This is a genomic window from Pseudomonas sp. R3-41, assembly GCF_054161485.1.
Genome location: NZ_CP096421.1, coordinates 6,608,632 through 6,723,974 on the forward strand (window position 1 = coordinate 6,608,632; position 115,343 = coordinate 6,723,974).

Annotated in this window: 83 protein-coding genes (2 of these 83 only partly in view); 48 read left to right on the forward strand and 35 right to left on the reverse strand. The window is 61.9% G+C overall.

Going from position 1 to position 115,343, the window contains the following annotated elements; translation table 11 throughout:
- Positions 1 to 452 carry the final stretch of a 30S ribosomal protein S6--L-glutamate ligase gene (rimK, locus tag M1D99_RS28590; RefSeq protein WP_053117324.1) on the forward strand. 454 nt of this gene lie to the left of the window's left edge, so the window shows 452 of its 906 coding nt (coding positions 455-906); the start codon falls outside the window, past its left edge; the stop codon is at positions 450 to 452.
- 165 nt (positions 453 to 617) lie between these two features.
- Here rimK and M1D99_RS28595 read toward each other — a convergent pair whose 3' ends face one another.
- Both M1D99_RS28595 and ompR read right to left on the reverse strand, forming a co-directional pair.
- On the reverse strand, positions 618 to 1,931 hold the full coding sequence (locus tag M1D99_RS28595; RefSeq protein WP_186707303.1) for an ATP-binding protein: 1,314 nt from the start codon (positions 1,929 to 1,931) through the stop codon (positions 618 to 620).
- A gap of 114 nt (positions 1,932 to 2,045) precedes the next feature.
- A complete protein-coding gene (ompR, locus tag M1D99_RS28600) occupies positions 2,046 to 2,786 on the reverse strand; it encodes an osmolarity response regulator transcription factor OmpR (RefSeq protein ID WP_003196691.1) in 741 nt (246 codons plus the stop codon).
- Between the two features lie 358 nt (positions 2,787 to 3,144).
- On the opposite strand from ompR, the gene M1D99_RS28605 reads away from it, so the two are divergent.
- The 7 genes from M1D99_RS28605 to tauD all read left to right on the forward strand — a co-directional run bounded on the left by M1D99_RS28605 (position 3,145) and on the right by tauD (position 11,476).
- The gene (locus M1D99_RS28605; RefSeq protein ID WP_186707304.1) at positions 3,145 to 5,469 is read left to right on the forward strand and encodes a Tex family protein; all 2,325 of its coding nucleotides are present in this window, start codon (positions 3,145 to 3,147) and stop codon (positions 5,467 to 5,469) included.
- Positions 5,469 to 5,852: a PaaI family thioesterase gene (locus tag M1D99_RS28610; RefSeq protein ID WP_122565189.1), complete on the forward strand. Its 384-nt coding sequence runs from the start codon at positions 5,469 to 5,471 to the stop codon at positions 5,850 to 5,852. Before M1D99_RS28605 ends, M1D99_RS28610 begins: the two co-directional genes overlap by 1 nt.
- A gap of 270 nt (positions 5,853 to 6,122) precedes the next feature.
- Positions 6,123 to 7,706, forward strand: coding sequence for a glutamate--cysteine ligase (gene gshA / locus M1D99_RS28615; protein ID WP_434573052.1), 1,584 nt, complete (start codon positions 6,123 to 6,125; stop codon positions 7,704 to 7,706).
- 248 nt (positions 7,707 to 7,954) lie between these two features.
- Positions 7,955 to 8,932: a taurine ABC transporter substrate-binding protein gene (tauA, locus tag M1D99_RS28620; protein WP_458131160.1), complete on the forward strand. Its 978-nt coding sequence runs from the start codon at positions 7,955 to 7,957 to the stop codon at positions 8,930 to 8,932.
- A 20-nt stretch (positions 8,933 to 8,952) separates the two neighbouring features.
- Positions 8,953 to 9,747, forward strand: a complete 795-nt coding sequence (gene tauB, locus M1D99_RS28625) for a taurine ABC transporter ATP-binding subunit (RefSeq protein ID WP_458131161.1) — start codon at positions 8,953 to 8,955, stop codon at positions 9,745 to 9,747.
- Positions 9,744 to 10,583 carry a taurine ABC transporter permease TauC gene (gene tauC / locus M1D99_RS28630; protein WP_434573057.1) on the forward strand — a complete coding sequence of 280 codons (840 nt, stop codon included), beginning with the start codon at positions 9,744 to 9,746 and terminating at the stop codon, positions 10,581 to 10,583. Before tauB ends, tauC begins: the two co-directional genes overlap by 4 nt.
- Positions 10,584 to 10,633: 50 nt before the next feature.
- Entirely contained in the window at positions 10,634 to 11,476 is an 843-nt protein-coding gene (tauD, locus tag M1D99_RS28635) for a taurine dioxygenase (RefSeq protein ID WP_434573059.1), read from the forward strand.
- A 198-nt stretch (positions 11,477 to 11,674) separates the two neighbouring features.
- On the opposite strand, the gene mgrA is transcribed toward tauD, so the two are convergent.
- Positions 11,675 to 12,712: an L-glyceraldehyde 3-phosphate reductase gene (mgrA, locus tag M1D99_RS28640; RefSeq protein ID WP_186707310.1), complete on the reverse strand. Its 1,038-nt coding sequence runs from the start codon at positions 12,710 to 12,712 to the stop codon at positions 11,675 to 11,677.
- A gap of 330 nt (positions 12,713 to 13,042) precedes the next feature.
- Positions 13,043 to 13,933 (reverse strand): LysR family transcriptional regulator, encoded by an 891-nt coding sequence (locus M1D99_RS28645; RefSeq protein WP_186707311.1) that lies wholly within the window; start codon positions 13,931 to 13,933, stop codon positions 13,043 to 13,045.
- A gap of 129 nt (positions 13,934 to 14,062) precedes the next feature.
- Between M1D99_RS28645 and M1D99_RS28650 the strand changes: the two genes are divergently transcribed.
- The gene (locus tag M1D99_RS28650) at positions 14,063 to 14,803 is read left to right on the forward strand and encodes an SDR family oxidoreductase (RefSeq protein ID WP_458131162.1); all 741 of its coding nucleotides are present in this window, start codon (positions 14,063 to 14,065) and stop codon (positions 14,801 to 14,803) included.
- 166 nt (positions 14,804 to 14,969) lie between these two features.
- Here the strand turns inward: M1D99_RS28650 and betT are convergent, their stop codons facing one another.
- Positions 14,970 to 16,931, reverse strand: a complete 1,962-nt coding sequence (betT, locus tag M1D99_RS28655; protein ID WP_186707338.1) for a choline transporter BetT — start codon at positions 16,929 to 16,931, stop codon at positions 14,970 to 14,972.
- Positions 16,932 to 17,413: 482 nt separating this feature from the next.
- Here betT and M1D99_RS28660 point away from each other — a divergent pair, with 482 nt between their 5' ends.
- The 12 genes from M1D99_RS28660 to M1D99_RS28715 all read left to right on the forward strand — a co-directional run bounded on the left by M1D99_RS28660 (position 17,414) and on the right by M1D99_RS28715 (position 29,865).
- Positions 17,414 to 18,406, forward strand: coding sequence for a D-cysteine desulfhydrase (locus M1D99_RS28660; RefSeq protein ID WP_458132173.1), 993 nt, complete (start codon positions 17,414 to 17,416; stop codon positions 18,404 to 18,406).
- A gap of 310 nt (positions 18,407 to 18,716) precedes the next feature.
- Positions 18,717 to 19,517, forward strand: a complete 801-nt coding sequence (gene tcyJ / locus M1D99_RS28665; protein WP_186707313.1) for a cystine ABC transporter substrate-binding protein — start codon at positions 18,717 to 18,719, stop codon at positions 19,515 to 19,517.
- Entirely contained in the window at positions 19,517 to 20,182 is a 666-nt protein-coding gene (gene tcyL, locus M1D99_RS28670) for a cystine ABC transporter permease (protein ID WP_186707314.1), read from the forward strand. The genes tcyJ and tcyL overlap by 1 nt, the downstream gene beginning before the upstream one ends.
- A 3-nt stretch (positions 20,183 to 20,185) precedes the next feature.
- Entirely contained in the window at positions 20,186 to 20,947 is a 762-nt protein-coding gene (gene tcyN, locus M1D99_RS28675; protein WP_186707315.1) for an L-cystine ABC transporter ATP-binding protein TcyN, read from the forward strand.
- A 420-nt stretch (positions 20,948 to 21,367) separates the two neighbouring features.
- A complete protein-coding gene (locus M1D99_RS28680) occupies positions 21,368 to 22,138 on the forward strand; it encodes a hypothetical protein (RefSeq protein ID WP_458131163.1) in 771 nt (256 codons plus the stop codon).
- Positions 22,139 to 22,469: 331 nt separating this feature from the next.
- Positions 22,470 to 23,711, forward strand: coding sequence for an SfnB family sulfur acquisition oxidoreductase (locus M1D99_RS28685; RefSeq protein WP_458131164.1), 1,242 nt, complete (start codon positions 22,470 to 22,472; stop codon positions 23,709 to 23,711).
- A gap of 23 nt (positions 23,712 to 23,734) precedes the next feature.
- Positions 23,735 to 24,928, forward strand: a complete 1,194-nt coding sequence (locus M1D99_RS28690) for an SfnB family sulfur acquisition oxidoreductase (RefSeq protein ID WP_458131165.1) — start codon at positions 23,735 to 23,737, stop codon at positions 24,926 to 24,928.
- Complete coding sequence (locus tag M1D99_RS28695) at positions 24,928 to 26,286, forward strand: LLM class flavin-dependent oxidoreductase (protein WP_458131166.1); 1,359 nt, start codon at positions 24,928 to 24,930, stop codon at positions 26,284 to 26,286. Before M1D99_RS28690 ends, M1D99_RS28695 begins: the two co-directional genes overlap by 1 nt.
- 161 nt (positions 26,287 to 26,447) lie before the next feature.
- Positions 26,448 to 27,257, forward strand: coding sequence for a MetQ/NlpA family ABC transporter substrate-binding protein (locus tag M1D99_RS28700; RefSeq protein ID WP_458131167.1), 810 nt, complete (start codon positions 26,448 to 26,450; stop codon positions 27,255 to 27,257).
- A 1-nt stretch (position 27,258) separates the two neighbouring features.
- On the forward strand, positions 27,259 to 28,383 hold the full coding sequence (locus M1D99_RS28705; protein WP_458131168.1) for a methionine ABC transporter ATP-binding protein: 1,125 nt from the start codon (positions 27,259 to 27,261) through the stop codon (positions 28,381 to 28,383).
- Positions 28,373 to 29,017 carry a methionine ABC transporter permease gene (locus tag M1D99_RS28710; RefSeq protein WP_458131169.1) on the forward strand — a complete coding sequence of 215 codons (645 nt, stop codon included), beginning with the start codon at positions 28,373 to 28,375 and terminating at the stop codon, positions 29,015 to 29,017. The genes M1D99_RS28705 and M1D99_RS28710 overlap by 11 nt, the downstream gene beginning before the upstream one ends.
- Before the next feature lie 221 nt (positions 29,018 to 29,238).
- A complete protein-coding gene (locus M1D99_RS28715) occupies positions 29,239 to 29,865 on the forward strand; it encodes a class I SAM-dependent methyltransferase (protein WP_434573083.1) in 627 nt (208 codons plus the stop codon).
- Between the two features lie 194 nt (positions 29,866 to 30,059).
- Here M1D99_RS28715 and M1D99_RS28720 read toward each other — a convergent pair whose 3' ends face one another.
- Positions 30,060 to 30,626, reverse strand: a complete 567-nt coding sequence (locus tag M1D99_RS28720; RefSeq protein ID WP_434573085.1) for a transporter substrate-binding domain-containing protein — start codon at positions 30,624 to 30,626, stop codon at positions 30,060 to 30,062.
- 132 nt (positions 30,627 to 30,758) lie between these two features.
- On the opposite strand from M1D99_RS28720, the gene M1D99_RS28725 reads away from it, so the two are divergent.
- A complete protein-coding gene (locus tag M1D99_RS28725; RefSeq protein WP_250961822.1) occupies positions 30,759 to 31,184 on the forward strand; it encodes a DUF4399 domain-containing protein in 426 nt (141 codons plus the stop codon).
- 194 nt (positions 31,185 to 31,378) lie between these two features.
- On the opposite strand, the gene serA is transcribed toward M1D99_RS28725, so the two are convergent.
- Entirely contained in the window at positions 31,379 to 32,608 is a 1,230-nt protein-coding gene (gene serA, locus M1D99_RS28730) for a phosphoglycerate dehydrogenase (RefSeq protein WP_053117264.1), read from the reverse strand.
- A gap of 204 nt (positions 32,609 to 32,812) precedes the next feature.
- Here serA and M1D99_RS28735 point away from each other — a divergent pair, with 204 nt between their 5' ends.
- The 4 genes from M1D99_RS28735 (at position 32,813) to M1D99_RS28750 (ending at position 37,128) form a co-directional block, all read left to right on the forward strand.
- Positions 32,813 to 34,213 carry an FAD-binding oxidoreductase gene (locus M1D99_RS28735; protein ID WP_434573087.1) on the forward strand — a complete coding sequence of 467 codons (1,401 nt, stop codon included), beginning with the start codon at positions 32,813 to 32,815 and terminating at the stop codon, positions 34,211 to 34,213.
- A 36-nt stretch (positions 34,214 to 34,249) separates the two neighbouring features.
- The gene (locus M1D99_RS28740; RefSeq protein WP_458131170.1) at positions 34,250 to 34,915 is read left to right on the forward strand and encodes a fumarylacetoacetate hydrolase family protein; all 666 of its coding nucleotides are present in this window, start codon (positions 34,250 to 34,252) and stop codon (positions 34,913 to 34,915) included.
- A gap of 246 nt (positions 34,916 to 35,161) precedes the next feature.
- Positions 35,162 to 36,094 carry an SdiA-regulated domain-containing protein gene (locus M1D99_RS28745; protein WP_458131171.1) on the forward strand — a complete coding sequence of 311 codons (933 nt, stop codon included), beginning with the start codon at positions 35,162 to 35,164 and terminating at the stop codon, positions 36,092 to 36,094.
- Positions 36,095 to 36,213: 119 nt separating this feature from the next.
- Positions 36,214 to 37,128, forward strand: coding sequence for an SdiA-regulated domain-containing protein (locus M1D99_RS28750; RefSeq protein WP_458131172.1), 915 nt, complete (start codon positions 36,214 to 36,216; stop codon positions 37,126 to 37,128).
- 141 nt (positions 37,129 to 37,269) lie between these two features.
- Here the strand turns inward: M1D99_RS28750 and rpiA are convergent, their stop codons facing one another.
- Complete coding sequence (gene rpiA / locus M1D99_RS28755) at positions 37,270 to 37,944, reverse strand: ribose-5-phosphate isomerase RpiA (protein WP_186730346.1); 675 nt, start codon at positions 37,942 to 37,944, stop codon at positions 37,270 to 37,272.
- A gap of 300 nt (positions 37,945 to 38,244) precedes the next feature.
- Between rpiA and ilvA the strand changes: the two genes are divergently transcribed.
- Together ilvA and M1D99_RS28765 are read left to right on the forward strand one after the other, a co-directional pair.
- Entirely contained in the window at positions 38,245 to 39,759 is a 1,515-nt protein-coding gene (gene ilvA / locus M1D99_RS28760; RefSeq protein ID WP_186707331.1) for a threonine ammonia-lyase, biosynthetic, read from the forward strand.
- 45 nt (positions 39,760 to 39,804) lie between these two features.
- Complete coding sequence (locus tag M1D99_RS28765) at positions 39,805 to 40,230, forward strand: DUF2269 family protein (protein WP_434573096.1); 426 nt, start codon at positions 39,805 to 39,807, stop codon at positions 40,228 to 40,230.
- Positions 40,231 to 40,317: 87 nt separating this feature from the next.
- On the opposite strand, the gene M1D99_RS28770 is transcribed toward M1D99_RS28765, so the two are convergent.
- On the reverse strand, positions 40,318 to 40,974 hold the full coding sequence (locus M1D99_RS28770; RefSeq protein ID WP_434573098.1) for a histidinol-phosphatase: 657 nt from the start codon (positions 40,972 to 40,974) through the stop codon (positions 40,318 to 40,320).
- A gap of 143 nt (positions 40,975 to 41,117) precedes the next feature.
- On the opposite strand from M1D99_RS28770, the gene M1D99_RS28775 reads away from it, so the two are divergent.
- Both M1D99_RS28775 and ptsP read left to right on the forward strand, forming a co-directional pair.
- Positions 41,118 to 41,597 carry an RNA pyrophosphohydrolase gene (locus M1D99_RS28775; protein WP_003186867.1) on the forward strand — a complete coding sequence of 160 codons (480 nt, stop codon included), beginning with the start codon at positions 41,118 to 41,120 and terminating at the stop codon, positions 41,595 to 41,597.
- 22 nt (positions 41,598 to 41,619) lie between these two features.
- Positions 41,620 to 43,899, forward strand: coding sequence for a phosphoenolpyruvate--protein phosphotransferase (gene ptsP, locus M1D99_RS28780; protein ID WP_186707334.1), 2,280 nt, complete (start codon positions 41,620 to 41,622; stop codon positions 43,897 to 43,899).
- 126 nt (positions 43,900 to 44,025) lie between these two features.
- Here ptsP and M1D99_RS28785 read toward each other — a convergent pair whose 3' ends face one another.
- Entirely contained in the window at positions 44,026 to 44,772 is a 747-nt protein-coding gene (locus M1D99_RS28785; protein ID WP_434573100.1) for an NRDE family protein, read from the reverse strand.
- Positions 44,773 to 45,100: 328 nt separating this feature from the next.
- Between M1D99_RS28785 and M1D99_RS28790 the strand changes: the two genes are divergently transcribed.
- The 7 genes from M1D99_RS28790 to M1D99_RS28820 all read left to right on the forward strand — a co-directional run bounded on the left by M1D99_RS28790 (position 45,101) and on the right by M1D99_RS28820 (position 51,433).
- Positions 45,101 to 45,883 (forward strand): sulfite exporter TauE/SafE family protein, encoded by a 783-nt coding sequence (locus M1D99_RS28790; protein WP_434573102.1) that lies wholly within the window; start codon positions 45,101 to 45,103, stop codon positions 45,881 to 45,883.
- Between the two features lie 69 nt (positions 45,884 to 45,952).
- A complete protein-coding gene (gene lgt / locus M1D99_RS28795; protein ID WP_053117240.1) occupies positions 45,953 to 46,762 on the forward strand; it encodes a prolipoprotein diacylglyceryl transferase in 810 nt (269 codons plus the stop codon).
- A gap of 49 nt (positions 46,763 to 46,811) precedes the next feature.
- Positions 46,812 to 47,783 (forward strand): thymidylate synthase, encoded by a 972-nt coding sequence (locus tag M1D99_RS28800; protein ID WP_434573104.1) that lies wholly within the window; start codon positions 46,812 to 46,814, stop codon positions 47,781 to 47,783.
- Between the two features lie 473 nt (positions 47,784 to 48,256).
- Positions 48,257 to 48,790, forward strand: a complete 534-nt coding sequence (locus tag M1D99_RS28805) for a hypothetical protein (RefSeq protein WP_458131173.1) — start codon at positions 48,257 to 48,259, stop codon at positions 48,788 to 48,790.
- On the forward strand, positions 48,787 to 50,202 hold the full coding sequence (locus M1D99_RS28810; protein ID WP_458131174.1) for a PAAR domain-containing protein: 1,416 nt from the start codon (positions 48,787 to 48,789) through the stop codon (positions 50,200 to 50,202). Before M1D99_RS28805 ends, M1D99_RS28810 begins: the two co-directional genes overlap by 4 nt.
- Positions 50,199 to 50,588 (forward strand): hypothetical protein, encoded by a 390-nt coding sequence (locus M1D99_RS28815; protein WP_434573110.1) that lies wholly within the window; start codon positions 50,199 to 50,201, stop codon positions 50,586 to 50,588. Before M1D99_RS28810 ends, M1D99_RS28815 begins: the two co-directional genes overlap by 4 nt.
- A gap of 500 nt (positions 50,589 to 51,088) precedes the next feature.
- Positions 51,089 to 51,433: a hypothetical protein gene (locus M1D99_RS28820; protein WP_434573112.1), complete on the forward strand. Its 345-nt coding sequence runs from the start codon at positions 51,089 to 51,091 to the stop codon at positions 51,431 to 51,433.
- 218 nt (positions 51,434 to 51,651) lie between these two features.
- On the opposite strand, the gene cadR is transcribed toward M1D99_RS28820, so the two are convergent.
- Complete coding sequence (gene cadR / locus M1D99_RS28825) at positions 51,652 to 52,098, reverse strand: Cd(II)/Pb(II)-responsive transcriptional regulator (RefSeq protein WP_186730349.1); 447 nt, start codon at positions 52,096 to 52,098, stop codon at positions 51,652 to 51,654.
- An 86-nt stretch (positions 52,099 to 52,184) separates the two neighbouring features.
- On the opposite strand from cadR, the gene M1D99_RS28830 reads away from it, so the two are divergent.
- On the forward strand, positions 52,185 to 54,404 hold the full coding sequence (locus tag M1D99_RS28830) for a heavy metal translocating P-type ATPase (RefSeq protein WP_458131175.1): 2,220 nt from the start codon (positions 52,185 to 52,187) through the stop codon (positions 54,402 to 54,404).
- 353 nt (positions 54,405 to 54,757) lie between these two features.
- Here M1D99_RS28830 and M1D99_RS28835 read toward each other — a convergent pair whose 3' ends face one another.
- The 3 genes from M1D99_RS28835 to M1D99_RS28845 are packed head-to-tail and all read right to left on the reverse strand — an operon-like array spanning position 54,758 to position 59,966.
- Positions 54,758 to 57,805: an efflux RND transporter permease subunit gene (locus M1D99_RS28835; protein ID WP_186730351.1), complete on the reverse strand. Its 3,048-nt coding sequence runs from the start codon at positions 57,803 to 57,805 to the stop codon at positions 54,758 to 54,760.
- Entirely contained in the window at positions 57,802 to 58,866 is a 1,065-nt protein-coding gene (locus tag M1D99_RS28840) for an efflux RND transporter periplasmic adaptor subunit (protein WP_458131176.1), read from the reverse strand. The genes M1D99_RS28835 and M1D99_RS28840 overlap by 4 nt, the downstream gene beginning before the upstream one ends.
- Positions 58,863 to 59,966: an efflux RND transporter periplasmic adaptor subunit gene (locus M1D99_RS28845; RefSeq protein ID WP_458131177.1), complete on the reverse strand. Its 1,104-nt coding sequence runs from the start codon at positions 59,964 to 59,966 to the stop codon at positions 58,863 to 58,865. The genes M1D99_RS28840 and M1D99_RS28845 overlap by 4 nt, the downstream gene beginning before the upstream one ends.
- A gap of 240 nt (positions 59,967 to 60,206) precedes the next feature.
- On the opposite strand from M1D99_RS28845, the gene M1D99_RS28850 reads away from it, so the two are divergent.
- Positions 60,207 to 61,367 (forward strand): AAA family ATPase, encoded by a 1,161-nt coding sequence (locus tag M1D99_RS28850; RefSeq protein WP_434573120.1) that lies wholly within the window; start codon positions 60,207 to 60,209, stop codon positions 61,365 to 61,367.
- Positions 61,368 to 61,868: 501 nt separating this feature from the next.
- Here M1D99_RS28850 and M1D99_RS28855 read toward each other — a convergent pair.
- The 9 genes from M1D99_RS28855 to M1D99_RS28895 all read right to left on the reverse strand — a co-directional run bounded on the left by M1D99_RS28855 (position 61,869) and on the right by M1D99_RS28895 (position 76,569).
- The gene (locus tag M1D99_RS28855; protein ID WP_186709445.1) at positions 61,869 to 62,651 is read right to left on the reverse strand and encodes a MetQ/NlpA family ABC transporter substrate-binding protein; all 783 of its coding nucleotides are present in this window, start codon (positions 62,649 to 62,651) and stop codon (positions 61,869 to 61,871) included.
- Between the two features lie 278 nt (positions 62,652 to 62,929).
- On the reverse strand, positions 62,930 to 63,865 hold the full coding sequence (locus M1D99_RS28860; RefSeq protein ID WP_434573124.1) for a sigma 54-interacting transcriptional regulator: 936 nt from the start codon (positions 63,863 to 63,865) through the stop codon (positions 62,930 to 62,932).
- A gap of 47 nt (positions 63,866 to 63,912) precedes the next feature.
- Positions 63,913 to 64,494: an alpha/beta hydrolase gene (locus M1D99_RS28865; RefSeq protein ID WP_186709448.1), complete on the reverse strand. Its 582-nt coding sequence runs from the start codon at positions 64,492 to 64,494 to the stop codon at positions 63,913 to 63,915.
- A gap of 209 nt (positions 64,495 to 64,703) precedes the next feature.
- On the reverse strand, positions 64,704 to 64,949 hold the full coding sequence (locus tag M1D99_RS28870; RefSeq protein ID WP_186709449.1) for a DUF2789 domain-containing protein: 246 nt from the start codon (positions 64,947 to 64,949) through the stop codon (positions 64,704 to 64,706).
- Between the two features lie 198 nt (positions 64,950 to 65,147).
- Positions 65,148 to 66,089, reverse strand: a complete 942-nt coding sequence (locus M1D99_RS28875) for a sulfotransferase family protein (protein ID WP_434573127.1) — start codon at positions 66,087 to 66,089, stop codon at positions 65,148 to 65,150.
- Positions 66,077 to 66,862, reverse strand: coding sequence for an aspartyl/asparaginyl beta-hydroxylase domain-containing protein (locus M1D99_RS28880; RefSeq protein ID WP_458132174.1), 786 nt, complete (start codon positions 66,860 to 66,862; stop codon positions 66,077 to 66,079). Before M1D99_RS28880 ends, M1D99_RS28875 begins: the two co-directional genes overlap by 13 nt.
- 15 nt (positions 66,863 to 66,877) lie before the next feature.
- Positions 66,878 to 68,392: a TolC family protein gene (locus M1D99_RS28885; RefSeq protein WP_458131178.1), complete on the reverse strand. Its 1,515-nt coding sequence runs from the start codon at positions 68,390 to 68,392 to the stop codon at positions 66,878 to 66,880.
- 40 nt (positions 68,393 to 68,432) lie between these two features.
- Positions 68,433 to 75,671 (reverse strand): Ig-like domain-containing protein, encoded by a 7,239-nt coding sequence (locus tag M1D99_RS28890; protein ID WP_458131179.1) that lies wholly within the window; start codon positions 75,669 to 75,671, stop codon positions 68,433 to 68,435.
- Positions 75,672 to 75,723: 52 nt separating this feature from the next.
- On the reverse strand, positions 75,724 to 76,569 hold the full coding sequence (locus tag M1D99_RS28895) for a sulfotransferase family protein (protein WP_458131180.1): 846 nt from the start codon (positions 76,567 to 76,569) through the stop codon (positions 75,724 to 75,726).
- A 304-nt stretch (positions 76,570 to 76,873) separates the two neighbouring features.
- On the opposite strand from M1D99_RS28895, the gene M1D99_RS28900 reads away from it, so the two are divergent.
- Positions 76,874 to 77,461: a phage tail protein gene (locus tag M1D99_RS28900; RefSeq protein WP_411386161.1), complete on the forward strand. Its 588-nt coding sequence runs from the start codon at positions 76,874 to 76,876 to the stop codon at positions 77,459 to 77,461.
- A gap of 46 nt (positions 77,462 to 77,507) precedes the next feature.
- Positions 77,508 to 77,819, forward strand: coding sequence for a DUF6916 family protein (locus tag M1D99_RS28905; RefSeq protein ID WP_250964233.1), 312 nt, complete (start codon positions 77,508 to 77,510; stop codon positions 77,817 to 77,819).
- A 253-nt stretch (positions 77,820 to 78,072) separates the two neighbouring features.
- Here the strand turns inward: M1D99_RS28905 and M1D99_RS28910 are convergent, their stop codons facing one another.
- The 7 genes from M1D99_RS28910 to M1D99_RS28940 form a co-directional block, all read right to left on the reverse strand.
- On the reverse strand, positions 78,073 to 78,564 hold the full coding sequence (locus M1D99_RS28910) for a GNAT family N-acetyltransferase (RefSeq protein WP_458131181.1): 492 nt from the start codon (positions 78,562 to 78,564) through the stop codon (positions 78,073 to 78,075).
- Between the two features lie 15 nt (positions 78,565 to 78,579).
- Positions 78,580 to 80,676 (reverse strand): biotin/lipoyl-binding protein, encoded by a 2,097-nt coding sequence (locus tag M1D99_RS28915; protein ID WP_458131182.1) that lies wholly within the window; start codon positions 80,674 to 80,676, stop codon positions 78,580 to 78,582.
- 1 nt (position 80,677) lies between these two features.
- Entirely contained in the window at positions 80,678 to 81,997 is a 1,320-nt protein-coding gene (locus M1D99_RS28920) for an HlyD family efflux transporter periplasmic adaptor subunit (RefSeq protein ID WP_186709461.1), read from the reverse strand.
- Positions 81,994 to 82,770, reverse strand: coding sequence for an efflux RND transporter periplasmic adaptor subunit (locus tag M1D99_RS28925; protein WP_458131183.1), 777 nt, complete (start codon positions 82,768 to 82,770; stop codon positions 81,994 to 81,996). Before M1D99_RS28925 ends, M1D99_RS28920 begins: the two co-directional genes overlap by 4 nt.
- Positions 82,771 to 83,184: 414 nt before the next feature.
- Positions 83,185 to 85,620 carry an alpha/beta hydrolase gene (locus tag M1D99_RS28930; RefSeq protein ID WP_458131184.1) on the reverse strand — a complete coding sequence of 812 codons (2,436 nt, stop codon included), beginning with the start codon at positions 85,618 to 85,620 and terminating at the stop codon, positions 83,185 to 83,187.
- Between the two features lie 9 nt (positions 85,621 to 85,629).
- On the reverse strand, positions 85,630 to 87,072 hold the full coding sequence (locus M1D99_RS28935; protein WP_458131185.1) for a TIGR01777 family oxidoreductase: 1,443 nt from the start codon (positions 87,070 to 87,072) through the stop codon (positions 85,630 to 85,632).
- On the reverse strand, positions 87,065 to 87,553 hold the full coding sequence (locus M1D99_RS28940; RefSeq protein WP_458131186.1) for a cell division protein: 489 nt from the start codon (positions 87,551 to 87,553) through the stop codon (positions 87,065 to 87,067). The genes M1D99_RS28935 and M1D99_RS28940 overlap by 8 nt, the downstream gene beginning before the upstream one ends.
- 768 nt (positions 87,554 to 88,321) lie before the next feature.
- Between M1D99_RS28940 and M1D99_RS28945 the strand changes: the two genes are divergently transcribed.
- Positions 88,322 to 88,693 carry a DUF6124 family protein gene (locus M1D99_RS28945; RefSeq protein ID WP_434573147.1) on the forward strand — a complete coding sequence of 124 codons (372 nt, stop codon included), beginning with the start codon at positions 88,322 to 88,324 and terminating at the stop codon, positions 88,691 to 88,693.
- A 343-nt stretch (positions 88,694 to 89,036) separates the two neighbouring features.
- Here M1D99_RS28945 and M1D99_RS28950 read toward each other — a convergent pair whose 3' ends face one another.
- Genes M1D99_RS28950 through M1D99_RS28960 form a run of 3 tightly spaced genes read right to left on the reverse strand, consistent with a single transcriptional unit; the run spans position 89,037 to position 93,937 of the window.
- Positions 89,037 to 90,404: an HlyD family type I secretion periplasmic adaptor subunit gene (locus tag M1D99_RS28950; RefSeq protein WP_186709498.1), complete on the reverse strand. Its 1,368-nt coding sequence runs from the start codon at positions 90,402 to 90,404 to the stop codon at positions 89,037 to 89,039.
- The gene (locus M1D99_RS28955; RefSeq protein ID WP_186709500.1) at positions 90,394 to 92,550 is read right to left on the reverse strand and encodes a type I secretion system permease/ATPase; all 2,157 of its coding nucleotides are present in this window, start codon (positions 92,548 to 92,550) and stop codon (positions 90,394 to 90,396) included. The genes M1D99_RS28950 and M1D99_RS28955 overlap by 11 nt, the downstream gene beginning before the upstream one ends.
- A gap of 37 nt (positions 92,551 to 92,587) precedes the next feature.
- Positions 92,588 to 93,937, reverse strand: coding sequence for a TolC family outer membrane protein (locus M1D99_RS28960; RefSeq protein WP_186709501.1), 1,350 nt, complete (start codon positions 93,935 to 93,937; stop codon positions 92,588 to 92,590).
- Between the two features lie 357 nt (positions 93,938 to 94,294).
- Here M1D99_RS28960 and M1D99_RS28965 point away from each other — a divergent pair, with 357 nt between their 5' ends.
- Positions 94,295 to 107,596 (forward strand): LapA family giant adhesin, encoded by a 13,302-nt coding sequence (locus tag M1D99_RS28965; protein ID WP_458131187.1) that lies wholly within the window; start codon positions 94,295 to 94,297, stop codon positions 107,594 to 107,596.
- 181 nt (positions 107,597 to 107,777) lie between these two features.
- On the forward strand, positions 107,778 to 108,116 hold the full coding sequence (locus M1D99_RS28970; protein ID WP_014335964.1) for a hypothetical protein: 339 nt from the start codon (positions 107,778 to 107,780) through the stop codon (positions 108,114 to 108,116).
- A 1,116-nt stretch (positions 108,117 to 109,232) separates the two neighbouring features.
- Here M1D99_RS28970 and lapD read toward each other — a convergent pair.
- Positions 109,233 to 111,179, reverse strand: a complete 1,947-nt coding sequence (gene lapD, locus M1D99_RS28975; protein WP_186710004.1) for a cyclic di-GMP receptor LapD — start codon at positions 111,177 to 111,179, stop codon at positions 109,233 to 109,235.
- Positions 111,180 to 111,193: 14 nt separating this feature from the next.
- Entirely contained in the window at positions 111,194 to 111,886 is a 693-nt protein-coding gene (lapG, locus tag M1D99_RS28980; RefSeq protein ID WP_186710003.1) for a cysteine protease LapG, read from the reverse strand.
- Between the two features lie 202 nt (positions 111,887 to 112,088).
- Here lapG and M1D99_RS28985 point away from each other — a divergent pair, with 202 nt between their 5' ends.
- The 4 genes from M1D99_RS28985 to M1D99_RS29000 all read left to right on the forward strand — a co-directional run.
- Entirely contained in the window at positions 112,089 to 112,781 is a 693-nt protein-coding gene (locus M1D99_RS28985; protein WP_434573152.1) for a GntR family transcriptional regulator, read from the forward strand.
- Positions 112,782 to 113,463: 682 nt separating this feature from the next.
- On the forward strand, positions 113,464 to 114,240 hold the full coding sequence (locus M1D99_RS28990) for a DUF3050 domain-containing protein (RefSeq protein ID WP_458131188.1): 777 nt from the start codon (positions 113,464 to 113,466) through the stop codon (positions 114,238 to 114,240).
- Positions 114,237 to 115,169: a diiron oxygenase gene (locus M1D99_RS28995; RefSeq protein ID WP_186710001.1), complete on the forward strand. Its 933-nt coding sequence runs from the start codon at positions 114,237 to 114,239 to the stop codon at positions 115,167 to 115,169. Before M1D99_RS28990 ends, M1D99_RS28995 begins: the two co-directional genes overlap by 4 nt.
- Positions 115,170 to 115,179: 10 nt before the next feature.
- A protein-coding gene (locus M1D99_RS29000; RefSeq protein ID WP_458131189.1) for an amino acid adenylation domain-containing protein crosses the window boundary here: on the forward strand, positions 115,180 to 115,343 show its start. It continues 3,391 nt past the right edge of the window; only the first 164 of its 3,555 coding nucleotides appear in the window; it begins with the start codon at positions 115,180 to 115,182; the stop codon falls past the right edge of the window.

Consider the following 115,343-nt stretch of genomic DNA (forward strand, 5'->3'; position numbering starts at 1 on the left):
TCCTGTGTGAGACCGCGACGGCGGCGGAGTCGGTGATCGAAGCGTTCATGGGCCTGAAGCAGAACATCATGGTCCAGGAATACATCAAGGAAGCCGGGGGCGCAGACATTCGCTGCTTCGTGGTCGGCGACAAAGTGATTGCCTCGATGAAACGCCAGGCCAAGCCCGGTGAGTTCCGCTCCAACCTGCATCGCGGCGGCAGCGCCAGCCTGATCAAGATCACGCCGGAAGAGCGCATGACCGCCCTGCGGGCCGCAAAGGTCATGGGCCTGGCCGTGGCCGGCGTGGATATCCTGCGCTCCAATCATGGGCCGCTGGTGATGGAGGTCAATTCCTCGCCGGGCCTGGAAGGCATCGAGACCACCACGAACAAGAACGTGGCGGGAATCATCATTGAGCACCTGGAAAAGAATGGCGGGCCGAACATGACCCGGACCAAGGGTAAGGGTTAATTCAACACAAACCCCTGCGGGAGCTAGCTTTTGTGGGAGCCGAGCTTGCTCGCGATAGCGGTGTGTCAGTCAAGATCAACTTTACTGATCCACCGCTATCGCGAGCAAGCTCGGCTCCCACAGGACTCGCTCCCACAGCGTCTCTGTCTTGCTTGAGAGAGATCGCTACACCGCATCCCGAGGCAGCATCAAGCCCAACGGCAACCGCACCCGAGCTTCCAATCCACCACCGGCGCGGTTGCGCAGCTCGACGTTGCCGCCGTGCATCGAGGCGATGCGCTTGACGATGGCCAGGCCCAGCCCCGTGCCCTTCCCCCCACGGGCGCGATCGCCCCGGGTGAAGGGGTTGAAGATGGCTTCCAGCTCCGAGGGATCGATGCCGGCGCCACGGTCCATGACGCTCAGCACCACGTAGGGCGCGCTGGTGTCGCCGGAGACATAGGCCGCGACTTCGACGCCAGCACCGGCATGGTTCAGGGCATTGCCGATCAGGTTGTTCAGCAAACGCTTCATCGACACCCGGCGTAATGGAAACGGCTGGATCGGTTCCAGGCGCAACTGCACTTTCTCGTCGTTCTGGTTATAGGGCGCGACCACTTCCCGCACCAACTCGCTGAGGTCCACCTCTTCCACGGACTCATCACGCCCGTCGCGAATGAACGCCAGGAACTGGTCGAGAATCGCGTCCATATCCTCGATATCGCGGACCATCTCGTCGGTCAGGTCGGTGTGCTCACCCATCAACTCCAGCGACAGCCGCAGCCGGGTCAGCGGCGTACGCAGGTCGTGGGAGACGCCCGCAAGCATCAATTCGCGCTCGCGCCCGGCCTGTTCCACATCCTCGGCCATCTGGTTGAAGGCACGGTAGACCTCAGTCATCTCGCTGGGCGTATCGCTGATCGGCAGCCGCACGCTGCGCCCCTGGCCCAGTTGCCGAGCGGCGTAGACCAGGCGCTTCAACGGTTGGTTGAGCTGGCTGACGAAGATCCACGCCGACGCGGTCGACAGCAGGCCGATAGCCAGGAACCAGCCGAGCACGTTCCAGATTTTCTGACCGCGCAGCGGATGCGGATACAGCGGCACCTTCAGCCAGCCATCTCCCAGGCTCGGGGCTCGCACCCAAAGCGCCGGCGGCGAATGCATGCGCAATCGCACCTCGGTGTCGGCGCCCAGTTCGGCCTGCATCTGGCGTTGATAAATCTCGCTGTACGGCCAGTGCTGCTCGCCCACCGGCACGCCGGCACCGACGACGCGGATCAGCGTCGCCGCCTCGGCGATTTTCGCCCGGTTGGTTTCGTCCGCCGCCCAATAAGCCCGCAGGGTCAGAGCAACACCATGGCTGTACTGCCGATCCACGAGCACGTCTTCGTTCATCAGCAGGTACACCAACGTCAGTGCCTTGGAGAAGAGCACGACGATCAGCACCAGCCAGAGGGTGCGGGAGAAGAAACTCTGGGGGAACCACACGGGGGTTTTCATGAATAACCGCTACACACTTGCAGGAGCGAGCGATGCTCGCACAATGACAGACCGCGAGTCGCCTGGAAGAAGACATTTCAACCGGCCAGGCCACCCGCTCCTACAAATCGCCGATCACTTGCTGGCGGCGCCATCCGGCACGAACACATAACCGACGCCCCAGACGGTCTGGATGTACCGCGGCTTGGAAGGATCGGGCTCGATCATCCGGCGCAGGCGGGAAATCTGCACGTCGATGGAGCGCTCCAGCGCATCCCACTCACGGCCACGGGCCAGGTTCATCAGTTTGTCGCGGGTCAGCGGCTGGCGAGCGTTCATCACCAGGGCCTTGAGCACGGCGAACTCACCGGTGGTGAGCATGTGGACCTCATCGCCGCGCTTGAGCTCGCGGGTGGCCAGGGACAGTTCATAGTCGCCGAAGGTCACGCTTTCGTCTTCGCTGCCCGGCGCACCCGGCACCGGTGCCGACTGGCGACGCAGCACCGCCTTGACGCGGGCCATCAGCTCGTCGGGGTTGAACGGCTTGGCCAGGTAATCGTCGGCGCCCAGTTCAAGACCCTTGATACGGCTCAGCTCGTCGCCCTTGGCGGTGAGCATGATGATCGGGATCTGGTTGTTGGCGCCGCGCAGGCGGCGGCAGGCAGTCAGGCCGTCTTCGCCGGGCAGCATCAGGTCGAGTACGACCAGGTTGAACACTTCACGGGCCAGCAACCGGTCCATTTGCTCGGTGTTCGGAACGGTGCGGGCGCGGTAGCCCTTGCTGACGAAAAAACGCTCCAGCAGGCTGCTCAGCCCTGGATCGTCGTCAACAATCAGAATTTTTTCGCCTTCAGCAGTTTGTGCAGTGCTGCTCATAGGAAGCTCCTTTGATCTTGGCGCGCATTATGGCTTAGCTGCCGTTATACGCACCGTGTGCATTGTTAGCAGATTTTTCCTCTATCTCCAGCAAACCGCCCATCAAAGCCACATTCCACAACGCCCCCCGAACAGCGGAACGCTGGTTATAATGCGCGGCCCTTTGTGCCAGGGCAGACCGGATCGCCGGATCGGCGCCGCGCTTTATTATCTTGGCCAGGCAGCACTTTTTGAATTTCGCGGGTCAACAGGCAGCCTTTTGACCCAGGCAGCGGCGCATGCCAGGCCGCTCAACCAGTCTCGCCGAGCCCTGTTTCTGCGGTGGCGAGCCTGATTTCACAATTTGTCAGGTGGTTTTATGGACAGCATCAACAGCCGCATCGCCGAGGAACTCGGTGTACGCCCACAGCAGGTCGAAGCGGCCGTCGCGCTACTCGATGAAGGCTCCACGGTGCCTTTCATCGCCCGTTACCGGAAAGAAGTGACCGGCAGCCTCGATGACACCCAATTGCGGCATCTGGAAGAGCGCCTGCGCTACCTGCGAGAACTCGACGAACGGCGCATCAGCATCCTGGCCAGCATCCAGGAGCAGGGCAAGCTGACCCCGCAACTCGAGCGCGACATCAAGTTGGCCGACACCAAGACCCGTCTCGAAGACTTGTACCTGCCCTACAAGCAAAAGCGCCGCACCAAGGGCCAGATCGCCCTGGAAGCCGGCCTCGGCGAGCTGGCCGACGGCCTGTTCAACGACCCGACCCTGGCCCCGGAAACCGAAGCCGCGCGCTTCGTCGATGCCGAAAAAGGCGTGGCGGACGTGAAGGCGGCGCTGGAAGGCGCCAAGTACATCCTCATGGAGCGTTTCGCCGAAGACGCCAACCTGCTGGAAAAGCTGCGCAGCTACCTCAAGCAGGAAGCCACCCTCAGCGCCCGGGTCATCGCCGGCAAGGAAGAGGAAGGCGCGAAGTTCCGCGACTATTTCGAACACGACGAACCGCTCAAGAGCATGCCGTCCCACCGCGCCCTGGCGATTTTCCGTGGTCGCAACGAAGGCATTCTCAGTTCTGCACTGAAGGTCGGTGAAGAATTGCCCGGCACCATGCACCCGTGCGAAGGCATGATCGGCCAGCAGTTTGGCATCCAGAACCAGAACCGCGCCGCCGACAAATGGCTGGCCGAAGTGGTGCGCTGGACCTGGAAGGTCAAGCTCTACACCCATCTGGAAACCGACCTGCTGGGCGAGTTGCGTGACAACGCCGAGACCGAGGCGATCAACGTGTTCGCCCACAACCTGCACGACCTGTTGCTGGCCGCGCCGGCCGGCCCGCGCGCCACCCTGGGCCTTGACCCGGGCCTGCGCACCGGTTGCAAGGTAGCCGTAGTGGATTCCACCGGCAAACTGCTGGACCACGCCACGGTCTACCCGCACGTGCCGCACAATAAGTGGGACCAGACCCTCGCCGTGCTCGCCGCCCTGTGCGCCAAGCATTCGGTGGACCTGATCGCCATCGGCAACGGCACCGCCAGCCGTGAGACCGACAAGCTGGCCGCCGAGCTGATCAAGAAATACCCAGCCATGAAGATGACCAAGGTCATGGTCTCCGAGGCCGGCGCTTCGGTTTACTCGGCGTCGGAACTGGCTTCCAAGGAATTCCCGGACCTGGACGTGTCGATCCGTGGCGCGGTGTCCATCGCCCGTCGCCTGCAGGATCCACTGGCAGAGCTGGTGAAGATCGACCCTAAATCCATTGGTGTCGGCCAGTACCAGCACGACGTCTCCCAACTGAAACTGGCGCGCGGCCTGGACGCCGTGGTGGAAGATTGCGTGAACGCCGTGGGCGTGGACGTGAACACCGCTTCGGTGGCGCTGTTGGCGCGCATTTCCGGCCTGAACGCCACGCTGGCGCAGAACATCGTCACCCACCGTGACGAACACGGCGCGTTCAAGACCCGCGCCGCGCTGAAGAAGGTCCCACGCCTGGGCGAGAAAACCTTCGAACAGGCCGCCGGTTTCCTACGAGTCATGAATGGCGACAATCCGCTCGATTCGTCGGCGGTCCACCCTGAAGCCTACCCGCTGGTGCAACGTATCGCCGCCCAGACCGACCGCGACATCCGCTCGCTGATCGGTGACGCCGCGTTCCTCAAGCGCCTGGATCCGAAGAAATTCACCGACGAAACCTTCGGCCTGCCGACCGTGACCGACATCCTGCAAGAACTGGAGAAACCGGGCCGCGACCCACGTCCAGAGTTCAAGACCGCCGAGTTCCAGGACGGCGTCGAAGACCTCAAGGACCTGCAACCGGGCATGATCCTCGAAGGCGTGGTGACCAACGTCACCAACTTCGGTGCCTTCGTCGACATCGGCGTGCACCAGGACGGCCTGGTACACATCTCGGCCTTGTCCGAGAAGTTCATCAAGGACCCGCGCGAAGCGGTGAAGGCCGGTGATGTGGTGAAAGTGAAGGTCATGGAAGTCGACATCCCACGCAAACGCGTCGGCCTGTCGATGCGCATGAGCGACACGCCGGGCGAGAAAGTCGACGGTGCCCGTGGTGCGCGTCCTGGCTCGACGCCACGCCAGTCGCAAAACACCGCGCCGCGCAAGGAAACCGCCACCGCAGCCCCGGCGAACAGCGCCATGGCTTCGTTGTTCGCCAACGCCAAGCAGTTGAAGAAACGCTGATGGACGCACCGGCCGGGTTGGTGGAGAGCGCGTTCTTCAAGCTGCTCGGCTGCCGTCTGCAGAGCCTTGGGGATGGGGTGGCGCAAGTCGCCCTGAGCCTCGAGCCGCCGCTGCGCAACCGCGGCGGCAAGCTGCACGGCGGCGCGCTGTTCAGCCTGGTGGACATTGCCATGGGACTGGCCTGCTCCAGTGTCCATGGCTTTGACCAGCAGAGCGCGACCATCGAATGCAAGATCAACTACATTCGCGCCGTGTCCGACGGCGACGTGTTGTGCACCGCCCGGGTCATCCACCCCGGCCGGCGCACGCTGGTGGTCGAGGCCGAGGTGATGCAAGGCGACAAACTGGTCGCAAAAGCGCAAGGCACGTTCGCTGTCCTATAGCTCCCTGTCATCGATTTGAGTTAATTTCGACGCATGAATGCGGTGTCGAAATTTCTCCGTGGGAGCGGGCTTGCTCGCGAAGGCGGTGTGTCAGGCGACTACAATGTTGACTGACAGTCCCTATTCGCGAGCAAGCCCGCTCCCACAGGGGATCGAGGCGATCAGTCCTTGACCCAAAAAACCAGGCGAAAACGCCAGTTTTAACTTCACCCTTGTAGACCGTCTTGCCCACCCCCATATTGGGGCGACTGACGCGTGAAGGAATTCAACTTGAGCGACCTTTTAAACCGCCGCCTGGCCCTGCTCGGCGAGCGCGCCAACCTCTCCCTGCTCGAACAGTGCCTGCACGGCATCGAGCGTGAATGCCTGCGCGTCACTGGCGATGGGCGCCTGGCGCAGACCCCGCATCCCAAGGCCCTGGGCTCGGCGTTGACCAACGAGCAGATCACCACCGACTATTCCGAGTCGCTGCTGGAGTTCATCACGCCGGCCCTGGCCGACCCAGCCGATACCCTGCGCAGCCTCGACAAGATCCACCGGTTCGCCTACAGCAAGCTCGGCGACGAGTACTTGTGGAGCCCCTCGATGCCGTGCCCGTTGCCGGCGGAAGAAAACATTCCGATCGCGTATTACGGCACCTCGAATATCGGTCGGCTCAAGTACGTCTATCGCCAGGGCCTGGCCCTGCGCTACGGCAAGACCATGCAATGCATTGCCGGGATCCACTACAACTTTTCCCTGCCGGAAAAACTCTGGCCACTGCTCCGGCAGGACGAAGCCGCCGAGGTGAGCGACCGTGACTTCCAGTCGTCGGCCTACATCGCGCTGATCCGCAATTTCCGCCGCTACAGCTGGTTGCTGATGTACCTGTTCGGTGCCTCGCCGGCCCTGGACATCGGTTTCCTGCGAGGCCGTCCGCACCAGTTGGAGCAGTTGGATCCGGACACCTTGTACCTGCCCTACGCCACCAGCCTGCGCATGAGCGACCTGGGTTACCAAAGCAACGCCCAAGCCGGCCTCACGCCGTGCTACAACGACCTGGCGAGCTACACCGACAGCCTGCGCAAAGCGGTGGCGACGCCCTACGCACCGTACGTCGAAGTCGGCACGCACCAGAACGGCGAGTGGGTGCAGCTCAATACCAACATCCTGCAGATCGAAAACGAGTATTACTCCAACATCCGCCCCAAACGCGTGACCTACACCGGCGAGCGGCCGATCCAGGCCTTGATGGCCCGGGGTATCCAGTACGTCGAAGTGCGTTGCCTGGACATTAACCCGTTCCTGCCGATGGGCATCGATCTCACCGAGTCGCGCTTCCTCGATGCGTTCCTGCTGTATTGCGGCCTCAACGACAGCCCGCAGCTGGAAAACAACGAATGCGGCAACGCCACCAGCAACTTCCTGACCGTGGTCAAGGAAGGCCGCAAGCCTGGCCTGCAATTGCAGCGTCAGGGCCAAGCGGTGGATATGCAGACCTGGGCCGTCGAATTGCTGGAAAAAATCGCCCCGCTGGCCTCGTTGCTCGACCAGAGCCAGGGTGGCGATGCCCACCGCCAGGCCCTGGATGCGCAACTGGCGAAAGTCCGCGACCCGTCCTTGACCCCTTCCGCCCAGGTGCTGGCCGCCATGGCCGAACACCAGGAAAGCTTCGCCCAGTTCTCCCTGCGCCAGAGCAAGGCCCACGCCGAGTTCTTCCGCGCCGAGCCGTTGCCTGCCCAGGAGCAAGCGACGTTCGAGGAAACTGCCCGTAAGTCATTGGTCCAGCAGGCCGAGCTGGAACAGAACGAGGTGGGGGATTTCGATGTGTTCGTGGGCTCGTATCAGGCGAGCATCCTGGCGATCAGTAACTGAATCCCGGGGTACGAGAACGCTTTTTGTGGCGAGGGAGCTTGCTCCCGCTCGGCTGCGCAGCAGTCGTGAAAACGGGCCTGCTGCGCAGTCCAGCGGGAGCAAGCTCCCTCGCCACAAAGGTTCCGAGCCGCTCTCGATAGATTTTTTCGAAAATAAGCTCATTCGAAAAAGTTATTTATTTTCTAATTCTTAGATCATTTAGTCTCCTCCAACGCCGAACTCCCGGCGGCCTGTTGAGGAGCTTCCCCATGTCTTTGCGCTTCCCCCTTCGCCTTCTCGCAGCCGCCTCCCTGGCTGCAACGAGTCTTTTTGCCCAGGCGGCCGACCTGACCGTCGCTTACCAGACCACCGTCGACCCGGCCAAAGTCGCCCAGGCCGATGGCGCCTATGAAAAAGCCACCCAAGCCAAGATCGACTGGCGCAAGTTCGACAATGGCGCCGACGTCATCACTGCCATTGCCTCGGGCGATGTGCAGATCGGCTACCTCGGTTCCAGCCCGTTGACTGCGGCCATTACCCGCCAGGTCCCGGTGGAAATCTTCCTCATCGCCACGCAGATCGGCGCCGCCGAAGCCTTGGTGGTGCGTGACGGCTCTGGCATCAATTCACCAAAAGACCTGATCGGCAAGAAAATCGCCGTGCCGTTCGTCTCCACGGGCCACTACAGCCTGCTCGCCGCGTTGAAGCACTGGAACATCGACCCGTCGACAGTCACCGTGCTCAACCTGGCGCCACCGGCCATCATCGCTGCCTGGAAGCGTGGCGACATCGACGCCACTTATGTCTGGGACCCGGCCCTGGGCGTGGCCAAGGAAAACGGCAAGGTGCTGATCACCTCCGCGGAGCTGGCCAAGTTCGGCGCACCGACCTTCGACGCCTGGATCGTGCGCAAGGACTTCGCCCAGAAGCATCCCGAGATTGTCACCGCCTTCGCTAAAGTGACCCTGGATGCCTACGCCCAGTACCGCAAGGACCCGCAGGCCTGGCTGGCCGATGCGTCCAACGTCGACAAACTGGTGAAGCTCTCCGGCGCCAAGGCCAGCGATATCCCGCTGTTGCTGCAAGGCAACGTCTTCCCCCTGGCAGCCGATCAGGTCGTGAGCCTCGGCGCGCCGACTACCCAAGCCATCACCGACACCGCGGCGTTCCTGAAGGAGCAAGGCAAGGTCGACGCCGTGCTGCCGGACTACGCACCGTACGTCAGCGCCAAATACATCACTCGCTGATCGAAAAAGGGAGACACGCGATGGCCTTGCTACAGCTGGAGCGCATCAGCGCACAGTACCCCGGCGAGACGGAACCGGTGCTGGCGGATATATCCCTGACCCTGGGGCCGAAGCAATTACTGGTTGCGCTCGGCCCGTCCGGCAGCGGCAAGACCTCGCTGTTGAACCTGATTGCCGGGTTCGTCGAGCCCAGCGCCGGACAGATCACCCTCGACGGCACACCCGTCAAGGGCCCGGGCGCCGAGCGCGGCGTGGTGTTCCAGGACGATGCGCTGCTGCCTTGGCAAGACGTGTTGGCAAACGTTGGGTTCGGCCTGGAACTGGCCGGGGTCGCCAAGCAAACGCGCGAAACCCGGGCTCGGGAAATGCTGGCACTGGTGGACCTGGCCGGCTTCGAGCAACGCCGCGTCTGGCAGCTCTCCGGCGGCCAGAAACAACGTGTTGGCCTGGCCCGGGCATTGGCGGCCGACCCTCGCGTGCTGTTGATGGACGAACCGTTCGGTGCCCTGGATGCCTTCACCCGCGAGCAGATGCAGGAACTGTTGCTGCAGGTCTGGCAGCGCACCGCCAAGCCGGTGTTCCTGATCACCCATGACATTGAAGAAGCGGTGTTCCTTGCCACTGACTTGATTCTGCTGGCACCGAACCCGGGGCAAATCGTCGAGCGCCTGAGCCTGGATTTCGGCCAGCGCTACGGGGCCGGAGAATCGGCGCGCTCGATCAAGTCCGACCCGCGCTTCATCGAAACCCGCGAGCATGTGCTCGCCAAAGTGTTCTCCCAACGCAGCGCCACTCGGCCACAGGAGCGCGCATGAGCAGCTATGAAATTCCAGCGGTGGTCCGTGACGCGGCGACCAAGCCCACGGCCCGTGGCTTGAGACTCCACCTGAGCACGCGCTGGATCAGCGGCTTGACCCTGATCACCTTGCTGGTGATCTGGTGGGCCGTCACCGCCAGCGGCCTGATCGAACCGCTGTTCCTGCCCTCACCGTCGGCCGTGCTGGAAAAAGGCTGGCTGCTGGCGACTCGCGGCTACATGGATTCCACCCTCTGGCAGCACTTGGCCGCCAGCCTTGAACGCATTGGCCTGGGACTGTTGTTCGCGGTGCTGACGGCGGTGCCGGTGGGCATCGCCATCGGCGCCAACCGCATCGCGCGCGGCGTGCTCGATCCGTTGATCGAGTTCTACCGGCCGATTCCACCGTTAGCGTACCTGCCGTTGATCGTGATCTGGTGCGGCATCGGCGAGCTGTCGAAGGTGCTGCTGATCTACCTGGCGATCTTCGCCCCGATTGCCATTGCCACCGCCACCGGCGTGCGCACGGTCGATCGGGTCAAACTGCGCGCGGCGCAATCGTTGGGTGCCACGCGGGCTCAGTTGATTCGCCATGTGATCGTGCCTAGTGCCCTGCCGGACATTCTCACCGGCATTCGCATTGGCCTGGGTGTGGGTTGGTCGACGCTGGTGGCCGCCGAACTGATTGCCGCCACCAGTGGCCTGGGGTTCATGGTGCAGTCGGCGGCGCAGTTCCTCGTTACTGACGTGGTGGTGCTGGGCATCCTGGTGATCGCACTGATCGCCTTCGCCATGGAAATGGGCCTGCGCGCCCTGCAACGCAAACTGGTGCCGTGGCACGGCCAGACCCATTGATATCCAATGACCACGCCGACCATTCGGCGCCCCAGACCGAGAACATTGCGATGAACCGTCCGACCATTACGCCTTTGAGCACCGCCCTCGGCGCGCAGATCGATGGGATCGACATCAGCCAGCCGCTGAGCCTGGCGGATCGCGACACCGTTAAGCAGGCGCTGCTTGAGCATCAGGTATTGTTTTTCCGCGACCAGCCGATCGAGCCGCCCCAGCAGGCACGCTTCGCCGCGTATTTTGGCGACCTGCACATTCATCCGATCTACCCCAACGTGCCGGAGCAGCCCGAAGTATTGGTGCTCGACACCGCCGTCACCGATGTGCGCGACAACGCCGTGTGGCACACCGACGTGACCTTTCTCCCGACGCCCGCCCTGGGCGCGGTGCTCAGCGCCAAGCTGCTACCGGCGGTGGGTGGCGATACGTTGTGGGCCAGCGGCATCGCCGCCTACGAAGCCTTGTCGACGCCCATGAAACGTTTGCTGGAAGGCCTGACGGCCACCCACGATTTCACCCGCTCGTTTCCGTTGGAGCGGTTTGGCAATAGCGCCGAGGACCTGGCGCGCTGGGAAGAAGCACGGCGAAAAAACCCGCCGCTGTCCCATCCGGTGATCCGCACTCACCCGGTGAGCGGGCGACGGTCGATGTTCGTCAATGAAGGCTTCACCACGCGCATCAACGAGCTGTCGGACACCGAGAGCGAGGTGATCCTGAAACTGCTCTTCGCCCATGCCACCCGCCCGGAGTTCACCCTGCGCTGGCGCTGGCAGGTCAACGACGTGGCGTTCTGGGACAACCGCGTCACCCAGCATTTTGCCGTGGACGACTACCGCCCTGCCCGGAGGGTGATGCACCGTGCGACGGTGTTGGGGGATGTGCCGTTTTTCAGGTGAGTGTCTTGCCCGAATGGTTTTCCGGGGTAACGCATATCCCCGTGGCGAGGGAGCTTGCTCCCGCTCGACTGCGCAGCGGTCGCAAAATCTGTCCCACTGCTTTTCCTGATACGCAGTGTTGAATGGGTTTGGGGCCGCTTCGCGGCCCAGCGGGAGCAAGCTCCCTCGCCACAGGGATTTGTGTGCACCCTCCTTGCGTTACTCAGCCGACGAAGGCTTCTCCCAAAGATTGATCCCGCCTTCCTGGGCAAACCGGTCGATCTCGGCCAGTTCGTCGGCGCTGAAACTCAAATTCTGCAACGCCGCGACGTTCTCGATGATCTGCTCCGGCCGGCTGGCGCCGATCAGGGCGGAGGTGATCCGTGGGTCGCGCAAAGTCCAGGCCAGAGCCATCTGGGCCAGGCTCTGGCCGCGTCGCTGGGCGATCTCATTGAGCGCCCGCACGTGGGCAAGGTTCTCCTGCGACAAGTGCGAAGCCTGCAACGAACCGCCCCCCGGACGATTCACTCGGGCATCGGCCGGAACGCCCTTGAGGTACTTGTCGGTCAGCAGGCCTTGGGCCAAGGGGGTGAAGGCGATCACACCCGTACCCAATTCCTCGGTGGCATCCAGCAGGTCTTTTTCCACCCAGCGGTTGAGCAGGTTGTAGGCCGGTTGGTGAATCAGCAAGGGGACTTTCCATTCCTTGAGCAGCGCCGCCATTTCCCGGGTCTTCACTCCGGAATACGAGGAAATGCCGATGTACAGCGCCTTGCCCTGCTGCACCGCAGTGGCCAGCGCACTGGCGGTTTCTTCCAGGGGCGTATCGGGGTCGAAACGGTGGGAATAAAAGATATCCACATAGTCCAGCCCCAGGCGCTGCAGGCTCTGGTCGAGGCTGGCCAGCACGTATTTGCGCGAGCCCCCGCCCTGGCCGTAAGGCCCCGGCCACATGTCCCAACCGGCCTTGCTGGAGATGATCAACTCATCGCGGTACTGCTTGAAGTCTTCGCGCAGCAAGCGGCCGAAATTGATCTCGGCGCTGCCGTAGGGCGGGCCGTAATTGTTCGCCAGGTCGAAATGGTTGATGCCCAGGTCGAACGCCGTGCGCAGCAAGGCGCGCTGGGTGTCGATGGGCGTGCTGTCGCCAAAGTTATGCCACAACCCCAGCGACAACGCCGGCAGCACCAGCCCGCTGCGCCCGACGCGGCGGTAAGGAATGGACTCGTAGCGGTTTTGCGCAGCGGTGTAGGTCATCGAAAAGGCTCTCTGTTCGGACGGCTGGAGGCAGAAGCTAACATTTCACAGACGCCTCGGTCAGGCGGAAAGTTCGCGAATCAGGTGTGGGAGCGAGCTTGCTCGCGAACGCATCTGCCCAGACAACCCAGAACCCGTGGCGAGGGAGCTTGCTCCCGCTGGCCTGCGCAGCAGGGCCCCAGCATGCTGACAGGCAGAACGCGTTGTTTGATTTTACGACTGCTGCGCAACCGAGCGGGAGCAAGCTCCCTCGCCACAGGGGCTTGGCAATGGCCGGAATTTGGTACCCATCCCACAGGGTTTTGCAGTGCGAGGAAATCGGGGACCACGTTAACGCGCCTGCGCAAACACCTCCGCCACCCAATCCACAAACACGCGAACCCGCGGCGACATGAGTCGGTTGTGCGGATAGAGCACCGACACCGGCATGGACGGTGGTGGGGTGTGGGTGAGGACCTCCTGCATCAGGCCCTGCCGGATCGGCTCTTCCATTCGGTAATGCGGGCATTGGATCAGGCCCAGGCCGGCGATGGCCGAGGCGGCGTAGATTTCCGCGCCGGACACCGACAACGTCCCCCCGATCGGCACCTCCTTGAGTTCGCCATCGACCATGAACTCAAACGGATAGAGCTTGGCGGTGGTCCGCGAGACGTAATTCACTGCCCGGTGATGCTTCAAGTCATCGAGGCTTTTCGGTTCGCCGTACTGGCGAAGGTAACCGGGACTGGCACAGGTGATCTGCCGAAGATTGGCGACACGCCGACCAATCAATGAAGAGTCCGCCAACGTACCGGAGCGCAGCACGCAATCGACGCCTTCGGCTATCAGGTCAACGAAACGATCTGCTTCGCTGATGAACAGTTCTATTTCGGGGTAGCGGGCCATGAATTGCGGCAATGCCGGAATGACGAAATACCTGGCCTGGGTGCCGTGCAGGTCCACCCTCAGTTTGCCTTTTGGCGCCACGCCACGAAACGCCAGTTCGGCTTCTTCCAGCTCCGCCAGCAATTGCACGCAGCGCGGGTAATAGGCTTCGCCGTCGAGGGTCGGGCGCACCTTGCGGGTGCTGCGCTCCAGCAAACGCACGCCCAGCCAGGCTTCGAATTGGTTGAGTGTGTGGGTCAGCGTGGCCCGGGGCATGTTCAGGTCTTCAGCGGCCAGGGTGAAACTGCTGCGCTCGTAGATGCGGACAAACACCCTCATTGCCTTGACCTGATCCATCTGAATCCTGCGCTCTGATTGTTGGGAAATGTTGAACAGTCAAGGCAACTTTCCGGCATTTATCGCCAAGAGTAAACATGTGAATCTGGCTTCAACGACTCAAGCCTCAACAACAAAGGGAACCCTCACATGACTGTTCAAAACTCGAAAGTTGCCATCGTGACCGGCGCCTCCCGCGGCATCGGCGCCGAAATCGCCAAGCAACTGGCTGGCGAAGGTTTTGCCGTTGTCGTCAATTACGCCAACAGCGCCAGCGAGGCATCAAAATTGGTGGTGCAGTTGCGCCAGGCCGGCCACCAAGCCATAGCGGTCAAGGCAGACGTATCCTCCGCCGCCGATGTCCGTCGGCTGTTCGATGAAACCGAAGCGCAGTTGGGCAAGGTCGATGTGTTGATCAACAACGCCGGCATCCTCCAGGTGATGCCCCTGGCGCAGCACAGCGACGAGTTGTTCGACCAGACGTTCGCCATCAACACCCGTGGCACCTTCAACACCCTGCGCGAAGCCGCGAGCCGACTGAACGACGGCGGCCGGATCGTGAATTTTTCCAGCAGCACCGTAGGCCTGAACCTGCCCGGCTACTCGGTGTACATCGCCAGCAAGGCGGCGGTGGAATCCTTGACCCAGGTATTTGCCAAGGAACTGCGCGGTCGCCAGATCACGGTCAATGCCGTAGCTCCCGGCCCGGTCGCCACTGAGCTGTTCATGCACGGCAAGAGTGAGGAGCAGGTGCACCACTACGCCAAGATGCCGCCCCTGGAGCGCCTCGGCCAGCCGCAGGACATTGCCAGCATCATCGCGTTCCTGGTGAGCCCGGCCGCGGGCTGGGTGAATGGGCAGATCTTGCGGGCCAATGGCGGGCTGGTCTGAGGTTTAGTTCTGTGGCGAGGGAGCTTGCTCCCGCTGGGTCGCGAAGCGGCCCTGTTTTTGGGACTGCTACGCAGCCCAGCGGGAGCAAGCTCCCTCGCCACGGTTTGTATGTTTGCCTGTGGCATCTACTTAACTGACAGGCATTAGGCACTGCGGTCCCTTTGGGTCACCGCACCAAATGCAGGAACTGCAGGTGCCGCTCGTACTGGTCGAGGATGTCGTTGATGACTTGCTCCTTGGTGTAGCCCACTAGGTCGTAATCCTGGCTGCCTTCGCTCAAGTGCACCTCGGCGCGGTAGTAACGACGGTTGTTCAATTGCTTGGACCCCATGCCGCCACGGGCGAAGGACGGCGTGAAGTAGCCGCGCATCTGCACCTGGTAGATGAACGGATGCTGCTCGCCATGGCCAATCTCCAGGCTGACGCTGTCGTTGGCCGGGTCGGGCTGGGTCACCACCGTCAGGCCCTTCTCGGCAAACACCGCGGTCACTTCTTCAATGGCCGGGCGCACCGTGGTGTCGAGAAAACGGTACACCTCATCACGGGACGGGAAATGCACCGCCTGGCTCAAGCGTTGGCGCCAGCCGCCCGTGCCCCGACGTGAACCCGAGACCGGTGCCAGGGAATGCAATTGTGCGATCTGCTTCTGGGATTCCAGGTAGAACGCCTTGTGCAGGCCCCACATCATCAGCAAGAGAATCAGCGAGAACGGCAGGGACGTCAGCACCACCGCCGACTTCAAGGCATCGATGCTGCCGGAGAACAACAACGCACTGGTCACCAGGGCGGTCATCGCGCCCCAGAACACTCGCAACCATTTCGGCCCGTCCTCGTCGGGGTTGCCACCCTTGGCCGACAGCGTCGACAGCACCACGGTGCCTGAGTCGGCGGACGTGACGAAAAACACGAAGCTGATGAACACCGTGACCGCGATGACGGTCTTGCTCCAGGGGTAGGTCTCCAGCAGCAGGTAAAGGCTCATCGATGGGTTTTCCAGGGCAGACATGCCCAGGGCGCTCATGCCGTGGTTCAACACCTGGTCGATGGCGCTGTTGCCGAAGATCGACATCCACGCCAGGGTGAACCCCAGGGGAATCAGCAGCACGCCAAAGACAAATTCACGGATGGTGCGACCGCGGGAAATCCGGGCGATGAACAGCCCCACGAACGGCGACCACGCGATCCACCAGGCCCAGTAGAACACCGTCCAGCCACCCAGCCAGTCGCTGGGTTCGTTGTAGGCGTACAGGTCGAAACTCTTCATCGGCAGGGCGCCGAGGTAATCGCCGATGTTCTGGATCAAGGTGTTGAGCAAATGCTGGGTCGGGCCGGCGAACAACACGAACAGCAACAACGCGCAGGCCAGCAGCATGTTGATGTCGGACATGACCCGCACGCCCTTGTCGACGCCGGCCACGGCGACGATGATCGCCGCCCCCATCATCAGCACGATCAGGCCGACCTGAATCCATTGGGTGTGGGCGATGCCGAACAGATAATCGAGCCCGGAATTGAGGTGCAGCACACCAAAGCCCATGTCCGCGCCGAGGCCGAACACCGTCGCGATAATGCCGAAGCCGTCCACGGCGTAACCGATGGGACCGTTGATGCGCTTGCCGATCAGCGGGTAAAGCGCCGAGCGCAGGGCCAGGGGCAAATTGTGCCGGTAGGCGAAGTACGCCAGGGCCATGCCGACGAACGCAAAAACGCCCCAGCCATGCAGGCCCCAGTGCAAGAACAAGATCTGCATGGCCTGGCGCGCTGCCTGCGCGGTACCGGCTTCACCCTGGGGTGGCTGCACCATGTGAGTCAGCGGCTCGGACACGCAGAAGAAAAACAGCGTGATGCTGATGCCGGCGGCGAACAACATGCCGGCCCAGGACAGATAACTGAATTCGGGCTCGTCGTGGTCGGCACCGAGCTTGATCTTGCCGTAGCCGGACAAGGCGGTGACCACCACGAAGACCAGATACAGCGTCATCGCCAGCATGTAGTACCAGCCGACCGTATTGGCCGCCCAGTTCTGCGCGGCCAGCAACCAGGCGCCGGCCTGCGCAGGCATGGCGATCACCACCAGGCCGAACAGCAAAATGAAAGTCGCAGCGAAGTAAAAGACCGGCGGGTTCATGCGGACCAGGCCGCTGGGTGGAAGGGACGAAGCGCTCATGAACGAAGCACCTCGGGAAGCGAAAGGGCGGCAGTGATATACGGACTCGGCAAAGGCAAGCCTCCTGTTGTGAGCGGGCAGCAAACCGACGGTTTAACTTGAATGAACGTTCAAGTTAAACATGAATAGGCAGCTAAGGACTAATCGCAGGGCTAAACGGCATGTTTCCTACACTAGCTTACGGGTGGGTATGACGGTGCCAGTAGAGCATTCGTTCATTAGCGGCAATCCCAAAGTGGGAGCGGGCTTGCTCGCGAAGGCGTCGGCATATCCAACATCATCGGTACAGACAGATCGCTTTCGCGAGCAAGCCCGCTCCCACAGGTCAAGTACAGGACAAGCGGACGGTGTCGCCAGATTCAAGCTCGGACAAAAACATGCCGGTTGCCCCTGAATATCTGCATGCCTATAGTCCAGGCATCGCCTACAACCAGTACGGACCCATGATCAAACAACAGCTGTCTCGCTTTAACCGTCTCGACCTGCTCGGCCATCCGACACCGCTGGAAAAACTCGACCGCCTCTCCACCTGGCTCGGCCGCGACCTCTATATCAAGCGCGACGACCTGACGCCCCTGGCCTTGGGCGGCAACAAACTGCGCAAGCTCGAATACCTGGCCGCCGATGCCATCGCCCAGGGCGCCGATACCCTCATCACCGCCGGGGCGATCCAATCCAACCACGTACGCCAGACCGCCGCCCTCGCCGCGAAGCTCGGCCTGGGTTGCGTGGCCTTGCTGGAAAACCCCATCGGCACCGAAGACAGCAATTACCTGGGCAATGGCAACCGGCTGCTGCTGGAGCTGTTCGACGCCAAGGTCGAATTGGTGGCAAACCTGGACAACGCCGATGAGCAATTGCAGGCCCTCGCCGGTCGCCTGCGCAGCAATGGGAAAAAGCCCTATCTGGTGCCGATTGGTGGTTCGAACGCCTTGGGTGCGCTGGGTTATATACGCGCCGGCCTGGAACTGGCCGAGCAGATCAAGGACACCGGGATCGAGTTCGCCGCCGTGGTATTGGCCTCGGGCAGTGCCGGGACCCACAGTGGCCTGGCGTTGGCCTTGAGCGAAAGCCTGCCGGCGCTTCCGGTCATTGGCGTCACGGTTTCGCGCAGCGAGGAAGACCAGTTTCCGAAGGTCCAGGGCCTGGCCGAGCGCACGGCCGCGTTGCTCGAAATCGCCCTGCCAGAAGCGTTCAAAGTGATCCTGTGGGACGAGTATTTCGCCCCTCGCTACGGCGAACCGAACGCCGGGACACTGGCGGCGATCAAGCTGCTGGCCAGCCAGGAAGGGCTGTTGCTCGATCCGGTCTACACCGGCAAGGCCATGGCCGGCCTGCTTGACGGCGTGGGTCGCAACCGCTTCGACGAAGGCCCGATCATCTTCCTGCACACCGGCGGCGCACCGGCGCTGTTTGCCTACAGCGCGGCGTTCTGAGGTGTTGGGGAAACCTCCATGTGGGAGCGAGCCTGCTCGCGATAGCGGTGGATCAGCCAAGATTAATTTAGCTGACAGACCATCGCGAGCAGGCTCGCTCCCACAGGAGACTTCCATTACATATTGGAATATGTAGATGATTTAATATTATTTTCCAATCTATAAAAGCCACCCTATAGTCTCGCCGCAGGCGCATTTGCCGCGAGACGCCCAGGCTGCTTTAAGGCAGGATGTGGCAATCTTTTTGGATCGCGGCTACGCCTTATCTCAGCCAAAATAACCTCTTCATAAGAAAACACAGGGGCTTGTCATGAATTTTTCCGCATTACGTCGCAACCTGCTGGTGGGTTCGCTGGGCCTGGCATTGAGCGCCGGCCTGTTGGGGCAAGCGGTTGCCGGTGAGCAACTGCAGAAAATCAAGGATGCCGGTGAAATCAAGATCGGCTTGGAAGGCACTTATCCACCGTTCAGCTTCGTGGATGAAAGCGGCAAACTGACCGGCTTCGAAGTGGAGTTTTCCGAAGCCCTGGCCAAGGAGCTGGGTGTGAAGGTCAAGCTGCAGACCACCCCATGGGCGGGCATTCTCGCGGCCCTGGAATCCAAGCGTCTGGACGCCGTGGTCAACCAAGTCACCATCTCCGAGGAACGTAAGAAAAAGTACGACTTCTCCGAGCCGTACACCGTTTCCGGGATTCAAGCGCTGGTCCTGACCAAGAAAGCAGCCGATCTGAACATCAAATCGGCAGCTGACCTGGGCGGTAAAAAAGTCGGCGTTGGCTTGGGCACCAATTACGAACAGTGGGTCAAAGCCAACGTACCCACCGCCGATGTGCGCACCTACGAAGATGACCCGACCAAGTTCCAGGATCTACGCGTAGGCCGCATTGACGCCATCCTGATCGATCGCCTGGCCGCGCTGGAATACGCCAAGAAAGCCAAGGACACGACGGCCGCCGGCGAAGCCTTCTCGCGCCAGGAATCCGGTATTGCCCTGCGCAAAGGCGAGCCTGAACTGCTGGCCGCCGTGAACAAAGCCATCGAAAAACTTCGCGCCGACGGTACGCTGAAAAAACTCTCGGAAAAATATTTCGACGCTGACGTCACCCAATAATGGAAGCAGCACTTCAACTCGCACTGGACTCCGCGCCCTTCTTGCTCAAGGGCGCGTACTACACGGTCATCCTCAGCCTCGGCGGCATGTTCTTCGGCTTGCTGCTGGGGTTCGGCCTGGCGCTGATGCGCCTGTCGCGTCTCAAGGTGATCAACTGGATCGCCCGCATGTACGTGTCGTTCTTTCGCGGCACGCCATTGCTGGTGCAGTTATTCCTGATCTACTACGGACTGCCGCAACTGGGCCTCGAACTTGACCCACTGCCGGCGGCGCTTATCGGTTTCTCGCTGAACATGGCTGCCTATGCGTGTGAAATCCTGCGGGCCGCCATCAGTTCCATCGAGCGCGGCCAGTGGGAAGCCGCGGCGAGTATCGGCATGACCCGCGCGCAGACCCTGCGCCGGGCCATCCTGCCGCAAGCCGCACGCACGGCCCTGCCACCGCTGGGCAACAGCTTCATTTCCCTGGTCAAGGACACCGCGCTGGCGGCGACCATCCAGGTACCGGAGCTGTTTCGCCAGGCGCAGTTGATCACCGCGCGAACCTTCGAAATCTTCACCATGTACCTTGCCGCCGCGCTGATCTACTGGGTTCTTGCCACCGTGCTCTCGCACCTGCAGAACGTATTGGAAGCCCGGGTCAATCGGCACGACCAGGAGTCCTGACCCATGATTGTCGTGGAAAAACTGACAAAACAGTTCAAGGGTCAGGTGGTGCTCAACGGCATCGACCTGAAGATCGAAGAAGGCGAAGTGGTTGCGATCATCGGCCCCAGCGGCTCGGGCAAGACCACGTTCCTGCGCTGCCTGAACTTCCTCGAAGAGCCTACCAGCGGCCGGATCAAGGTCGGCGACATCGAAATCGATGGCAGCCGACCGCTGAACCAGCAACAGGGGCTGGTGCGCCGCTTGCGCCAGCAGGTGGGCTTCGTGTTCCAGAACTTCAACCTGTTCCCCCATCGCACCGCGTTGGAAAATGTCACCGAAGGCCCGCAGGTGGTGAAAAAAGTCCCCCGTGCCGAAGCCGAAGCCCTGGGGCGCAAGCTGTTGGCCAAGGTCGGGCTGGCCGGCAAGGAGGATGCCTACCCTCGGCGCCTTTCCGGCGGCCAGCAACAGCGCGTGGCGATTGCCCGGGCGTTGGCGATGGAACCGGCGGTGATCCTGTTCGACGAGCCAACCTCGGCCCTCGATCCGGAATTGGTAGGCGAGGTCCTGGCAACCATTCGCGGCCTGGCCGAAGAAAAACGCACCATGGTCATCGTGACCCACGAAATGGGCTTTGCCCGGGACGTGGCCAACCGTGTGGTGTTTTTCGACAAAGGCGTGATCGTCGAACAAGGCGAAGCCAAGGCCTTGTTTGCAGCGCCCAAGGAAGAACGCACGCGACAGTTCCTCAGCAAGTTCCTCTCTGCCGGACACGGCGATCAGTAAGTAAGTGTGCATCACTTCCAGGGATGGAAGTCATGCCACTACATAACTAACACATCATCGCTACTCACTTCACACAAACGACACAACTTGCAACTTCTGCCTCACCAACCTCCTCAACTATTTATAGCGTTTCAAATACCGGGAAGCCTGGGAAAACTACCTGTGGCGCCGAGTATTCTTGACAGACAAGCGTAGGACGTTTCTGAAGCCCTTCATAATGAGTTATTAAGCAACCCACTCTATTGACACTGAAACTATAGAGCCCTTATCTAGTGCCCGACAGGCGACGTACATGACTTTAGTTGCGCAATGATTTAGCGCAGACAGCCCATATAACTGCCTAAATAAAATAGGCCGTATTATCCGTCGCCTTTGATCTTTCTGAAACGGACTTAGTTTTCAAGCATCAAGGAGAACACCATGACATGTAAGTCGAAGAGTCCCGAACTGGCCGCCCCGACCCTGGCCAATACCCACCCTGCGGGCATCAACATCGCCAGCGCCGCTCACCTGGAAGTTGTCATCGCACCTTACCCCGGCATGGACGCGGGTGACCTGATCGAATTGTTCTGGGACAACTGCTACGTCGGCTCGCGTGTGCTCTCACAAGCCGACGTGCTGGACGGCATCACGATGCGCATCCCGGAGAGTTTCATCGTCAACGGGACCTCGCGCATCCATTATCGGGTGATGCAGGTTGGTCGCGGGCCGGCGCTGTCAACCAAGCAACGGGTCCAGGTCAAGCTCGACTGTCCCGGCGGCCAGCCCTCGGCCTTGAGCGGCGATGAAAACCAGGGCCTGGCGCCGGTGCGCATTCCCGCCGCCATCCGACGCCAAGGGGTGAACCCGAACCAGATCAAACGTGGCGTACCGCTGACCATCGACCCCTACCTGAACATGGCCGCCGGCGACGCCGTGACCCTGCGCTGGGGCGACGTGCGCATGGACCTGCCGGCGGTCACCGCCAGCGAAGTCGGCCAGCCAATCAATATCTGGGTCCCGCCGCAAATCATTCTGGAAGCGGGAGAAGACCTGCGCCTGGAAGTGACCTATTGCGTCCTCGACCGCGTGGGCAACAACTCCCACTGGGCACCGCCACGGACGTTGAAGATTGGTTATGCCAATCCGTATCTGAACACCTCACCGAAACAGGCGTTCATGGCCGCCGAAACGCGCCGCCGAGAGCCCTGATGCAACCCTTCCTGCGGCCTACAGGCTTTTGTGGCGAGGGAGCTTGCTCCCGCTTGGGCTGTGGGAGCATGCTCCCTCGCCACAAAAGCTGCCTGGCCCTCGCTGAGCGTATGGCCTTCAAATTAAAACCAACCTATCCATATTCCTAAAAGTTAGTTCAAAAAAAATTTATACGCGCTTAGGGTATATGGACCGGACCACCGGACATTCTTGATTTTTACTCGTCGCAATCACCGCGGCGTTTCTTGAGATGTGAGGTGGGTATGGAACGGAACACAATCACCCCAGCGCAGTATGCCAAGGCACTGCCCGCAGCCACGGAGTGGCTGTAATGTCGGATCTGGCGCAAGCAAAGGTCCAGAGCGACCTGGACATCGCCCCCCTGCTGTTGCCCGCACAAGTGCTGCGCAACGATGCCGAGGCGATCAAAGCCGCCCACGAACTGGCACAGGTCGCTCGTCAACAAGCGGCGCGTCGTGACCAGCAACGCAAGCTGCCTTGGGCTGAAATCGAGCAATTCACCCGCAGCGGCCTGGGCAGCATCGCCATTCCCCGGGCATACGGCGGCCCGCAGGTTTCGTTCGTCACCCTGGCCGATGTGTTCGCGATCATTTCCGCTGCCGACCCGGCCCTCGGGCAGATCCCGCAAAACCAGTTTGGCGTGCTCCAACTGATTCTCGGCACCGGCACCGAGCGGCAGAAGAAAATCCTGCTGCAAAGCGTGCTCGATGGCTGGCGCATCGGTAATGCCGGGCCCGAACGTGGCACTCGCAATACCCTTGAACTCAAGGCCCGGATCAGCGCCGACGGTGACGGCTTCGTCATTAATGGCCAGAAGTTCTATTCCACTGGGGCGCTGTTTGCCCACTGGGTCGCGGTCAAGGCGCTGAATGACGAAGGTCGGCAGGTGCTGGCGTTCGTGCGGCGCGGCACCCCGGGCCTGCGGATCGTCGACGATTGGTCGGGCTTCGGCCAGCGCACCACGGCCAGTGGCACCGTGCTGCTGAACAATGTACGGGTGGATGCCGAGTTGGTCCTGGATAACTGGCGCATCAACGATACGCCCGGTGTGCAAGGGGCGATTTCCCAACTGATTCAGGCCGCCATCGATGCCGGCATCGCCCGTGGCGCCATCGACGATGCCATCGCCTTCGTGCGCGAACGCGCCCGGCCTTGGATCGACGCCAAAGTCGACCGCGCCAGTGACGACCTCTACGTGATCGCCGACATCGGCATGCTGAAAATCGAACTGCACGCCGCCGAAGCATTGCTGCGCAAGGCTGGACAGGTACTGGACCAGGTCAGCGCCGCCCCCATCACGGCGCAATCGTCCGCCCGCGCCTCGATTGCCGTGGCCGAAGCCAAGGCGCTCACCACCGAGATCGCCCTGCAGGCCAGCGAAAAACTGTTCGAACTGGCCGGCAGCCGCGCCACCCTCGCTGAATTCAACCTCGATCGCCACTGGCGCAACGCCCGGGTCCACACCCTGCACGACCCGGTGCGCTGGAAATATCACGCGATAGGCGCCTACCACCTGAACGGCACCTTACCGGCCCGACATTCCTGGATCTGACGACCCGACCTCTGGAGCAGCACATGCCGTTTTCCCAACACGTCGCGGTGATCACCAGCGATGAACAAGCCCTGATCGTGGCCAGTGACCTGGCCGATGACTTCAAGCGCGACAGCGCCCTGCGCGACCGTGAGCGCCGCTTGCCGTATCCGGAACTGGAAGCTTTCTCCCGCTCCGGCCTGTGGGGCATCAGTGTGCCCAAGGCCTACGGCGGCGCCGGTGTGTCCAACGTCACCCTGGCCAAAGTGATCGCCCTGATTTCCCAGGCCGACGGCTCTCTTGGGCAGATCCCCCAGAATCATTTCTACGCCCTGGAAGTGCTGCGGGTAAACGGCAACGAAGCGCAGAAGCAACGTTTGTACGCCGAAGTCCTGGCCGGCCAACGCTTTGGCAATGCCTTGGCCGAGCTTGGCACCAAGACCGCCCACGACCGCGTCACTCAACTGCGCCGCGACGGCGAGGGTTATCGCATCAACGGGCGCAAGTTCTACGCCACCGGCGCGATCTACGCCCAGCGCATCCCCACGTCGGTGGTGGATGAAAATGGCGTGCAGCAACTGGCGTTCGTCCCCCGCAACAGCCAAGGCCTGACGGTGATCGATGACTGGAGCGGTTTCGGCCAGCGCACCACCGGCAGTGGTTCGGTGGTGTTCGAAGACGTGTACGTCACTGCCGACGACATCGTGCCTTTCCAGAGCGCCTTCGAACGGCCCACACCGGTGGGGCCGCTGGCGCAGATTCTTCACGCCGCCATCGACACCGGCATCGCCCGCGCCGCCTATGAAGACGCTTTGCATTTTGTCCGCAGCAAAACCCGGCCCTGGATCGATGCCACCAGCGATGTCGCCACCGAAGACCCGCACACCCTCAAGAGTTTCGGCCAACTGAGTATCCGCCTGCACGCCGCCGAAGCCCTGTTGGAACGCGCCGGTGAATTCCTCGACCGGGCCCAGGCCGCCCCCCGGGCCGACACGGTCGCCGCCGCCTCGATTGCCGTGGCCGAAGCCCGCGCCATCAGCACCGAGATTTCCCTCGCCGCCAGCAGCACGCTGTTCGAGCTGGCCGGCAGCCAGGCGACCCTGGCCGAGCATGGTCTCGACCGCCACTGGCGCAACGCCCGGGTGCACACCCTGCATGACCCGGTGCGCTGGAAATACCACGCGGTGGGCAACTTCTACCTCAACGATGAAAAACCGCCGCTGCGGGGGACGATCTGATGGCGGTCGGGAAGAAGAAAATCCTCCTCAATGCGTTCAACATGAACTGCATCGGGCACATCAATCATGGCCTGTGGACCCATCCACAGGACACATCGACCCAGTACAACACGATCGAATACTGGACCAACCTGGCGCAATTGCTCGAGCGCGGCTTGTTCGACGGGCTGTTCATCGCCGACATCGTCGGGGTCTACGACGTGTATCAACAGTCGGTGGACGTGACGCTCAAGGAGTCGATCCAACTGCCGGTCAATGACCCGCTGCTGCTGGTCTCCGCGATGGCCGCCGTGACGAAAAACCTGGGTTTCGGCCTCACCGCCAACCTGACCTACGAACCGCCCTACCTGTTCGCCCGACGCATGAGCACCCTCGATCACCTGAGTCGCGGCCGGGTCGGCTGGAACATCGTCACCGGCTACCTGGACAGTGCCGCCAAAGCCATGGGCCTGAAGGCGCAGGTCGAGCATGACCGGCGCTACGACCAGGCCGACGAATACCTGCAAGTGCTCTACAAATTATGGGAAGGCAGTTGGGAAAACGACGCGGTCATCAACGACCGCGAGCAGCGAATCTATGCCCGGCCGGAGAAAGTGCACAAGGTCCGGCACCAAGGCGAGTTCTACCAGGTCGAGGGCTATCATCTTTGCGAGCCCTCGCCCCAACGCACGCCGGTGCTGTTCCAGGCTGGCAGCTCCGAGCGCGGTTTGTCGTTCGCCGGGCAGCATGCCGAGTGCGTGTTCATCAGTGGCCAGAACAAACCGGCGACCAAGGTCCAGGTGGACAAGGTTCGCGCCAGCGCCATCGAGGCCGGGCGCAACCCCGAAGACATCAAGGTGTTCATGGGCCTGAACGTGATCGTCGGCGAGACCGAAGCCGCCGCCTGGGCCAAGCATGCCGAGTACTTGGGGTACGCCAGCGCCGAGGCCGGGGTGGCGCACTTCTCCGCGTCAACGGGGATCGATTTTTCCCAGTACGAACTGGACGAGCCGATCCAGTACGTCAAGAGCAACGCGATCCAGTCGGCCACCAAGACCTTGCAGAACAACGATTGGACCCGGCGCAAATTGCTCGAACAGCACGCCTTGGGCGGTCGCTACATCACGGTGGTTGGCTCACCCGAACAGGTGGCCGATGAGCTGGAGTCGTGGATCGCCGAAACCGGCCTCGACGGCTTCAACCTGACCCGCATCGTCATGCCGCAAAGCTACGTGGATTTCATCGACCTGGTGATCCCCGAGTTGCAGCGACGCGGCTCGTACAAGACCGAATACGACAGCGGCACCCTGCGCGAGAAGCTGTTTCACGCAGGGGCCCGGTTGCCCGAACAACACACTGGCTCGACCTACCGACACTGACCCCGGGGCTACCGACACTGATCCTGTGGCGAGGGAGCTTGCTCCCGCTGGTGGGCGAAGCCCGCCCAAAAAGGCTTTGGGGCCACTTCGTAGCCCAGCGGGAGCAAGCTCCCTCGCCACAAAGGCCTGAGACTCATCCATTAATGACTGGAATAACCGACATGACCAAACACTTCCTCACCCTGCCAGTCAAAACCCTGGCCCTGGCCCTCGGCCTGTTCAGCTCGGCGCTGTATGCCGCCGACGCACCGTTGAAGATCGGCACCACCGCCGCCTTCGCCATTCCCCTGGAAGCGGCGGTCGAAGAAGCCGACAAGCAGGGCCTGAAAGTCGAGCTGGTGGAGTTCAGCGACTGGATCGCGCCCAATGTCAGCCTGGCCTCCGGTGATATCGACGTGAATTACTTCCAGCACATCCCGTTCCTGGAAAATGCCAAGGCCGCCGCCGGATTCGACCTGGTGCCCTTCGCCCCGGGGATCATCAACAACGTCGGCCTCTATTCGAAAAAATACAAAAGCTTCGACGAACTGCCCAAAGGCGCCAGCGTCGCCATCGCCAACGACCCGATCAACAGCGGTCGCGGCCTGCAATTGCTGGCCAAGGCCAGGCTGATCAGCCTCAAGCCGGGCGTCGGCTACAAGGCCACCGAAGACGACATCGTCGCCAACCCGAAGCAACTCAAGATCCTGCAAGTCGAAGCCGTGCAACTGGTACGCGCCTATGAGGACGCCGACCTGGTGCAGGGATATCCGGCCTACATCCGCCTGGCCAAGACTTTCGATGCCAGTTCCGCCTTGCTGTTCGACGGCCTCGATCACAAGGAATACGTGATTCAGTTCGTGATCCAACCCAAGAGCAAGGACGACCCGCGGCTGATCAAGTTCGTCGACATCTACCAACACTCGCCCGCCGTGCGCGCCGCCCTGGACAAGGCCCATGGCAAGCTCTACCAAGCCGGCTGGGAAGGCTGACATGAACGCCGTCAACGCTCGACTCCGCCACGAAGCCCCCGCGCCGCAAAGCGCCGACCAGACCGAACTGCACCCGGAGCTGAACCGCGCCCACGTGCGCTTCATCGGCCTGGGCAAGACCTACAATGGCGCCCAGGGTCCGGTGGCCGCGTTGCAAGGCATCGACCTGGCGATCCAACGCGGCGAAGTGTTCGGCATCATCGGCCGCAGCGGCGCCGGCAAATCCTCACTGATCCGCACCATCAACCGGCTCGAACGACCCACCAGCGGCCGGGTGTTGATCGATCGGGTGGACATTGGCGAACTCGATGAAGACCGCCTGGTGAAACTGCGCCGACGCATCGGCATGATCTTCCAGCACTTCAACCTGATGTCGGCCAAGACCGTGTGGCAGAACGTTGAATTGCCCTTGAAAGTCGCCGGCGTGCCCAAGGCGCAGCGCCAGCGCAAAGTCCGCGAGCTGCTGGAACTGGTGGGCCTGCAAGGCAAGCATCTGGCCTATCCGGCGCAGCTTTCCGGTGGGCAGAAGCAGCGGGTCGGGATTGCCCGGGCGCTGGTGCATGACCCGCAGATATTGCTGTGCGACGAGGCCACCTCAGCCCTGGACCCGGAGACCACCCAATCGATCCTCGGCCTGCTGCGCGAGATCAACCAGCGGCTGGGCCTGACCATCGTCTTGATCACCCACGAGATGGCGGTGATTCGCGAAGTCTGCGACCGGGTGGTGGTGCTCGAGCAAGGACGAATCGTCGAGCAGGGCCCGGTCTGGGAAGTTTTCGGCAACCCGCGACACGAGGTCAGCCGGACGCTGCTGGCGCCGTTGCAACACGCCATCCCGGAGGAACTGCAAAGTCGCTTGCAGGTGCAGCCGGCGTCGGCGGATGCGGCTACGGTGCTGCGCCTGCAATTCACCGGCGCTGGTCATGATGAAGTAGACCTTGCCGCCTTGTTCAGCGCCCTCGGTGGGCGGGTGCGCTTGCTGCACGGCGGCATCGAACGGATTCAGGGCCACGGGCTGGGGCAGTTGCTGCTGGCCGTGAGCGGTTCGTCGTGGGGTGCCGAGGAGCTGCGCCAACGGGCGGGCAATTGGGCGCAACGGGTGGAGGTACTGGGTTATGTGGTTTGATCGGTTGTTGCAGGGTTTCATCGACACGTTCCTGATGGTCGGCGTGTCGTCGTTGATCGCATTGATGGCGGGCATACCGCTGGCGGTGATTCTGGTCACCAGCGGCAAGGGTGGGATCTATGAGGCGCCAGTCTTGAACAGGGCCCTGGGCGCGTTCGTGAACCTGTTCCGCTCGATACCGTTCCTGATCCTGATGGTGGCGCTGATTCCGTTTACCCGGCTGATCGTCGGCACCACCTATGGCGTGTGGGCTGCGGTCGTACCGCTGACCATCGCCGCCACGCCGTTCTTCGCCCGCATCGCCGAAGTCAGCCTGCGGGAAGTCGACCATGGCCTGATCGAAGCGGCCCAGGCCATGGGTTGCAGGCGCTGGCACATTGTCTGGCATGTGCTGCTGCCCGAAGCCCTGTCGGGCATCGTCGGTGGTTTTACCATTACGCTGGTGACCATGATCAACTCCTCGGCCATGGCCGGAGCGATCGGCGCCGGCGGCCTGGGCGACATTGCCTACCGTTATGGCTACCAGCGTTTCGACAGCCAGATCATGCTCACGGTGATCGTGTTGCTGGTGGCGTTGGTGGCCGTGATCCAATTGGGTGGTGACCGCCTGGCACGGGGCTTGAACAAACGCTGAGCTGTGGAAGCAGTTGACCTGTTGGGGGCAATCCAACCTGTGGGCAGTTGACCTGTGGGGGCAATTCAACCTGTGGGAGCAAAGCTTGCTCGCGATAGCAGTATTCCATCCAACATGGATGCCAGCTGGACGACCGCAATCGCGAGCAAGCTTTGCTCCCACAGGCAGGTCAGCGGGCTTGCGGTATAGTCGGCTGACACTCCTCACCCAAGCCCGCGATCATGAAACACACCACCGAAGACCTGCACGCCATCACCGCCACGACCCTGGGCCATTACAACGCCGTGGCGGAAAGTTTCCGCGAAGGCACCCGCGATCACGATGTCAGTCAGAACATCGACGCCTTACTGCGCCATATCCAGGGCCAGGCACCGCTGCACATCCTGGATCTGGGCTGCGGCCCGGGGCGCGACCTGCGCACATTCACGGCCTTGGGTCATGTCGCGGTCGGCCTCGACGGCTCAGAAGAATTTGCCCGGATGGCGCGCCAGGACAGCGGCTGCGAGGTGTGGCAACAAGACTTCCTGGAGCTCGACCTGCCGGCCGAACGCTTTGACGGGATTTTCGCCAACGCGGTGCTGTTTCATGTCCCCGTCCAGGAACTGCCGCGGGTGCTCAAGCAATTGCGCGCCACGCTCAAGCCCGGCGGCGTGCTGTTCAGCTCCAACCCTCGGGGCGAAAACCAGGAAGGCTGGAACGGCCAGCGCTTCGGCGCCTACCACGACCTCGCGGCCTGGCAAACGCTGCTTGGCGAAGCGGGCTTCGTGGAACTGGAGCACTACTACCGACCGGCGGGGCTGCCGCGCGAGCAACAGCCTTGGCTGGCGAGTGTCTGGCGTAGACCTTGAAGGCAAACCCGCCCGAACCGGATGGATGCTAACCCCTGTGGCGAGGGAGCTTGCTCCCGCTGGGCCGCGAAGCGGCCCCAATCCGGATGATGTGATTTTCCAGGCAGACGGCGTCATCGGCTTTACGACGGCTGCGCCGCCGAGCGGGAGCAAGCTCCCTCGCCACAAGAGTTGCGCTTGATTCAAGGTTTTCCTCAGTCCTGCTTAACCAACCACTTCTGCGACAACTGCTCCAGCCTCCCATCATCCTTGATCCGCGCCAGGGCATTATCCAGGCTGGCCTTGAACGCCGGGTTGCCCTTCTGGAACGGAATTACCAGGCTCGGCGGCGGGCCGCTCTTTTCTTCCGGCTGGAACGACTGCGCCATGACCAACGGACGCTGCGGCTCTTCCTTGCTCGCCAGCAGTTGCGCATCCGGACGGCTATAAGCCGCACTGAGGTCGAAACGTTCCGCCAGTTCCGGGGTCATTGCTATGTGGTTGATGGCAACGTCGTATTTGCCGCTTTCCACACCGGGCAGCAGATCCGCGGCATCGGTGACGACGAAGTCGGGGCGTACATCCAGCTCGGCCGCGAGCATTTCACCCAGCTCCACTTCGAAACCGGTGAGTTTGCCGTCTTCCTTGAAGTTGAAGGGCGCGGTGTTGGCCTCGAGAGCAATGCGCAGCTCGCCACGGTCATTGATGTCGTCGATCAGTTCGGCATGAGCCAGGGGGCTCAAAAGGGGTAGCAGGCAGATCAGGCCAGGCAGGAAACGCATGGTCACTCCTAGTATTTATACAAGCGACGCTCGTTTCAGGCTCGCTTTGCTATGGTTGTTGCAGGCTTCGACAACGATTGGCCATGAAGTTGTGATGGCCAGGCGGATTTCATGGAAAAACTGGAGAAAAAAATGAAAAGCTTTATGTCTCGTGCCGCGTTGGCCGGTCTGTTATTGGGCGCTTCGATGCTGGCAAGTGCCGCGACGCCGGCGCCCAAAGGTGCAGAAGTGTTCATCGTTTCCCCGGAAGACGGCGCCACGGTCGCCCAGGAATTCAAGGTCAAGTTCGGCGTCAAGAACATCGCCCTGGCCCCGGCGGGCGATGTGACCAAAAATACCGGCCACCATCATTTGCTGATCGATGTCGACGACGTACCCGCCGAAGGCGCGCCGATTCCGACCGACGCCCACCACATGCACTTCGGCAAGGCACAGACCGAGGCCACCATCAAACTGGCCCCGGGCAAGCACACCTTGCAATTGATCCTGGGCGACAGCGGCCACATGCCGTTCGACCCGTCGATTGTGTCCAAGAAAATCACCGTCAATGTGAAGTAACACAGCACCGGCTGGCACTACGCAGATCCCTTGTGGGAGCGGGCTTGCTCGCGAAGGCGGTGTATCAGCTGGCAATATATCGACTGGCACACCGCCTTCGCGAGCAAGCCCGCTCCCACAGGGGGTTGATGGCGTATCAGATAAAAAACGGGAGCCCTTTGGGGCTCCCGTTTTTCATTGCAAGCCAGGCTAGCTTAGAACAACACGCGGCAACGAATCGTGCCATTGATGTGCTGCAGCTTCTCTTGCGCCAGGTCCGAGTATTCGGCGTCGACGTCGATCACGACGTAGCCGACTTTCTCGTTGGTCTGCAGGAACTGACCGGAAATGTTGATGCCGTTTTCGGCAAAGACCTTGTTGATCTCGCTCATCACACCCGGAATGTTCTCGTGGATGTGCAGCAGGCGGTGCTTGCCAGGGTGGGCAGGTAGGGCCACTTCCGGGAAGTTCACCGACGATACCGAGGTACCGTTGTCGCTGTACTTGACCAGTTTCTCCGCCACTTCCAGGCCGATGTTGGCTTGGGCTTCAGCGGTGGAACCGCCGATGTGCGGGGTCAGGATCACGTTGTCCAGGCCACGCAGCGGGCTCTCGAAGATGTCGTCGTTGGAGCGCGGCTCCACCGGGAACACGTCGATGGCGGCGCCGATCAGGTGCTTGTCCTTGATCGCGTCGGCCAGGGCGTCGAGCTTGACCACGGTGCCACGCGCGGCGTTGATCAGGATCCCGCCTTTCTTGATAGCGCGGATTTCCTTCTCGCCGATCATCCACTGGGTGGCAGCGGTTTCCGGCACATGCAGGGTCACGATGTCGGACATGCCCAACAACTCGTGCAAGTCGTTGACCTGGGTGGCGTTGCCCAGGGGCAGCTTGGTCACGGTGTCGTAGAAGAACACCTGCATGCCAAGGCCTTCAGCCAGTACCGACAACTGCGTGCCGATCGAGCCGTAGCCGACGATACCCAGCTTCTTGCCGCGGATTTCGAAGGAGTTGGCCGCGCTCTTGATCCAGCCGCCACGGTGGCAGGAAGCGTTCTTCTCGGGGATGCCGCGCAGCAGCAGGATCGCTTCGGCCAACACCAGTTCGGCAACGGAACGGGTGTTGGAGTACGGCGCGTTGAACACCGCGATACCGCGCTCGCGCGCCGCGTTGAGGTCAACCTGGTTGGTGCCGATGCAGAAGCAGCCGACCGCGACCAGTTTCTTGGCGTGGTCGAAGATCTCTTCGGTCAGTTGAGTACGGGAGCGAATGCCGATGAAGTGAGCATCGGCGATCTTTTCCTTGAGCTGGGCTTCCGGCAGAGAACTGGTGATGTACTCGATGCTGGTGTAGCCCGCCGACTTGAGGACGTCGACAGCCGATTGGTGGACGCCTTCGAGAAGAAGGAACTTGATCTTGCTCTTATCGAGAGAAGTCTTGCTCATCTGCGTAAACCTGTGTCCCGGAGAAAAATGGCAGGGAATCGGACAGCGCATGCTAGCCCGACCGGCGTGACAGCCGTCGCCGCAGAACAGCCGTTGGGCACTACGCTGCGGGGTCGGTATGCTAGCATACGCCCCCCGCAAACACTCATTCCTGCGACGTGAAGCGTTCTCAGGATGACCATGAATTGTTCGAGAGTTCTGTCGATGACCCATCCTGCCGTGATAGATGAGCTGAAGACCCTGGTTGAGCCTGGCAAGGTCTTGACCGATGCCGACTCCCTGAACGCTTACGGCAAGGATTGGACCAAGCATTTCGCCCCGGCGCCTTCGGCCATCGTCTTTCCCAAGACCACCGAACAGGTCCAGGCCATTGTGCGCTGGGCCAATGCGCACAACGTCGCACTGGTGCCGTCGGGCGGGCGCACCGGGTTGTCCGCCGCCGCCGTGGCCGCCAACGGCGAAGTGGTGGTGTCATTCGACTACATGAACCAGATTCTCGACGTGAACCTCACCGACCGCACTGCCGTGTGCCAGCCGGGCGTGGTCACCGAGCAACTGCAGAACAAGGCTGAAGAACATGGGCTGTACTACCCGGTTGACTTCGCTTCGGCAGGCTCCAGCCAGATTGGCGGCAATATCGGCACCAATGCCGGCGGAATCAAGGTCATTCGCTACGGCATGACCCGCAACTGGGTGGCGGGCATGAAGGTCGTCACCGGCAAGGGCGACCTGCTGGAACTGAACAAGGACCTGATCAAGAACGCCACCGGCTACGACTTGCGGCAGCTGTTCATCGGCGCCGAAGGTACCCTGGGCTTCGTGGTCGAGGCCACCATGCGCCTGGACCGTGCGCCAAAGAACCTCACCGCCATGGTGCTCGGCACCTCGGACTTCGACTCCATCATGCCGGTGCTGCACGCCTTCCAGGGCAAGCTGGACCTGACCGCTTTCGAATTTTTCTCCGACAAGGCCCTGGCCAAGGTCCTCGGTCGTGGCGACGTACCGGCGCCATTCGAAACCGAGTGCCCGTTCTACGCGCTGCTGGAATTCGAAGCCACCACCGAAGAGGTCGCCAACCAGGCCTTGGAAACCTTCGAGCATTGCGTGGAACAGGGCTGGGTGCTGGACGGTGTGATGAGCCAGAGCGAAACCCAACTGCAAAACCTGTGGAAATTGCGCGAGTACATCTCCGAAACCATCTCCCACTGGACGCCGTACAAGAACGACATTTCGGTGACCGTCTCCAAAGTCCCAGCCTTCTTGCAAGAAATCGACGAGATCGTTGGCGAACATTACCCGGACTTCGAAATCGTCTGGTTCGGTCACATCGGCGACGGCAACCTTCACTTGAACATCCTCAAGCCAGAAAACCTGAGCAAGGATGAATTCTTCGCCAAATGCGCGACCGTGAACAAATGGGTCTTTGAAACCGTCGAGAAGTACAACGGCTCGATTTCCGCCGAACACGGCGTGGGCATGACCAAGCGCGACTACCTGACTTATAGTCGTTCGCCAGTGGAGATCGAATACATGAAAGCCGTGAAAGCCGTATTCGACCCGAACGGCATCATGAACCCGGGCAAGATTTTCGCGGTTAACGCCTAAAAAACACCTGATGAACCCCAGAGCAGGAGTCGGTAAATGAGCTATCAGCACCAGTATGTCGACGGTACACGTATTCATTTCCCGCTAGGGAAAGTGGTGTGCATTGGCCGCAACTACGCCGAACATGCCAAGGAACTGGATAACCCGGTGCCCACCGAACCCTTGTTGTTCATCAAGCCGGGCAGCTGCGTGGTGCCGCTGGAAGGCGGTTTCAGCATTCCCGCCGACCGTGGCTCGGTGCACTACGAGGCGGAAATCGCCGTGTTGATCGGCAAGCCGCTGTCCACCAAGCCCAGCGTTGAAGAGGTGCTGGACGCGATCTCCGGCTTCGCCCCGGCCCTGGACCTGACCCTGCGGGACAAACAGGCCGAGCTCAAGGCCAAGGGCCTGCCGTGGGAAGTCGCCAAGTCCTTCGACGGCGCGGCAGTGATCGCGCCATTTGTCTCGAAGGATACGTTTGCCGACCTGACCGACATTCCCGTGCGCCTGACCATCAACGGTGAAATGCGCCAGGACGGCAACAGCAGCCTGATGCTCAACCCCATCGTGCCGATGATCCAATACATGGCCGGTTGTTTCTCGCTGCAGGCCGGCGACGTGATCCTCACCGGCACCCCGGCGGGCGTCGGGCCGCTGAATGCGGGCGATGAACTGATCCTGGAACTGCCAGGGGCGGGCCGCTTCGAGAGTAGCGTTCGCTAACTCGGTTTTGTGACCACTACAGATCAAATGTGGGAGCGGGCTTGCTCGCGAATGCGGTGTATCAGAAACATATATGTCGACTGACACTCCGCATTCGCGAGCAAGCCCGCTCCCACATTAGAGATCCAGGCTTTCCTGAAGACCGAAGTTTTACCGTTTTTTTCACATGCCATCCGGATAATTCCGAGGAATGCGGCATCTGAGCCAGCCACTCCCTTAGCCGAACTTTCTGGAACGCATTCCCCGATGGCCAAAACCCAAACACTGCCTGCCGCCAAGCCTGCCCGCCGCTCTCGCTTCGCCCTGCCCTGGTATGCCTGGTCGCTGCTGACGGTGGCTGCAGCCTATGGCTTGGCGTTTGCGATGCATTGGGACGACCGCGGCCTGCTTTGGCTGTCGGAACACTTCCAGAGCCCGGTCCAGCGTCAGGAAAGCATCTGGTTGCCAGACTATCGCGCCGTGATCGACGCCAAGCCGCTACCGGGCATGGAGAAGGACGAAGCGTCCGATGTGACCTATAACCCGCAGACCAAGACCCTGTTCGCAGTCATGGGCAAGAACCCATTCCTGGTGGAGCTGACCCTGCAAGGCGATGTATTGCGCAAGATGCCATTGGTGGGCTGGGGCAATCCGGAAGGCGTGGCGTTTATGGAAAACGGTCTGCTGGCCATTACCGATGAACGAAAGCACCTGCTATCGATCGTTCAGGTCGATGCCGACACCCGCGCGCTGAACATCAATGATTTTCCTCGCTATGACCTGGGCACGTCGAAGAATCAGAACAAGGGATTCGAAGCCATCGTCTGGGACCCGAAAAATCAGCAACTGGTCCTCGGCGAAGAGCGCCCACCTGCGCTGTTCACCTGGAAAAGTGACGGTAGCCAGTTGCTCAAGGGCGATAAGCAGATCCATGTCAGCAACGAATTGGACCTTCGCAACCTTTCAGCATTGGCCGTAGACCCCCGCACCGGTCACATGCTGGTGCTGTCAGCCGACTCCCATCTATTGCTGGAGTTGGACGAAGAAGGCGAGCAGGTCAGCTTCATGACCTTGCTAGGCGGCTTCAACGGCCTGAAAGACACGATCCCTCGTGCCGAAGGTGTCACGATCGATGAGGCCGGTAACCTGTACATGGTCAGCGAGCCGAACCTGTTCTATCGTTTCGAAAAACAGCGCTGACAACTAACTCTGTAGGATAAGTCCTGCTTCGCTGTAGGGTGTGGCACGCAGCCATTAAGTTTCAGTTCAGGCAGCCGTGGTATTTCCACCCACCTGTTCTTATCCGAGCCCACCCCAACATGCGTCGACTCGCCCACCCCAAATCTTTGATCCTGATACTGCTGACGCTGGTGCTGATCAGCCTGATCGCCGTCGGCCAGCACCTGCGCCTGTTCGAACGCGCCTGGTTCAACCTGAATACGCTCTGGAAAAATACCAGCGAACAGGCCATTGCCCTGGATCAATACCGGGTCACCGTCGAGGCGCGGGTGATCGAAGGCCTGGATGATGATGTTTCCGCGCTGACGTTCGATCCGGTCCGCAAGAGCCTGTTCACTGTCACCAATAAAAACGCCGAGCTGATCGAGCTGTCGCTGGATGGCAAGATTCTGCGGCGCATCGCCCTGATCGGCTTTGGCGACCCGGAGGCGGTGGAGTTCATCAGCGAAGACACCTACGTCATCACTGACGAGCGCCAGCAACGGCTGATCAAGATTCACTTGGAAGACAACACCCAATTCCTCGACGCCGCCGACGCCGAGCAGATATCCCTCGGCGTGCACATGAGGAGCAACAAGGGGTTCGAAGGACTGGCCTACGATTCGGTGGGCAAACGCCTGTTCGTGGCGAAGGAACGCGACCCGATGCTGATTTACGAAGTGCACGGGTTTCCCCACCACAATCCGGAAAAGTCCTACGCGGTGCATGTGATCAACAACCCCAAGCGCGATGCCGGGCTGTTCGTACGCGACCTTTCAAGCCTGCAATACGATGAACGCAGCGGCCATTTGCTGGCGCTGTCCGATGAGTCGCGGTTGATTATCGAGTTGGATATCGACGGCCGACCGTTGAGCACGCTCTCATTGAGCAAGGGCCGCCAGGGGCTGCAACAAACCGTACCCCAGGCCGAAGGCCTGGCCATGGACGACGATGGCAACCTGTACCTGGTGAGCGAGCCGAACCTGTTTTATGTGTTCAAGAAGCCGCAGCCTTGATCTTGGCCTGACGCAGAACCATGTGGGAGCGGGCTTGCTCGCGAATGCGGTATATCAGACACATATATGCCAACTGACACACCGCATTCGCGAGCAAGCCCGCTCCCACAGGACTCGAGCTTAAATCAATAGCCCCTGGGCCTACTCAGCCCGCAGGGTCTTCACCCCATCAGCAGTCCCCAGCAACAGCACATCCGCCGGGCGAGCAGCGAACAAACCGTTGGTGACCACGCCGACGATGGCGTTGATCTGGCTTTCCAGTTCCACCGGGTTAGTGATCTGCAGGTTGTGCACATCCAGGATGATGTTGCCGTTATCGGTCAGCACGCCTTCGCGATACACCGGGTCGCCGCCCAGCTTCACCAGTTGGCGGGCCACATGACTACGGGCCATGGGGATAACTTCCACCGGCAACGGGAACGCGCCGAGTACCGGCACCAGTTTGCTGGCGTCGGCAATGCAGATGAAGGTCTTGGCCACCGCCGCGACGATCTTCTCGCGGGTCAGGGCCGCGCCGCCGCCCTTGATCAGGTTCAGGTGCGCGTCGCTTTCATCGGCGCCGTCGATGTAGAACTCCAAGTCACTGACGGTGTTGAGTTCGTACACCGGGATCCCGTGGCCCTTGAGGCGCGCAGCGGTCGCTTCGGAGCTGGCGACTGCGCCATCGAACGCACCCTTGTGTTGCGCCAGCGCGTCGATGAAGCAATTGGCCGTGGAGCCGGTGCCGACCCCGACGACGCTCTTGTCATCCAGTTTCGGGAGGATGAGGTCGACGGCGGCCTGGGCCACGGCCTGTTTGAGTTGATCCTGGGTCATGCGGGCTCCGAAGGTGCCGAGAGAGAACGAAAGGCCGGCATTATAGGCGCCGAAAGGACCCTGGTCATTGCCTGATTGGCACCGAGCCAGTGTGGCGAGGGAGCTTGCTCCCGCTCGGCTGCGAAGCAGTCGTGATTGATGTCTACCGCATATCGAAGGGGGCCGCTGCGCGACCCAGCGGGAGCAAACTCCCTCGCCACGGGGGTTTCTGCGCTCAAAGTGCCTTAATCGTATGGTCGCCCAGCCAAAAGCCGGGTTAGACTCCTTGGCCCTGCCCAACCCGCTCAGTGATGCTTTCCGATGCTTGAACAGTACGTCAAAAAGATCCTCACCTCGCGCGTTTACGACGTTGCCGTAGAAACCCCGCTGCAGGCCGCTCGCCAGCTCTCCGAGCGGCTGGGCAACAGCATCCTGCTCAAGCGTGAAGACTTGCAGCCGGTGTTCTCGTTCAAGATTCGCGGGGCCTACAACAAGCTGACCCAGCTCAGCGACGAAGAACGCGCACGCGGCGTGGTCACGGCTTCGGCGGGCAACCACGCCCAGGGCCTGGCCCTGGCGGCCAAGGTGCTGGGGGTCAAGGCCACCATCGTGATGCCCAAGACCACGCCGGAAATCAAGGTCGAAGGCGTGCGCTCCCGTGGCGGCAAAGTAGTCCTGCACGGTGACTCGTTCCCCGAAGCCCTGGCCTATTCGCTGAAACTGGTCGACGAAAAGGGCTACGTCTACATCCACCCGTATGACGATCCCCACACCATTGCCGGGCAGGGCACCGTGGCGATGGAAATCCTGCGCCAGCATCCTGGGCGCCTCGATGCGATCTTCGTCCCGGTGGGCGGTGGCGGGCTGATCGCCGGGATCGCGGCCTACGTGAAATACCTGCGCCCGGACATCAAGATCATCGGCGTCGAGCCGGACGACTCCAACTGCCTCCAAGCGGCCATGGCCGCAGGCGAGCGCGTAGTGCTGCCGACCGTGGGGCTGTTCGCCGACGGCGTTGCCGTGGCACAGATCGGCCAGCACACCTTTGATATCTGCAAGCACCACGTGGACGAAGTGATCACCGTCAGCACCGACGAGATCTGCGCCGCCATCAAGGATATCTACGACGATACCCGCTCGATCACCGAACCTGCCGGTGCATTGGGCGTGGCCGGGATCAAGAAATACGTCGAGTCACGGCACATCAGCGGCCAGACCCTGGTGGCGATCGACTCCGGCGCCAACGTCAACTTCGACCGCTTGCGCCATGTCGCCGAGCGCGCCGAGCTGGGCGAGGGCCGCGAAGCGATTATCGCCGTGACCATCCCCGAGAAGCCGGGCAGCTTCAAGGCGTTCTGCGAAGCAGTGGGCAAGCGCCAGATCACCGAATTCAACTATCGCTACAACACCGGCAGCGAAGCGCACATCTTCGTCGGCGTGCAGACCCACCCGGAAAACGACCCACGCAGCGCGCTGATCGCCAGCCTGACCGAACAAGGCTTCCCGGTGCTGGACCTGACCGATAATGAACTGGCCAAGTTGCACATTCGCCACATGGTCGGCGGGCATGCGGCCCATGTCATCGACGAAGTGGTGCTGCGCTTCGAATTCCCGGAACGTCCGGGGGCGCTGTTCAACTTCTTGAACAAGCTGGGTGGGCGCTGGAATATCTCGATGTTCCATTACCGCAACCATGGCGCGGCGGATGGTCGTGTGGTCGCCGGGCTCCAAGTGCCCCACGATGAACGCCACCTGGTCCCGGCCGCCCTGGAAGAAATCGGCTACCCGTACTGGGATGAAAGCGATAACCCGGCCTATCAGTTGTTCCTGGGTTGATAAAGGCGGGCTAGGCTGTGAGCAAGACTTAAGGAAATCGAACCCATGGAAACATTGACCGCGCTGAAGATCGCCCACGGCATCGCCACTGTATTACTGCTGGCGGGTGCACTGGGGCTGGCCATCTGGGTCTGGCGCACGCGCCGCAACGGCGACGCCACGGCGGCTGCGCGCACACTGCAACGTCCGCGGCTGTTCATCTGGCTGGTCATGATCCTGGCGCTGACTAGCCTGCCATTCACCGGCTGGTGGATGGTTCATCAAATCGGCTGGCCACTGGGACAGACCTGGCTGCTGGCTTCCAGCGTGCTCTACACCTTGGCGGCGCTGGCGGGGTTCTGGCTGCTGGTGCGGCTGAACACATTGCGCAAGACGCCAGGCGGTAGCGGGAAGTTTACCTTTGCCCTGGCACTGTTCAGTGTTGTCTGCTTTGTGGCCATTGCGGGGTTGATGGGGGCCAAGCCGGTTTAAAACACAGTCTGTGGGAGCAAAGCTTGCTCGCGATTGGCATCCTTTGCATCGCCTAAAGCCAATCGCGGGCAAGCCTTGCTCCCACAGTCAATTGCGCAACGAAATCACCGGCCAACCCCGCTTCTGGGCCTCAGCCCGAAGATTCGGATCCGGATCCACCGCCACCGGATGCGTCACCGCTTCCAGCAACGGCAAATCGTTCATCGAATCGCTATAAAAGTAGCTATCGTCGAGCGAGTACCCGGTTTCTTCCAGCCAACGGTTCAACCGGGTCACCTTGCCCTCGCGGAAACACGGGATGTCGGTGCTGCGTCCGCTGTAGCGCCCGTCGACCATCTCGCACTCGGTGGCAATCAGGGTTTCGACCCCCAGGCGCTCGGCAATTGGCGCGGTAACGAAGCGGTTGGTGGCGGTGATGATTACCAGCTTGTCGCCGGCGTCACGGTGCTTTTTCAGCAGTTCGATGGCCTGGGGCAACACGATCGGCTCGATGCAGTCGCGCATGTAGTCCAAGTGCCACTGGGCCAGGATGTGCATTTCGGTACGGCCGAGGATTTCCAGGCAAAAGTTCAGGTACTCGGCATTGTCCAGCTTGCCGGCCAGGTAATCCTGGTAGAACGCGTCGTTGCGTGCCTTATAGGTGACAGCGTCCAGAAAACCGCGCTCGCACAGGTAATCGCCCCACGCGTGGTCGCTGTCGCCACCCAGCAATGTGTTGTCCAAGTCGAATAAAGCCAGCCGCATCGCAGTTACTCGCTGAAAAATCTAAAGAAAGGCGTCCAGAATACGGACTTTTCACAAGAGTGCACATAAGCTAGGGACGCTCGTTGCTGCTTTCACAACCTTTGTGGAACAATGCGGCGACATGCGTTTGCGAGGTTGTTGCCGTGATCGATCCCGATGGTTTCCGTCCCAATGTGGGGATCATTCTTACGAATGATGCTGGGCAGGTGCTATGGGCACGCCGTATCAATCAAGACGCCTGGCAGTTTCCCCAGGGTGGGATCAACCCCCAGGAGACGCCGGAAGAGGCCTTGTACCGCGAGTTGAATGAAGAAGTGGGGCTTGAGCGCGAAGATGTCGAAATACTCGCCTGCACCCGAGGCTGGTTGCGCTATCGTTTGCCGCAACGCCTGGTCAGGACGCACAGCCAACCGCTGTGCATCGGCCAGAAGCAGAAATGGTTTCTCCTGCGCCTGATCTCCAACGAGCAGCGGGTGCGGATGGATTTGACCGGTAAACCGGAGTTCGATGGCTGGCGCTGGGTCAGCTATTGGTATCCGTTGGGCCAGGTGGTGACATTCAAGCGCGAGGTGTACCGACGCGCCCTCAAAGAGCTTGCCCCGCGCCTGCTGACGCGCGACTGACGACGGAGTTCGACCCCGAGCCATGCTCAATACGCTGCGCAAGATCGTCCAGGAAGTTAACTCCGCCAAGGATCTCAAGGCGGCGTTGGGGATTATTGTATTGCGCGTCAAAGAGGCCATGGGCAGCCAGGTCTGCTCGGTCTACCTGCTGGACCCCGAGACCAATCGTTTCGTGCTGATGGCCACCGAGGGCTTGAACAAGCGCTCCATCGGCAAGGTGAGCATGGCGCCCAATGAAGGCCTGGTCGGTCTGGTCGGCACGCGCGAAGAACCCCTGAACCTCGAAAACGCCGCGGATCACCCGCGCTACCGCTACTTTGCCGAAACGGGTGAAGAACGCTACGCCTCGTTCCTTGGCGCACCGATCATCCACCACCGCCGCGTCGTCGGCGTGTTGGTTATCCAGCAAAAAGAGCGCCGACAGTTCGACGAAGGTGAAGAAGCCTTCCTTGTAACCATGAGCGCGCAACTGGCCGGGGTTATCGCCCATGCCGAGGCCACTGGCTCGATCAGCGGCCTGGGTCGCCAGGGCAAGGGTATCCAGGAAGCGAAGTTCGTCGGTGTGCCCGGCTCACCGGGCGCGGCAGTGGGCACGGCGGTGGTCATGTTGCCGCCCGCCGACCTCGACGTGGTGCCGGACAAGACCGTCGCCGACATCAATGCCGAACTGGGCTTGTTCAAGACCGCCATCGAAGGCGTGCGCGCCGACATGCGGGCCCTGTCGGCCAAGCTGGCGACGCAGTTGCGCCCCGAAGAACGCGCACTGTTCGACGTCTACCTGATGATGCTCGACGATGCCTCCCTGGGCAGCGAAGTGACCACCGTCATCAAGACCGGCCAATGGGCCCAGGGTGCGCTGCGCCAGGTGGTGACCGACCACGTCAACCGTTTCGAACTGATGGACGACGCCTACCTGCGCGAACGCGCCTCGGACGTCAAGGACCTTGGCCGTCGCTTGCTGGCGTACTTGCAGCAGGAGCGCCAGCAGACCCTGGTCTACCCCGACAACACCATCCTGGTCAGTGAAGAGCTGACCCCGGCCATGCTCGGCGAAGTACCCGAAGGCAAGCTGGCGGGCCTGGTCTCGGTACTGGGTTCGGGCAACTCCCACGTGGCGATCCTGGCCCGGGCGATGGGCATTCCGACGGTGATGGGCCTGGTGGACCTGCCGTATTCCAAGGTCGACGGCATCCAGATGATCGTCGACGGCTACCACGGCGAGGTCTACACCAACCCCAGCGACGTGCTGCGCAAGCAGTTCGCCGATGTGGTGGAGGAAGAAAAGCAACTGTCCCTGGGACTGGATGCGCTGCGGGACCTGCCGTGCATTACCCTCGATGGCCACCGCATGCCATTGTGGGTCAACACCGGCCTGCTGGCCGACGTCGCCCGGGCGCAGAAGCGTGGCGCCGAAGGTGTGGGGCTGTACCGCACCGAAGTGCCGTTCATGATCAACCAGCGCTTCCCCAGCGAAAAAGAACAGTTGGCGATCTACCGCGAACAACTGGCCGCGTTTCACCCACAACCGGTGACCATGCGCAGCCTGGACATCGGCGGCGACAAGTCCCTGTCCTACTTCCCGATCAAGGAAGACAACCCGTTCCTCGGCTGGCGCGGCATCCGCGTGACACTCGACCACCCGGAAATCTTCCTGGTCCAGGCCCGCGCCATGCTCAAGGCCAGCGAAGGCCTGAACAACCTGCGCATCCTGTTGCCGATGATCTCCGGCACCCATGAACTGGAAGAAGCCCTGCACCTGATCCACCGGGCCTGGGGCGAAGTCCGTGACGAAGGCACCGACGTGCCGATGCCGCCGGTCGGCGTGATGATCGAGATTCCGGCCGCGGTGTACCAGACCAAGGAACTGGCGCGGCAGGTGGACTTCCTGTCGGTGGGTTCCAACGACCTGACCCAATACCTGCTGGCCGTGGACCGTAACAACCCACGGGTCGCCGACCTGTACGACTACCTGCACCCGGCGGTGCTGCAAGCCTTGCAGAACGTGGTGCGTGACGCCCATGCCGAAGGCAAGCCGGTCAGTATCTGCGGCGAAATGGCCGGCGACCCGGCGGCCGCGGTGCTGCTGATGGCGATGGGGTTCGACAGTTTGTCGATGAACGCCACCAACCTGCCGAAAGTGAAGTGGATGCTGCGCCAGATCAACCTCAGCAAGGCCCAGGAATTGCTCGCGGAAGTGATGACCATCGACAACCCGCAAGTGATCCACAGCTCCTTGCAACTGGCGCTGAAGAACCTTGGGTTGGCGCGGATGATCAATCCGGCTTCGAACAAGACCCTCTAGACAGTTCAGCGAGCATTTGTGGCGAGGGAGCTTGCTCCCGCTGGGCTACGAAGTAGCCCCAAGGCTTTTTTGGGCGGGCTTCGCCCACCAGCGGGAGCAAGCTCCCTCGCCACAAGTGACTCTCATTCAAGTGTGTAGCGCCACCTCCCCCAAATGCCCCCCATGGGGTCCGAAACTGCGCTCGACCATCTGCCGCGTCCCATCGGCATGGACAATCAGCGCCGTACTCGCCCGTGTCCCATAAGCCGGGCTGGCGATGAACACACTCGACAACAATGCCTCGGTCGCCAGCCCGACGCCGGTGTCGGGCAGTTCGGCCACCGGCGCGGGTTGTGGATCGTTCAGCAAGGCCAACAAGGCCTGGGGTTGCGGATCGCCCAGCACCTCCTCCAGCGCCAACCGGGCCTTGAGCAACTTGGGCCATGGCGTGTTCAGCCCAGCATTCGACAGGCCATACACGCCCCTGGCCAATTGCTGTGGCCGGGTATCACGGGCGTTGTAGTGCCAGAGCTCGGCGCCATCGCCGAGCAGCAGGTTGAAGCCACCGTACTCGCCAGCACGGGGCACGACTTCGCTCAGGTAGTCGGCAATCGACAGATTCCCGGTGAGGAACCGCGCCACCAGTTCACCGCGGGACTTGAAGGCCGGCAATTGGCCAGGGTCGCGGATGTTGGTCAGCGCGGCAAAACGGCCCTCGGCGCCGATGCCGAGCCAAGTACCGCCGGCTTCGAGGTCGCGCCCTGCATGGACATGGGGCGCGTCAGGCCATTGGGCCAGGGGCAAGGTCGGCCGGGCGTAGAACTCGTCGCGGTTGGCCGCCACGACCAGCGGCTGGGCGTGGCCAGGGCGCCAGGCAAATACGATCAGGCACATCAGGTTGTCCTGTTATAGGAATAAAACCGAGCAGCGCTTTTTGTGGCGAGGGAGCTTGCTCCCGCTGGGCTACGAAGTAGCCCAAATCCAAGGGCCAGGCTTGTCAGACCGATCACCCTGGCTTTTTCGGGAGTGCTTCGCACTCCAGCGGGAGCAAGCTCCCTCGCCACAACAGCGGTTCGCCATCCGGTGTCGTGATGCAGACACCCGAGTGTTTCCAGCCACTCTACTCACACATCGCCCCGGCATCCATCGCCTTCAGTAGAGCCCAAGCCCCTCGATCCGTTACCATGCCGCTCTTATTTCGGGGATGGGCGGGGAGAGTCTGGTGGAATTTGTGCTCTATCTGCTACTCGGCGCCTGCGCCGGCGTACTGGCCGGGTTGTTTGGCGTAGGGGGCGGGATCATCATCGTCCCGGTGCTGGTATTCAGTTTCACCCTGCAGGGCTTCGACCCGCAGGTGTTGACGCACCTGGCCGTCGGCACCTCCCTGGCGTCGATTATCTTTACCTCGGTCAATGCCGTGCGCGAACATCAGCGCAAAGGCGCGGTGCGCTGGCCGGTATTCGCCTGGATGACCGTCGGCATCCTGATCGGTGCCGGTTTCGGCGCGATCACCGCCGAAGCGATTTCCGGCCCGCACCTGCAAAAGATCATTGGCGTGTTCGCCTTGATCGTTGCCGTGCAACTGGCCCTGGACTTCAAGCCCAAGGCCAGCCGCACCGTACCGGGCAAGGCCGGGCTGACCGTGGCTGGCACGGTGATCGGCTGGGCTTCGGCGATTTTCGGCATCGGTGGTGGTTCGCTGACCGTGCCGTTCCTGACCTGGCGCAGCGTGCCGATGCAACAAGCGGTGGCGACCTCATCGGCCTGCGGCTTGCCGATCGCCCTGGTCAGTGCATTAAGTTTCATGATTCTGGGCTGGCACGATCCGTTGCTACCGGCCCATAGTTTCGGTTTTGTGTATTTGCCGGCGCTGCTGGGCATCGCCTTGACCAGCATGGTCTTTGCCCGCTTTGGTGCGCGGCTGGCCCATCGCCTGTCGCCACGCTTGCTCAAGCGCTTGTTCGCCGCCTTGCTATTCTGCGTGGGGGTGAGTTTTCTGCTCTGACGCAATCCTGGCTTAATCCCGTGGTGGCAGCGTCGCCCGGGTATTTTTTGACGTTTACGAGGAATATCAATGCTGCCTTACCCGCAGATCGATCCGGTAGCCCTGGCCATCGGCCCGCTGAAAATCCACTGGTACGGCCTGATGTACCTGATCGGTATCGGCGGCGCCTGGTGGCTGGCGTCGCGCCGGCTCAACCGCTTCGACCCGACCTGGAACAAGGAAAAGCTCTCCGACCTGGTGTTCTGGCTGTCCATGGGCGTGATCGTCGGCGGACGCCTGGGCTACGTGCTGTTCTACGACCTGAGTGCCTACCTGGCCAACCCGACGCTGATCTTCGAAGTCTGGAAAGGCGGCATGTCGTTCCACGGTGGGTTCATTGGTGTGATGCTGGCGGCGCTGTGGTTCGGCAAGCGCAACAACAAGTCGTTTTTCGAGCTGATGGACTTCGTCGCGCCGATGGTGCCGATCGGCCTGGGTGCCGGGCGCATCGGCAACTTCATCAACGCCGAGTTGTGGGGCAAGCCGACCGACGTGCCCTGGGCGATGATCTTCCCGCCGTTCAGCGACCCGGCGCAGTTGCCGCGCCACCCGTCGCAGCTGTACCAGTTCGCCCTTGAGGGTGTGGCACTGTTCCTGATCCTCTGGCTGTTCTCGCGCAAGCCGCGCCCCACCATGGCGGTGTCGGGCATGTTCGCGCTGTTCTATGGCATCTTCCGTTTCATTGTCGAATTCGTCCGCGTGCCGGATGCCCAGCTCGGCTACCTGGCGTGGAACTGGCTGACCATGGGCCAGGTGCTGTGCCTGCCGATGATCATCGGTGGCCTGGCGCTAATCTGGCTGGCTTATCATCGCGCGCCGGCTGCGGCGGCCAAGGTTTAAAATTCGAACCCCGGGGCGCAGGCCCCGGGTTCAAGGACACAGGTAACCCATGAAGCAATATCTCGATCTGGTGGCCCACGTCATCAAGAACGGCACCAAGCAAGCCAACCGCACCGGTGTGAACACCATCAGCTTCCCCGGCGCCATGCTGCGCTATGACTTGAAGGAAGGCTTTCCCGCCATCACCACCCGCAAGATGGCCTTCAAATCGGCCATCGGCGAGATGTGCGGTTTTCTCCGTGGTGTGAACAATGCCGCTGAGTTTCGCGCCCTGGGCTGCAAGGTCTGGGACCAGAACGCCAACGAAAACGCCCAGTGGCTGGCCAACCCGTTCCGCCAGGGCGAAGACGACCTGGGTGAGATCTACGGCGTGCAGTGGCGCAAGTGGCCGGCCTATAAGCAGATCCCGGTAAGCAACCCGGCGGCCATCGAGCAGACGCTGGCCCAGGGTTACCGGCAGATCGCCGAGGGCGAAGAAAACGGCCAGGCCTACGTGGTGCTGTACAAGGCCATCGACCAGGTTCGCCAGTGCGTCGACACCATCATCAAGGACCCGGGCAGCCGGCGCATCCTGTTCCACGGCTGGAACTGCGCCCAGCTCGATGAAATGGCCCTGCCGCCGTGCCATCTGCTCTACCAGTTCCACCCGAATGTCGAGACCAGGGAAATTTCCCTGACCCTCTACATCCGCTCCAACGACCTGGGCCTGGGCACGCCGTTCAACCTCACCGAAGGCGCCGCGCTGCTGAGCCTGATCGGCCGCCTGACCGGCTACACGCCGCGCTGGTTCACCTATTTCATCGGCGACGCCCACGTCTACGAAAACCACTTGGACATGCTCAACGAACAGCTCACCCGCGAGCCGTTCCCGATGCCCAAGCTGGTGATTTCCGAGCGCGTGCCGGAGTTTGCCAAGACGGGTGTGTATCAGCCGGAGTGGCTGGAGCAAGTCGATCCGAGCGATTTTTCCCTTGAAGGCTACCAACACCATGCGCCGATGACCGCGCCGATGGCGGTCTAAGCCACGCTACCTCTCCCTGTGGGAGCGAGCTTGCTCGCGATAGCGCCCTCACATTCAATACTTATGTGACTGACCCACCGCTATCGCGAGCAAGCTCGCTCCCACATTGGATCTGCATGAGCTCCAAGGAGCGGGTGGAGCCGGGCGATTTCTCCCTCGAAGGCTACCGGCACCATGTGCCGATGGCAGTCTAAGCCCCATCACCTCCCCTTTGTGCGCGAGCTTGCTCGCGAAGGCGACCTATCACGCAGCTGTTTTCTCAACTGCCCCTCACTTTCCCGGCAAACCACGCAAAAAATAGGTCCATGGCGTAGGAAAAAGCGCGTTCCCGTTGGCGAAGTTTCCTATTCACTCTAAATTCCCTCCCCGCAGGGATTGCGACTCACCCGCGCCGCGACGTCTCATTCATCGTTCCAGTATTCGCCCGGCTTGGTGCATGCCAAGCGGACAACCTTGAATGGGAGTCTTGAAAAATGAACGCATCCTTGCATCTCGCCTACACCAACGAAGCATCCCCTGAATTTCTGCTCTGCTTGGACGACTGCCCTTTCACGAAACAGCAACTTGCCGATTTTGATGAACAGTCGTTGGCGATTGTTCATCAACAACAGACTTATGCCAAAGCCCATCCTCCCATTGCGATTTACCGCGTGGCCACCGAGGGCAGCCAGACCCGTGACGGCGGAGTTGTCCGGCAAGGGACCGCTCCGCTGGAGTTCACATTGGCTAATGGCGATCAGGTGCGTGCAGCACGCAAGGGCGATCTTGTCGTTTATGCCGATGGCAGCACGGCGCGCATCGTAACCACCGCAGGGGAAGGCAATAGCCATGTTGCGCTGGTGGGCAGCTTGCTAAGCAACGGCGACGAGATCATCAATACCCCCCAAGGCAAGGCACTTCTCATCGCCCGGGACGGCGTGCCGAAGGCAGAAGATTTTTTACCGCCTCTCCAGCAAATGGATCTTGCCCCCCTGCGGTCGGATGACACAAAAGGGAAGATCCAATGAACGTGGGTTATTACATCGGCCTGGGCGATGACACCTCCTGCGGCGGAAAGGTGTTGGACGGTGACCCCCGGATCAACCTGTACGGTTTGCTCCATGCCTGCGAAGGCGACCGCGTCTCCTGCGGCAAGGATGGTCAAACGTATCGGATCATCGGTGGGATTTCGCACATGATCAGCCATGGCCGACTCATGGCCGGGACGCTGGACAGCTACAGCGGTTGCCCGTGCGAGGCCCATCTGATTCCCTCGGTATTTACCGCTACCTACAGGAACGCATCTTCTGCGCCACGAGCGACCAGCAGAACCGCTCAACCGGACGCGCCTACGGTCACCAGCCGTCCGACGATGTCACCAAAATCTGCTTTCGCCTCTTTCTTCCCTCCGTCGTCAGCGGCGTCCACCCGAGTAGAGCCACAGGAGCCAGGCTTCTACATCGTGCCCAAAAGCGTGACCCGCGAAGCGTTGGAAGCCACCCTTTTCCCAGCGCCCGACCCGCAGGTGATGCGCAAATTCCGCGCGCTAAATCCTCATCGCGACGTCGTTAAGGCCGGTTCGATGATCGTGCTGAGCGACCCGAACAATCACCAATGCACCCGTGAAGAAGCGCAGGTGATGGCGGCGGCGGAAACAGTGAATACCGCGCTCGATGACCTCACCGCTGAACAAGCCGACTTCATGCATCGCCACGCGGCTGAGATCGCCAGTTTCACCGGCCAGACCTCGACATGGTTGGGCGTCAGCGCGGTGATGATGGAGAAACACCTGAGCAACCTGCGCGATACGCTCCAGGCCATGGAACGCTTACACCAGAACAGTTTTCGTCAATACGGCCATCTTAGATCGCCGCAATTCTTCGCCGAGCGTAAGCTCCTGCTCGCCCAGCTGGATGCGCACCTGCTGAATTCCACCCGCCTGCGCGGCCATACGACCCTGGGCGACCACCCCAAACTGAAAACTGCCCTTGGCATTTCGAGCCGTAGCTTAGTGCACCATTGGAACAAGGCCGGAGCACCGGGGCAGATTCCGGGGTATGCGACGCATGTGGAGGCGACCAGTCGTGCTGCGAAGTACATGAAGTCAGGTGGGTATATCGGTATTGGGATTGGCGGGGTGTCTTCGTTGCTGGCGATTCAAGAGGTTTGTAACGGGGGATCAGGGGAAGCTTGTGAGCGGGTCAGGTTTACTGAAGGAGGAAAATTTTTGGGGGGAACCTTTGGCGGCGCTGCACTTGGATGGATGGCCCAAAGTGCCAGCGTCCCGCTCTGCGCGGCAATTGGCGCCTCTACAGCAGGTTTGGGTGGTGTTCTCTGCGTCGGGGTCGTGGTAGCGACTGGCGCATGGGTGGGCACAACTTACGGTGCGATGGGCGGTGAAGGAATCGGGGAAGTGGTGTACGAGAAAACTTTGCCATGATACCGGAGGCGTTCTGGAAGTCCTGGCTAGCTTTCTGGCTTATGGCCGGTCCCCTCCTGCTGAGCTTTTTGGGCCTGGTGTTCAATCTGTACCTCAGCCGCAGACATTTGGACGTCATGATGGAAGCTTTGAAAAATAGCCGCTACATATATCTTTGGGGGCCCGCATGGCGAGGCCGGGGTTGGTTCGGCGGGGTCGTACTGCTCAGTAAAATTGCCGGGATAGTGGTGTGGTCAAAGGCGCATATTCGCAGTGGAGATGCGGACCCTGTAGATATTAAGAACTTCCCGCCTCACCTGAAGCGTCTTCTCGCTATTGATCTGGTTGTGATGGGCATTGCCTCCATTTGGATAGTCGCTATTGGCCTGCTGATCCAGTTCAAATAATTGAGCTACCTCTGCATTTCTAACCGTCGCCTGGCGCACCACTGGAACAAAGCCGGAGCACCGGGGCAGATTCCGGAGTATGCCACGCATGTGGCGGCGACCAGTCGGGCTGCGAAGTACATGAAATCGGGTGGGTATATCGGTATTGGGATTGGTGGGGTTTCTTCGTTGTTAGCGGTTCAGGAGGTGTGTAACGGAGGATCTGAGGCGGCTTGTGAGAGAGTCAAGTTTACCGAAGGAGGGAAGTTTGCTGGGTCGACTTTCGGCGGGGTGGCCGGCGGGATAGGCGCTTCGGCGGCTAGCGGTGCTGTTTGCCTGGCGCTTGGAGTCACTAGAGGCATTGGGGGTGTTCTCTGCGTCGGGGCCTTGGTGGCGACTGGCGCGTGGGGAGGCACGGCCCTTGGAGCTATAGGAGATGAGGGAATCGGAGAAGTACTATACGAGAAAACGCTGCAATGATACCGGAGGAGTTCTGGAAGTCTTGGCTGGCTTTTTGGCTTATGGCCGGCCCCACTCTGCTGAGCTTTGTAGGTGCGGTATTTAGCTTATACCTGAGCCACCGCCATCTGGATGCGATGAAGGAGGCTTTGAAGAACAGCCGCTATATTTATCTTTGGGGCCCGAACCTGGGGAGACGGGGTTTGATCTGGTCGTTCTTGGAGATAGGAAAAATTGCCGGGATGGTGTTGTGGCCTGGAGTATCAATCCGTATTGGTGAAGTAGACCCGGTCGATATCGAGAACTTCCCGCGTTATTTGAAACGGCTCCTATTAATTGAAATGACGATAATAATCGTCGCCCTCATCTGGATGGCACTTGCAGCCGTGCTAATCCAATTTAAATAACTCGATCAAAGCCAGCTGAACTGACGCTACTCGCGTGGTGATGATGCTCGTAGCGTCGATTGGGATACTGCTCGGAGCGGTACTGGTAAAGCTCCTATAAGGAGTCCTACGGCGGTTGCTCGCGGTAGCGTCCTCCATTCAATACTTATGTGACTGACCCACCGCTATCGCGAGCAGGCTCGCTCCCACATTGGATCTGCATGTGCTCCAAGATCGGCTCAATGCCCATGACTACGCCCCACATGCGAATGTTCCACCTCCGGCGCCACCGCCCCGCTCACCTCCAACCGCTGCAAGATCCCGCATTGATCCAGATCCGGCCCTTCGCCACAGCGATGGCGTAGGTCGATCAGTTGCGCCTGCAAGGCCAGCAGGCCATCGATGCGGGCCTTGACGTGGTGGATGTGTTCGTCGATCAGCGCATTGACGCTTTCACATTGATCCTGGGGGCTGTCGCGCAGGGCCAGGAGGCTGCGAATTTCCTCCAGGGTCATGTCCAGGGTGCGGCAGTTGCGGATGAACGTCAGCCGTTCGGCATGGGCCTGGGTGTAGACGCGGTAGTTGCCGTCGCTGCGGGCCGGTTCCGGCAGCAGGCCTTCGCGTTCGTAGTAGCGGATGGTTTCGACCTGACAGTCGGTGATTTTCGCCAGTTCTCCGATCTTCATCGTGCGATCTCCCAAATAGGTGCTTGACCCTATAGTGGCTACAGGGTCTTTACTGCGCAACAGGCACTTTTCACGGACGTCACCCGATGAGCGATTCCCTTCACATCCAAAAACCCGACCACGGCCATGACCACGGGCATTCCTGCTGCGCCTCGAAAGCGGCACCGGCGGTGGTCGATCTCGGCAAAACGCCGACGGACGGCGCGCGGCTGAGCAGTTTCCGCATCGAAGCCATGGACTGCCCCACCGAACAGACGCTGATCCAGAACAAGCTCGGCAAACTCGAAGGCGTGCAGCGACTGGAGTTCAACCTGATCAACCGCGTCCTGGGCGTGACCCACGATCTGCCCAGCGACGCGCCGATCATCAAGGCCATCGAATCCTTAGGCATGCAGGCCGACCCGCTGATTGCGGGCGAGAAACCGCAAAGCCACGACCTGCCCGCCCCGGCCAAGCCCTGGTGGCCGTTGGCGCTGTCCGGCGTGACGGCCCTGGGCGCCGAGGTGATCCACTTCACCAATGCCGCGCCAAACTGGGTGGTCGCGCTGGTGGCGTTGGTGTCGATCCTCAGCGGTGGCCTGGGTACCTACAAGAAGGGCTGGATCGCCCTGAAGAACCGCAACCTGAACATCAACGCGCTGATGAGCATCGCCGTGACCGGCGCCGTGCTGATTGGCCAATGGCCGGAAGCGGCAATGGTGATGTTCCTGTTCACCGTGGCCGAACTGATCGAAGCCAAATCCCTGGATCGGGCGCGCAACGCCATCAGCGGCCTGATGCAGATGGCCCCGGAACAGGCCACCGTGCAGCAGGCCGATGGCACCTGGCAGGTCCAGGAGGTCAAGGCCATTGCCCTCGGCGCGCGGGTGCGGGTGCGGCCCGGCGAGCGCGTCGGCCTGGACGGTGAGGTGATCACCGGCCGCTCGACCGTCGACCAGGCACCGATTACCGGTGAAAGCCTGCCGGTGGAAAAAATCGCCGGCGACAAGGTGTTCGCCGGCACCATCAACCAGGCTGGCGAACTGGAATATCGGGTGACGGCGGCGGCCGATCAATCGACCCTGGCGCGAATCATCCACGCCGTGGAACAGGCACAGGGCTCCCGGGCGCCGACCCAGCGCTTCGTCGACCGCTTTTCGACGATCTATACCCCAGCGGTGTTTGCCCTGGCCCTGGCGGTAGCAGTCATTCCACCGCTGTTCATGGGCGCCTTGTGGTTCGACTGGATCTACCGGGCCCTGGTGCTGCTGGTGGTCGCCTGCCCGTGCGCGCTGGTGATTTCCACCCCCGTGACCATCGTCAGCGGCCTCGCCGCCGCCGCGCGCAAAGGCATCCTGGTCAAGGGCGGCGTCTATCTGGAGGGCGGCTACAAGCTCGACTATCTGGCGTTGGACAAGACCGGCACGATCACCCACGGCAAACCGGTGCAAACCGACTATGTGGCCTTGGACCCTACTCTGGAAAGCACAGCCCCGGCCCTGGCCGCCAGCCTCGCCGCCCGCTCCGACCACCCGGTGTCCCGGGCGATTGCCAACGCGGCTGTGGATAAGCAAGTGGTGCAGCAGGCTGTGGATAACTTCGCGGCGCTGGCCGGGCGCGGCGTGCGCGGCGACATCGACGGCCGGACCTATCACTTGGGCAACCACCGCCTGGTGGAAGACCTCGGCCTGTGCTCCCCCGAACTGGAAGAAAAACTCTTCGCCCTGGAAAAACAAGGCAAGTCGGTGGTGCTGCTGCTCGACGCTACAGGTCCCTTGGCGCTGTTTGCCGTGGCCGACACCGTGAAGGACTCCAGCCGCGAGGCCATCCGGCAACTGCATGAACTGGGCATCAAGACCCTGATGCTCACCGGCGACAACGCCCACACCGCCGAAGCGATTGCCGCGCAAGTGGGCATGGACCAGGCGCGGGGCGACCTGTTGCCGGAAGACAAGCTGCAAGCCATCGAAGCGCTGTATGCCAAGGGTCACCGCGTCGGCATGGTGGGCGACGGCATCAACGACGCCCCGGCCCTGGCCCGCTCGGAAATCGGTTTCGCCATGGCGGCGGCCGGCACCGACACGGCCATCGAGACCGCCGATGTCGCCTTGATGGACGATGACCTGCGCAAGATCCCGGCCTTCATTCGCCTGTCGCGGCAGACGTCCAGCATTCTGAAACAGAACATTGCCTTGGCCTTGGTGATCAAGGCGATCTTTCTCGGGGTCACCTTCGCCGGGTTCGCCACCATGTGGATGGCGGTGTTTGCCGACATGGGGGTGAGTTTGCTGGTGGTGTTCAATGGGTTGCGGTTGTTGCGCAAATAAAAAAACGGGGTGATTGGGCTGGACCCATCGCGAGCAAGCTCGCTCCCACAGGGAGCTCCAGTGAACACATATTCTGTGGGCAACAGAGAACCACTGTGGGAGCGAGCTTGCTCGCGATAGCGGTATGTCAGCCAACGCGGTGCTGGAGCAGGTGCAAAGCCTGTTCCAGCAACCCTGAGTTCAAGTTTGCGACGTATCCCTGTGGCGAGGGAGCTTGCTCCCGCTGGGCTGCGAAGCAGCCCAAAACCCAGACAATGAGTAACTTCAGGCAGACCGAGTCCACCGGTTCACGACTGCTGCGCAGCCGAGCGGGAGCAAGCTCCCTCGCCACAAGGGCAGCGAAGGCGGCCGCGTCAATCACGCTTCGGCTCGCGAATCTTGTACCAGGCCACATACAGCGCCGGCAGGAACAGCAGCGTCAGCAACGTGGCGATGATAATCCCGCCGATCATCGCGTAGGCCATCGGCCCCCAGAACACTTCCCGGGCAATCGGGATCATCCCCAGGCTCGCCGCGGCGGCCGTGAGCAGGATCGGCCGGCGGCGGTGTTCGGTGGCCTCCACCACCGCGTCCCAGGGTTCGTAGCCGTCACGCTCGTACTCATCGATCTGAGTCACCAGGATCACCGAGTTACGGATAATGATGCCGATCAGCGCGAGAATCCCGAGGATCGCCACGAAGCCCATGGGCGTGCCCGTCGGCACCAGCGCCAGCACCACGCCGATCAACCCGAGGGGCGCGACGCTCGCCACCAGGAACAGTTTCTGCACGCTGTGCAACTGGATCATCAGGAAAGTCGCCATCAAAAACAGCATCAGCGGCACGACGCTGGCAATCGGCCCCTGGGCCTTGCTGCTTTCTTCCACCGTACCGCCCGTGGCGACCTTGTAACCCACCGGCAGGCCGGCGGCGAACTTGTCGATGTCCGGTTGCAACTGCTTGACCAGGTCGGTGGGCTGGATCTCGTCGCGCACCGCGGCCTTGATGGTGATGGTCGGCTTGCGGTCACGACGCCACACCAGCGGTTGCTCCAGTTCATAGCGCACCGTGGCAAACGCCAGCAACGGAATCGACGTGCCACTCGGGGTGACGATCTGCAGGTTCTGCAGGGTTTCCGGCGAACCGCGCTCGGCATCCTCGGCACGGCCGACCACGTTGATCAAGTAGATATCATCGTTGACCTGGGTCACCGGCGAGCCGCTGACAATGCTGTTCATCAGCCTCGCCACATCATCGGACGACAAGCCCAATTGCCGCGCCTTGTCCTGGGCGATGTCGATACGCAGCACTTTGCCCGGCTCGTTCCAGTCGTAGATGATTTCGCCAATGTGCGAGTTCTTGTCCAGTTCGGTGGCCAGTTCGATCGCATGCTTGCGCACCAGGTCGATGTCCTTGCCGCTGACCCGATATTGGATCGGCCGGCCCACCGGCGGGCCCATTTCCAAGGCCTGGACGTAGCTGCCAATCCCGACGAAATCCTCACGCAGACGCTTTTGCAGGCGTTCGGTCAGCGCCGTGCGCGACTCCAGGCCTTTGCTGACGATCACCAATTGCGCGTAGTACGGGTTCTGCAACTGCTGGTCCAGCGGCAGGTAGAAACGAATCGCGCCTTCGCCGATGTAGGTGCTCCAGCGCTCAATGTCCGGGTCGCCCTTGAGGGTCGCCTCCAGGCGGTCGACGGCTTTGCGGGTCTCGTCCATCGAAGCGTTTTGCGGCAGGTTGAGGTCCACCAGGATTTCTGGCCGGTCCGAGGACGGGAAGAACTGGTTCTGCACAAAACGCATGCAAAACACCGCCAGCACGAACAGCAGCACGGTGATGCCGATGGCCCACCAGCGATTGCGCATCGCCCACAACAGGCCGCCGTTGAATGCCCGGCCGATCCGCCCCGGCTCGGCGCTGTGGGGTTTCACGTCAGCGCTGAGGATATGCACGCCGATCACCGGGGCAAACAGCACCGCGACGATCCATGACACCAGCATCGCCACGGCGATGACCGCAAACAGGGTGAAGGTGTATTCACCGGCGGAGCTGGCGTTCAAGCCGATGGGCACGAAACCGGCCACGGTCACCAGGGTCCCGGTGAGCATGGGAAACGCCGTCGAGGTGTAGGCGAACGTCGCGGCCTGATCCTTGCTGTCGCCTTTTTCCAGGCGCGTGACCATCATTTCCACGGTGATCATCGCGTCGTCCACCAGCAGGCCGAGGGCGATGATCAACGCGCCGAGGGAAATCCGCTGCATGGTGATGCCGCTGTATTCCATGAACAAGAAGACCATCGCCAGCACCAGCGGAATCGAACAGGCCACCACCAGCCCGGCCCGTACGCCGAGGCTGACGAAGCTGACGAGCAGGACGATGATCACCGCCTCGAACAGGGCACTGGTGAAGCCGCCGACCGCCTCCTCCACCACTTCGGCCTGGTCCGACACGGTGTGCACGCCAACGCCCACCGGCAGGTCGGCGGTCAGCTCGTTCATGCGCGCATGCAGCGCCTTGCCGAAGTCCTGGATGTTGCCACCCTTCTTCATCGCGATGGCAAGGCCGATGGCCGGCGTACCGTTGAAACGGAACATCGGTGTGGCGGGGTCGACATAGCCGCGACGGATGTCGGCGATGTCGGCCAGTCGATAGAAGCGGTCATTGAGTCGCAGGTTGACGTTGGCCAGGTCTTTTTCCGATTGGAACTGCCCGGACGTACGTACGGAAATCCGCTCCGGTCCCGCATCGATCACCCCGGCCGGGGTCACGGCATTCTGCGATTGCAGGCTCTGCACCACTTGGCGCTGGTCGATGCCCAGGGCGGCGAGTTTGCGCGTGGAGAAGTTCAGGTACAGCACTTCGTCCTGCTCGCCCACCATCTCGACCTTGCCCAGGCCCGGTACCTCGCGGATCTCGGCGCGCACCTGTTCCACGTAGTCGCGCAACTGGCGCATCGACAGGCCGTCGCCGGTGAAGGCGTACACCGAACCGTAGACATCGCCGAACTCATCATTGAACCCAGGCCCTTGCAAGCCTTCGGGGAAGTCGCCGCGAATGTCGTTGATCTTCTTGCGCACCTGGTACCAGATCTCGGGGATTTCCTTGGCCCCGGTGGTATCGCGCAGGTACACGAACACCGTCGACTCTCCCGGGCGGGTGTAGCTCTTGACGTAGTCGAGGGAGTCGAGCTCTTCGAGCTTCTTCTCGATGCGGTCGGTGACCTGCCTGAGGGTTTCTTCCTGGGTCGCGCCAGGCCAGCGGGTCTGGATGATCATGGTCTTGATGGTGAACGACGGGTCTTCCTCGCGACCCAGGTTCATGTACGAAAACACGCCCATCAACAGCGCCACGAACATCAGGTACCAGACGAACGACTGATGCCGCAGGGCCCATTCGGATAAGTTGAAAGGCCCTTTCATCGTGCGTCCTCGTCGAGTTTCACTTTCTGTCCTGGCTGGAGACTGTGCACGCCGGCGCTGACCACGCGGTCGCCGGCCTTGATGCCGTTGGCCACCAGCACCGAGTTGGCCGAACGCTCAATAATCCGTACCTCACGGGGTGAGACGGTCTGCGTTTGCGGGTCGATCAGCCAGATGCGCGCCTTGCCGTCGATCTCTTGCAGGGCGCTGAGCGGCAGTTCGATGCGCGGTTCGATGGTCGAACTCAGGGTCACGCTGATGGCCGTGCCCAGGCGAAAACCTGGCGGTGTGTCGGTCAGCGTCAGGCGCGCGCGGCGGGTGCGGGTCGCGCTCTGGGCCTGGGGCTCGATCTCGCGGACGATGGCGGTGGTGTGGATGCTCGGGTCCAATTGCGCGGCGACCTCGAATACCACGTCCGTGGGCAAGCGTTCGACCAGCCCGGCCGGCAGGTCGATCACCGCTTCCTTGATGTCCGGGCGGGCCAGGGTCACCACTTGCTGGCCGGCGGTGACCACCTGCCCGGCTTCGGCGTTCCAGGCGGTGACGACGGCGTCGTGGTCCGCGTGCAATTGGCTGTAGTTGAGTTGGTCGCGGGCCTGCTCCACCGAAGCCCGGGCCTGTTCGAGGGACGCCCCGGTGGTTTTCAGGTCAGTCTGGGCGACGTCCAGTTGCGCCTGGGCACCGACACCACGGTCGAACAATTGCTGCTGGCGACGGGCATTGGCCTGGGCATTGATGTACTGCGCCTCGATCCGCGCCAGATCGCCCTGGGCGGCGCGGAGCTGGTTCTGCTGGTCGGTGGGATCGAGCGTGGCGAGCAGGTCGCCCTTCTTCACTTCGGCGCCAACATCGACGTTGCGGCTGGCAATGCGTCCGGGCACGCGGAAACCGACATTGCTCTCGTAACGCGCCTGGATATTCCCGGCGAAACGCCCGAGGGCCTGCTGGTCGAGGGCCCGGACTTCAACGGACAATACCGGGCGAACCGGTTCGGGCGGTGCTTCTTCCTTGGAGCAGGCGGCCAGCAAGAGGCCGGCCGCGATCATCCACGCACGCTTCATGGCTGGGCTCCCGGCGTGGATTTTTCATAAGTGTTTTCAGCGATCTCGACGCGTACTCCGGGGTGCAGCAACTGCCCACCGGCGGTGACGATTTTCTCTCCCCCCTTGAGGCCCGCGCTGATGATGACCTTGCCGGTCAGGTAGCGGCCGACCGTCACCGTCTGCAACTGCGCCTTGCCGTCGCCGTCCACCAGCCACACGGCCGGCTCACTGAGGTTCTTGGTCAGGGCCGACCAAGGCAACTCGAAGGCGGTCTTGCCGGCGGACTTGGCCGTGGCGCTGACCACCGACCCCAAGCGCATGCCTTCGGGCAATTCATCGAGGGTCACCTTGACCTGCACGGTGCCGGTCTGGGCGGACACCGCCGGGGTGATCTCGCGCACCGTGCCGGTGGTCTTGATGGTGGGGTTATCCAACAGGCTGATGGTGATTGCAGGGTCCGACGGCGGTTCGCTCAACAGTGACTCGTAGATGTTGAACACCGCGTCGCGTTCGCCGTCCCGGGCCAGGCTGAAGATCGGCTCCGTGGCCTGCACCACTTGGCCGACTTCCGCCTGGCGCGCGGTGATGATGCCCGGCGCTTCGGCAATCAGCGCGGTGTAGCTCAGTTGTTCGCGAGCGTTGGCCAGTTGGGCCTGGGCAGCGGTCAGCGCACTCTGGCTGCTGCGCAGTTGGGCCTGGGCCGCGTCGTATTCGCTCTGGCTGGTATAGCCCTTGGGCAGGAGCTTCTGTTGGCGCACGAATGCCGCCGCACTCTGCTTGACCCTCGCCTGCTCGGCAGCCACCTGGGCTTGGGCGGAGTCGACGTTGGTCTGCAGGTCCCGGGGATCAAGCCGGGCCAGCACTTGCCGGGCCGAGACCCGGTCGCCGACATCCACCTTGCGCTCGATGATCTTGCCACCCACGCGAAACGACAGGTCGGCCTGCACCCGCGCCTGGACATCGCCGGTCAGGGTCACCGAGGCCGCGTATTCACTGGGCACGGCCTTCTGCACGAAAACCCGTGGCAGGGCCTTTTCTTCGGGCTTCTTGTCACCACACCCCGCCAACAACGCACACACGCCCAAGCCAACAATCAATTTGATTCCGGGACCAGCCATGCAGACTCCTTTGCGTTGTACGGACGTACCAGTGACGATACGACTGTGAGCTTAGAACAGGGTTCCACGAATACAACGGGTACGGCAAATCAGGCAAACTGATCGCCTCTTGTAGGAGCTGCCGAGCGCAGCGAGGCTGCGATCTTTTGATCTTTCACTTGGGACTCAACGGGGTTTGGAAAGATCGCAGCCTCGCTGCGCTCGACAGCTCCTACGAACCCACGCAGCAGGAGTCTGCCCATGCTCAAGACATTGGCGGTGGCCAACTATCGATCGATCAATAAACTGGTCATCCCCCTGGGCCGGCTGAACCTGATCACCGGGCCCAACGGCAGTGGCAAATCCAATCTGTATCGCGCCCTTCGGCTGCTGTCGGAAACGGCCCAGGGCGGGGTGGTCAACGCCCTGGCCCGGGAAGGCGGACTGGACTCGACCTTCTGGGCCGGGCCGGAGGAAATCAGCCGCCGCATGCGTAACGGTGAGGTGCCGGTCCAGGCGGTTGTGCGCCAGGGCACCAAGCGCCTGCGCCTGGGCTTCGCCGGCGAAGACTTCAGCTACTCCATCGCCCTCGGCCTGCCTGCACCCAGTCGCTCAGCGTTTTCCCTGGACCCGGAAATCAAGCGTGAATGCATCTGGGCCGGCCCGGTGTTTCGACCGGCCAGCCTGCTGGTGGACCGCAACGGGCCGATGATCCGTGCCCGCGAAGGCCGTTCATGGGATGTACTGGCCCAGCACACGCCCACCTTCGACAGCCTGTTCGACCAGGTCGGCAGCCTGCGCGCTTCGCCGGAGGTCCTGCAGATGCGCGAGTTCATTCGTCGCTGGCGCTTCTACGATCACTTTCGCAGCGACGCCGACGCCCCGGTGCGCCAACCACAACTGGGCACCCGCACGCCGGTGCTGCATCACGATGGGCGGGATCTGGCCGCCGCGCTGCAGACCATTCTTGAAATCGGTGACGTCGAGGCCTTGCATGCCGCCATCGGTGACGCGTTCCCCGGCGCCCGACTGCACATCGATAAGCTGCAAGGCGGACGTTTCGCCATCGCGTTCCAGCAGCACGGCCTGCTGCGACCGCTGTCCGCCGCCGAACTGTCGGACGGGACCTTGCGCTATCTGTTGCTGGTGGCCGCCCTGCTCACGCCCAGACCGCCTTCGCTGATGGTGCTCAACGAACCGGAAACCAGCCTGCACCCCGACCTGTTGCCGGCCCTGGCGCGGTTGATCATCCGCGCCTCGGCCAATTGCCAGGTCTGGGTGGTGTCCCATGCCTCGCGCCTGATTGCCGCGTTGGAGCAGGATGAACAGTGCAATTGCATCGTGCTGGAGAAAGACCTTGGACAGACCGGGATTGTCGGGCAGCGGGCGTTGGATGAGCCGGCGTGGCATTGGCCGGATTGAATGGCGCCTGATCAACTGAATCGCGAGCAAGCTCGCTCCCACCGTAAGCCTTCAGCGAGCACAGAACTGTTCCCGGATTTGCCGGCTAGGACAAAGACGACTATTTTCCTTGCGCCGCAGGGAGGATCTTTTCGACATCCCCTCACCATTACAAGGAAGAAAAAAATGGCTGACGTGAAAGTGCCGCAGCGACTGGAACCGCAGGAAATAGTGAAATTATTGGTGGCGTTGCGCCGGGCGTTGAAGACCAAGGTGGCCTGATTTGCGCCTTTGATCTTGTGGCGAGGGAGCTTGCTCCCGCTGGCCTGCGTAGCAGGCCCCCAGCAGTCCTTCACGTAGATCGCATTAGCGGGTTTTGCGACTGCTGCGCAGCCGAGCGGGAGCAAGCTCCCTCGCCACAGGTAATCCTGTCCCTGACCCAAGCAATCTTTCGAGCATAAAAAACGCCGACGCTGTATCAGCCGTCGGCGTTTGAAACCGTAACAGGGTCTACCGCGCGAATCAGAACGCCGGCAGTACCGCGCCGCTGTATTTCTTCTCGATGAACGCCTTCACTTCAGGGCTGGTCAGGGCCTTGGCCAGTTTCTGGATGGCCGGGCTGTCCTTGTTGTCCGGACGGGCCACCAGGAAGTTCACGTAAGGCGAATCCGCACCTTCGATCACCAAGGCGTCCTTGGCCGGGTTAAGACCTGCTTCCAAGGCGTAATTGGTGTTGATCATGTCCAGGTCGACCTGATCCAACACACGCGGCAGCATGGCCGATTCCAGTTCCTTGAACTTGAAGTTCTTAGGGTTCTCGGCAATGTCCTTCGGCGTCGCCAGGGCGTTTTTCGGATCCTTGAGTGTGATCAGGCCAGCCTTCTGCAGCAGGATCAGCGCACGGCCGCTGTTGCTGCCTTCGTTAGGGATGGCGATGGTTGCGCCGTCCTTCAGCTCAGCCAGGCTCTTGACCTTTTTCGAGTAGCCGCCAAACGGTTCGACGTGCACGCCGATGACCGTCACCAGGTGGGTGCCTTTGCCTTCGTTGAAGCTCTTGAGGTAGGGCAAGGTCTGGAAGTAGTTGGCGTCCAGGCGTTTCTGGTCGACCTGTACGTTGGGCTGGACGTAGTCAGTGAAAACCTTGATCTGCAAATCCACGCCCTCTTTAGCCAGGGCCGGCTTGATCAGCTCGAGGATTTCCGCGTGGGGTACTGGCGTGGCGGCCACGACCAGCTTCTCCGCGGCCTGGGCCAGGCCCGAGGCCAGGGCTGCCGCCAATGCGGTGAACAACAGAACCTTTTTCATGCAGTGTCCTTATCGAAAATCACGGTCGTCATGGACGACGGCTAAATGTGGATGTGCCAGTGAAGTGCTATCGCTGGCGTGATGCGGACAATACCGATATTTTTTATTCCTTAACAATATCTTTTATTCAAGTTCATATTCATTTTATTCATATACAAGACGACGCCTTTGTGGCGAGGGAGCTTGCTCCCGCTGGGCCGCGTAGCGGACCCAAGATTTTTGCGGTCGCTGCGCAACCGAGCGGGAGCAAGCTCCCTCGCCACAGGTGGGTATCCGGTCTAGAGCGTTTGGCTCAATTGATTGAGCAACGCCTTGAGAGCTAAGCGCTCGGCGTCCGACCCCTGGGCAATGACCTGCGCTACCTGCTGATCAATCAGCTCCAAGGCTGAAGGCTGGGACGGCAGATTCAAATGCTCCGGCAAAATCTCCTCCCCCGTGCTCACCAGCAACGCGAAATGAATGACGTTTTCCAGTTCGCGGGTATTGCCCGGCCAACTGTGCTGTTCGAGGGCATGTTGCGCGGCTTCACTGATCAGCGGCACGGCCAGGCCGAGTCGCTGGCTGTAGATGCCCAGGAAGTATTCGGCCAGGGACAGGATATCGCCCACCCGTTCGCGCAGGGCCGGCAGTTCGAGCCGGCCTTCGCCCAGATAGTGGTAGAGCCGTTCGTGGAATTTCCCGGCCGCCACCGCTTGCGCCAAGTCGATGCTGGTGGCCGCGACCAGGCGGACATCCACCGGACTGGGCTGATGAGCGCCGACACGGGTGACTTCATGGTTCTCCAAGGCCGCCAGCAGCTTGATCTGGATCGGCAGCGGCAAGTCGCCGATTTCATCCAGGTAAAGAGTGCCGCCGTTGGCCGAACCAAACCAGCCGGCCCGGCTGCTGGCCGAACCACTGTAGCTACCGGCGGCATAGCCGAACAGTTCGGCGTCGGCGTAGGTCGGGCTGATGGCGCCGCAATTGACCGATACAAACAATCCGCCGCGATCGCTTTCGCGATGGATATGCCGGGCCAGCAGTTCCTTGCCGCTACCGGTTTCGCCGCGTATCAGCACTGAAATCGCCCGGGGCGCCAGTTGCTCCAATTCCTGGCGCAACTGCCGTGAACGAGGATCGACGAACACCAGCGCCTTGGCGCGAATGCTCAGGGGGCTTTTTTCCGCATCGGGAAAGGTCAGCAAGGGCTGACCGAAGGTTTCATGCAAACTCATGGCAGGCTCCCGCCCCAGGCCGCCGGGAGACGGGGGGCGCTAAAAATTCAGGCGCGACGCAGGGCGTGATGCTCCATGCGGTTTTGCAGACGGTAGAGGTAAGCGAAACCCTGCTCCCAACGCTGGTGGCCAGACTTCACATTGATATGCCCAGCCCCTGACAGGATCCCGGCCTCGGCACCCCAGTTGCGGGCCAGCTCCAAGGCGCGCGGGGCGCTCACGGCGGCGTCGTTGTCGGAGCTGACCACTTGGCTTGGGAACGGCAGCAGATCATTGGGAATCGGCGCGAAGTTGCGCAGCGCCGGGACGCAGGCCGGCCGCTCGACATCCGCCGGCGCCACCAGCAACGCCCCCCGCACCTGCCGCAGGAAGTGCACCGGTGCGGTGGCGGCCCAATGGGCCACCGTGATGCAGCCCAGGCTATGGGCAATCAGGATCACCGGCGTGCTGTCGGCGGCCACGGCCTCGGCCAGCGCCGCGACCCAGTCCTCACGCCGGGGCGTGACCCAGTCGGCCTGCTCGACCCGGGCGCTGTTGGGCAGGCTGTTCTGCCAGTGGGTTTGCCAATGATTCTCCGGCGATCCTTGCCAGCCCGGCACAATCAGGTAGCGAATCGACTCGTTGCGCATGGGTGCTCTCCTGCGTGTCTGTTCCCGGACGAGTATAGGGAGGAGAGGTATATTACTTAAGGAATAAGAAGCTATTTGTTAATAACAATAAAGAATAATCGTGTATCTCTGTGGGAGCGGGCTTGCTCGCGAAAGCGGTGGGTCAGTTGACGCTGATGTTGCCTGACACGACGCATTGGCGAGCAAGCCCGCTCCCACAGGTTCGTGCATCACTCACTGCGGCCCTTGCGCAACAGCACGTCGAGTTGATCCACCACCACCGCCCAGTCCGCATCCTCGAGGATTTCGTCGCGCAGGAGTTGCCGCTGGCTCTCGCTCCAGAAAAACGCATCGGCAAGCCGCAGGTCGGGTTTAAGCGGCGAATGACTGGCAATGAATTGATCGATGCTGACGGCGTCGTCAGGCAAGCCGAGTTGTTTGAACAGGGCGGGAAGTGTATGGATCGGGGTTTCCATGCGGGACTCCTGGGCATGAATGGATGGCTGGGCGCTATTCCTGCAGTCTAGTCCCTTGGAGCTGAGCACACCGTGGCGAGGGAGCTTGCTTCCGCTGGGCCGGTCCGACGCTTCGGGCGAAGCGGCCCCACGACTTTGCGGTTGCTGCGCAACCGAGCGGGAGCAAGCTCCCTCGCCACAAAAGCGGGTTTGAATCCGCTACGGAGAGAGTGACTTCAACGCCTCGTAAGGCCCCTGCGCCCAGCGCAGGACCCGCTCACGCAACAGCGCCGAAGCCTCCCGGCGCTTGTCCTCGCTGTCGCCAACAAACACCTGCGCCGGCTGCTTGGCATGTTGCCCGACCGCTGCGAACACTTGTTTGCACTGCCCTTCATCGAGGCCGAAAAACGCCGCCAGCCTGCCCGTCATCGCCTCAGGCAGTTCGGTGTAGTTGACCGCCATCCCAGCCAATGCCTGGCAGTGGTCCAAGCCCGTCGCCAATAACCGTCCCACCCGGCGCGGGATGAAATCTTCCTGGCCGGCGAACGGCAATCCATCATCCAGGACCGTCGCCCCGATCATCCCCGGCACCATGTGCATGCCGGGACGGCGCAGGTGGGAGACCGAGATTTCCAAGGGGTCGCGGTACACGAACAACCAGGGCGTGTCGGGAAAGCACTCACGCAACAACGGCAGTTCACCGATGTTCCAGGCGTCGAGCTTGACCACCAGCCGTTGCTCCACGCCTCGGCGGCGCTGCCCATAGGCCGACATCAAGCCCTTGAGCGCCACGCACCGCTCGGGCAACGGCAAATCACTGCGCAGCAGCGTATCCAGGGGCGGTGGTTCCGAAATGACGATGTGATGGTCCAATTGGGCAAGCATCTGGCTGATCAATGTCGAGCCGCAACGGGAGGCATGGAAAATGAACGCATTGGGCGCCAGGCCCGGGCTTTGTCGTTGCCACTGACCGAGCACCTCCAAGGGTGTCTGGCGGCGGAACGCCTGGTTGAAGGGCAGGCGCAGGGCGTCTTCCACCGCATCTCCAAAGAACGGCTGTGACAGTCGCATGTCGCCGAACCAGCACCAATCGACCCGCCACTGCCCGGCCTCTTGCCATACGCGGATCGGCAACCAGCCGTGCAGATTCAGGTCTTCCACTGGTTTCTCCACTGCTGGCGACCGGTGCGCATCGCAGCCCGCAATTCCTCCCGGGTGAAGTGAAGCCCTTGTTCGGCCCCCAGTGCCAGGGCAGAGTCAAAAAAAGCGTCCAGTTCATGCAAGTTCTGCAAGGTTCGCGCGAGATGAGGATCCGTTTCCACGCGCTGCTGAAAATGGACAAAGTCGCTTGGCCCGACGCCCGCGGCGGGTGTGGTGGGTAGCCCATCGGCAATCTGCTGGGCCAGCCACGGCCCGGGGCGACAATCGAGCACCAGGTGAACCCGCGAATGAGCACTTCGATTCACAACGCGATGGGGCCGCGCCAAGTCGAGAAACCAGCACTCGCCGACGGTCATCGGAATAATGTGTCCATCCAGGAAAAAATCCACGTCAGGTGGGCTGAGCAGCGGCACGTGCAGGCGCAGATCAGCATCCGGCCCGCCCAGATCATAGTCGCAATGCTCGTGGATGCGCCCACCGGGGCCCAACCGCAGCAGCCGGGCCGAGACGATCTCCAGGGGCCAGTCATGCAATGCCTCTTGCCAGCGACTGTCCGCCGTCCAAGGCGCGCGATGCACGGGCTGACCGTGCCCGGGCGACAGTTCGGTAACGGCATCGGCCGCCGATATCAGCGCCACGCCGCTCCAGTCGCCGCTGTGATAGGCACTGTTGAAGTGCCCCTGCCAACGTGTGTCGTCAATGGCCGCCAGTGCGTGCAACAGCAACGGCAGGTTCACCGCCACCGGCAGCCGGGAAAACGCCGGGCGCATCATCATGGCTGCGCCCGGTTATTGAGTCACCGTGGCAGGCTTCGGCAGCGTGATATCACCCTGGGCCCAGGCCGCTTCGCGGTTGGCCAGCGCCGTGGCAATCGACTGGACCTCGGTCGATTGCACTTCGTTCGGCAGTGGATCGAGGCCGGCGCTGGCAAAGATCTGCCCGTAGGCGTTGCGCAGGTCGGCATAAGCCAAGTCCCGACGCAGGTCGGCCTGCAAGGTGTTCAGTTCACCCTGGATCAGGTCCAATTCGCCAATGCCGGCAGCCTGGTGACGGCTACGCAATTGACCGACAATCTGCCCATCGATGTCCGACAGTTGCTGGCTGGTCTTGAACTGGCGCAGGGCTTCACGATAGTTGGCATTGGCCACGTACAGCTGCGCCAGCACGGCGATTGACATCGCCTGACGCCGTGCCGACGCCACTTCTTCACCGGCCTTGGCCACGTCGATGGCCGCCGGGGCGGAGATCACGTTGAACAGGTTCCAGGTGATTTTCACGCCATAGTCGGCCCAGCCTTGTTCCACCAAAAACGAGTTGCTGTCGTAGTGCCCGCCGGCGGAAAACTCCAGCCCCGGCAGCAGGCGCAACATGGCCTTACGGGTTTCGGCGGCGGTGATGCGGGTCTGGTAATCCTGCTCGCGCAATTCCGGACGACTGGCCAGGGCTTCCTGTTCGAGACGGGCCAGGTCGACCTTGAGTTCCGGGATGGTGTATTCATCCTGGGTCGCCAGGGTCAGCTCGGTGCCCAGGGGCAAGTTGATCAGCGTCGCCAGTTCAGTCTTGGCCAGGGACAGCGCCCGGCGTTGCTCTTCCAGTTGGCGGGTGGCCTGGATCAGCGAACGCTGGTAACCCAGGGCTTGCACCGGGTCGCCGATGCGCTGTTCACTCATGCTCTGGCTGTTGTCACGTGCCGCCTCGACCCGGACCATCAGGCTGTCGATCTGCTTGAGCAGGCGCTCGGCGGCCATGGCGCGCCAGTAGGCCGAACGCACGTCCTGGACGATGGTGTTGATCACCTTGCGCCGACGTTCCTGCACGATCAGCCGCTGGTCCCCGGCTTGCTTGGCACTGATGTAGCTGACACCGAAATCGAGCACGTTCCAGACCATGGTCAGGTCCGCCACTTCACGGTCACGGTCTTGGGAGGTCGACGGCTCCAGGGACTGGGTACCGGTTTCCACGCTCTGGCTGCTGGAGGCACTGACGTTGTTACGGCCCACGTACCCGGCGTCCAGGGCCATGCGCGGCAACATGTCGAAACTGGCCAGGTCCAGCTGACGCTTGGCCAGGGCTTCCTCCATGATCTTCAAGCGACCTTCGAGGTTGTACTTCACCGCCCGGGCCATGGCCTGGTGCAGGGTCAGGGGGCCGCTCAGCGGCTCCTGGTCCTTGTACATGTTCTGCAGGTCGGTTCGAGCACGCTGTTCGCTGACGCTACGCTCGATCGGATCGCTGGTGACCGCACATCCACTCACCACCAACGCCAGCACACTCATACCGAATAACTTCTGACTTCTATTCATTCCCTGGATTGCCCCTGGCTGCCCCAATATTTTTTAGAATTCAGGCCTGCATTTGGCTGATGCCGACCTGTCGTAACGCGGTTGCCAGGCTGTCGACCTGATGTTGTTCAGTGTCCTTGAGCTGTTGCAGTTGCTGACCCAGGGTGGGCGCCCCGAACACCCCACGCACCCCTTGGGACACATCGCCGCCCTGCATCGACTGGCTGCCGAAGGCCTCCATCGACTCGCCCTCGGACGCGGAGTCCTGGCCGAACAGGGTGGAAAGCGTACTGCTGCCGAACACCCCGCCATCGCCCCCACCAAAGCCCAGGAACCCCTGGCCGCTACCATCGCCGGCGGCGTCAGTGCTGAACACCTGGGCGATATAGCTCGGCGCCAGGGCGCCATGGTTGATGAAAATATCCCCGATCGGCCGCAGGCCCCCACCCACGTCCCGTTGCTCGAACAGCGGCGGGAAGCCCAGCGGCGAACCCAGGTTGCCGGTCGGCGGGGTAAAGACGATCGGTTGCAGCGGCACCTCGGACGGCGGGATCACCGTGACCGGGTCGGACGTCAGGAACTCCGGTGGCGGCTTCACGTCGTTGGGCACCACGGTGTCGATCGCATAGTTGTTGGACACCGCCACGCTGGCCCCGGCGTTGCCCGTCAGGTCGCTGACGTTGCTGGTGTCCAGGGCGATGAAGTTGCTCGGGTCGGTGAGGTTCACCGTTGGCGTGAATGTCGCCGTCCAGGTCTTGCCGCCGTCGCTGGTGGTCAGGTTGGTCAGTTCACCGTTGGTGACGCTGAGGTCCGACAGGTCGAAATCCGTCACCGCTTCGCTGAAGGTGAAGGTCACTTGGGTCGTCTCGCCCACCGTCAGGTCCGGATCGGCGACGACGATGGTCGCCGTCGGCCGGGTGGCGTCGAGTGCATAGTTGCTGGAAATCGCGATGCCCACCCCGGCGTTGCCGGCCAGGTCCTGCACAGTGCTGGCGTCGAGCAGAATCAGGTTGGTGGCATCGTTGACGCCCGCAGTCGGCGTCAGTGTCGCCGTCCAGGTCAGGCCGCCGTTACTGCTGGCGAGGTTGGACAACACGCCATTGGCGACGCTGAGGTCCGACAGGTCGAAACCGGACACCGCCTCGCTGAAGCTGATGGTCACGGTGGTGCTCTGGCCAATGCCCAAGGTGGTATCGCCGACGGTGATGGTCGCGCCTGGACGAACCGTGTCGATCGCGTAGTTGTTGGAGTTCACCACGTCGACACCGCTGTTGCCCGAGGCGTTGACCACGCCGCTGGTGTCCAGGCTGATCAGGTTGCTGGTGTCGGTGATGCTGGTGGTCGGGGTGAAGGTGGCCGTCCAGGTGACGCCGCCGTCGGAAGAGGAGACGTTGCTCAGCGTGCCGTTGCTAATGGTCAGGTCGCTGTTGTCGAAACCGCTGACCGCTTCCGAGAAAGTGATGGTGACCTGCGAGGTTTCCCCTATCCGCAGCGCACTGTCAGCCACCACGATGGTGGCCGTCGGGACGCGTGTCTCGACCGCGTAGTTGGCCGAATCAGTCGTGCCTGTCCCGGCGTTGCCGGCCGCATCGCTCACACCGGTATTGTCCAGGGTGATCAGGTTGGTGGCGTCGGTCACGCCCAGGGTCGGCGTGAACGTCGCGGTCCAGGTCAGGCCGCCGTCGCTGCTGCTGACGGCGCTCAGGGTGCCGTTGGCCACGCTCAGGTCAGCGTTGCTGAAACCCGTCACCGCCTCGCTGAAGGTGATGGTCACCTGGGCAGTTTCGCCCGGTTTCAACACCGAATCGCTCAGCACAATGGTGGCAGTCGGACGCTGGCTGTCGACGCTGTAGTTGTTCGAATCGGTGGTGCCGCTGCCGGCGTTGCCCGCCAGGTCGGCGACGCCGCTGTTGGCGAGGGTGATGAGATTGCTGGTGTCAGCGATGCCGGCGGCAGGCGTGAAGGTCGCGGTCCAGGTGATGCCGCCGTCGCTGCTGCTCAACCCGCTTAGCGTACCGTTGGCGACGCTCAGGTCGGCATCGGTGAAGCCCGTCACGGCCTCGTTGAAGGTGATGGTCACCAACGACGTCTCGCCGGCGGCAATGGCGGTGTCGGCGACGACAATGGTCGCCGTCGGGCGCACGGTGTCGATGGCGTAGTTGTTCGAATCGGTGGTGCCGACGCCGGCGTTGCCCGAGACGTTGACGACACCTGTATTGTCCAGGGTGATCAGGTTGCTGGTGTCGGCAATGCTCGCGCTCGGCGTGAACGTGGCCGTCCAGGTAACGCCGCCGTCGGAGGACGACACGTTGCTCAGCGTGCCGTTGCTGATGGTCAGGTCGCTGTTGTCGAAACCGCTCACTGCTTCGTTGAAGGTGATGGTTACCTGGCTGGTTTCACCGATGCTCAGGGACGTATCGGCCACCACGATGGTCGCCGTCGGCACCTGGGTGTCGATGGCGTAGTTGGCCGAGTTGGTCGTGCCGGTGCCGGTGTTGCCCGCCGCGTCACTCACGCCGCTGTTGTTCAGGACGATCAGGTTGGTCGCGTCCCGCACGCCGAGGGTCGGCGTGAAAGTCGCGGTCCAGGTCAGGCCGCCATCGCTGCTGCTGACAGCGCTGAGTGTGCCGTTGGCAACGCTCAGGTCCGAATTGTCGAAACCGCTGACCGCCTCGGAGAAGGTGATGGTCACCAACGAGGTCTCACCGACACTGAGGTTGGAATCGGCCAGCACGATCGTTGCGGTGGGACGTTCAGTGTCCAGTGCGTAGTTGTTGGAGTCGGTGCCGCCGACGTTGACGTTGCCGGCCAGGTCGACGATGCCGCCACTGTTGAGCGAGATGACGTTACTGGTGTCCGTGACGCCAGCGGTCGGCGTGAAGGTCGCGGTCCAGGTGATGCCGCCGTCGCTGCTGCTCAACCCTGAGATCACGCCGTTGGCGACCGTCAGGTCGGCACTGGTGAACGCCGTCACGGCCTCGCTGAAGGTGATGGTCACCAGCGAAGTCTCGCCAGCGGCAACGGCCGTGTCGGCCACGACGAGGGTCGCGGTTGGACGCACCGTGTCGACCGCGTAGTTGTTCGAGTCGGTAGTCCCCACACCGGCATTGCCCGCGCCGTTGATCAAGCCAGTATTGTCCAGGGTAATGACGTTGCTGGTATCGGAAATGCTCGCGCTCGGCGTGAACGTGGCCGTCCAGGTGACGCCGCCGTCGGTGCTGCTCATGGTGCTCAGGGTGCCGTTGCTGACGGTCAGGTCCGCATTGTCGAACCCGCTGACCGCCGAGTTGAAGGTCACGGTGACCACGGTGGTTTCACCGATGCTCAGGGACGAATCGGCCACCACCACGGTCGCCGTCGGCACGTTGGTGTCGATGGCGTAGTTGTTGGAACTGGTCGTGCCGGTGCCGGTGTTGCCCGCCCCATCGTTGATCCCGGTGTTGTTCAGGACAATGAGGTTGGAGACGTCGGTGACCCCAAGGCTGGGCGTGAACGTCGCGGTCCAGGTGATGCCGCCATCGCTGCTGCTGACCGCACTCAGCGTGCCGTTGGCTACGCTCAGGTCCGAATTGTCGAAACCTGTGACCGCCTCGCTGAAGGTAATGGTCACCAGCGACGTTTCGCCGACGCTCAGCGCCGTGTCGGCCACCACGATGGTAGCGGTCGGACGCTGGGTATCGACGGCGTAGTTGTTGGAGTCGGTGGTGCCGCTGCCGGTATTGCCCGCGCCGTCCACCACCCCCGTGTTATTGAGGGTGATCAGGTTGGAGGCATCGCTGACGCCCGCGCTCGGCGTAAAAGTCGCGGTGTAGGTAATGTTGTCGCTGGTGCTCAGGCCGCTCAGGCTGCCGTTGGTGACACTCAGGTCCGCCAGGGTGAAACCGGTCACCGCCTCGCTGAAGGTGATGGTCACCACCGAGGTTTCGCCCACGGCGATGGCCGTGTCGGCGACCACGACGGTGGCGGTCGGACGCGCGGTGTCGATGGCGTAGTTGTTGGAGTCGGTGGTGCCACTGCCAGCGTTGCCCGCCGCGTCAGTCAAGCCGGTGTTATCCAGGGTGATGAGGTTGCTGGTGTCGCTGGTGCTGGCGCTTGGCGTGAGCGTCCCGGTCCAGGTAATGCCGCCGTCGCCGCTGCTCAGGCCGGTGACCGTGCCGTTGGCGACCGTCAGGTCGGCGGCGGTAAAGCCGGTCACCGCTTCGTTGAAGGTGATGGTCACCAGCGAGGTTTCGCCGACGCTCAGGGAGGTGTCGGCTACAACGATGCTAGCAGTGGGCCGCTGCGTGTCGACCGCGTAGTTGTTGGAGCTGGTTGTGCCGCTGCCATTGTTCCCTGCCGCATCGGCCACGCCGGTATTGGCCAGGATGATCAGGTTGGTGGCGTCGGTGACGCTGGCGTTCGGGGTGAGCGTCGCGGTCCAGGTGATGCCGCCGTCGCTGCTGCTCAGCCCGCTCAAGGAGCCGTTGGCCACGGTCAGGTCCGCCAGGGTGAAACCGGTGACGGCCTCGCTGAAGGTGATCGTGACCAGGGACGTTTCGCCGATGTTCAGCGCGTTATCGGCCACCACGATGGAAGCGGTCGGACGCTGGGTATCGACGGCGTAGTTGTTTGAGTCGGTGGTACCGCTGCCGGCGTTTCCGGACAGGTCGGCAATGCCGGTGTTATCCAGGGTGATCAGGTTGCTGGTGTCAGTGATGCTGGCGCTCGGGGTCAGCGTCCCGGTCCAGGTGATGCCGCCGTCACTGCTGCTCAGGCCGGTGACCGTGCCATTGGCGACCGTCAGGTCGGCGGTGGTAAAACCACTCACGGCCTCGCTGAAGGTGATGGTCACCACGGAGGTTTCCCCAGCACGCAGCGCGGTGTCGGCTACCACGATGGTGGCAGTCGGGCGTTGCGTGTCGATGGCGTAGTTGTTGGAGTTGGTCGTGCCCACGCCGGCGTTGCCATTGAGGTCCGCCACGCCCGTGTTGTTCAGGACAATGAGATTGGACGTATCGGTGACTGGCGCGTCCGGCGTCAGCGTGGCCGTCCAGGTGATACCGCCGTCGCTGGTGCTCAGGCCGCTGAGCGTGCCGTTGGCGACGGTGAGGTCGGCGGCTGTGAAACCGCTGACGGCCTCGGAGAAAGTAATGGTGACTGTCGAGGTCTCGCCAATCCTGAGGGCCGTGTCACTCACCACGATGGACGCCGTAGGCGCCACGGTGTCGTTGACGATGTAATTGTTCGAATCGGTGGTGCCCACCCCGGCATTGCCAGCCAGGTCGGCCACGCCGGTATTGTTCAGGGTGATGATGTTGGTGGTGTCGGCGATGTTGCTGGCCGCGGTCAACGTACCGGTCCAAGTGATGCCGCCGTCGCCAGTGGTCAAGGTGCCGACGGTGCCGTTCTGCACCGTCAGGTCCGCCGCGGTGAGGCCGGTCACGGCTTCGGAGAAGGTGATGGTCACCGTCGACGTGCCGCCGGAGTTCAGGTTGGTATTGGCCACCACGACGGTCGCGGTGGGCGGCGTCTCGTCCGGCACATAGTTGGTATTGATGGTGCCGCCATCGCCGTAGACGTTGGCCACCGACGCTGGCGAAACACCTGCGGTGCCCGCACTCGTCCCACCCACGCCGCTGCCGCCGACGTTGCCGGCCAGGGCGGCGAAGTTGGCGGCAGTGATCAGGATCGAGCCCTTGTTCCAGATGGCGCCGACACCGACACCGCCCGCACCACCTGCCTGGAGATAGCTACCGCCCGCCCCGCCGCCACCACCGCCACCGCCGGCGCCGACGTTGTTGGAAATGGTCGAGTTGCCGATGATCCGCAGGGTCGCGCCGGTGTCGTTATAGATACCACCGACCGCACCGCCGCCGTCGCCGCCGAAGTTGTCATACCCGTCACCGCCGCCGCCACCGCCGATGGACAAGCCACCGCTGCTGGCCGTGCCGCCGGCCGAACCGGTGCTGTAGCCCGGGTAAGCCGCACCGCCGGCGCCACCCGTGGTGGAACCACCACGCCCGCCAATGTTGAAGAAGCCGCCGCCCGCGCCACCCTGCCCGGCCGAGCCATTGGAGCCCGTGGAGTTGAGCGTGTCGCCGCCCTTGCCGCCGATACCGCTACCGACCGCGCCACCACCACCGCCACCGCCACCGGCGTATTGCGGCGTCACACCGCCGCCGCCACCGCCGCCCGACGCGGCGTTCGCGGTGACCGTAACGTTGCGCAGGGTCAAGGTGCCGGCGTTGTAGATGCCGCCGCCCTGGGACACCAGCGCATCGTCGCCGCCGTTACCACCGTTGCCTGCCACCATGCCTCGGGTAATCACCAGGCCATCGAGGGTGGCCGTGGTGCCGGACGTCACTTGCAGTATCTGGGTGCGGTTCTGACCGTCGAGAGTCACGTCGGCGACGTTGTCGTTATTGAGGTCGCCATCGATGGTGATGTTCTCGTCGACCACCAGCACCTGGGTCAGGGCGACGGTCATGCTGGTATTGAAAGTGACGATGTCGCCGCTCTGTGCAGACAACAAGGCGGCGCGCAGAGAGCCCACGCCGTTATTGAGGTTGTTGGTGGCGGTCCAGGTGGCCAGGCCCCACTGGTACTCGCTCATGGCATTGGCCGAGAGCACGTTGGCGCTTTCGATGGTGCCGGTGGCGATTTCCAGGTCCCAGTCGCCACCCAGGCCGGTGCGGTCGTTGGACGCCGCCACATCGCGGCCGGTCAACTGCGCCAATGAATCCACCAGGCTCAAACCACGCTCGCCTTCGGCGGTGTAGCAGCCATAGATCAGGATATCGCCACCGGCGTTCATGTCCTGGCCGATCTGCGCCAGCACTTCGCTGCGGGCCTGGACGTTATCCGCCGACAGGTAGCTGTTGCCCAGCCACAAATCACCGGCGTTGCCGTGGGCAATGATCTGCACCGAGCTGACGCCCTGGTGGGTGTCCAGGTAATCGGCAATCTGCTGCAAGCCGTCCTTCGTGGCATCCAGCTGTACGACCTGGGTACCGGGCGCCACGCCTTCGAGCAGGCTGGCGGAATCCTTGACCCGGGAATCGACAAACACCACGGATTTGCCCGGCACGGCAGCCTGGGTGGCATCGACCTGGCCCTGGGGCGCATGGGTATCGGTCGGCTGGTCCGCCGTTGGCGTCTTGGCCGCCTCGGCAGTGGGCTGGGCGTCCGGCTGCGCGGCATCGGCCACGGTGGCCGCCACCGCGCCGTCGAACAGCATTCGCGGCTCCAGGGACATGATCATTGGCGATGCCAGGGCCTGAGCGCCCTCGGTTACCCGCGATTTGCCTTTGCTCCACCACATGACGATCACCTGGACTCGAACTTCTTGAACACGCAAATGAAAAAAACCGCAGTCAGCTGACGGCGGCGTCGGTTTTCATACGAATGACATTGGCGGCGCTTGCGGACCCATCGCGCCAGAACGACAACTCGGCATACTTTTCAAACAGATCCGGCGGCAGCAAGGTCCGCCGGGCTTGCGGCGCGACCTTGGGCTTGACCTTATGCAGGCCGGCCACGCCCAAGGCCTGGTCGAAGGCCGGTGCGTCGTAGGTCAAGTGATTGAAATCGTGTTCGAACCAGGGCTCGCCGATGAATTCGTACACCAGGCGCATCACCCGCTCAGGGGCCTGGCTCAACAAATCGTAGTCAACGATCAGCAGCGACTCGGCGTTCTCGCCGTAATAGGCCTCTTTGAGCGCCGTCCAGGCGAACCCCACCAGGCGGTTGCGCTGGGCCAGGGTTTCACAGCGGCTGTAGACGGTGTTGCGCTCATCATCGTCGTTGAACAGCTTGGTGTTCTCGAACGGGTTGGCGCGGTAGAGCCGCTCCAGGCTGTCGAGCACCCAGGCCACGTTGCGCACGCAAGCGATGGTCTTGGCTTGGGGGAACAGGTCCTGCAGGGCTGGCAGGCGAGCACACCATTGGCGGTTGGTGTCGAAGATGACCGGCTTTTCGGCTTTGTCGGCGTAGTAGGAATCGAAGAGGCCGCGCAAAAGGCGGCGGCGCAGGTCGGTGTCGATCACCGAGCCGAACTCGCTGCCGGCGCTGCATTGCTGCAGGACGCTGTTGAACAGCGTGCCGACGGGACTGGTCATGCCGGCATGAAAGCGCGGGTTCTGCAACAAAATGGCAGAGAGCAGGGTCGAGCCTGAGCGCGGCAAACCGGAAATGAAGTGAAACTGCGGCAATCCATTCACCTTTGTTTGTAGTCCCTTTGTAGCCGAAGCGTAGCCGAGGAAACGATCTTCGCCTAGTAGTACTTTGATATCAGATTCATCCCAAGCCGTAAAAAAGGATGGACGGTAGCGTCGCTCGGGAACCTGAATCGATTAAGCCGTGTCGCGACATTTTTCCGCCCGCTTCGCTCGGCAAAATCAAACATCCCGGTCTACGCTCAGCCGTGCGTGACCAGGCCAGGGAATCAAGGAGTCGGGCTGATCGCACTCTTGTCCTTCACGTCCGGGCACTGCAAGACCCAATCACCTGCAGGATGAGGAATCTATGGAAGTATTCATCGGCACTATCCAGTCGTTTGCCTTTAACTTTGCACCCAGGGATTGGGCGCTGTGCAACGGGCAGACGCTTGCCCTTTCCCAGTACCAGACCTTGTTCGCCCTGATCGGCGTGACCTACGGAGGCAACGGCCAGACCACCTTCATGCTGCCCAACCTGCAAGGTCGCCTGCCCATGGGCCAAGGCAGTGGCCTGGGCCTGACCCCGCGGGTCATCGGAGAGATATCCGGCACCGAAAACGTCACGGCAACGCTCAACAACCTGCCCAACCACACCCATGCCCTCACCGGCATCACCGCTTCCACTACCCTGCAGTTGGCCAACCCGGCCAGCAACCCGGTGAATACGCCCACGGCCACCAACTCGTTCATCGGCACCTCGGGCACCGGGCCGGGCTCGGCGGCGATCTATTCCGACCAGATAGGCGCTTCGCCAGTGCCGCTGCAAGGCGTGACCACCACGGTCAACGGCACGGTCGCCCCCACGGGCGGCAACACGCCGATGACGGTCATGAACCCGTTCCTGGCCATCAACTTCAGCATCGCCCTTCAAGGCTACTTCCCGTCCCGTAACTGATGAGCCGCCGGAGGGCTGCGGTCCTCCGGCCCTTTGGAGTGTCGACATGCTGCAACAGGTTCATAGCCGCCATTTCCAACCGCTGCTGGGCCAGACCGGCAGCCTGACCCTCCCCGACGGCAGCTGCCTGCCGGTGCGCTTCGAAACCCTTGAAGAAAGCCCACGGGCAAAGATGCCGAACACCGCGCGGATGCCGTTCAGCGTGGAATTCAACAGCCTGGAAGGTACTGAATTCGTCGACGGACTCTGCGCTCTGGAAGTGCCGGAACTGGGCAAGATCGAGGGGGTGTTTGTATCACGGATACCGCCCATGGGGCGGGATCCGACGCTGGGGTATTTCTATATTGCGTTTAACTGACTGGACTCATTTCAAACTGTGGTAGCGAGCTTGCTCGCGATGGCGTCAGCCCAGACGACCCGGAACCTGTGGCGAGGGAGCTTGCTCCCGCTCGGCTGCGAAGCAGTCGCAAAACCTGCAAAACTGTCCGACTGGAGAAAGACAGAGGGCCTGCTTCGCAGGCCAGCGGGAGCAAGCTCCCTCGCCACGGGTTCCGGATGGATGGAAGATCGCCTTCGCGAGCAAGCTCGCTCCCACAGGGGTACGGCGTCATTCAGTCGCCTTTCGGATACCAGACCAACCGCTCCGCCGCCGGGTTGCGCTCTTGCACTTCGAAGCCCAGCGCCAGGTAGTGCCGACGGGCGTGGGGGTTGCTGGCCCAGACCACGGTCGCCACCGGGCAGCGGATCTGTTGCGCGGCTTTCTGCACCCCTTGCAACACCGCCCGGCCATAGCCCTGGCCACGGGCCTGCGGGATGAAGGCCAGATACAGCACGCGAATCTCATTGGGGCCAAAATCCGTGCTCAGGGCGCCAATCGCAGTGCCGAGTTTTTCCACGACGTAATGCATGGCGTTGGGGAAGTTCTCGCCCAACCCTTGCTCCTGCACCTGGAACTGCTGGGCAATCACCTGCTGTACCTGTTCATGTTCGCCGTCGATCCATTGCAGGTCCGGCCGCGCCGCCTGGTACAGGCCCTGCAGGAACGGACCATCGCTGATCCGCGATGGACGCACCACCAACCCCTCTGCCGCCACCAAATCCATGCTTGCCCCCTAGGCCTAGAACCCGCTTTCCCTGACACCCAACGCCGCCAACCGACGCCAGGCCGCTCCCAACACCGACTCGCCCTCGCCCTGCAACACCGCCACGCCACGCAGCGGCTGCACCGGAGCGGACGTGGCGTCCACCGTACTCAGGCGCACGCCGTACTGGGCCTGCACCGGCTCGGCCCGTTGTTGCGAGTCGCGGCGCACCGCAATCGGTCCGTGATGGTCGGACGTCAACGCTTGCTGTTCGACCCAGGCCACGCCGTTGGTGTCGATTTCATTCAACCGCACGGCCATCGATGTGTGCATCGGATCGTCAGCGATGAACCGGCCCGTGGCACCCGGCCCGACCCGCCAAAGCTCGGCTTCGGTGAGGTAGCCGCGCAACCGCGAATCGGTCTGCACCACCCGCGCCAGCGCCTGTGTGGGTGACAACCAGCGCCCTATCGACAGTTGCGGAAACACATCGCGCACCTGGCCGGCATGGGGCGCACGCAACAACAGCCGTTCGCGCTGGGCCACCAGGCCGCGGTACTCGGCCACCGCTTCGGCCAGTTGCTGTTCGACGATGCCGGCATCGGCGGCGGTTTCGCTGCGCCCGGCCTGACGGCGCATCTGCAACTGCTGGATCTCGATTTCCCGGCGCACAATGGCCAGGCGCGACGCCATGTCCGGCGACTCCAACTCAATCAGCACATCGCCCTGGGCCACGGTCTGGCCGTCGTGCACATTCACCTGCTTGACCCGCGCCGCCACCGGCGCATGCAAGGCACTGGCGCGCCCGGCCTCGAGCATGGCCGGCACTTCCACCGCGCTGCGCCAGGGGAGCAGCAACACCAGCAGCAGCGCCAGCAACACCAGGCCACTCAGGAGCATCCGCCCGCCGTGGGCTTGCTCACGACGACTCCACCATTGCCGCCACTCATTCACGATGGGCATGAAAATGAACCACACCAATTCCACCATCATTAGAAAAATGCCCAGCACCTTGAAGAACAGGTGATAGACCGCCAAGGCAATCCCGAAAAACAACAATGCCCGCCACAGCCACGAGCCATAACCCCACACCAGCAAACGCCGACGCATCTTCGGCGACCAGGGTTCCGGCGCCGCCGCGCCATACCCGAACAAGGCTTCGCGCAGGCGCCAGCGACACAGGGCAAACGCCCGCCCCTGAAGGTTATCCACCGCCCAGAAATCACTGAGCAGGAAATACCCGTCGAAGCGCATGAAGGGGTTCAGGTTGATGATCAACGTGGTGATCCAGGTGGCGCTGGCCAACATGAACGCCGCGGTACGTGCCGGCCCGTCGGGCAACAGCGACCAGGCCAGCAGCGCGATGCACGCCAGCAGCAATTCGGCCAGCACCCCACCGGCACCGATCAGCAACCGTGCGCGGCGATCCCTGATCCGCCAGGCGTCGCTGACGTCGGTATAGAACATCGGCAACAGCACCATGAACGCCACGCCCATGCTCTGTACCCGGCAACCGGCGCGCTTGGCCATGAAGGCATGGCCGAACTCGTGGCACAGCTTGGCGAAGAGCAACGCCGCCCCGAACGCCAGCGCACCACCCAGGCTGAACAGGTGTGGAAACGTCGCGACGAATCGCTGCCAGTCCCGCGACACCAGGAAGATGCCGAGACCCAGGGTCAGCGGCAGGCCATAACGCAGGATCCCGGGGCCGAACCGCGCCAACCAGGGCCAGGCCCGATTGAGAAAGGCGTCCGGGCGCCACAGCGGAATGCGAAAAAACAGGTATTGATGCAGCAGGATCTGCCACACGCTCTGGCGTTGCGCGGCGGTCTTGAACAGATAACTGTCACGCTGTTGCGGGTCCATCGCGCTGATCAGGTCATGACCACGCAAGAAGCCCAGCAACTGCTCCAGCGATTCGCCATTGAGCGGCAGGCCCGGCTCGCGGTTCGCGGCCTGCAGTACCTGTTCCGGATCGCCCAGGGACCAGTGCCGCAACATGCGCATCGCCGCCGCGCCCAGCTTGAAGTAGCGTCCGCGCACCGGATCGGCCAAGGTCCACTGCGGCGAACCGTCCGGGTCTGAGGCCGCCGGGGACAGTTGCAGGTCCGGCCGCAGGCTTGGCAAGTCCATGCTACAGGCCTACGCTCTGGCGCAGGCCGGCCAGCGGCCGCCGCAGCAGGTACAACGCCAGCGGGGCACGGTCGCCGAAGACCTTCGCCGTGCCTCGCAGGCCAATGCGCGGCGCCGTGGCATCGAAACGCGCATCCAATCGATACGCCAGTTGGCCGGCGGCGGTAGGCTGCGCTTCATAGGCCGAACGTTCGAGCCGGGCCAGGTGCCGCTGCAACGGGTCGCTGTCGAGAAACAACGCCACTTGCGCACCGGGCTCCAAGGCAATCGCGTCACCCACCGCCAATTCAATGCGTAACTCGGCCTGGTTTGGATCGGCGATTTCCATCAGCCGTTCACCGGTCTGCACGGGCTTGCCGAGCCAGCGCTCAGCGTCGGCAAACACCGCGATGCCATCCCGCTCGGCGCGCACTTCGCTGCGCTTGAGCAGTTCAAGTGCGTAGTTGCGCTCGGCGCGCTTCTGCTCGACGCGGGCAGCCAGCAGGTCAATCTTGGAACTGGATTCAGCGTCGGCAAACGAGCGCTGGGAATTGGCCTTGAGTTCGGCCTCGGCCACGCCCAACGCCCGCTCGGCCACATCGGCCTGGGCCTTGAGACTGGTACTTTCGAAACGCAACAACAGGTCGCCGTTCTTGACGCTCTGGTTGGGCTTGACCAGGAACTCGGCGATCACCCCATCCAACGGCGCCGCCACCACTTGCCCGCCCAGCGGCACCACTTCGGCCGGGGCCAACACGGACTGGCGCACCGGGATCAGCAAGCCCAGCAGCAACAGCGCCACCAGCGCCACCTGGCGCTTGCGTGTCCAGCGCAGGCGCCATGGCTTGCGCGGTTGCAACGCCAACCACGCATGGCTGTAGGTGTCGCCCAGTTGCGACAACAGCACTTGCTCCGGCGGCGTCCATGGCAGGTCGCGGGCCAACCACAAACCGCCGAACACCTGGCCCTGATGATCGATCAACGGCAGCCAGAACACTTGCCCGGCCGACAGGCTGCGCCAGTCTGCCCGGATGGATTCGCTCACCCCATCGGCGGCGATCACCCGGGCCTGGTTCAACAGGCCCAGCTTGAACAACTGCGCCACCGCCTGCTCGACAAACGCCACGAACGGCGCGTTCGGTTCCACGGTACTGACCCCGGTCACGGCCTGGACCTTGCCGGCGATCAACAACGCGGCGTGGCGAAAGCCGAACAGCGCCTGGCCGTCGTTGACCAGGCTGTAACTCAGCTGCTCCGGTGTACGCGCAGCCCTCGTCTGGCGCTCCAGATCGAGGAAGCGGGCGAACACCTGCTCGGTACTGCCCGTCACTGGCGCGTTCACTTCGACTCCGAGAAACGCGCCGTGCCGCTCATGCCGGACAGCAGGCCGCTGGCATCCGGCACGTTCGCCACCAGCAGCAGCGTCTGGCTGCCCTCGTCGATGCGCGCGCCCAGGCGCTTGACCGTCGCTTGCAACGGCTTGCCGGTTTCATCGGGGACGAAGGTAAAGGGCTGGCCGGGCTTGAGCCGGTCCATCCAGCGTGAAGGCACCAGCAGGTGAATCTCCAGGGTGCGGTTATCGACCACATCCAGCAATGGCGCGCCGGCCGCGACGCTTTCATAACGCTGGACCTTGCGCGCCACCACCTGTCCATCGAACGGCGCGATCACGCTGCAACGCTTGACCTGCACCTGGTACACCTGGGATTGCGCCTGGGCCTCGCTGAGCCGCGCCTCGGCCCGCGACACCTCGAAACGCCCAACGGATTTCAACGCCGCCAACTGCCGGTTATGGGCCAGTTCTTCACCGGCACCACGGCTGGCCGCCTGGGCCGCATTGAGCTGGGCCTGATAGGCCGAACAATCGAAACGCGCCAGAGTGTCACCCTTCTTGAACGACTCGCCCTCGCTGAACGGCAACTCGACAATCCGCCCGGCCAACTCGCTGGCCAACACTGCCTGGTCCCGTGCTCGAAGCACGCCACGCGCCTCGCTGGCCGACGCACTGGTCGAGGCGTTGCTCTCCAGCAACGGATCATCGGAAGCCGGCGTCTGCGCCTGAACCCCGCACGTGATGAAGGCCAATCCCACAACCCAACTGCACAAACGTCGCATGACCGTTACTCCCTGACGGATGGGCGGAGTCTACGACAGCGGTGGGGGGCGTCAAGGGAGTAGCGGTGAAGAGAGGGAAAATCTCTGTGGCGAGGGCAGCGTTGACCTCACGACTTCTTCAACTTGGGATGACCCCACTCAACCCTGTACGCAGAGATTAAGTTCTCTGGCCGTTGGGGTGAAAACACCGGCTTCGGCCGGTTTTTTCGTTTATGGGGATTGAGAACAGCTCCAGAGTTGAACGCACTCCTTGTGGCGAGGGAGCTTGCTCCCGCTGGACTGCGCAGCAGTCCGAAACCCTAACGCCTCGGTGTATCAGGCAGATCGCATTCAAATTGCTTGGGGTTGCTGCGCAACCCAGCGGGAGCAAGCTCCCTCGCCACAGGTTCTGTGATCGACGGATCATCGCGCTGCCTACTCCACCAACCTCAACACCCCATCGCAATACACCACCTCGCGCCCCAACCACCCCATATCAACCTGAGGCAATACCGCCGAAGGTTTGCGCAATTCACGCAGCAGCGTCGAGCCGTGGGACAGGCGGCCACCCATGCGCGCGATCACCGCACGGGCGCTTTGATAGTGGGCGTGGCGACCAGGGTCCAGGGTGTCCTCCAACAGGATGTCCTCGCCCAAAATACCTTGAGCCTGCCCCGGGTAAATCAAGAAACCACTCGCCTGCTCGGTGCCTTCACGACCGTCCTGCCAGAAGCTGCCGTCACGGCTGCGGATATCCGGGTGCGGGGCGAACCAATGCGCCTGGTCAGCGGCGGGCATGGCGTGATGCAAGCGAAAGAAAATCCGCATCAGGTTGTCGCGATACCACTCGCGCACTTGCAAGTAATAACCGCGCAGCCCCGGCAGGCCGGCGCCATGGGCCAAGCGAATCGCCAGGGGCCATTGTGGAAAGGCCTGCAACGGTAGCGCGATCGGCGCCGGGCGTGGTGTCGCCGGATCGGTTTCCCACGGCAGGCGATGAGGGCTGTGTTCAAGGTTGTCATAAGCGGTCGGTGGCCGCCCCAGCCAGTCGCCGCCACTGCTGGCCAAGGCGCTGGCGATGCACAGGTTGCCCTGCACTACGAACACGTAGAAGCGGGTAAACCAGTCGGCCAGTTGCTGGCCGTCGGCGCCTTGTTCGGTCAGTTCGCGCAGCTCTCGGTCAAAACGTCGCAAACCGTTTTCCAGCGTCAACAAGTGCCCGCGGGCGATGCGTTGCATGCGCAGGAACAACGGCAGCGAACGCATCAGGCGCAGTGGCCGCCAAGGCAGGTGAGGGGTGGCGCCACCGACTTCGCCGGCGTAGCTGCTGGCGCTGATGCCCCAGTCGGCCAGCCGGGCTAGAAACAGGTCATTGTTGATGTACGAAGCGCCGCCAAACACTGCCGTGAAGGGCTCGTTGTCCTGCAGTACCCGCGAATCCCAACGCGCCATGATCGCCGGAATGCTTGCCGCCGCGCGACGCTGGGCGTACTCCACCAACACACTGGGTCGGGGCGGCAGGATCTCGGCGATGTTGGCAGCGGTCAGGTGGCGGCGCCAGCCGTAGTCGCTGATCGGCCGATATTGCAGCAGCCACAGTTGGGTGCCGTCCCAGGCCCATTCGACGTCGCCGGGCACGTAGTGAAAGACCCGCAGTACGCCTTGCAGAAAGCGCCATAGCGCCTCGGGGGTCAGGCCGTGGACTGGCTTGAACGTGTCGCTGTTCCATGCCTCGCCGAGGCGGGAAATAACCGCCCGCTCGGGGCTCACTTGGCCATCGGCCAACGACTCCAGGTGCCCCTCGACCCATTCCAGCTCAACGGACAGGTGACGCACGAACGCGATCCCCGACAGCCGTGGCGCGATGAAACGCTGCACCACCACTTCCTCGACACCCGCCGTACTCAGCTCGGCAATGCGCGCCGGCACGTTGTGCGTCGGCTCGCGCAGGAACGTGGTGCTCAAGCCGGCGTTGGCCGCATCGGCCTGGTCCTCGCCGTAACTGGAGGAGCGCACCGCCCAGGTAGCGTCCGGCTGGCCGTCCAAAAAACCCCGCAGGCGCGGATCATCGCAGTGGTTGAGCGACAGCGCCGCCGGCACCGGCTGCCCCGCCAGCGCCGCGAGACGCAAGCGGCCGCCTTTGGTATGCGCGACAAAACCACGCTCGCCAGACTCCAGCCATGCCGTGAATTCAGCGGGCGAGTCGATCCACGGGTAGTGGCCCCAACCGGGCTTCAGGCTGATGGTCAAGTCGGCACGGGCCAGAATGGCCGACCAGGCCGCCGCCTGCGCAATGCCCAATACCTTGTCCTGATCGCCCCACACCAGTTCGACCGGGTCGGTGATCCATTCCAGCAATGGCAACGCGGTGTCGGCACGCACCAGGTCCCAGTGCGGCACAAAGGCTCGGCAACGAGCGTAGCCGGCGCCCATGCGCTGGTATTGCGCGGGCGTCCAGGCCTGGCTGGAGAACTTGTGGGCAAACAGCGTCGGCTTGTTCGCCAGCAGCCAATGAATGGTCTTTCGAATCGGCAGCGGCGACATCAATGCCGGCAGTCGCCGCTGCCACAAAAACGCGCCCACCGGCGCCAGCAACACGCTGCGGCAAAAGTGTCCCGGTTGCCGTTGCAAGGCGTGCAGCACCAGCAAGGCGTTGACCCCGACCGCCATGATCGCGCTGCCCTTGTCCGTTGCCGCCAGCAACGCCTGCGCGTAGGCCGCCAGGTCTTCGCAAGGAGCGTGGGGGTTGTTGCCAAAACCGGGCAGTTCCAGCGGCACGACGTCGTGGTGTTGAAAATGCGGCAACGCGTCGTCCCACCAATCGGCCGCGCTGCCGTTGCCGGCCAGCAGGTACATCCGGGGCTTGCTCATGGGCGCTCCTCAGGCCAAGTCGCGCAGGGCGGCGTCGAGCGTCGGGTAACGGAACGTATAGCCGGCCTCGACGAGACGATTGGGCACCACCCGCTGGCCGTCGAAAAACAGCTGGGCCATCTCGCCAGCCAAGGCGCGTACCGGCGCGGCAGGGATGTGGAACCACACCGGACGCTTGAGCACCTTGCCGACACTTTCGGCAAACAACGCCTGGCTGACCGTCTCCGGTGCCACCAGGTTGTAGGTGCCGCACAGGCTTTCATCATCGAAGGCTCGGGCGATCACTTGGATCACGTCATCGCGATGCACCCAACTCATGATTTGCCGACCGTCGCCCATGCGCCCGCCGAACCCCAGGCGAAACGGAATCAGCAACGGCAGCAACGCACCGCCCGGACCGAACACCACGCCCAGGCGCATCACCACCTGACGCACGCCCAACTCAGTGGCAGGCCGGGCGGAGGCTTCCCAACGCACACAGAGTTCAGCCATGAAGCCATCGCCCTGGGCGGCGCTTTCATCGAGGCTTTCGGTGGCGTCACGCACGCCGTAAAAACCCACGGCTGAGGCCTGTATCCACAACGCCGGTTTGTGCCGGGCGTTTTTCAACCAGGCCATCAAGGCTTCGGTGGTGTTGACCCGGCTGGCAATGAGTTGCGCCTGGCGCTTGGGACTCCAACGCGGCCCGGCCACCGGGGCACCCGCCAGGTTGATCACCACATCGAACATTTCGTTATGGCCCAGCTTGCCCAGCGAACGCAGGCAGCGGGCGCGGCCGTCAAACAGATAGGCCGCTTTCAACGGATCGCGAGCCAGCACGCTGACCGTGTGCCCGGCGTCGAGCAATTGATTGACCAGGGTCTCGCCGATAAACCCGGTGCCCCCCGTGACCAGCACGCGCTTGTAGGCGCCGCCGGCAAATGGGTTGGCCGGCTTGCCGGCGCGTTGCATGCGCAAGGCCGCCAAGCCGTCGCGAATCCCCGAGGCCGTGACCCCGATGGCGAACAAGGTCAGCAGCCAGCCGCGCCAACCGAGGTCGATCGCGCTCAGGCCGGTGGGCAAACTCGCCCACTGGGCCAATTGCACGCCGTACAACGCGAAGAAGGCCCCGCCGTTGACCGCCAGCACCGTGTGCATGATGCGCTCGATGGGCGGCAGCTTGCGGCTGCGGTCCTCGACCACGAAGTCCCAGAGCGTCAGGCAAATCTCCAGGGCGAACAGCAGCGCGATGACAATCGCCCACGTTCCCTCGAAGGCCAGATGCGCCATGCCCAGGAACAGGATCCCGTAAAAGCACGAGCGCAGGGCGTGGATCGACAGCTCCAGCCGCGCACTGTGGCGATAGGGCAAGGCGACGGTGAGTTCGTGGTGATACAGGGTGTCCAGCGCACCGAGGATGGCTTGGGCGATCAGCAGGGCGATGGCCCAGTCCAGCAGTGAAAAATCAGCCATGGTTGGAATCACTCGACGCGTTGTCAGTCAGGGAGGTACGGCGGTCGTGGCGATAGAGCCAGAACAGCGGCGGCAATAAAACGAGCAGTGCGAAGCTGTCGAACCACAGGTGCGACCAGACCTGTGCCTGGGCGGAAATCCACATGTCCTGGGGTGCCCACAGCAGGATGCCGGCGATCAGCCAACCCCAGGGCATGGCGCGCTTCAATCGATGACCGATGTGGACAAGGGCGAGCATGTACAGCCCATAGCTCTGCAATGTGGCGCCGAACAAGGCCAGCCACCAGACTTGTTGTGCGTGGGCCGTGGCGGGCACGGCATTGGTGCCCCAGAAAGCCTGTTCAATGGTGCTCAGATAGTGATCGAGCAAGCCAGAGTGACCCGCCCACGTCAGCATGACGCCGGCGAGCAGGTGCATCAGGGCCGCCGCGTACAACCAAACGACCAGGGCGTTGCGAAGAGGGCTGTGAGGGGTTGGCATTCCATGTCCTGAAGGCTTGCTTGAGGGCGGCCAGTCTAAAGGAAATGGGAGGGGCTTTAATTGGCTGATGGGCTGGCAGCGATAATTAAATCTCGCCAACGAGACCTGCTTCGCAGGCCAGCGGGAGCAAGCTCCCTCGCCACAGGGATTTAAGTGTCAGGTTAGCGGTGAATTGAAGATTGTCATCGCGATCAAGCTCGCTCCCACAGGGGTTTTGTGTCGAACCCTATATCGAGACCACCCCCGTCCCACTGTGGGAGCGAGCCTGCTCGCGATGGCGTCAGCCCAGACAACCCACCGTGGCGAGGGAGCTTGCTCCCGCTGGCCTGCGAAGCAGGCCCCAGCATTCCGTCAGGCACACCGCATTGCCCGGTTTTACGACTGCTGCGCAGCCGAGCTGGAGCAAGCTCCCTCGCCACAGGTTCTGTGTACCGCTTACCTACAGTTGAGTCCTAGGAGATTTCCTTCAAGTTGCGGCGATGTTGGTGAACTTGTCCGCCTTTGGGCTCACCGCTAGTCTGGGTTTGTCACTGAAAAAACGGTGACACGGACGTGCAAGTCCGGGTAAAAGAACGCCAAATAATGCCACCAGCCATTTAATGAGCATTCGTGCCCGTGTTTTATGGCGGCTGTGTGTGGGGAGACCTTCGGGTCTGCCGAGGTTTTTTTGGTGGTTCCTACTCGGTCTTGCACACCCTCACATAGCTGCCACCCTTATATCGCGTGCAAGCGAGCTAGGGCGGCTCTGATTGAATAGGAAGCCAAAACATGTTCAAGGTAACTCCGAATCCGCCAGGAAACCCTGGCAACACGTCCGACAAATCCTCGAAATCCAAAAAACTCGACGAAGCCGCCGAGCGCGCCCTCGACTACTACCTCAACCCCAAACCCACCGCTGAAGCCTCGGGCAAAACCCAAGCATCCCAACTTTTCATGGTCGCCCCTGATATCGACACCGAAACCCTGCTGGCCAATGCTTCCGAAGACCTGCTGTCCATCAGCGCCATCGCCGCCGACCTGGCCGATGATGTCGACGGTTCGCGCCGTAGCGTCATCCTGGCGATCAGCCGGATGGCCGATGGGGTGCATTTGTTGGTGGAGCGGGCGATGGATCGGCTGGAGGTTCAAGCGGCGGGCTGACAGGCCTGCGGTGAATTGAAAACCGCCTTCGCGAGCAAGCCCGCTCCCACAGTTAATCGGTGTTGATTTCAGTATTTCGGTTCAACACAAATCCAGTGTGGGAGCGGGCTTGCTCGCGAATGCGTCGGGTCAGCTACATATACATTGACTGACAAACCGCCTTCGCGAGCAAGCCCGCTCCCACAGGGGTTTAAGGGTTAGCCCCACACTGTGGCGAGGGAGCTTGCTCCCGCTGGGGCGCGCAGCGGCCCCAAAAAAAGCGATGAGTGCTGCGCACTCAAGCGGGAGCAAGCTCCCTCGCCACAAAAGCTACCAAGCCACAGAATGATCAACTACCCGGCCCTTACCGCTCGTGCAACGCCTCGGACCGGGCCTTGATGATTGGCTTGAGCAGGTAGCTGAGCACGGTTTTCTTGCCGGTGATGATGTCCACCGACGCCACCATCCCAGGGATGATCAGCAAGGGCTTTTCAGGCGTGCCCAGATGGCTGCGTTCGGTGCGCAGCTTGATGATGTAGTAGGTGGTCTTCTTGTCTTCATCGGTGATGGTGTCGGCACCGATCTGTTCCAGCTTGGCTTTCATCCCACCGTAGATGGTGTAGTCGTACGCCGTGAATTTCACCGTGGCGTCCTGGCCGGGGTGCAGGAAGGCGATGTCCTGGGGACGGATTTTCGCTTCCACCAGGAGGGTGTCGTCCAGCGGCACGATTTCCACCAGGTCGCTGCCGGGCTGGATCACGCCGCCGATGGTGTTCACCAGCAGTTTATTGACAATGCCGCGCACCGGCGAGGTCACCAGGGTACGGCTCACGCGGTCTTCCAAGGCCTTGCCGGTGGCTTGGGCCTTGTTCAGGTCGGTGCGTGCTTCGTTGAGTTGGGTCAGGGCTTCGCTGCGGAACTTGCCGCGGGTCTCGTCGATCTTGCGCTGCACTTCCTTGATCGCCGATTCGGCGCGAGGAATCGCCAGCGTCGTGGCGTCCAGTTGCCCACGGGTCTCGACTTCGGCGCGCTTGAGCCGCAGCACTTCCACCGGCGACACCGCGCCTTGGGCCACCAGCGGCTCGGACATGTTGATTTCCTGGCGTTGCAGCGCGAGGCCGGAGCGGTACTGCGCCTGCTTGGAGACGAACTCACGCAGTTCCTGCTGGCGCTGGATCAACTGCTCCTGCAAGCCACCGATTTCATCGTGCAATTGCTGGCGACGGCTGATGTACAGCGACTCTTCGCTGGCGGCCTGGCCCGGCACCGCCTTGAGCACATCGGCCGGGAAGTTCAGTGGCCGGTCATCAACCTCGGCACTCAGGCGCTCGACCCGCAACAGCATGGACAGGCGATCCGCTTCGGTCTCACCGACGTTGGAGACGAACCGCGTGTCGTCCAGGCGAATCAACGACGCGCCGGCCTCGACGATCTGCCCTTCCTTCACGAACAGCTCTGCGACGATGCCGCCTTCCAGGTTCTGGATCTTCTGGATCTTGGACGAGGGGATCGCCTTGCCGTCGCCCTTGGTCACTTCGTCGATCTCGGCGAAGTTGGCCCACAGCGCCAGGAACACAAAGAAGCCGATGATGCCCCAGATTGTCAGGCGCACCACCCGGGGAGCGTCCTCGATCAGGGCTTTGTTGACCTCGGGCAGCGGTTGGCCATGCAGTGAGTCGGAACCTTTGAAGTAACGACCCACAGCGCCCTTGAAACCTGATTTAAGCAACACTGATCTGCCCCTTCTTCAACGCTTCCATGACGGCGGCTTTCGGGCCATCGGCGAGGATCTGTCCACGGTCGATCACCAGCAGGCGGTCCACCAGGGACAGCAAGGAGGCCCGGTGCGTCACCAGCAGCACGGTCTTGTTTTCCACCACGGCGGCCAGGCGCTGTTTCAAGCGTTCTTCACCGGTGTTGTCCATGGCGCTGGTGGGTTCGTCCAGCAGCAGGATCGGCGGGTTGAGCAACAACGCACGGGCCAGGGCGACATTCTGGCGTTGGCCACCAGACAGGTTCTGCCCGCGCTCGCCAACTTGCAGTTCATAGCCTTGCGGATGCAGGCGGGCGAACTCATGCACGCCGGCCAGCTCAGCGGCCTGGAGCACCAGTTCGTCTTCGACGTAACGGGCACCGGAGGTCAGGTTGTCCCGCAGGGTCCCGGCCAGCAATTGGATGTCCTGGGGCACGTAGCCAATGTTGTAGCGCAGCTCGCTGACGTCGATCTGGCGGATGTCCACGCCGTCCACCAGCAAGGCGCCGTCATCGGGCTGATAAAGGCCCACCAGCAACTTGGCCAGGGAACTCTTGCCCGAGCCGCTGCGGCCGATGATGCCGATTTTCTCGCCCGGCTTGATCACCAGGTTGATGTTCTTCAGCGCGGGGTTCTGCTGGTTCGGGTAGGTGAAGTTCAACTGCCGGCATTCAACGGCGCCCTGCAACACCTTGCGACTCAGTGGGCGCTCGTCGAAATTGCGCTCCTGGGGCAGCTCCATCATCTGGTCGACCGAGGTCATGGTCACCCGCGCCTGCTGGTAACGGGTCAGCAGGCCCGACAGCGAGGCCAACGGGCTGAGGGCGCGGCCGCTGAGCATGTAGCAGGCCACCAGCCCACCCATGCTCAGGTTGCCGGCGATGATCAGGTAAACCCCGAAGACGATCATGATCACCCCGGCCAATTGCTGGATCAGCAAGGTGATGTTCATCGCCAGGCCGGACAGCATCTTCACCCGCAGTTCGAGGCGACTGAGGGTGCCGATGGTCTGTTCCCATTGGTACTGGCGCTCGCTCTCGGCGTTGTTGACCTTCACCGCGTCCAGGCCGGCCAGGGTTTCGATCAGGCTCGACTGGCGCTCGGCGCCCAGGGCCATGGTGCGCTCCATGGTCGCGACCAACGGCTTCTGCAAGGCATAGCCGATCAGCAGGGCAATCGGGAACGCCAGCACCGGAATCCACACCAGGTGCCCACCGATAATCGCGATGACCATGAAGATCAGCAGGGTGAACGGCAAATCGATCAGGCTGGTGAGGGTTAGCGAGGCGAGGAAGTCCCGCAGGCTCTGGAATTCATGGATGTTCTGGGCAAAGCTGCCGACCCGCGCCGGGCGGTGTTTCATGGCCATGCCGACGATGCGCTCGAACAGCGTCGCCGAAATGATCAAGTCGGTTTTCTTGCCCGCCAGGTCCAGGCACAGGCTGCGCAGCATCTTGAGGATCAGGTCGAACACATAGGCGCCGGTGATGCCGACGGCCAATACCCACAGGGTCGATTCGGCCTGGTTCGGCACGACGCGGTCGTAGACGTTCATCACGAACAACGGCGCGGCCATGGCGATGATGTTGATCAACAGGCTGGCGGCGATGGCATCGGCGTACAGCCAACGGGAGCGCTTGAGGGTGTCGCGAAACCACGAACGCGCCCGGGGAATGAGCGTGCCGTGGTTAACGTCAAATTTATGCTGCGGTTGGGCGAAGAACACCTTGCCGCTGTAGTCATCGGCCAGCAGCTCGCGGCTGACGGTCACCTCACCGCCGTCGCTTTCGCTGAGCAGCAATCGCGCCTGGTCGTCACCGACCCAGCCCAGCAATACGGCGCTGCGGCCGTCTTTAAGCAGCAGCAGCGCCGGCATGGCGATGGTTGGAATTTGCTCGAGCTTGCGTTGCAACACCCGTCCTTGCAGACCGGCACGGGCTGCCGCGCGCGACAATAATTCGACGCTCAGCCGTTGCTTGGGCAGCGGCAGGCCGGTGGTGAGCATCGCCGCGCTGGCCGGCTTCTGATGCAGCATGCAGAGCGCCAGCAGACCGTCCAGCAGCGGGTCGTCGTGCAGCGTGCGCGGGTCATGAACTAGTTCGACTGGACTGACTTCTGATTCCACGCTCGGCACTCTGACTGATTAAAACGGCTGGTAGGACTCAATTCATCCCAGGCAACTGGACCTTGGGTTTCACGTCGTTCTGCACAACGGATGCCAACGGCGCGACCACACCCTGGCTTTTCAACAACTGGCCCATGGTTGCCTTGATCCGGTACTGGGTGAACAGCTGCACATTCTTGATTTCCGCCAGGCGACGGGAAGCGCTGAACAGCTCGTTTTCACTGTCGAGCAAGTCGAGCAGCGTGCGTTCGCCGAGGCTGAATTGTTTCTGGTAGGCGGTGCGCACGTTGGCACTGCGGTCTACGTATTGCTGGGCGACCGGCACCTGGGCGTTGGCGTTGTTCAAGGCGTTCCAGGCCAGGCCCAGTTCTTCGTTCAACTGGCGCAGCGCGTTGTTGCGGATGTCCAGGGCCTGGTTGGACAGGTACGACTTGGATTCCAGGTCGGCCTTGTTGCTGCCACCGGCATACAGGTTGAAACGCATGCGCAGCATGGCTTGCCATTCATTGTTGTGACCGTTCTGGCCGTCCAGGTCGTTGTCGGCGGTGCGACCCAACTCAGCATCGAAGCGTGGGTAGAAGCTCGACTTGGCGGCTTCATACTGTTGCTCGGCGGCAGCGATGTCGGCTTCGGCCGAACGCAGCACCGGGCTGTTTTCCAGCATCTGGGCGCGGGCTTCGGTCAGGTTGGCCGGCAGCAATGCCAGAAAATCGGCAGGACGCTCCAGTTGGTCGGGCAGTTGGCCGACGGCGCTGAGGTAGTTGGTCTCGGCATCGGCCAGGTTGGTTTGTTCGGTGATCAAGTTGTTGCGGGCCTGGGCCATGCGCGCTTCGGCCTGGTCCAGGTCTGCGCCGCTGCCCACGCCACGGGAAGTGCGCAGCTTGATCTGGTCGAAAATGCGTTCGTGGCTCTTGAGGTTTTCCTCGGCCAGGCGCACGAACTCACGACGGGTCAGCACGTCCAGGTAAACCTGGGCCACGGTCAAACCGGTGCGCTCGGAGGCGTCCAGCAACGAATAGGCACGGGCATTGACGGTGGCTTGTTGACGCCCGACTTCGCTGGACGTCGCAAAACCGTCAAAAACCATTTGCGACAAGCGCAGGCTCGATTCGCTGCGGTTCAGGGTTTCCCAATGGTTATTACCGCCCGAACGGGTGGTGACGCTGTCGGTGCCTTCGCGGCCATATCCGGCTGCAAGGTCCACTCTAGGCAGGTAGCCGCCCTTGGCCGCCTTGAGTTGGTAATCCGCCGCAAGACGGCTGTTCACGCCGGCCTGGATTTCAGGATGGACATCCAAAGCCTGTTGCATGGCCTGCGGCAAGGTTTGTGCTTGTACGAAACTGGCGGCGAGGACGAAGGGTAAAGCCTTGAGCAGGTGCGAACGCATGGTTGGATTATTCCCAGAACTCTTGTCATGAATCACAGCGAAACGTGGCGCTGCATCGGATGATGGCAACCGGAATGACCGTATGTCGGAAAGTTCAAAACAGGAGCAGGAACACGCACTGAAAGAACAGGTCGCCGCTTAAATATCAATGTGACATTACGTTGGCAATTGTTTAGGATGGCCAGCAGAAGGTCAATAGTTTGGCACAAACAAAAATGATCGGAAAAACAGCCAAAATATTGACAATGAAAAGCGTCAAATAACCTTACTTTGTACACATGAACGTCCAGACCGCTGCTGCCTAAAAGCCGCCGGGTCCATGGAAGTCTACTGAGCGTGGCACCCGGAGAGTCTTCAATGAGCAGTGTTATTGCCGTTGTCAAAAGCATTGTTGGTCAGGTTTTCGTCGTATCCCCAGAGGGCATTCGGCGCGTACTCATTGAAGGCGATCGCCTGAACGTAGGCGACCAGTTGGACACCGGCCCTGCCGGCGCCGTCACATTGGAGCTGGCCGATGGCCGCACCCTGGACCTGGGCCGCGACACCCAGTGGAGCGCCAATGCTCCGGACTCGTCCACTGACCTGGCACAAGCCACCGCCCAGGCCGCGCCGTCGGTAGAAGAACTGCAACAAGCCATCGCCGCGGGCGTCGACCCGACGACTGCCCTGGAAGCCACCGCCGCCGGCGCCACTGCCGCGGGTACGGGGGGCGCCGCCGGTGGCGGCCACAGCTTTGTGGTGCTGGATGCCACCGCCGGCAGCGTCGACCCTACCGTCGGTTTCCCAACCGAAGGCCTCGCTGCGGCGGCGGCCACCGATGACAACATCCTGGGTGGCGATACCACGGCCGATACGACCGCCAACGCCGTGCTCAATGCGACCATGACCCTGAGCGCCACGCCGACCCTGACCGAGGCCGGCGGCGTGCTGGTGTACACCGCGACCGTGACCCAGGCCCCGCAGACCAACCTGACCGTAACCTTGTCCAACGGCGCGGTCATCGTGATCCCGGCTGGCCAACTGACTGGCAGCGTCAACGTACCGCTGGCACCGAACGACACGGTCTACAACGACCCAAGCCAGATCAGCGTGACCGTCACCGGCACCACCGGCGGCACCGGCATTGCCGTGACCGTGCCCACTACGCCGGCCGTGACTCAGATCACCGACACCGTCGACACCACCACCGTCACCCTGAGCGCGGGCAATACGGTCACCGAAGGCGGGCAAATCACCTACACCGCCACCCTGACCAACCCGGCCCAGACGCCGGTGACCGTGACCTTGAGCAATGGCTCGGTGATCACCATTGCTGCTGGCCAAACGACCGGCACGGTTGCCGTGGATACCCCGGCCAATGACGTCTACAACAACGGCAGCACCGTCAGCACCACCATTACCGGCGCGACAGGTGGCAATTTTGAAAATCTGGTGCCAAGCACGGCGCCTGCGGTCACCACGATTACTGATTCGGCGGATGCCACTGGCCTGACCTTGACCGCCAGCAACACCATCACCGAAGGCGGCCAGATCACCTACACGGCGACGCTGAGCAACCCGGCCCAGACCCCGGTGACCGTGACCTTGAGCAATGGCTCGGTGATCACCATTGCTGCTGGCCAAACGACCGGCACGGTTGCCGTGGATACCCCGGCCAACGACGTCTACAGCAACGGCAGCACCGTCAGCACCACCATTACCGGTGCGACGGGTGGCAACTTCGAAAACCTGGTACCGAGCACCACGCCAGCGGTTACGACGATTACCGATTCGGTTGACACCACCGGCTTGACCTTGACCGCCAGCAACACCATCACCGAAGGCGGCCAGATTACCTACACCGCCACCCTGACCAACCCGGCCCAGACTCCGGTGACCGTGACCTTGAGCAACGGCTCGGTCATCACCATTGCTGCTGGCCAAACCACTGGCACTGTCGCCGTTGATACGCCAGCCAATGACGTCTACAACAACGGCAGCACCGTCAGCACCACCATTACCGGTGCGACCGGTGGCAACTTTGAAAACCTGGTACCGAGCACTGCGCCTGCGGTCACCACCATCACTGACTCGGCCGACACCACTGGCCTGACGCTGACGGCCAGCAATACCATCACCGAAGGTGGCCAGATCACCTACACCGCCACCTTGACCAACCCGGCCCAGACGCCGGTGACCGTGACCTTGAGCAATGGCTCGGTTATCACCATTGCTGCTGGACAGACGACCGGCACTGTCAACGTTGATACGCCTGCCAATGACGTCTACAACAACGGCAGCACCGTCACCACCACGATTACCGGTGCGACCGGTGGCAACTTTGAAAACCTGGTGCCGAGCACTGCGCCTGCGGTCACCACGATTACCGATTCGGCCGACACCACCGGCCTGACGCTGAGCGCCAGCAACACCATCACCGAAGGCGGCCAAATCACCTACACCGCGACGCTGAGCAACCCGGCCCAGACTCCGGTAACCGTGACCTTGAGCAATGGCTCGGTCATCACCATTGCTGCTGGCCAAACCACTGGCACTGTCAACGTTGATACGCCTGCCAATGACGTCTACAACAACGGCAGCACCGTCAGCACCACCATCACCGGTGCGACCGGTGGCAACTTCGAGAACCTGGTGCCGAGCACTGCGCCTGCGGTCACCACGATTACTGATTCGGCGGATACCACCGGCCTGACCTTGACCGCCAGCAACACCATCACCGAAGGCGGCCAGATCACCTACACCGCAACGCTGACCAACCCGGCCCAGACTCCGGTGACCGTGACCTTAAGCAACGGCGCGGTGATCAACATCGCTGCCGGCCAGACGACCGGAACCGTCAACGTCGAGACACCGGCTAATGACGTCTATAACAACGGCAGCACGGTCAGCACCACGATTACCGGCACAACCGGCGGTAACTTCGAGAATCTAGTGCCGAGCACGACGCCTGCCGTTACTACGATCACCGATTCGGCCGATACAACCGGCCTGACGCTGAGCGCCAGCGAAACCATCACCGAAGGCGGCCAGATCACCTACACGGCGACGCTGAGCAACCCGGCCCAGACCCCGGTGACCGTGACCTTGAGCAACGGCGCGGTGATCAACATTGCTGCCGGTGCGACCACCGGCACCGTCGCCGTGGATACACCCGCCAACGACGTCTACAACAACGGCAGTACCGTCAGTACCACCATCACCGGCGCAACCGGCGGCAACTTCGAAAATCTTGTGCCGAGCACTGTGCCTGCGGTCACTACGATTACCGACTCGGTAGACACTACTACCGTGACGTTGACTGCCACACCAACCGTGAATGAAAACGGAACCATCACTTACACCGCGACCCTGACCGATGCCAATGGCAATCCGGTCACCGCGCAGAACGGTCCGGTGACGGTCACGCTCGACAGCGGCAAGACGATCACTATTGCAGCCGGCGCAAGTTCGGGGGCGTTGGATGTCGCTGTCGGAAACGATGTTTACCAAGGCCCAACCACCGTCACCGAATCGATTGCCTCGGCATCGGGCGGTAACTTGGAAGCCATCGCGCCTAACACCGCGCCAGTCAGCACTGTCGTTAGCGATGTTGACGACACCACCACCGTGACGTTGACCGCTACGCCAACCGTGAACGAAAACGGCACCATCACTTACACCGCGACCCTGACCGATGCCAATGGCAATCCGGTCACCGCGCAGAACGGTCCGGTGACGGTCACGCTCGACAGCGGCAAGACGATCACTATTGCAGCCGGCGCAAGTTCGGGGGCGTTGGATGTCGCTGTCGGAAACGATGTTTACCAAGGCCCAACCACCGTCACCGAATCGATTGCCTCGGCATCGGGCGGTAACTTGGAAGCCATCGCGCCTAACACCGCGCCAGTCAGCACTGTCGTTAGCGATGTTGACGACACCACCACCGTGACGTTGACCGCTACGCCAACCGTGAACGAAAACGGCACCATCACTTACACCGCGACCCTGACCGGTGCCGATGGCAAGCCTGTTACTGCGCAAAACGGTCCGGTCACCGTGACGCTGGAAAGCGGCAAGACCATCACCATTGCAGCGGGCGCTAGCTCGGGGGCGTTGGATGTCGCGGTCGGAAACGACGTGTACCAAGGCCCAACTACCGTCACCGAATCGATTGCCTCGGCATCGGGCGGTAACCTCGAAGCCATTGCTCCAAACACCGCGCCAGTCAGCACCGTGGTCAGCGACGTCAACGACACCACCACCGTGACGTTGACCGCTACACCAACCGTGAACGAAAACGGCACGATCACCTACACCGCCACCTTGACCGGTGCCGACGGCAAACCCGTCACCGCGCAAAACGGTCCGGTCACCGTGACGTTGGAAAGCGGCAAAACCATCACCATCGCAGCCGGTGCAAGTTCGGGTACGCTCGATGTCGCTGTGGGTAACGACGTTTATCAAGGTCCGACCACCGTCACCGAGTCGATCAAAGATGCATCCGGTGGCAACTTGGAAGCTATCGCTCCAAACACCGCGCCAGTCAGCACTGTCGTCAGCGACGTCAACGACACCACTACCGTGACGCTGACCGCCACTCCGACTGTGAATGAAAACGGTACGATCACTTACACCGCGACCCTGACCGGCGCCGACGGCAAGCCCGTTACCGCGCAGAACGGTCCGGTCACCGTGACGTTGGAAAGCGGCAAAACCATCACCATCGCAGCCGGCGCAAGCTCGGGCACACTCGATGTCGCTGTGGGTAACGACGTTTACCAAGGTCCGACCACCGTCACCGAAAGCATCAGCACCGCTACTGGCGGCAACCTGGAAGCCATCGCGCCAAACACCGCGCCAGTCAGCATTGTGGTTAGTGATGTCGATGACACCACCACCGTGACATTGACCGCCACACCAACCGTGAATGAAAACGGCACGATCACCTACACCGCCACCCTGACCGGTGCCGACGGCAAGCCCGTCACCGCGCAGAACGGTCCGGTGACCGTGACTCTGGAAAGCGGCAAGACCATCACCATCGCCGCCGGTGCAAGCTCGGGTGCGCTGGATGTTGCAGTCGGCAACGACGTCTACCAAGGCCCAACCACCGTCACCGAAAGCATTAGCACCGCTACTGGCGGCAACCTCGAAGCCATCGCGCCTAACACCGCTCCGGTTAGCACCGTGGTCAGCGATGTTAACGACACCACCACCGTGACGTTGACCGCTACTCCGACCGTGAATGAAAACGGCACCATCACTTACACCGCGACCCTGACCGGTGCCGACGGCAAGCCAGTTATCGCGCAAAACGGTCCGGTGACCGTGACGTTGGAAAGCGGCAAGACCATCACCATTGCAGCGGGCGCAAGCTCGGGTGCGTTGGATGTAGCCGTTGGCAACGATGTGTACCAAGGCCCAACTACCGTCACCGAAAGCATCAGCACCGCCACTGGCGGCAACCTCGAAGCTATCGCTCCGAACACGACTCCAGTCAGTACTGGCGTTAGCGATGTCAACGACACCACCACCGTGACGTTGACCGCTACGCCAACCGTGAACGAAAACGGCACCATCACTTACACCGCTACCCTGACCGGTGCAGACGGCAAACCCGTCACCGCGCAGAACGGTCCGGTGACCGTGACTTTGGAAAGTGGCAAAACCATCACCATCGCCGCCGGTGCAAGCTCGGGTGCGCTGGATGTTGCAGTCGGCAACGACGTCTACCAAGGCCCAACCACCGTCACCGAAAGCATCAGCACCGCTACTGGCGGCAACCTCGAAGCCATCGCGCCTAACACCGCTCCGGTTAGCACCGTGGTCAGCGATGTCGACGACACCACCACCGTGACGTTGACCGCCACGCCGACCGTGAACGAAAACGGCACGATCACCTACACCGCCACCCTGACCGGTGCCGACGGCAAACCCGTCACCGCACAAAACGGTCCGGTGACCGTGACGCTGGAAAGCGGCAAGACCATCACCATCGCCGCCGGTGCAAGTTCGGGTACGCTCGATGTCGCTGTGGGTAACGACGTTTATCAAGGTCCAACGACCGTCACCGAATCGATTGACTCGGCATCGGGCGGTAACCTGGAAGCCATCGTTCCAAACACCACGCCAGTTAGCACTGTGGTTAGCGATGTCAACGACACCACTACCGTGACGCTGACCGCCACGCCGACCGTGAACGAAAACGGCACGATCACCTATACCGCCACTCTGACCGGTGCCGACGGCAAACCCGTCACCGCGCAAAACGGTCCGGTCACCGTGACGTTGGAAAGCGGCAAAACCATCACCATCGCAGCCGGCGCTAGCTCGGGGGCGTTGGATGTAGCCGTTGGCAACGATGTGTACCAAGGCCCAACCACCGTCACTGAGTCGATCAAAGATGCATCCGGTGGCAACCTCGAAGCCATCGCGCCTAACACCGCTCCGGTTAGCACCGTGGTCAGCGATGTCAACGACACCACCACCGTGACGTTGACCGCTACACCAACCGTGAACGAAAACGGCACCATCACCTACACCGCCACCCTGACCGGTGCAGACGGCAAACCCGTCACGGCGCAAAATGGTCCGGTCACCGTGACGCTGGAAAGCGGCAAGACCATCACCATTGCAGCGGGCGCTAGCTCGGGTGAGTTGGATGTCGCGGTCGGAAACGACGTGTACCAAGGCCCAACTACCGTCACCGAAAGCATCAGTACCGCCACTGGCGGCAACCTCGAAGCTATCGCTCCGAACACGACTCCGGTCAGCACCGTGGTCAGTGATGTCGATGACACCACCACCGTGACGTTGACCGCCACGCCGACCGTGAACGAAAACGGCACGATCACCTACACCGCCACCCTCACCGGTGCCGACGGCAAACCCGTCACCGCACAAAACGGTCCGGTCACCGTGACGCTGGAAAGCGGCAAAACCATCACCATCGCTGCTGGCGCAAGTTCGGGCACGCTCGATGTCGCTGTGGGTAATGACGTTTACCAAGGTCCGACCACCGTCACCGAAAGCATCAGTACCGCCACTGGCGGCAATCTCGAAGCTATCGCTCCAAACACCGCGCCAGTCAGCACTGTCGTCAGCGACGTCAACGACACCACTACCGTGACGCTGACCGCCACACCAACCGTGAACGAAAACGGCACGATCACCTATACCGCCACCCTGACCGGCGCCGACGGCAAACCCGTCACCGCACAAAACGGTCCTGTCACCGTGACGCTGGAAAGCGGCAAAACCATCACCATCGCTGCTGGCGCAAGTTCGGGCACGCTCGATGTCGCTGTGGGTAATGACGTTTACCAAGGTCCGACCACCGTCACCGAAAGCATCAGTACCGCCACTGGCGGCAATCTCGAAGCTATCGCTCCAAACACCGCGCCAGTCAGCACTGTCGTCAGCGACGTCAACGACACCACTACCGTGACGCTGACCGCCACACCAACCGTGAACGAAAACGGCACGATCACCTATACCGCCACCCTGACCGGTGCCGATGGCAAGCCAGTTACCGCGCAGAACGGTCCGGTGACGGTCACGCTCGACAGCGGCAAAACCATCACCATCGCTGCCGGCGCGAGCTCGGGTGCGTTGGATGTAGCCGTTGGCAACGATGTGTACCAAGGCCCAACGACAGTTACTGAGTCGATCAAAGATGCATCCGGTGGCAACTTGGAAGCCATTGCTCCAAACACCGCCCCAGTTAGCACCATCGTTAGCGATGTCAACGACACCACCACCGTGACGCTGACCGCCACGCCGACCGTGAACGAAAACGGCACCATCACTTATACCGCCACCCTGACCGGTGCCGATGGCAAGCCGGTCACCGCGCAAAATGGTCCGGTGACAGTCACGCTCGAAAGCGGCAAGACCATCACCATCGCCGCCGGTGCAAGTTCGGGTACGCTCGATGTCGCTGTGGGTAACGACGTTTACCAAGGCCCGACCACCGTCACCGAATCGATTGACTCGGCATCGGGCGGTAACCTGGAAGCCATCGCGCCTAACACCGCGCCAGTCAGCACTGTGGTCAGCGATGTCAACGACACCACCACCGTGACGTTGACCGCTACACCGACCGTGAACGAAAACGGCACCATCACTTACACCGCCACCCTCACCGGTGCCGACGGCAAACCCGTCACCGCACAAAACGGTCCGGTCACCGTGACGCTGGAAAGCGGCAAAACCATCACCATCGCTGCTGGCGCAAGTTCGGGCACGCTCGATGTCGCTGTGGGTAATGACGTTTACCAAGGTCCGACCACCGTCACCGAAAGCATCAGTACCGCCACTGGCGGCAATCTCGAAGCTATCGCTCCAAACACCGCGCCAGTCAGCACTGTCGTCAGCGACGTCAACGACACCACTACCGTGACGCTGACCGCCACACCAACCGTGAACGAAAACGGCACGATCACCTATACCGCCACCCTGACCGGCGCCGACGGCAAACCCGTCACCGCACAAAACGGTCCTGTCACCGTGACGTTGGAAAGCGGCAAGACCATCACCATCGCCGCCGGTGCAAGTTCGGGCACGCTCGATGTCGCTGTGGGTAATGACGTTTACCAAGGTCCGACCACCGTCACCGAAAGCATCAGTACCGCCACTGGCGGCAATCTCGAAGCTATCGCTCCAAACACCGCGCCAGTCAGCACTGTCGTCAGCGACGTCAACGACACCACTACCGTGACGCTGACCGCCACACCAACCGTGAACGAAAACGGCACGATCACCTATACCGCCACCCTGACCGGTGCCGATGGCAAGCCAGTTACCGCGCAGAACGGTCCGGTGACGGTCACGCTCGACAGCGGCAAAACCATCACCATCGCTGCCGGCGCGAGCTCGGGTGCGTTGGATGTAGCCGTTGGCAACGATGTGTACCAAGGCCCAACGACAGTTACTGAGTCGATCAAAGATGCATCCGGTGGCAACTTGGAAGCCATTGCTCCAAACACCGCCCCAGTTAGCACCGTCGTTAGCGATGTCGACGACACCACCACCGTGACGTTGACCGCTACGCCAACTGTGAATGAAAACGGCACCATCACTTACACCGCCACCCTGACCGGTGCCGACGGCAAACCCGTCACGGCACAAAATGGTCCGGTGACCGTGACGCTCGACAGCGGCAAAACCATCACCATCGCCGCCGGTGCAAGTTCCGGTACGCTCGATGTCGCCGTGGGTAATGACGTTTACCAAGGTCCGACCACCGTCACCGAAAGCATCAGTACCGCCACTGGAGGCAACCTCGAAGCCGTCGCTCCAAACACCGCGCCAGTCAGCACTGTGGTTAGCGATGTCAACGACACCACCACCGTGACGTTGACCGCTAATCCGACCGTGAACGAAAACGGTACGATCACCTACACCGCCACCCTGACCGGTGCCGACGGCAAACCCGTCACCGCGCAAAACGGTCCGGTCACCGTGACGTTGGAAAGCGGCAAGACCATCACCATCGCAGCCGGCGCAAGTTCGGGCATCTTGGACGTGGCGGTCGGCAACGATGTGTACCAAGGCCCAACCACCGTCACCGAGTCGATCAAAGATGCATCCGGTGGCAACTTGGAAGCTATCGCTCCAAACACCGCGCCAGTCAGCACTGTCGTCAGCGACGTCAACGACACCACCACCGTGACGTTGACCGCCACACCGACTGTCAATGAAAACGGCACGATCACCTACACCGCCACCCTGACCGGCCCTGACGGCAAACCCGTCACCGCACAGAACGGTCCGGTGACAGTCACGCTCGACAGCGGCAAGACCATCACCATCGCCGCTGGCGCAAGCTCGGGCATCTTGGACGTAGCCGTTGGCAACGATGTCTACACCGGCGCGCCGTCCATCTCCGAGACGATCAAATCGGCCTCCGGCGGCAACCTCGAAGCCATCGCAGTCGATAAGACCGGCGCGTCGACGGCCGTGGGCGACACTGTCGACAACACCAGCGTCAGCATCACCGGCAGCACATCGGTCACCGAAGGCCAAGCAGCGACATACACCGTCAGCCTGACGAACCCGGCGCAAACCGAAGTGACGCTCAAGATCGTCTACAGCGGCACCGCCGCCGACGGCACGGACTTCACCGGTGTCTACACCGTGAAGATCCCGGCCAACAGCACCAGCGCGACCTTCAACGTGGCGACGCTGGATGACAAGATCACCGAAGGCACCGAAAACTTCGTGGTCAGGATCGACTCGGCCACCGGTGGCAACTTCGAGCACCTGGCGGTCAGCGGCACCAATGGCAGCGTCAGCACCTCGATCATCGACAACGATGCACCGCCGGTACTCGACCTGGACGCCAACAACTCCAGCGGCAAGACCGGTGCCGATTATCAGGTGACCTTTACCGAAGGCACCACCGGCCCGGGCGTGTCGATTGGCGACACCGACCTGAAAATCACCGACCCGGACAGCACCATGCTGACCGGCGCCACCATCGTGCTGACCAACCGTCAGCCTGGCGATCATCTGAACCTGGGCAATAGCGTCAACGGCATCAGCATCAACGCCAACAGCACCGACGGCAAAGTTGTCCTGACGCTGACAGGCAATGCAACGCTGGCCGACTACATGCAGCAGATCAAGAACATCAGCTTCATCAACAACAGCGAAGATCCGAGCACCGTACCGCGCGTCATCACCGTGACGGTGACCGACGGCACGAGTTATTCCAACACGGCGACCACCACCGTGAACGTGGTCGGGGTCAACGACGCACCCGTAGCCACCGGTGGCGCGGTGACCGGTACCGAAGACACTTCACTGGTCCTCGGCTGGTCGACGTTCGGCATCAGCGACGTGGACAGCGCCGCCGCCAGCCAAGGTGTGAAAATCACCGGGCTGCCGGGTGACGGCAAGTTGCAGTACCTGGACGGCGCAACCTGGAAGGACGTGGCCAACAACCAGACCTTCACCAAGGCGGACATCGACGCTGGCAAGCTGCGCTTCACCCCCGATGCCAACGAATCCGGTGCCAATGGCAACCCGGCCGGCGTGGGCAATCAAAAGGCCGACTACGCGCAAATCAGCTTCCAGCCAACCGACGGCCAGACGCTGGGCAATACCGGCACCGTGAAGATCGACATCACGCCGGTCGCCGACGCACCGAGCCTCAACGTGGCCGGCAACAACGTGACCTCCACCGGTTTGATCAAGGAAGTCTGGACCGGCCTGTCGGGCCTGGGCACCGATGGCAGCGGCGCGCCGTCCGGCACGCTCAAGTCGGTGATCGATGCCGCCGGCACGCCGAACAGCAGCACCAATGTGAGCAACGTTCAGAACGACGGCAACGTCAATCCGGGCACCGCGTCGAAAACTTCAGGGCTGATTTTCCTCGAGGCCGGCAAGACCTACACCTTCAGCGGCACGGGCGATGACAGCCTGCTGGTGACCATCGGCGGCAAGACCGCCGCGGCAACCACGTGGGGTGCGGGCGGTCAGTTGAACGGTTCGTTCACGCCAACCGCCAGCGGCTACTACACCCTGGACATCTACCACCACAACCAGACCGGCCCGGGCAGCTACGACGTGAACCTGTCGGTCAACGGCAGCACGCCAGTGGACCTGAGCAATGCCGGCGTGCCGCTCTACACCGGTGTGACCGACCTGGCGAACGCCGGCGTGACCGTCTCCGACCTGCACGGCACCAACGGCGAAGGCTACTACGACGGCTTCAAGCTCAACGAAGGCGCCGAAGGCACCAGCGTGCACCTGTCGAAGATCACCACCGCCCTGACCGACACCGACGGCTCCGAAAGCCTGAGCGTGAAGATCGGTGGCATTCCGGAAGGCAGCGTACTGACCGACGGCGCCGGCCATACCGCGACCGTAGGCAGCAACGGCGAAGCCTCGGTCACCGGCTGGAACCTGGGCAGCCTCACCCTGACCCCACCGACCTACTACCACGGCCAGTTCAACCTGACCGTGACCTCGACGTCCACCGAAGCCCTCGGCGGCTCGGCGGTCAGCACGGCGCAGATTCCTGTCACGGTGTATCCGGCCACTTACAACGCAATCACCGCCACGTCCGGCAGTGACAACGTCACCGGCACCGACGGCAACGACATCGTGGTCGCCGACATCGGTGGGCTGACCGTCGTGCCAGGGGTCAACTACAACATCGCCTTCATGGTCGACAGCTCCGGCAGCATGAGCGACTCGTCCGTCGCCGCCGCGAAGAACTCGTTGACCCAAGTGTTCAACACTCTCAAGCAGAGCCTGGGCAGCAACTCAGGGACTGTGAACATTTTCCTGGCGGACTTCGATAACCAGGTCAACAAAAACGTTGCGGTCAACCTCAACGATCCGAACGCGCTGACACTGCTCAAGAACGTGCTCGACTCGATGGTGTCCGGCGGCAATACCAACTATGAAGACGTGTTCAAGACCACCGCAAACTTCTTCAACAGCACCCAGGCCCTGAGCAATACCGGGGCGAAGAACCTGACGTATTTCATCACCGACGGTGAGCCAACGCGCTACCAGTCCGGCGAGCAGCCGAACCCAGTGTTGTACGGCACCGTCAAGCTCGACGACGTCCTGAGCGCGGCCAACTACACCGTTGGCAAGTACTACACCCAGACGATCGACAGCACACACAAATTCACCATCGAAGAAAATGGGGACATGTACCTGTCCATCAAGAACGGCAAGAATTGGAATGAAAACTACGTCGGCACGGTGCATGCCGAGGGTAATGGCACGTTCGAGTTCTCCAACCAGGCCGGCGGCTGGTGGGGCGACTCCTCGGCAGCAGACGGCTCAACGGCCAGCTTCACGCTGCTCAAAGGTCTGAGTAGCGTTGAAGCCATCGGCCTGAACAACGGCGTCACCCTGTCCGATCTCGCCCCCTACGACTCGGATGGCAAGCCGCAAACCAACATCGACCCGAGCAACCTGGCCAACTCCATCATCGGCCACACTGAAGCGACCCTGCCGGGCGCCGATACGGTCAACGGAGGCGAAGGCAACGACATCCTGTTCGGCGACCTGGTGAGCTTCAATGGTGTTGCGGGTGAGGGCTACCAGGCCATCCAGGCCTTCGTCGCCCAACAGAGCGGCGTGGACGCCAGCAAGGTCAGCACCAGCAATGTGCACCAGTACATCACCGAGCACTACACCGCGTTCGATGTGTCCGGTGCCCACGATGGCAACGACACCCTGCTGGGCGGCGCCGGCAACGACATCATCTTCGGCCAGGGCGGCAACGACACGCTCAACGGTGGCAAGGGCAACGACATCCTGTTGGGTGGCACGGGTAACGACACTCTGATCGGCGGCCAGGGCAATGACACCCTGATCGGTGGCCTGGGCGGCGATACCTTTGTCTGGAAGTCCGGCGACACTGGCAATGATGTGATCAAGGACTTCAAGGTCGCCGACGGTGACCGGATTGACCTGCGGGACCTGTTGCAGGGCGAAACCGGCAGCACCATCGACCACTTCCTGAAAATCAGCACGGTCGATGGCGTGTCATCCCTGCAAGTCAGCACCACCGGCCAGTTCAATGCGGCCAACGGTGCGGCGACGCCGGACGTGACGATCAAGCTTGAGGGCAACAACTGGTCGAACATGAACCTGAACACGCTGATCGCCGGCAGCGACCCGACCATCAAGATCGATCACAACAACAGCTGAAGCTGACACCCGTGGCTAGGGAGCTTGCTCCCGCTGGGGCGCGAAGCGCCCCTGTTTTTTTAGGGCTGCTGCGCACTCAAGCGGGAGCAAGCTCCCTCGCCACGGGATAAGTGTTCATACTCCCCCCCAAGTTGGCCTATGCTGCCCAGCATGACGCCGCTTCATACATGAGGGATGCCCGATGTTTTATGTGCAACGCGATGCACAAGGCCTGCTGGTGCGCGTAGAAGCCACCGCCTACGCCGAGGCCACCGAGACCTTGCCGGCCGACAACCACGAGATCCAGGACTGGTTCGCCAACCAGGCGGTGGAAAACAGCCTCAAGCAACTCAAGCAAAGCGACCTGGAAATGATTCGGGTGCTCGATGACTTGATCCAGGTGCTGACCAGCAAGGGCGTCATCCGCGTCACCGATCTGCCACCGGCGGCCCAGGCCAAGTTGATGGATCGCAACCAGGCCCGTGAAGCCTTGGGCGGGTTGAGTCGGTTGATCGATGATGATGAGAAGGGGTTGATCTAACCTGCCACCTCGAGCAGCACACAAAACCCTGTGGCGAGGGGTTTTCTGGGCGGACGCCATCGCGAGCAGGCTCGCTCCCACACAGGTTTTGGTCATTTATAAGATCAATGTCCACCGCCTATCCTGTGGGAGCCGAGCTTGCTCGCGATGGCGGTGGGTCTCCTTGCACTAATGGGTGAGCAAGCTCGTTCCCACAGTGTTTACCGTGGATCAATCTGTACCGTGATGGCTGGGAAAGCTTTTGTGGCGAGGGAGCTAGCTCCCGCTTGAGTGCGAAGCGCTCATCGCTTTTTTGGGGCCGCTGCGCGACCCAGCGGGAGCAAGCTCCCTCGCCACAGGACCGTGCGGTTCCCAATATCGTGCGGGTATCCAACATCACCGCAAACTGACCCACCGCCATCGCGAGCAGGCTCGCTCCCACACAGGTTTTGGTCATTTATAAGATCAATGTCCACCGCCTATCCTGTGGGAGCCGAGCTTGCTCGCGATGGCGGTGGGTCTGCTTGCACTAATGCGTGAGCAAGCTCGTTCCCACAATGTTTACCGTGGATCAATCTGTGCCGTGATGGCTGGGAAAGCTCCCTCGCCACAGGACCGTGCGGTTCCCAATATCGTGCGGGTATCCAACATCACCGCAAACTGACCCACCGCCTTCGCGAGCAGGCTCGCTCCCACACAGGTTTTGGTCATTTATAAGATCAATGTCCACCGCCGATCCTGTGGGAGCCGAGCTTGCTCGCGATGGCGGTGGGTCTGCTTGCACTAATGCGTGAGCAAGCTCGTTCCCACAGTGTTTACCGTGGATCAATCTGTGCCGTGATGGCTGGGAAAGCTTTTGTGGCGAGGGAGCTTGCTCCCGCTTGAGTGCGCAGCGCTCATCGCTTTTTTGGGGCCGCTGCGCGACCCAGCGGGAGCAAGCTCCCTCGCCACAGGACCGTGCGGTTCCCAATATCGTGTGGGTATCCAACATCACCGCAAACTGACCCTGCCAGTTAAAAACTGTTACCTATGTGCGTGAACTGATATGTAACCCATGTGGGTGAGTCATACCCGGAACCCTATGTGGCCGTTATCGCAGGAATGGATATGTACGCGGTCAAAAGGACACAACCCGCCTCACCCCCAACGCTTAGGCTCACCCACTAACTGCCCCTGAACCCCAAACAACCCCATCTCCCGAATCACCGCCAACTCCCCCTCCGTCTCAACCCGCTCAGCAATCAACGGCAAGTCGATACTGTGAGCAGCACGCTGTATCGCTTCGATAAACAGGCGCTTGTCACTTTCCTGATCAATCGCGCGAATGTAGCTGCCATCAATCTTCAGATAAGCCAACCCCAACCGCGACAAGTTGCCAATCATGCTGAACCGCCCACCAAAACGCTGCAGGCTCAAGGAGAAACCAAGTTCACGCAACTGCCGGGTCAATTGCTCCAGCACCGCTTGCTCCGGCAATTGCTCTTCACCAATCTCCAGGGTCAGGCGCGACCCAAGGTTGGAATGCGCCCGCAGGATTTCAAAGACCTTGTTCAACGCCTGCGGATCGGCAAGCGTGGCGGAGGACAGGTTCAACGCCAAGGACTGCTCATGCCCAGCCATCTGCTTGAGCACCTGTTCAAGCATCAAGCGGTCCAGCCGCGCAGTCCAGCCGAAGCGCTCCAACCACGGCAGGAAACGCCCGGCGGGGATCGTCTGGCCCTGCTCGTCCAACAGCCGCGACAACACCTTGTAATGCAGCACTACCTGAGTGTCCTGGGCCGCCACCACCGGCTGGAAGTACAACTCGAAGCGCTGATGACTCAAGGCCTGGTCGAGCAGCGTGTGCCAGGCGTGGTGATCATCGCCGACACTCGCCGAGGCACTGTGATCCAGGCAGGCCCAACCCGGTTCGCCCTGGCTTTCGGCCTGGGCCAGGGCCTGGTCGCCGAGCTGCAGCACCGCTTGCGGCGAGTCGCCATGGACGAACGGCGCCAGCCCGATGGAGGCCACCGAGGCCACGTCAGTCGCGCCGGTGGCGTGCAAGCTCGCCAACGCGGCCTCGAGGTTCTGCGCCAATTGCAGCGCTTCCTCACGCACCAGCCCCGGGGCCAGCACCGCGAACTCGCCGCCGCGAATACGCGTGACCAGGTTGTGGGTTTCCGGGTAGCGGGCGCACTCACGCTGCAACTGCTCGCCCACGGCCTTGAGCAACTGATCGGTGCGCTGGCCGCCCAGCCGCTGGTTCAAACCGGCCAGGTCCTTGACCCGCAACAGCAGCAGGTAACCGGAACTGGCCTGCTCCGGGTTGCTCACCCGGGCATTGAGCTGCATTTCGAAATAACGCCGGTTGGCCAGGCCCGTGAGGTTGTCCTGGTAGGACTCGACCCGCAGTTTCTCGCTGCGCTCGGCCTGTTCCTGGAACAGCGCCTTGAGCTTCTCGACCATCTGGTTCATCGCCTGCACTACCCGACGCAGTTCAGGCGTGCGCGGCAGCTCCGGCAGGCTCAGGAATTCACGACGGGCAATGGCGTGGGACTGATGCACCATGTAGTCCAGCGGCTTGAGCTGGCGACGCAGCAGCAAGGCCCCCAGCACCGCGCTCACGGCGCCGCACAGCAACAGCCAGCCCAGGCTGCCCAACGCGCTCTGCCACAGCTTGGCGAGGGCGAACATCGGGTGGCTGACCACTTCGACCCGCGCTGCCTGCTCCCAGCCGCGGCTGACGATGGCATCGCCACCGGCCGGTTCCAGGCCGATCAGCTTGACGAACCATTGCGGCACACTGCCGGCGTCCGGTGTACCGGTGCGCTCGACCAGGGTCTTGTCGGTGGCCACGTCGACCACGCGGATGCTGGCGTAGTAGCCGCTGTCGAAGATCGAGCTGACCATCAATTCCACCATCGCCGGGTCGTCGATGTTCGGCGTCAACGACAGCGCCAGCGCCGTGGCCGCGTCCTGGGCGTGGGAGCGCAACTGGTTGACGTATTGGGCCCGCGAGCTTTCCAGGCTGACCATGAAGCTGCCGCTGAAGGCAACCACCAGGAACAGACAGATAGCGATCAACAGCTGTTTGAACAAGGACATCTGAGCGCGCGCTCCTAGTTAGTCGTCTCGACCGGAAAACCTTCGGCCTGCATTTTTTTCAACACGTCCTGCCACCGGGACAGGCGCTTGGTGTCACCCACTTTCTTGTTGCCCTTGGCACCCGGCAGCCACAGCCCTTCGGCATTGAAAGAGTAGACCGGGAGCAAGTCGGTTCGCTGGCTGGCCGGCTGGATACCGTCGATCAAGCTGTCGAGGACCAACGGCATCGCCTCGGGCGTGGCGTAATAGGTGAGCACCATGTGCGCACGGTTCTGTCGCAACGCCTTGACGTAGGTGATGCGCAGCTTGTCACTGGACACCCCGAGACGACGCAGGCTGAAATACTTGGCGATGGCGTAGTCTTCACAGTCGCCGGCGCCCTTCCACAAGGCCTGGATCGGCGTCTCCCAATAGTCGACTTCACGCCACAGGTCGATGTCTTCCACGTAGCGCACCTGTTTGTTGAAAAACAGGTTCACCACCTTGAGCTGTTCCAGTTCGGGGATCTGTTTCTGAGTCGCCAGCAGTTGCTGCCACGCGTCGATCCGCTGCTGCCCTTCGCCCAGTGGCCCATATAACGCTTGCGCCCGCCGGCTGATCTGCGCAAAGTCCCAGTCGGCTTGCAGGCCGCCCAGCATCAGGCCGGCCAGCAATAGTGCCGAACACAGCCAACGCAAGGACCTGAGGACCGGGAAAGGTGCAGCCAAGGGAAATACGTCCGAAAAGGGCCGTTGGAAATTCGTTGGATGGTGAAGCCTGGCCGGGCAAAAGACAATGGCAGGTTGCAATCACCGCAAGCAGACTAAACTTTAGTTCAGGAACCGGGGCCGCGAGATTTTGACGGCTTGGCAATCTGTAACTAACGTTGGCATGGATCCAATTTTCGTTCCTACCCGTTCAGGTGTTGTCGTGACAAAGAAGCCCAAACCGCTCAGCACTATCCAGGTCAACGGTCCCGTCCCCGCCGATCAGGCGCGGTCGATCATCGAAAGTTCCCTGCGCGAGGCCATCCTCGACGGGCGCCTGCCCAGCGGCACCGCCCTGCGCCAGCAAGAGCTGGCCGACCTGTTCGGCGTGAGCCGCATGCCGGTACGTGAGGCGTTGCGTCAGCTCGAAGCACAGTCGTTGCTCAATGTCGTCCAGCACAAAGGCGCCGTGGTGGCCCCGCTGATTACCAACAATGCGGTCGAGACCTACGCCTTGCGCGCGGTCCTGGAAGCTTTCGCCTTGCGCTTGTCCATCCCCCTGCTCGATGAAGGTGACCTGGCGCTGGCAGCCCAGTACATCGAACAGTTGGAGACACAAACCGAATACGCTGAAATCGCCAAGCTCAATCGGCTGTTCCATATGTCGCTTTACCACAAGGCACCCAACGGCAAACTGCTGGACCTGATCGAACACGAGCTCAATGAAGAAGAACGCTTTTTGCGTTTTCATCTTTCGTCCATGGGGTTGGGCAAGCTGACCCAGGACGACCACCGCGCCATCCTCGCGGCCGCGATAGACAGAGATATCGATAAAGCGGTCGCCTTGTTGGAGCAGCATCTGGAAAAAGCCTCCATCACCATGCGCCGGTACCTGGAACAGCCGTCGAAGCCTTGATTCCACGCCGGCGCTTCGTCCGGCGTAAAAATTTCTTACATATCCTTCCGACTCACTTGTCGCCAGCGCGGCGCGGCCTGACCGTGGCCGCGCTTCGTCGCCCCATCAGTCCAATGGCACTGCCATCGATTTGGGCTCACTCTTGCGCTTGTCGATTCAAAACAGACCTGAAGAAGTCAACGCCTGGCTGAGGCCAGACGAATCGAAGCCAATACGCAAGGAGCGACGTCCAACCGGCGGGATGATCGGAAGTCCGACCGATGTCCTGCCCCTAACAAAAAACTTCTTACTCCCCGATTCCTGAAGTGCTCCGAGTGAGGCATTCACTCGAACTATTCGATTCTGATCTCGCTAAATCGGAAGGAGCTTCTTCGCCCCAATAAAACTTATATTAAAAGTTTTAAAGGCCTCTTCGCGCCCAGTAAAACTACAACTTCAAATAATTAAAAAAACACTTGCCGCTTACTTGTTACATGTATTAATTTTTTATTCACCGCGTTACCAGCGGCCCTTTCGATGCGCCAATACCTCAGCAAACACTGGCATCGAAAGCTGAAACAACGATTAAAAGAGAATACTTCACCCCCTTGGGTAATTCATGGATTCCGGTTCAGGCACCCGCTCGCCTTCATTAACTAACGAGCCGCCTTCCGGACATAACATCATTGATGAGGACGTTCCAATGCAGCCATCCAAAGAACAACTATCTCTGAAAAAGCATGAACTTGGACAACACCCGGTTTTTTCCGAGATTACATCAATCGATCTGTTACGCCGTTTCATGGAAAGCCATGTCTTTGCCGTCTGGGACTTCATGTCGCTGACCAAGCGGCTGCAACGCGAGCTCACCTGTATCCACCTGCCTTGGCTGCCGCCGGCCGACCCTCACGCGGCCCGCTTGATCAATGAAATCGTGCTGGGGGAAGAGTCGGATGACCGCCCCGGCGCAGGCTACTGCAGCCATTTCGAACTGTACCTGGACGCCATGCGGGAAATCGGCGCCGATACCCGTGCAATCGAGCAGTTCATTACCCTGCAGCAGGAAGGCGTCAGCCCCGAGACCGCGTTGGACAGCGTCGAGGTCGAACCGGCGGCGGCGCGGTTCGTCCGCCAGACCTTGCACACCGCCCTGCACGCCCCGGCCCACAGCGTGGCCGCCGCGTTCGTGCATGGCCGCGAGAGCGTCATCCCACAGATGTTCCAACGCATGTTGGACGCCTGGGGCATTGGCCTGGATCAGGCTCCGACCTTTCGCTACTACCTGCAACGGCACATCGAGGTCGACTCCGAGGACCACGGGCCGGCGGCAGAGAAACTCTTGGCGCGGCTGATCGATGGCGACCCGCAGCGCGAAACCGAGGTGCTGGCCGCCGCGCTCGCCGCCGTTCACAGTCGCGCGGCATTGTGGGACGGCCTGCGCCAGAGCATGGCCCAGCCGGTTGCACAGGTGATGCCATGAACGCCGTCGAATACCAATCCTTCGCCGACGCTTGGGAAAGCCGCGCCACGATCCGTACCCGGCCACGGCGCCGGGTTGAAGACGACGACAAGCTGATTTTCCCCATGAGCCGCCAGCCGCTGGTGCACAGCCAGACCTTCCTTAGCCACTGTGCGCAATTGCGCGACTTCGTGCTGGTGCAGAGCCTCTACAAATTCATCAATGACGTGGTGATTTTCGAGACCGAACTGGTGGACCACACCGCCCGGCGCATCGCCAAGAACCGCTTCGGCATCGAGTTCCCGTTCGCCTGCCGCTACGACGCGATGACCGTGGTGGTGGACGAGGATTACCACGCGCTGGTGGCGATGGACTTCATGCAGCAGACCATCGACATGACCGGCATCGAACCGATCCCGTTGCCTGGGCAGATCGAACTCAGCCGCGCCATACCGGCGACCCTGGCCGAGGCGCCAGAGCATCTGCTCAGTGCCGTGGAGCTGATCTGCATCGCCATTGCCGAGAACACCGTGACCAACGAAGTGGCGGCCTTCGCCCGGGACGACTCGGTCAAGGCCTCGATCAAGGGGCTGATGGCCGATCACTTGCTCGACGAGGGCCGGCACTCCGGTTTCTGGACGCGACTGGTGCAGATCTACTGGCGCACCGCCCCCGAAGAGGACCGCACGGCGATCGCGCGCCTGATGCCCGGTTTCATCGCCCAGTACCTGGCGAGCGACCTGCAGCAAGCATTCGACTTCGAGCTGATAGCGCACCTGCCCGTCGACGAATCGGTGCGCCAGTCGCTGCGCGAAGACGCCAGTGCGCTGGCGTATCCCATCAATCGTTTTCACCCCTTGGTGGGCAACATCACGCGTTTTTTTCGCGGCAGCTCGATGCTCGCGTCCCCCTGCGTGCGCGATGCCCTCGCTGATTATCTGACCCCATGAGGACCTTTCTATGAGACGCCTCGACATTGCAGTGCCTGGCACCAGCCAGGCCATGGCCGAACTGGCCCGGGAATTGGAGCAGCACGGTCACGCGGTGGTGGACCTGCAATCGCCGGTCGACCTGTTGATCGACGACGGTACGACACCGCGCGCCATTGAAGCCCGCTCATGCCT

Bases quoted from the DNA above. Each gene is read 5' to 3' on its own strand.
- M1D99_RS28595 (WP_186707303.1), bottom strand. From the start codon at position 1,931: ATGAAAACCCCCGTGTGGTTCCCCCAGAGTTTCTTCTCCCGCACCCTC.
- ompR (WP_003196691.1), bottom strand. From the start codon at position 2,786: ATGAGCAGCACTGCACAAACTGCTGAAGGCGAAAAAATTCTGATTGTT.
- M1D99_RS28605 (WP_186707304.1), top strand. From the start codon at position 3,145: ATGGACAGCATCAACAGCCGCATCGCCGAGGAACTCGGTGTACGCCCA.
- M1D99_RS28610 (WP_122565189.1), top strand. From the start codon at position 5,469: ATGGACGCACCGGCCGGGTTGGTGGAGAGCGCGTTCTTCAAGCTGCTC.
- tauA (WP_458131160.1), top strand. From the start codon at position 7,955: ATGTCTTTGCGCTTCCCCCTTCGCCTTCTCGCAGCCGCCTCCCTGGCT.
- tauB (WP_458131161.1), top strand. From the start codon at position 8,953: ATGGCCTTGCTACAGCTGGAGCGCATCAGCGCACAGTACCCCGGCGAG.
- tauC (WP_434573057.1), top strand. From the start codon at position 9,744: ATGAGCAGCTATGAAATTCCAGCGGTGGTCCGTGACGCGGCGACCAAG.
- tauD (WP_434573059.1), top strand. From the start codon at position 10,634: ATGAACCGTCCGACCATTACGCCTTTGAGCACCGCCCTCGGCGCGCAG.
- mgrA (WP_186707310.1), bottom strand. From the start codon at position 12,712: ATGACCTACACCGCTGCGCAAAACCGCTACGAGTCCATTCCTTACCGC.
- M1D99_RS28645 (WP_186707311.1), bottom strand. From the start codon at position 13,933: ATGGATCAGGTCAAGGCAATGAGGGTGTTTGTCCGCATCTACGAGCGC.
- M1D99_RS28650 (WP_458131162.1), top strand. From the start codon at position 14,063: ATGACTGTTCAAAACTCGAAAGTTGCCATCGTGACCGGCGCCTCCCGC.
- betT (WP_186707338.1), bottom strand. From the start codon at position 16,931: ATGAACCCGCCGGTCTTTTACTTCGCTGCGACTTTCATTTTGCTGTTC.
- M1D99_RS28660 (WP_458132173.1), top strand. From the start codon at position 17,414: ATGATCAAACAACAGCTGTCTCGCTTTAACCGTCTCGACCTGCTCGGC.
- tcyJ (WP_186707313.1), top strand. From the start codon at position 18,717: ATGAATTTTTCCGCATTACGTCGCAACCTGCTGGTGGGTTCGCTGGGC.
- tcyL (WP_186707314.1), top strand. From the start codon at position 19,517: ATGGAAGCAGCACTTCAACTCGCACTGGACTCCGCGCCCTTCTTGCTC.
- tcyN (WP_186707315.1), top strand. From the start codon at position 20,186: ATGATTGTCGTGGAAAAACTGACAAAACAGTTCAAGGGTCAGGTGGTG.
- M1D99_RS28680 (WP_458131163.1), top strand. From the start codon at position 21,368: ATGACATGTAAGTCGAAGAGTCCCGAACTGGCCGCCCCGACCCTGGCC.
- M1D99_RS28685 (WP_458131164.1), top strand. From the start codon at position 22,470: ATGTCGGATCTGGCGCAAGCAAAGGTCCAGAGCGACCTGGACATCGCC.
- M1D99_RS28690 (WP_458131165.1), top strand. From the start codon at position 23,735: ATGCCGTTTTCCCAACACGTCGCGGTGATCACCAGCGATGAACAAGCC.
- M1D99_RS28695 (WP_458131166.1), top strand. From the start codon at position 24,928: ATGGCGGTCGGGAAGAAGAAAATCCTCCTCAATGCGTTCAACATGAAC.
- M1D99_RS28700 (WP_458131167.1), top strand. From the start codon at position 26,448: ATGACCAAACACTTCCTCACCCTGCCAGTCAAAACCCTGGCCCTGGCC.
- M1D99_RS28705 (WP_458131168.1), top strand. From the start codon at position 27,259: ATGAACGCCGTCAACGCTCGACTCCGCCACGAAGCCCCCGCGCCGCAA.
- M1D99_RS28710 (WP_458131169.1), top strand. From the start codon at position 28,373: ATGTGGTTTGATCGGTTGTTGCAGGGTTTCATCGACACGTTCCTGATG.
- M1D99_RS28715 (WP_434573083.1), top strand. From the start codon at position 29,239: ATGAAACACACCACCGAAGACCTGCACGCCATCACCGCCACGACCCTG.
- M1D99_RS28720 (WP_434573085.1), bottom strand. From the start codon at position 30,626: ATGCGTTTCCTGCCTGGCCTGATCTGCCTGCTACCCCTTTTGAGCCCC.
- M1D99_RS28725 (WP_250961822.1), top strand. From the start codon at position 30,759: ATGAAAAGCTTTATGTCTCGTGCCGCGTTGGCCGGTCTGTTATTGGGC.
- serA (WP_053117264.1), bottom strand. From the start codon at position 32,608: ATGAGCAAGACTTCTCTCGATAAGAGCAAGATCAAGTTCCTTCTTCTC.
- M1D99_RS28735 (WP_434573087.1), top strand. From the start codon at position 32,813: ATGACCCATCCTGCCGTGATAGATGAGCTGAAGACCCTGGTTGAGCCT.
- M1D99_RS28740 (WP_458131170.1), top strand. From the start codon at position 34,250: ATGAGCTATCAGCACCAGTATGTCGACGGTACACGTATTCATTTCCCG.
- M1D99_RS28745 (WP_458131171.1), top strand. From the start codon at position 35,162: ATGGCCAAAACCCAAACACTGCCTGCCGCCAAGCCTGCCCGCCGCTCT.
- M1D99_RS28750 (WP_458131172.1), top strand. From the start codon at position 36,214: ATGCGTCGACTCGCCCACCCCAAATCTTTGATCCTGATACTGCTGACG.
- rpiA (WP_186730346.1), bottom strand. From the start codon at position 37,944: ATGACCCAGGATCAACTCAAACAGGCCGTGGCCCAGGCCGCCGTCGAC.
- ilvA (WP_186707331.1), top strand. From the start codon at position 38,245: ATGCTTGAACAGTACGTCAAAAAGATCCTCACCTCGCGCGTTTACGAC.
- M1D99_RS28765 (WP_434573096.1), top strand. From the start codon at position 39,805: ATGGAAACATTGACCGCGCTGAAGATCGCCCACGGCATCGCCACTGTA.
- M1D99_RS28770 (WP_434573098.1), bottom strand. From the start codon at position 40,974: ATGCGGCTGGCTTTATTCGACTTGGACAACACATTGCTGGGTGGCGAC.
- ptsP (WP_186707334.1), top strand. From the start codon at position 41,620: ATGCTCAATACGCTGCGCAAGATCGTCCAGGAAGTTAACTCCGCCAAG.
- M1D99_RS28785 (WP_434573100.1), bottom strand. From the start codon at position 44,772: ATGTGCCTGATCGTATTTGCCTGGCGCCCTGGCCACGCCCAGCCGCTG.
- lgt (WP_053117240.1), top strand. From the start codon at position 45,953: ATGCTGCCTTACCCGCAGATCGATCCGGTAGCCCTGGCCATCGGCCCG.
- M1D99_RS28800 (WP_434573104.1), top strand. From the start codon at position 46,812: ATGAAGCAATATCTCGATCTGGTGGCCCACGTCATCAAGAACGGCACC.
- M1D99_RS28805 (WP_458131173.1), top strand. From the start codon at position 48,257: ATGAACGCATCCTTGCATCTCGCCTACACCAACGAAGCATCCCCTGAA.
- M1D99_RS28810 (WP_458131174.1), top strand. From the start codon at position 48,787: ATGAACGTGGGTTATTACATCGGCCTGGGCGATGACACCTCCTGCGGC.
- M1D99_RS28815 (WP_434573110.1), top strand. From the start codon at position 50,199: ATGATACCGGAGGCGTTCTGGAAGTCCTGGCTAGCTTTCTGGCTTATG.
- M1D99_RS28820 (WP_434573112.1), top strand. From the start codon at position 51,089: ATGGCCGGCCCCACTCTGCTGAGCTTTGTAGGTGCGGTATTTAGCTTA.
- cadR (WP_186730349.1), bottom strand. From the start codon at position 52,098: ATGAAGATCGGAGAACTGGCGAAAATCACCGACTGTCAGGTCGAAACC.
- M1D99_RS28830 (WP_458131175.1), top strand. From the start codon at position 52,185: ATGAGCGATTCCCTTCACATCCAAAAACCCGACCACGGCCATGACCAC.
- M1D99_RS28835 (WP_186730351.1), bottom strand. From the start codon at position 57,805: ATGAAAGGGCCTTTCAACTTATCCGAATGGGCCCTGCGGCATCAGTCG.
- M1D99_RS28840 (WP_458131176.1), bottom strand. From the start codon at position 58,866: ATGAAGCGTGCGTGGATGATCGCGGCCGGCCTCTTGCTGGCCGCCTGC.
- M1D99_RS28845 (WP_458131177.1), bottom strand. From the start codon at position 59,966: ATGGCTGGTCCCGGAATCAAATTGATTGTTGGCTTGGGCGTGTGTGCG.
- M1D99_RS28850 (WP_434573120.1), top strand. From the start codon at position 60,207: ATGCTCAAGACATTGGCGGTGGCCAACTATCGATCGATCAATAAACTG.
- M1D99_RS28855 (WP_186709445.1), bottom strand. From the start codon at position 62,651: ATGAAAAAGGTTCTGTTGTTCACCGCATTGGCGGCAGCCCTGGCCTCG.
- M1D99_RS28860 (WP_434573124.1), bottom strand. From the start codon at position 63,865: ATGAGTTTGCATGAAACCTTCGGTCAGCCCTTGCTGACCTTTCCCGAT.
- M1D99_RS28865 (WP_186709448.1), bottom strand. From the start codon at position 64,494: ATGCGCAACGAGTCGATTCGCTACCTGATTGTGCCGGGCTGGCAAGGA.
- M1D99_RS28870 (WP_186709449.1), bottom strand. From the start codon at position 64,949: ATGGAAACCCCGATCCATACACTTCCCGCCCTGTTCAAACAACTCGGC.
- M1D99_RS28880 (WP_458132174.1), bottom strand. From the start codon at position 66,862: ATGATGCGCCCGGCGTTTTCCCGGCTGCCGGTGGCGGTGAACCTGCCG.
- M1D99_RS28885 (WP_458131178.1), bottom strand. From the start codon at position 68,392: ATGAATAGAAGTCAGAAGTTATTCGGTATGAGTGTGCTGGCGTTGGTG.
- M1D99_RS28890 (WP_458131179.1), bottom strand. From the start codon at position 75,671: ATGTGGTGGAGCAAAGGCAAATCGCGGGTAACCGAGGGCGCTCAGGCC.
- M1D99_RS28900 (WP_411386161.1), top strand. From the start codon at position 76,874: ATGGAAGTATTCATCGGCACTATCCAGTCGTTTGCCTTTAACTTTGCA.
- M1D99_RS28905 (WP_250964233.1), top strand. From the start codon at position 77,508: ATGCTGCAACAGGTTCATAGCCGCCATTTCCAACCGCTGCTGGGCCAG.
- M1D99_RS28910 (WP_458131181.1), bottom strand. From the start codon at position 78,564: ATGGATTTGGTGGCGGCAGAGGGGTTGGTGGTGCGTCCATCGCGGATC.
- M1D99_RS28915 (WP_458131182.1), bottom strand. From the start codon at position 80,676: ATGGACTTGCCAAGCCTGCGGCCGGACCTGCAACTGTCCCCGGCGGCC.
- M1D99_RS28925 (WP_458131183.1), bottom strand. From the start codon at position 82,770: ATGCGACGTTTGTGCAGTTGGGTTGTGGGATTGGCCTTCATCACGTGC.
- M1D99_RS28930 (WP_458131184.1), bottom strand. From the start codon at position 85,620: ATGAGCAAGCCCCGGATGTACCTGCTGGCCGGCAACGGCAGCGCGGCC.
- M1D99_RS28935 (WP_458131185.1), bottom strand. From the start codon at position 87,072: ATGGCTGATTTTTCACTGCTGGACTGGGCCATCGCCCTGCTGATCGCC.
- M1D99_RS28940 (WP_458131186.1), bottom strand. From the start codon at position 87,553: ATGCCAACCCCTCACAGCCCTCTTCGCAACGCCCTGGTCGTTTGGTTG.
- M1D99_RS28945 (WP_434573147.1), top strand. From the start codon at position 88,322: ATGTTCAAGGTAACTCCGAATCCGCCAGGAAACCCTGGCAACACGTCC.
- M1D99_RS28960 (WP_186709501.1), bottom strand. From the start codon at position 93,937: ATGCGTTCGCACCTGCTCAAGGCTTTACCCTTCGTCCTCGCCGCCAGT.
- M1D99_RS28965 (WP_458131187.1), top strand. From the start codon at position 94,295: ATGAGCAGTGTTATTGCCGTTGTCAAAAGCATTGTTGGTCAGGTTTTC.
- M1D99_RS28970 (WP_014335964.1), top strand. From the start codon at position 107,778: ATGTTTTATGTGCAACGCGATGCACAAGGCCTGCTGGTGCGCGTAGAA.
- lapD (WP_186710004.1), bottom strand. From the start codon at position 111,179: ATGTCCTTGTTCAAACAGCTGTTGATCGCTATCTGTCTGTTCCTGGTG.
- M1D99_RS28990 (WP_458131188.1), top strand. From the start codon at position 113,464: ATGCAGCCATCCAAAGAACAACTATCTCTGAAAAAGCATGAACTTGGA.
- M1D99_RS28995 (WP_186710001.1), top strand. From the start codon at position 114,237: ATGAACGCCGTCGAATACCAATCCTTCGCCGACGCTTGGGAAAGCCGC.